Source organism: Streptomyces sp. NPDC091292 (assembly GCF_044757265.1).
GTDB lineage: Bacteria > Actinomycetota > Actinomycetes > Streptomycetales > Streptomycetaceae > Streptomyces.
Genome location: NZ_JBIVUQ010000003.1, coordinates 1 through 110,906 on the forward strand (window position 1 = coordinate 1; position 110,906 = coordinate 110,906).

A 110,906-nucleotide genomic window follows, 5' to 3' on the forward strand; every position below is an offset into this window, starting at 1 on the left:
ACCGCCGCGATCTGGCACAACCACAAGACCGGCCAGCCGGTCACACGATCCTTGATCGCCTACGACCACTGATCACATAGGAATGACTCGTCTAGTACGTGACCCCGACCGAGTACCCGTCATGCATGACGGGCCCCCCGATAACGGCCCCGAACACCGCCCGCACGCCGAGAAGTCGATCCCCTCCGGCAGCGGCATGCACCAGATCCCCAGGTAATCGGGCAGCCGCAAAACACCGCCCGACGGGAACTAGCGCAACACCGCACCGCTCCCACTCGGCGTACACGGTCACCGGTGACGGATGCGCCCCGGCAAGCCATTCCGTGATCCGCGCCTGCCACCACGTACCGTCGCTCACGTCGACTCCTCGAATCGAACGCGCCTTGAGTCGTCGACGTTAGGAGCCTCGTAACACCCCGACAGGTACAGTCACTCCTCGTATGTGAAGAGGTACAACCTGTACCCGCTCCTCCGTACCCGCCTATCGCACCTGTCAGGCCGGAACGCCCATCCGCCGCGCCAAAGCTCGGGCGTCCTCGCGGATCATCGCGTTGCGGCCCGTGGCGAGTTCGGCCACCGCCGGGCGGGCGAAGGTGTTGAAGCGGACGGTTTCCGGAGACGCCTCGTGCGCCTTCCTCAGCAGGTGCACCACCGCCACGTCCTCCCCCTGGAGCCGGTAGGCCCGCGCCGACTCGACCAGGTGGAAGCTGCGTCGGGTCGCCGACGGCATCGGGGCGAGGTCGATGTGGGTGGCCGCGTCGATGGCTCGGCCGGGGCTGACGAGGTCGGCGTTCATGGTGATGGCGTACGCGTCGACCATGCCGCGACCGAAGATCAGCCAGGGGTGGACGTACCCGCCCAGGCGCCGCGCGGCGTCGTCCGCCCGGTCCCAGTGGCGTTCGGCGTCGCCGCGCCGGCCGACCTTGGCGAAGGACAGCGCGGCGGCCAGGTGCAGCAGGCCCCAGCGCGCGAGATCCCCGGGTCCCCGGTCGGGGTCGAGGAGTTCGGCCGCCTGCATCGCCAGCTCGACCCGCGCCTCGTGCCGCTCGCCCGCGTCCCGGAAGACGTGGTTCATGTACCAGGCCGCGACGGCGATCGACCGAGGGCTGTCCGCGTCCTGGGCAGCCGTCATCGCACGGTCCCCGGTCAGCATCACCAGCTCGGGCGCGGGCTGAAAGGAGAGGAAGAGCTGCGCGAGATGGTACGTCTCGGCCAGCGCCACCAGTACCCGGCGCCGATCCGCCCCTTCCAACCCCCGCGCCGAACGCTGACAGTCCGCGACGAGATCCGGCAGGACCAGCGCGACGTTGGCCCGGTGGTCACCGATGCCGTGCCAGAGCTGCCACGCCTGCCGTACCCGCGCCACCAGCGCGTCCGCGCTCTCCGGCTCGTCACCGCCGTCGAAGTGGTAGCGGGTCAGCGCGGCCCTGACCGAGGGGAGTCCGGGGTGTACCGCCTTGGTGTACGTCGCGGCCGACAACCGCTCGTCACCGGTCAGTTCGGCCAGATCATCGACACCGAGCGCATCGGCGAGGCGCAGCAGAAGCGGCAAACGGGGCACATGCAACCGCCCGCCCTCCAGCGCCTTGACCCACTCGGCGGACCGCCCGACCAGCCCGCCGAGCACGGGCCGGGACATGCCGACCCGTTCGCGCACGGCCCGAAGACGCTGACCGAAGGTCTGGGGAAGGGGAAGGGGGCTGCTGTCAGGTGTCGCGGGCATCACGGACTCCGTCCTACTCGACACTCGAACGCTACCCCCGACACTCCAGGACGAACGGCCCCTTTCCCACTCGCAGTTGAGCCCTCCGTACCCGTATCTTCGCCCGTGGCCCCGGATGCCGACATGAAGGGACGCCCCCAGAAGATGGACGACCGTACGGTGCGCTTCGAGTCGTACGAGGGCGCTGACGCCGCACGTCACCTGGACACCTTCCTCCCCACCTACACAGAGGTCTACGCCGAACCCCCGTACCGCGAAGGCCCCCGCGACATCGCTGATTTCACCGACCGGTTCCATGTCCAGGCGCGCCGCCCCGGATTCCGGCTGGTCCTCGCACGCGGGGACGTCGACATCATCGGCTTCACCTTCGGCTTCCTCCTCCCCGCCGACACTTCCTGGTGGAAGAACCTCCAGACCCCGGCGCCCGAGGACTTCACCCGCGAAGACGGGCGCCGGACCTTCGCGGTCATCGAACTCGCCGTACGCGAACCCTGGCGCCGCCAAGGCGTGGCCACCGGCCTCCACACCACCCTGCTCAAGGACATCCCCGCCGAACGCGTCACCCTCACCACCCGCCCCGAACCGGAAGCGGCCCCAGCCCAAGCCGCCTACGCCCACTGGGGGTACCGCAAGATCGGCGTCTCCCACCCCTGGGAAACCGCGCCGTACTACGACGCGATGCTCCTCGACCTACACCCCGGGAGGTAGCGGATGCGGGTCGGTATCACCGGGCACCGAGGATTGCCCGAGCCGGTGGAAGCCCAGGTACGAACGCTCCTCGCCCGACAGTTGGCCGCGTACGCACCCCACGACGATCTGGTCGCCGTGAGCTGCCTCGCCGACGGCCCCGACTCCTGGTGGGCCCACGCCGTCCTGGACGCGGGCGGACGACTGGAGGTCGTCGTACCGGCGGCCGAGTACCGAGCGGGCCTCCCCACCTGGCACCACCCGGACTACGACACCCTCCTCGCCCGATCCTCCGACGCGCACGAAACCGGGCTGAGGGAATCCACGTCCTCGGCGCACCAGACAGGCAGCGAAATCCTCGTCGGCCTCTCGGACGAGGTGGTGGCCGTCTGGGACGGACTCCCCGCACGCGGCTACGGAGGTACGGCGGACGTCGTCTCCTACGCGTGCGGCACGGGAGTACCGGTAACAATTCTGTGGCCGGCCGGCGCCACCAGATAGGCGAAAGGGATGCGTCAGCCATGCCTCATCTCGTCCTCTGGGACATCGACCACACCCTCATCGCGACCCGTGGGCTCGGGCGGGAGCTGTCGGCGGTGGCGTTCGAGCGGGTGACCGGGGTTCCCGTGCGGGAGCAGGCGACGGTTGACGGGATCACGGAGGCGGTGATCTTCCGGGAGACGGCCAAGTTGCACGGGTTGGAGACAGGGCGGGCGGACTTCGAGCGGTTCGCACGGGCCCTGGCCGAACAACACGTACTACATGCGGCGGAGTTGAGGGAGCGGGGCCGCGCTCTGCCCGGTGCCGCCGCCGCGCTGGACGCGTTCGCCGCCGCGAACGTGCGTCAGACCGTGGTCACGGGAAACGTCCGCGCGGTCGCGGAGGTCAAGCTGTCAGTGTTTGGCCTGGAGACCCATATCGACTGGGACGGTGGTGCGTACGGCGAGGACGCGGACCTACGACCGGCGCTCGTCGACATCGCCCTGACACGCTCGGCCACCCCGGCTCATGACGCGGTGCTCATCGGTGACACGGCGGCCGACGTCCGTGGAGGTCGCGAGAACGGGGTGTACGTCATCGCCGTCGCCACCGGCCGCACCTCCGCGACCGAACTACGGGCGGCCGGAGCCGACGCGGTGCTGAACGACCTCACCGATGTGGACACCCTGCTGAAGCTCAGCCCACGTCGGGCGCAAGCCCAGTCGTACCGACAACAGTTGAGAAGGGGGATTCGGTGACGACCCCGAGCACCGACACCGGAGCCAGTACTGACGTGGTGCTCCGCATCCACGGTCCTGGCAGCGTCCCCTCGATGTTGGACCTGATCGCGGACATCTGGGCGGACGCCCACCCCGAGCTGGTCGACCACCCCGGCGCGGCGGCCGGCGACCTGTCCCTACCCGCCTTGCACCGGCAGATCACAGGACACCTCCAACACCCGGGATTCACCCTCGTCGTCGCGTACGTGGACGGCACGGCCGTGGGTTTCGGGTACGCGTTCCCGTGCAGCGCCGACTACTGGTTCGGCCCCGACCTGGTGGAGAAGATTCCACCGGGCGCCCGCGTCGAACGCCTGATGGGCCTGTGCGAACTGGCCGTCCGCCCGCCGTGGCAGTCACAGGGCATCGGCTCCCGTCTGCACACCGAACTGCTCCGGGCCGTCGCCCCGCAGTGGTCGTCCCTCCTCGCGCTGCCGTCGAACCACCGCGGTCAGGACCTGTACGCGAAACTCGGCTACAAGTACGCGGGCCCGTACCGGAATTCCCCCGACGGCCCGGAGTTCGACCTGCTTCTATGTCAGGTCGACGCCGAGAACTGAGCCTGCGGGAAGGGATGGGCCTGAGGATGAACCATACGGTGAGCTGTGAGCTGTGAGCTGCGAGTTGCACAAGGGAACCGAGGGTGCGCGTCGGCTGGATACCTCCTCCCTGCCTCCAAAAAAGGGTACGCCGAGCCGCCGTCCCGCAGAGGCCCCTGGCGACGTGGCCGAACAAGCACGACTATCTGGGCGTGGGCATAACGGTTCAATTCATGGCCCCAGCACAGGCAGCGGCGGCACCGGGAGTACACCGAGCACCGGCGGTGGTGGGGCGGCGTCTGACGACAAGGCGGGATACATCGGCCGTCTCCGCATCCCGTCGGAGAAGGAACTCAGGGCACTTCCGTGGAGCAGTAAGTCATGACGGCTGATGGCAAGGTGGGATTCCGGATCGAATTCGATGATCGAAGTGGGGCTGCCAGCGAGGCGACCGTGACGAAGCTTCAAGGTCTGCACGGATGCCCTTGATAGGGGAATGGTTTGTCTGATGATTATTGGGAAGACGAGGTATTTTCCGTGCCGCCTCTAGCTTCCCTGAGGAAAACAAGCGCGTCAGATGTATTCGATTGGTTGGAGCTGCATTTCCCTTTCGTAGGGGGGAAGATCGATTGGCGTCGCGTGGGTGGGAGGCATAAGCATTGGAGAATCGACGACGAGCAGCTGCTCGCAGCGAGTGCATCCAGGGAAGTCTGCGCACGAATCAGGCCAGGTTCTGTAGTCGAGCATGTAGGAGACGGGCTTTCGCCCTACGGCGTGCGTTTTACTGGGAGTGAGGCCGCTTCGGTTACGGTTGCACTTCTTGAGGTGTCGGAGCATCACTACTTTCTTGCAGAGGATCGAGCGTGGATTGTTGTGGTCTCCTTCGAAGGTGACTTGGATGTTTTGGATCGAGCCGACGCTTAGCTGGGCTAGGGATGGGTTTCTTGGCTGTAGGGCCGCTTGGGAGGGGCTATATGTTAGAGAGATACAGGAGGGGCGATCTTCTTACAATTCCGGTAGTCGGTGAGATGGTTGCCCCGGCTCAGATCATTGAAAAACTGCGTGGCAATGTCCTGCTATCTGTGTTCTCCGAACTGTTCGACGATGGTGCCTCCTGTGATGTGTCGCAACTGGAGCTGAAGGATCCGATCTTTCTCGCAGAAACTATGGATATGCGAATCAAGGACGGTACGTGGTGTGTTATTGGGAATAGCGAAGTCTCCGAGTCGATACCGGAGCTGATGTATAAAGTTTGGGTTGAGCCGCCCGGAGAATACCGAATTCAGGACGTCCGTGGAAATTTGGGGCCACCAATTTCTCCGGAGCAGGCCGGCAAGATGATGCTTCAGAAGTCTTTCTCTCCTGCCGCCATTGAAGCGGCCCTGCGTGGCTACCATAATCTTGGCCCTTGGCACCAGGCATTCGATGAGTTGACGGTTTGATCGCAAAGTGATTCGATCACGGCCCGATGGCTGGTCAGGCGCACACCGCCCGACGGGAAGCAGACGTGGAGGAGCTGGAATGCCCCCTAAAACCGCTGAACTGGAGACTCCTTGGGTCCGCGCTCAGCTCATCGACTGGCTGGTCAGATTGAGTGACAGGGGCTGGCAGGAGGAGAACTGGATGCCGAGGGATCCAGGCAATGCCGGCCTCGATGAGGCGCTGGATTTCTTCGATGACACTGGCGTTCTCGCGGAACCACGCGGGAGGCTGGGTTACGTCCTCATCGATGACGAGGAAGTCGCAGCTATGCAGATGTTGAATTCGGTGTTGGACCTGGCAATTTCTCCACCGTCATCGTCTGATTCAGAAATCATCCAAACGCGAGCGTGGGGTGATGTCGTTGATGCTGCCCGTGGGGCTCTCGCTGCGATGGGCGAAGAAGTTTAGTAGCGGTGAAAGCGGAACCCCCTATTTCGGGTGCGAGTCATTCGTCTGATGTGGGAGTTCTGCGGCCCGCGCAGGGCGGGAACACGAGGTGTGGTGCACTTTCGCACGTAGACGCTCCTCGGCGGCGTGAATCCCTGTCCCTGGAGTGTTTACAGCGGTAGCTGACGGCGATGTCAGAGGACGAGGGTTGGAGAATCGTGGTGAGCGATGCAAAACTGATGGAGATGCTACGTGGGCTAGATGATCCCGAATGGCTGGAATTTCCGGCTGGCTATGACGGGGTTGAGGCCGCAGCATCACTAAGTCGCTTGGTTGCAAAGATCGATTCTCGATTCTCGACGCGTTGTAAAATCGATCGAGATGTCCAGGACTCTGCTCAGTACGGGCGGATTAATGTGCCAGCGGAAGCCACAGTTTGCGGGACGCGGATTGTTGTTCTAGTGAGCAGGTTCAAACCGTTGGCCATGGTGGCTGCGGATAACCCTGGTGCATTCTTGGGTACGGATGAAGCGCGCGCAGAAGGCGAACTCGGCGCGAGTGACCTTGAGAAGGTTGAGCAAGCTCTTGCCGGGTTGGGGTACGTCGTGATTCCGGAAGAACTTCTTACGAACCGCTATGATGGAGCCGCCCATCTGCGTTTTCACGGTTCGGGTGAGCCTAGTTGGTGGGACCGGTTCTTCGGTTCTTTCTGAGCGGTCTCAAGTATCGGACCATGGGTCCCTCCCGTACTTAGGGCTCTTTCGAGTGGGACGTGATGGCTCAAGTCATGGCCCCAGCAAAGACAGTGCTAGCGGGAGTGCACCGAGCACCGGTAGCTGGAAGCTGGGCGGCCTTTGGTGATCGTCTATGGGATCTCCTTACGGCGGAAGACGAGTCGCCGGTCGCCATCTTCTTGGAAGGGCTTGATCGGCTGATTCCCACTGACCTCCATGGCTTCGTGAGGATCGTGCACAACCTGCTGTCCATGACGGAGGGAGTCGGGCTGGCTGATTCATCGGCGGACTTGCAAGTCGAGTACTTTTTTGTTGGCGCCTGGGGTTCCATCGGGTAGCCGCGAGCGAGGCCCACGGTCCTCGACGTCATCAGGACCGGCGTCCCGAGGTGCAGGCGGAACACGCACGCGGCTACGGAGGCACCGCGGACGTCGTCTCTTACGCGTGCGGCACGGGAGTACCGGTAACAATTCTGTGGCCGGCCGGCGCCACCAGATAAGCAGGGGGGAGAACCTCGCATGACGCAGAAGATAGCTATTACGGTCGAGCGCCTGGACGGACCGGCCGCCCGGCAGGCCGAGGACGCCTTCCGGCTCGTATACGCCGACGTGTTCGCCGAGCCGCCCTACAACGAGAGCGAGGCGGACATCGCGGTCACCTTCCGGCGGCGCTTCCGCTCCCAGACCCGCAGAACCGCCTTCCGCGCCGTCATCGCCCGCGGCGAGGACGGCGAACCCATCGGCATCGCCTACGGGCACCCGCTCAGCGCGAACGCGGAATGGTGGGACCAGCTCACCGAACCGGTGCCGGACGAAATGCGCCGCGAGGACGGACACCGCACGTTCGGCTTCATGGAACTCGCCGTGCGCACACGGTGGCGGGGGAGAGGCGTGGCGAGGCGACTGCACGAGACACTACTCGACGGCCTCGATGCCGAACGGGTGCTGCTCAACGTCCATCCGGAGGGCAGGGCCGCCTCGGCCGCGTACCGTGCGTGGGGATACCGCAAGGTGGGCGAGGCACGGCCGTGGACGGGCGCCGACCTGTACGACGTGATGCTGCGCTCCCTGCGCTGATGCCGTTCAACGGGTCGCCGCTAGGACGCGCTCGCCCCCGTCCCGGACCAGGTGGCGAGGTCGCCTCCGGGTAGTGACACGAAGCGCCGGCCCGCTGGGCCCGTGACCTGCCAGGCTTCGAAGGTCGGATCGGGCGGGCAGGTCAAATGGTGGCCCGTGTCGAACACGAGACGCAGGGTGCCGGACTTGAACGCGATCGCCGACACGACATGCGCTCCGAACAGCGCAAGGGCCGCAGCGACGTCCTGCGACTCCGGTTTCAGGAGTACGGGCGGGCCGTCGGCATGGTCCGTCCCGTGCGAGAGGCTGACGGGCGCTTCCCACGCGACTTCCCAGTCCGAGTCGAGGAGCAGTGCGAGGCGGAAGTCCACACTGATCTTCGTGACGCTCATGCCACGAAGGTTCAGGACCCACCGGTCCTCGTGTTCTACGGGACCCTCTTCAGCGTTCACCACCGCATCTTGACCGATTCGGTGCCCAGGGGAGGGGAGTCGCCCCCGATCCACCGGCGCCCGACCCGGCTCCAGCTCCGACCTCGCCCCCGCCCCCTGCTCAGGCGAGAAACCCGCCGTCCACCGCCAAATGCGCCCCCGTGATATACGACGCCTCGTCCGACAGCAGGAATGCGATCGCCGTCGCTACTTCCTCGGCGCGGCCTATCCGGCCCAAAGGGACTCCGTGCGCCGCGACTTCCTCCGTTCCCGTCGGGTTCGCCCGGGTCATTTCCGAGTCGATGACTCCCGGTTGGAGTTCATTGATACGTACGCCCTGTGCGCCGTATTCCTTGGCCGCCGTGCGCGTCAGGCCGCGGATGGCGTGTTTGGCGGCCGAGTACTCCACGGTCGGGCCGCCCCGGTCGGCGAATACGCTGGAGACGTTGACGATCGCACCGCCCCCGCTGCCGAGAATCGCCGGGATCTCGTACTTGAGACCGTAGAAGAGACCGTCGAGATTGATGCCGATGACCTTGCGCCACGCGTCCAGGGGCATGTCGGCCGTGGGGATGAAATTCCCCGTCACACCCGCGTTGTTGACCGCGTAGTGGAGGCTCCCGAAGGTTTCCACGGTTCGGGCCACCGCCCGTTCCACGTCCTCCGGGGCACTTACGTCTCCCGGGACCGCCAGCGCCTCGCCGCCGGCCTCCTTGATCTGAGCGACGACCTCATCGAGCTTGTCGGCGCGGCGGCCGACGAGGGTGACAGCCGCGCCCCGCTCCGCGAGCAGCCGCGCCGTCGCCGCCCCCATCCCGCTGCCCGCCCCCGTCACCAGCGCAACCCTGTCAGCCAGTTGCTTCATCGCTCCGCCCCCGATCCCTCCGGAAGACCCACCGGATAGTCCTCGTCGAAGTCCGCCGACCGGCTCACCGGCTCCCAGGTGCCCGCCTCCTCCAACTGGCCCCGTGAGTACGCCTGCGCCATCTCGACCGCCCCCGCGCCGAGGATCAGGTGCGACGGCGGGTTCGGGTGTTTGACGACGCGGACCAGGATTTCGCCGGCCCGCTTCGGGTCGCCCGCCGCCGACACGGGCCCGCTCAGCACCCGCACCATCTCGCCGACCGACGCCTCGTACTCCGGTGCGACCTCCGGGACCTGCATCGAGGCGCCGGCCCAGTCCGTCGCGAATCCGCCCGGCTCCACGACCAGGTACCTGATGCCGAACGGCGCGGTCTCGGCCGCCAGGACCCGGGTGAAGCCGTCGACCGCGAACTTGGCGGCCTGGTACGACCCGAGGCCGGGAGTGCTGCCGACGCGACCGCCGATGGACGAGAACTGCACGATCGTGCCGCCCCCCTGCTCCCGCAAGACCGGGACGGCCGCCGTCGAGACGTTGTAGACGCCCCAGAAGTTGGTGTCGAACTGGCGGCGGAAGTCGTCCTCGGGCGTGCTCTCGACCGCCGCGAGATTCGCGTATCCGGCGTTGTTGACCACGACGTCCACCCTGCCGAACCGTTCGACCGCCGCCGCCAGACCGGCCACAGCGGCCGACCGGTCGGTGACGTCCAGCGCGACCGGCAGGACGCGGTCTTCTCCGTACTTCTGTACGAGGTCGTCCAACTGCTCCGGCTTGCGCGCCGTCGCGACGACGTTGTCGCCCGCCTCCAGCGCCGCGACCGCGAGATTGCGGCCGAAGCCCCGGGACGAACCCGTGATGAACCATGTCTGTGTGCCAGGGGGCTGTGTGCTGCGGGGTTGTGTGCTCGGCTGTGTAGTCATACTCGTAGCGAAACACGGTTTTATTATTAGTGCAACTTGGTTGTGTTAGATTCCCGTCATGAAGCCGGACAGTCCCCAGCGCGCCCGCAGCGCGGCGGCGAAACAGCAGCGTGAGCGGGCGATCCTCGACACCGCCCGCTCCCTCGCCACCGCACGCAGCGTGCGCGAGGTGACACTCACGGACATCGCCGCAGGTGTGGGCATGCACAAGTCCGCGATGCTGCGGTACTTCGAGACGCGGGAGCAGATATTCCTCGCGCTCACCACCGAGGGGTGGCAGGAGTGGTCGGCCGTCCTCCGGTCGCGACTGCGCGATCTACCCGGCCCCAAAAGCAATACCGGCACCGGAAACGACACCGGCCCCGACCCCCAAGCGATCGCCGCCCTCTTCGCCCAGACCCTCGTCGCCCGGCCGCTCTTCTGCGACCTCCTCGCCCAGGCGCCCCTCAACCTGGAGCGCAACGTCTCCCTCGACGCCGCCTACGCCTTCAAGAAGGTCGCCCTCGCCGAAGTCGCCTCAACGGCGGACGTGTTGCGCGGCCTTCTCGGGTTCACCGAAGTCCAGGCCACCGACGTGATCGCCACGGCGACCGGCATGGCCGGGGCCCTTTGGCAGATGGCCGCCCCCGGCACCCAACTCCGCACCCTCTACGAGACCCACCCGGACATGGCACACGCGGTGGTCGACGTCGAACCCCGGCTGACGAGCATCCTCAGCGCGCTCCTCAGGGGAAACCTCACATCCCGCTGAGCGACCTCGCATAGTTCAACTGCCCCATCACCTGCTGAAACGCCCCCGGCCCATGCGCCGGAATCATCGTCGAGTGATGGCGGCCCGCACTCGTCACCGTGACCTGGACATAGCCCGTCGTCTTCTTCTCCTTCATCAGGAGGAAGAGCAGGCCCAGCAGGCAGAAGATGAAGAAGATGATCGCCAGGACGATCGCGTGCGGCGGGATGCGTTCCTCGGTGTGGGACATGTCCGTCGCGTTCCAGACCGCGCCCCGCAGCGGCAGCGAGCCCGCCGGCGTCATGATCTGGTCGCCCACCACCGTGATGTCGCCGAGCGACAGCAAAGGGGCCCCGCCACCGCCGGCCGCCGGGACCAGCGGTGCGCCCACCGGGGGCGGAAAACCGTACCCCGGCGCCGAGTTGGGGTAGCCATAGCCCGGCGGCGGTGGCGTCTGGTTCGGGTAGCCGTAGCCCTGTGTCCCGCCCGGCCCCCACTGGTAACCGCCGCCCTCGGCGCCACCACCCGCACCCTTGTTCCCGTACGGATTCGGCTCCGTCATCCCGTCCCCCGTATTCCGCGTTCAGCCGGTCAGTCAGTCAGGAAACCATGTAACCCTACGACCGAGGGCCGCTCCAACCCATTCGGGAGGAACGGCCCTCAGATACCTGGGCGACCGGTCAGATATCAACCGGTCAAAGATCAGAAGCGGCGCGTGATCAGCGCCCGCTTCACCTCCTGGATCGCCTTCGTGACCTCAATCCCCCGAGGACAGGCGTCCGTGCAGTTGAACGTCGTGCGGCAACGCCACACCCCGTCCTTGTCGTTGAGGATTTCGAGCCGCTGCTCGCCCGCCTCGTCACGCGAGTCGAAGATGAAGCGGTGCGCGTTGACGATCGCGGCCGGACCGAAGTACTGGCCGTCGTTCCAGAAGACCGGGCACGACGACGTGCACGCCGCGCAGAGGATGCACTTCGTGGTGTCGTCGAAGCGCTCGCGGTCCGCCGCCGACTGGAGGCGTTCGCGCGTGGGCTCGTTGCCCGTCGTGACCAGGAACGGCATCACGTCCCGGTACGCCTGGAAGAACGGGTCCATGTCCACGATCAGGTCCTTCAGGACCGTCAGGCCCTTGATGGGCTCGACCGTGATCGGCTTCTCCGGGTTGATGTCCTTGATCAGCGTCTTGCACGCCAGCCGGTTACGGCCGTTGATGCGCATCGCGTCGGAACCGCAGATGCCGTGCGCGCACGAGCGGCGGAACGTCAGCGTCCCGTCCAGCTCCCACTTGATCTTGTGGAGACCGTCGAGGACACGCTCCTTCGGGTCGATCTCCAGCTGGAAGTCTTCCCAGGTCGACTCCGCCGAGACCTCCGGGTTGAACCGCCGGACGCGGAACGTGACCGTGATGTACGGAGAGGCCGCGGCCTCCGCCTCCACCTTGTCCAGTACGGGAGTTGCCATCAGTACTTACGCTCCATCGGCTGGTAGCGGGTCTGGACGACCGGCTTGTAGTCGAGACGGATGGACTCGGTGCCGTCGTCGCCGACCTCGCGGTACGCCATGGTGTGGCGCATGAAGTTGATGTCGTCGCGGTTCGGGAAGTCCTCGCGGTAGTGGCCGCCGCGGGACTCCTTGCGGGCCAGCGCGGAGACCGCCATGACCTCGGCCAGGTCGAGCAGGTTGCCCAGCTCGACGGCCTCCAGGAGGTCCGTGTTGAAGCGCCGGCCCTTGTCCTGCACGGACACGTTCTTGTAGCGGGCGCGCAGCTCGGCGATCTTCTCGACGGCCGTCTTGATGGTCTGCTCCGTACGGAACACCATCACGTTCGCGTCCATCGTCTCCTGGAGTTCGTTGCGGAGAACCGCCACGCGCTCCGTACCCGTCGAGGACCGCAGGTGCTCCACCTGGTCGATGACGAGCCGCGCCGGGTCGTCCGGCAGCTCGACCCACTCGGCCTTCGCGGAGTACTCGGCCGCCGCGATGCCCGCGCGCCGCCCGAACACGTTGATGTCGAGGAGCGAGTTGGTGCCGAGGCGGTTCGCGCCGTGCACCGAGACGCAGGCGACCTCGCCGGCCGCGTACAGACCCGGTACGACCGTCGCGTTGTCGGCCAGGACCTCGCCCTCGACGTTCGTCGGGATGCCGCCCATGGCGTAGTGCGCGGTCGGCTGGATCGGGATCGGGTCCGTGTACGGCTCGATGCCCAGGTAGGTGCGCGCGAACTCGGTGATGTCCGGGAGCTTCGCGTCCAACTGCTCCGGCGGGAGGTGCGTCAGGTCCAGGTAGACGTGGTCGCCCTCGGGGCCGCAGCCGCGGCCCTCGCGGATCTCCGTGTAGATGGAGCGCGAGACGACGTCACGGGACGCGAGGTCCTTCATGACTGGCGCGTACTTCTCCATGAAGCGCTCGCCGTCCTTGTTGCGGAGGATGCCGCCCTCACCGCGGGCGCCCTCCGTCAGCAGGATGCCCATGCGCCAGATGCCGGTCGGGTGGAACTGGAAGAACTCCATGTCCTCCAGCGGCAGTCCGCGCCGGTACACGGCCGCCTGGCCGTCGCCGGTGAGCGTGTGCGCGTTCGACGTCACCTTGAAGAACTTGCCGGTGCCGCCGGACGCGTAGATCACGGACTTCGCCTGGAAGACGTGGATCTCACCGGTCGCCAGCTCGTACGCGACCACGCCCGCCGACTTCTTGACGCCGTCGACCTCGGTGAGGAGCTGGTCCAGGACGTAGAACTCGTTGAAGAACTCCACGCCCTCCTTCACGCAGTTCTGATACAGCGTCTGGAGGATCATGTGGCCGGTGCGGTCGGCCGCGTAGCAGGAGCGGCGGACCGGGGCCTCGCCGTGGTTGCGGGAGTGGCCGCCGAACCGGCGCTGGTCGATGGTGCCGTCCGGGGTGCGGTTGAACGGCAGGCCCATCTTCTCCAGGTCGAGGACCGAGTCGATGGCCTCCTTCGCCAGGATCTCGGCGGCGTCCTGGTCGACCAGGTAGTCACCGCCCTTGATCGTGTCGAAGGTGTGCCACTCCCAGTTGTCCTCCTCCACATTGGCGAGCGCGGCGGCCATGCCGCCCTGCGCCGCGCCCGTGTGGGAGCGGGTGGGGTAGAGCTTGGTCAGCACGGCGGTGCGGCTGCGCTTCGTCGACTCGATGGCGGCGCGCATACCGGCGCCGCCCGCGCCGACGATGACGGTGTCGTACTTGTGGATCTTCATGAGTGGTTGCCTCAGCCCCGTGCCTAGCGGATGTTCGGGTCGAAGGTGAAGATCACCAGCGTGCCCAGCAGGATGGTGAACACCGTGGCGGTGTACAGCAGGCCCTTCAGCCACAGGCGCGTGTTCGGGCGCTCCGCGTAGTCGTTGATGACCGTACGCAGGCCGTTGGCGCCGTGCAGCATGGCGAGCCACAGCATCGCGAGGTCCCAGGCCTGCCACCACGGCGAGGCCCAGCGGCCCGCCACGAAGGCGAAGCCGATCTTGGAGACACCGCCGTCCAGGACGAGCTGGATCAGCAGATGGCCGAGGACCAGGACGACGAGGACGATGCCGGACAGGCGCATGAACAGCCAGCCGTACATCTCGAAGTTGCCGCGGGTCGACTTGGGGGTGCGCGAGGTGCGCTGGCGCGGGGCCTCGATGAGCGGCGCCGGGTTGTCGACGTCGTACACCGGGGCGCTCTCGACGGGGCCGACGCCGGAGGTGCCCGGCTGCGAAAGATCAGTGGACATGCGCGTCAGCTCCCGAACAGTTCACGAGCGGCGTGGCCGAGTACGGGGTAGAGCGCCCCGGCCATCAGCACGATCCACACACCCATCACGGTCCAGAGCATCTGCTTCTGGTAGCGGGCGCCCTTCGACCAGAAGTCGACGGCGATGACCCGCAGACCGTTGAGCGCGTGGAACAGCACGGCGGCGACGAGGCCGTACTCCAGCAGGGCGACGATCGGCGTCTTGTAGACGGCTACGACGTTGTCGTAGTCCTCGGGGGAGACGCGGACGAGAGCGGTGTCCAGCACATGGACGAACAGGAAGAAGAAGATGAGGACGCCGGTGACTCGATGAGCCACCCAGGACCACATTCCTTCCCGGCCGCGGTACAGCGTTCCAGCCGGCACGGAAGAACCCTCCGGGAGCGGGGATTGGGGCCATGCCGGCTCGGGAAGGTCGGTCTGGCCCGGCCGGGTACGGTCCACCGGCCCCGGCCATCGTAGCGACGTGTTGTCGGAACGTTCACGCCGGGCCCGGCGGTGTGATCAAACAGGCAATCAATCAGGCACGTACGGGCTATCGGAGGGACCGGAATCCGCCGAACGAGGGGTCTCCCGCGAGGGTTCCGGTGCCGATTCCGGTTGCGGCTGCCGTGCCGGACGCCTGGTCGCCGGGGGTGCCGGGCGCGTCGGCGAGGACCAGTCGGGTGAGCCGGCCCCGGGCGAGTCGGCGGAGTTCGTCGGCGGTGACCACGCGCTCCTCCTCGGGATCGTTGCCCAGCCGTGACCGGATTCCGGCCAGGACATGGTCCAGGGCCTCCTCGGGCGCGAAGGCGTCGAGGCAGAGCACGAACGCGTGTCCGAACCGGCTCTCGTACGCGGCGTGTGCGGCGCTGAGTGCGGTGTGCGCGGCCGAGTAGGCGAGGTCGGGCGGGAGGACGCGGGACTCCTGCGCCAGGGCCTCGGTCAGATCGGCGGGCGTCATGTCGTACGCGGCCTCGTCGGCGGCGGCGAGCAGGGTGTCCAGGTCCTGGTAGGGCCGGTGGGCGGCGAGTCGATGGGCCCAGCGGCGGCTGGCGCAGCACGCGAGGAGCGCGGTGTTCGCGTTCTCGGGTGAGGCGGCGTTGAGCCGGGCGAGTCCCGGGTGGCGCGCGGGGGACCGGCTCTGGGACGGCAGGGCGACGCGGCCGGGAAGTCGAGGGGACCGGTGCGAAGGCAGCGTGTGCTCCTCGGCGAGTGACGTGGGGTGCGGGTGGTGTGGTGCGGTGGTGATGTGGAGCGGGCGGTGCCGACTTGGAGTGGCGAGGGTGCCGGGCGGCGATGGTGACGTGTGGCGGGTGGGGTGCGCTGGGCTGGATGGGTCCGGATGTGCGTCCGGGTGTGCGGGGGACGCGCGGCGCGCTCGCTCACGCTAGCGACGTCGGGTAGGGGCTGTCCGACGGATGCGCGAATTTCACCCGAACGGGAGAGTTTCACCACGTCTGATGGACGGTGCCCCGGAGTGCGGGCCCGCAGGTTCGATCATAGGTTCGCCAGACAGGAGGTGGTGACGTGATACCCAGGTTCTCCCGCAGGCAGGGCAGGCGACGCGGTGGCCCGGCGCGGTGGGGTGCGCGGGGCCGGACGGTGCTCGTCACGGTCAGCGCGCTGCTGGTCGCGGCGGTGGCCGGGATCGCGTTCGCCGTATGGCCCGACGGCTCCGACCGCGCGTCACGCGAGCAGCCGTCGACCGGGACGGGCGCCGCGTCGAGCGGTACGAAGGCTGTCTCGCCGTCGCCGTCCCGCTCGTACGACCTGTCGCAGGCGCCCCGTACGATCCCCGCCGTCCGGGACTTCACGGCCGCGCGCGGGCCCGGTTGGCGCCCCGGCGGCGGGGGCCGGGTCGTCGTCGGGGACGCGGCGCTCGCCGACGAGGGGAAGCTGATCGCCGGGGAACTCAAACTGGCGTACGCGGGGCAGACCGGGGCGCGTGCCGGGGATGTCGAACTCGCGCTGACGCCGGGCGCGGGCGACGGGCCCGAGTCGTACACGATGACCGTCAAGGACGACCGGGTGCGGATCGCCGGGCCCACCGACAAGGGTGTGTTCTACGGGACGCGGACCCTGAAGCAGGCGGTGCGCGAGGCGGGGCAGGCGCCCGAGGGCGAGGTGAAGGACCGGCCCGCGAAGCCGCAGCGCGGATTCATGCTCGACATCGCGCGCAAGCCGTACCCGGTGGGCTGGATCGAGGACCGCGTCCGCGAGCTGGGGGACCTGAAGTTCAACCAGCTCGGGCTGCACTTCTCCGACGACCAGGGCTTCCGTATCGAATCGACGTCGCACCCCGAGGTGGTCTCCAAGGACCATCTGACGAAGGCGCAGGTGCGGAGCATCCTCGCGGTCGCCGCGAGCCGGCACATCGACGTCGTCCCCGAGATCGACTCGCCCGGCCATCTGGGCGCGGTGCTCGCCCCGCACCCGGATCTCCAGCTCCGCAATACGAGCGGGGCGGTGGCGAGCGGCGCCATCGACATCTCCAAGCCGGGCGCCGCGCCCCTCGTCGACGACCTCCTCAACGAGTTCGCCGACCTGTTCCCCGGCCCGTTCTGGAACCTCGGCGGCGACGAGTACCGCGCGCTGATGGCCAAGGACCCGGCCGCCTCGTACCCCCAACTGGCCACCGCCGCACGGCAGAAGTACGGCGCGAACGCGGGCGTCGCCGACCTCACCACCGGATGGCTCAACGACCGCGCGGACACCGTGCGCGCCCACGGCCGGGAGATGCGCGCCTGGAACGACGGCTTCTTCCGGGGCGGTACCGTGCAGGCCGCCAAGGATCTGTACGTCGCGTACTGGACGGGCAAGGAGATCGGCGCCCGGCCGCCCACCGAGTTCCTGAGCGCGGGCCGCAAGGTGATCAACTACAACGACGAGTACCTCTATTACGTACTCGGCCAGCCCAACGCCTTCGTCTATCCGACCGGGCAGCGCATCTACGAGCAGTGGAATCCGCTGGTCCTGCGCGGTACGCAGCCCGTGGCCGCGCAGTACGACGGGCAGATACCCGGCGGCACCTTCGCGGTCTGGGGCGACTTCCCGAACGCGCAGACGCCGGATCAGGTGGCGGCCGGTATCCGGCTGCCGCTGCGGGCCACCGTCCAGAAGCTCTGGGATCCGGCCCGTCCGGCGCTCGCCTGGGGCGACTTCGTCAAGTTGGCGGACAAGCTGGGCTAGAACGTAAGGTTCGCCGGCGCCCGTTCCGTGACGGGTGCCTGACATTGTGAGGCCGCCCGGGGAGGGCGGCGATCCTGGGGGGATCACTGAACATGCTGTGCACCCATTGCCGTAGACGTGACGCGGTGGAAGGGACCGGGCTCTGCCCGGAGTGCACCCGCGCCGCCGCCGTACCGGGACCGCCGTCCCCGTCCCACCCGACCTACCCGTCCCCTCCGCCCGGCGCGTACGGCCCGGTGCCGGTGAGTGTGGACGGGCTGACGTCCGCCGTCGTCGTCCTGCTCGGCGTCTGCATCGCGGGGGACCTGTTCTCGCTCGTCGCCGAGGGTCTGGTGTACGCGGCGGCCGACGCGGCTGCGGCCCATCGCGCCGTCGATTTCGTGACGATGGCGGCCGGGTTGCAGGCGCTCGGGGTCGTCTCCTGCGGCGTCCTGTTCATCATCTGGATGGGCCGAGTCCGGTTCAACGCCGAGATCTACTCGCCCGACGGGCAGCGGCTGTCCTCCCGCTGGGTGTTCTGGGGCTGGGTGCTGCCGGTCGTGAACTTCTGGTACCCGCGCCGGATGGTCGCCGACATCTGGCGGTCGAGCGTCCCGTGGCGGGCCGGCGAGGGGGTGCCACGCCTCGCGGCCGGCCCCATCAACCTCTGGTGGGCGTGCTGGCTGGCCGTGCTGGTGGGTGAATGGTTCGTCGCCGACCCCGCGTCCGACGCCTCGCTCGGCACGCTCCGGGGCGCGGCCGTGCAGTGGGCCCTGCTCGACCTCGTCGACATCGCCGCCGCGGCCCTCGCGATCGTCGTGGTCCTGACGATCGCGAGGGCGCAGCGCGCGAAGAACGCCCTGGGCGCGCCCTACCTGCTTGTTTAGGCTTGTTTAGGAATTGTGCGGATTCGTCTTCACAGTGGCGGATTCCCGTACGGCTGTGGTGTATTCGGCACCGCCAAGAGCCGTCGAGCGCACGGGGGATACGGGCATGGGCTACTGGGGCTACTACGTCGTGGGCCGGGGCGAGCGATCGCTCGGTGAGCGGGACGCGCTCGCGGCCGTACGCGACGAGCTGACCCTTCTGGAACGGCGTGCCGACGGCTGGCAGGTGTGGGAGTGCACCGGCGGTGACGACGGCACCCGCGACATCGGCGGCATGATGACGCTGGCCCGCGAGACCGGGGCGCCCGCGCTGTTCGGGTACGTGATGGACAGTGACTGTGTCGTCGTGGAGGGGGCGGCGCCGGAGAGCGGGGCGTGGACGACGTGTCTGGCGCGGCCCGCGATGGCCGTTCACCTGGGGCGCGACGAACGCGCCCTGGAGGACTACTTCCTGGACCCGGCTGACGCCGCCGAGCGGGCGGTGGCGTGGGCGGCCGAGGCGGGCGGTACGGTGCCGGCCGGGCCGCTGGTCGACGTACTGAACGCCCCGGCCGATCCGTCCGCCGAGCATCTGTTCTTCCGCTTCCTGGAGCGGCTCGGCGTCGTCAAGTTCTGACGCCACCCCTGGCCGGGGCGCCCGCTGTGATGCTCGCTGTGACGCCGACGGTGCGTCGCACGCAGAGAGGGACAGTGCGGGCACCGTGCGGCGGCGCCCCGGTGGGGAGGCGTGATGAGCCTGGTGGAACTGATCGCTCAAGCCGATGGGAGAGCCCTGGCCGCGAGCGGTCTGGCCTGCCTCGACCGCTGTGTCCCGGTGCTGGGTGGTGACACGTGTGAGGGCAGCGGCGGCGACGACGTGCTGCGGCCCCTGTGGGGGAGCCTCGCCGACGGTGACGAGTGGGGCGGGCGGCTGGAGAAGGCGCGGGCGGCGTTCGGTGCCGGAATCCCCGTGTCCGGGGCGGCGCTTGGTGCCGGGACCCCGGTGCGCGGCGACGACGGCGAGGGGCCCGCGCTGGTACGGCGGATGCTCGATGCCGCGCCTGACCGGCTGCCCGGCGACGAGGACACCGGGCCCCTGGCAGGGAGCCTGCGGGAGTGGGCCGACGCCTGCTCGGTCGCCGCCCTCCAGATCCACCGGCTGCTCGACATCCCGGGCGGCGGAGAGGCGTCCGTGACGGCCCGGCGCGAGGGCCGGACGGAGGGCATGTCCCCGCTGGTCGCCGCCGAACTGCGCCGCCAGATCACCATCCTGGAACTCCTCGCCGAACGGGGCACGGGCGGTCTGCGCCAGGTCCTGGAGGTGTCGACGGAGGGGCGCCGGGTGCTGCGGGCGGTGGTGTCGCGGCGGGCGCGGGGGAGGGGTTGAGGGGGCGGCCGATTTGAGCGGCGGGGAGTGTTCGTACCCCGGAGTCCGCCCGTCCGTGGGGGTGGCGCCGGCGCTGATTGATGACGCCGGGCCACTCCCCGCCCGCGGGAAGCCCGCAGGGCCCCGCATCCTCCAGCGCACCGGCGCCCCGAAACATCACCCGCACCGGCCGCGCCCCATCTCGGGGCGGCGACCCGCCGGGCGATTCCTCTCCCTGTGCACCGACTGTCCGGCAATGTCCGTCCACTTGACCTGAGTGACCCGCGCCCCATAGAACGCCGAGCCCTGTCTACCGCGCGAGGCGATCATGAGCGGCGAATCGACCGGACCCGACGACGTCGTCCGGTTCTTCGGCATTACTCCCCGGCTCCACTTCGAGTTCGACTGGCACGCCGTCGAGAGATCGATCGGCCTGCGCCTTCCGCCCGCGTACAAATACCTGGCGGAGCACACGCCACGAGGCAGTTTCCAAGGGGTACTTCACCTCATCAGGCCCGGTGACCTCGACCACGACGAGACCGCGTACCTGGGGCACTACGCCTACCGGATCCAGGACATCCGCGCCGCCGGGACCTGCCCGTACCCACTGCACCCGGACGTCGGCGGACTGCTGCCCTGGGGCGAGGGCTACTTCGGGGAACTCTTCTTCTGGCGCACCGACGAAAGCGACCCGGAATCCTGGGACATCGTGTTCTGCGACGAGGAGTTCGACGACTGGCAGATCTGCGCGGGCCCGCTGCCGGCGTTCCTGGCGGCGCTCGGCCGAGGGGACATCCGATTCGACGGTCCGCCGGCCGCCGTCGGGTCGGCCCCCTTCTTCAGGGAGTTCGGAAACGACCCGTTCCGGCCCGACGTGTGATGATCCGGGACCCCGATCCGCTGGGCACGTAGGGGGGCCGGACGGGTTCCCGCCACGGCCGGGCGAACCAAGGGGTGGGGCGCGATGGAGCGCGAACGGGGTGTGCGGAGGGCACGGGCGCGGGTACGGGCGGGGGACATGAGACGGCTGGCCGCCGTCTTCGTGGAGCGGGCGGACGCGGCCAGGGGGGTGGGCGCGGGCGCGGGGCCGCCGCTGCCGCTGGACTACTCGGTGGCCAGCCTGCGCGTGGTCGACTTCCTGGTCGACGGGTTACGCAAGGGCGGCACCGAACGGCAGCGCGCCGACGACCAACACCCGGTGGACGGAGCGCTGTTCGGGCTCGGGGCCTACGTCGGTGAGGTGATGGTGCGGCGGGCCGGGGCGCGATGGACGGACTTCGACGCTTCCCAGCGCGCCTACTTCGGGCAGTCGGTGGGCGTACGGATGCCTGACGGGCGGGTGTGGAATCCGCTCGGGCGGGTCGTGAACCGGTTCACCGTCGGTCCCGAGGCGTCCCTTCAGAACTTCTATCTGACGCTGCACGGCCGCCGTTCGGACCAGGCGCAGGGGCGGGAGCCGGGTCGGGCGCCGGGTCGGGCGCCGGGGGATGGGCGCGGGCGCCACACCCGCACCCTGTGACACTTCTGTGGGCCGGGGCGCTGAGGAGCAAGGGGGCTGCAAGGCGCGGACCAGCGGTTCGTGTGTCGGGTGAAGTCGGCCGAAGAGGAAAAGGGTTGGGGCACGGAGGGGAAGGCCGGCGCCCGCATGCCCACGACGGGGAGTTGGGCGAGGCTGTCGCGCGGGCACAGCAGGGCGACGAGACCGCGTTCACGGTCGCGTACCGCATCGTGCACCCGGGGCTCCTCGGCTATGTGCGCGGCATCGTCGGCGAGGACGCCGAGGACGTGGCGTCGGACGCCTGGCTGGAGATAGCCCGCGACCTCGGCCGGTTCCACGGCGACGGCGCCGGGTTCCGCGGCTGGACCGCGACCATCGCCCGGCACCGCGCGCTCGACCATCTGCGCCGCCAGCGATCCCGGCCGCGCACCTCGGCGTTCGAGGCGGACCTGCACGATCTGCCGGGCCCGCTCAGCACACCCGAGCAGGCCATGGAGTCGCTGTCGACCGAGCGGGCCATACGGCTGGTACGGAGCTTGCCGCGCGACCAGGCCGAAGCCGTACTCCTGAGGGTCGTCGTCGGCCTCGACGGCCCCTCGGCGGCCCGCGTCCTCGGCAAGCGCCCCGGCGCCGTCCGCACCGCCGCGCACCGGGGCCTCAAACGACTGGCGCGACAGTTCACCGAGCGAGGCGAACAACCGGGTGTGACGGACGACGGCTCCGGGACGCAGGAGCAATCGGGATGAACCGGCGGAGGTGGACGGGACGTGAGTGACACGTCGGACGTGGACGGCGGCGAGGACGAACTCGCGTCGGCGCGAATCGCCGCACTGCTGACCGGCGCGCTGCGCCCGGACACGGTGGATCCGGCGGCCGAGGCCCGCGCCGTCGCCGCCTTCACGGCGGCCCGCGGGACCCACCCCGCGCGGACCCGCCGCCGCGACGACTGGCGCCCGCACAGACCGAGGCGCCCGGCGCGGCGCTCGGTGCGCGTGGGCGTCGGCGCGCTCCTGGCGGGCGTCGCGCTCGGCGGAGTGGCCGTCGCGTCGATCGGCGGGGGCGGTACGGGAGGCGGCGGCGGTACGAGCCAGGACGAACGGCACCTGCCCGACCAGCGCCCCGCACACAGCGCCCCGGAACAACTCGTACCGGAACAGCCCCCGCCGCCCAGCACGGCACCCCCCACCCCGGAGAGCCCCACCACGGGGGACACTCACGGCCCCGCCGGGCGTCCCGACACGGCGAAAAGCACCGAGGCACACTGCCGCTCGTACCTGAAGCACCTGGCGAAGGGCAAGGACAAGGGCCCCGCCCTGCAGTCCACGGCCTGGCAGCGCCTGATCCGTGCGGCGGGCGGCGAGGACCACCTCACCGCGTACTGCGAGGAAATCCTCGCCGAGACGCCCCCTCCGCCGAAGCCGACCGAAGACACACCGCCGACCGAGACGCCGTCAAAGGGCGAGGGCGAGGCGAACGGCCAGGGGAACGGCAAGAGCAACGGAAAGGGCAAGGGCATGGGCAAGGGCATGGGCAAGGGGCCCAAGAAGGACGGCTGAACCGGGAGCCGGGTGAATCGCGAGGGCGGCCGGGGTAGCCGGACCATTTCCAGTACGACTCTTTCTGTCGAAGTACGCTTAGACACATCTCGTCTCAGTCGATGTGTGGGAGGGCGAGTGAAGAAGAGTCTGCCGACCAAGCCGGACGATGTGGTCGATCGGGACCGTGAGTGGAATCTGCTCGCCGAGTTCCTCATTGATCCGGACCCGGCGATGCGGCTCGGCATCGTGTCCGGGCGGCGTCGACACGGGAAGTCGTACCTTCTGCAGGCTCTGTCCGAGCAGGTCGGTGGCCTGTACGTGACAGCCGTCCGGGAGGAGGGGCGGCTGCCGGCGATCCAGCGATTCAGTGACGCGGTCGCCACCCACGCCGGTCTCCGGCCGGGGAGCCTGCGTCTGACCGACTGGCGTGACGTCCTGTCCAATGCCCTCGATGTGACCGCCCGTTCGGCATATCCGTTGCTGGTGATCGATGAGTTGCCGTATCTGCTCCAGCACTCGCCGGAGATCCCCGGGCTGCTGCAACAGCTCTACGACGAACGCCAGCGCGGCACCCCACCCGGTGCCGGGCCGGGCCCGCGCCTGATCCTGTGCGGCTCCGCGATGAGCGTCATGCACGAACTGCTCTCGGGGACCAAGCCGCTTCGGGGACGCGCGGTGGTCGATCTGCGGCTGGGCGCCTTCGGCTACCGGGACAGCCGCACCTTCTGGCAGATCGCCGACCCGCTGATCGCCCTGAAGGTGCACGCGGTCCTCGGCGGGGCCCCCGGTTACCGGCCGGTGGCCGGCCGTCCGCATCCGGACGACGGCTTCGACGCCTGGCTTACCCGGACGCTGCTGGACCCGGGGCGTGCGGTGTACTCGCGCACCGAGACCGAGTACCTGCTGCGCGAGGACCCGAGGATCACGCAGCACACCTTGTACTACGACATCCTCACCGCGATCGCGCGGGGAGCCTCCACCCCCAGCAAGATCGGTGCCGCGCTGGAGCGCCCGCGCAATGCCGTCGCCCACCCCCTCGGAGTGCTGGAATCCACCGGCTACATCCGGCGCGAACAGGACATCCTCCGCTCCAGACATCCCGTCATCACCCTCGCCGACCCTGTGATCCGCTTCAATCAGCTCATCACCCTTCCGCAGGCCGCGGCCGTCGAGCAGGGTTTCGCCGAGCAGGTGTGGCAGCAGGCCGCTCCCACCTTCAACTCCAAGATCCTCGGGCCGCACTTCGAGGACCTGGCCCGCGACTTCACCCGTCGTTACGCCCACACCCTGCTGCCCGGTGGTCTGCCGGGCCCGGTCGGCACCACCGAGGTCGCCGACCAGGCAGCCCGTACGAAGCACGAGGTCGACGTCATCGCGCTGGCCGCCGGCGAGCGTCCGCAGGCTCCCCGCGCGAGGGTCGCACTGCTGGGCGAGGCCAAGGCGACCGCGGCTCGCCGGGGTACCGGGGACCTGGCGCGCCTGGAACATATCCGTGGCCTGCTCACGGATCAGGGGTACGAGACCTCTGCGACCACTCTGGCCCTGTACTCACTGCACGGCTTCTACCCGGACCTGATCGACCTGGCGGCCCACCGCGACGACCTCCTTCTGGTCGACCTGCCCACCCTTTACGGCAGGCTCTAGTCGGGCGGGTGCTGAGGCTTGCGGTGTCTGCCGGTGCCGGTGCGGAGGGGGGGCGGGCGTCGTGGTCACGTCGATCAGGAAGGAGCCGTCGGCGGTGCCGGGCTGGGTCAGTGACATCCCGCATATCGGCCGGCGCCACCTCGAAGCCGCGTCCAACGAGAAGGTCACCGCGGATCAGGTGTCAGCGGCGCACCCGGCGGTGAAGGCCAGGCGGCCCCCGGCGTCACCGTCCCCATCGCAGTCGACGCCCAGGCCCGGACCGAGCATGCAAGCAGAGGAACCCTGTCGGCAGTCCTCAGCCACTCTTCACAGACTGATGGACGACGAACTCGGCGTGACCGAATACTGATCGCATGCCCGAATTGATGTCGGAGGACGCGGTTCGTGACCTCGCACGGGCCCCTGCCGAAGCGCGGTCTCTCCACCGCGACGAAGTCTTCCCCGTGCACGTGCTCCTCTGCATCGCTCACCATGACAGCGATGCGAGCCGCCTGCTGAAGGCCGCGGGAGTCGAGTACCCGGCCCTGCGCGCGGCACTGGCAGCCGGTCAACCGGCGGGCAGGCCGACCAACAAGCGGGAGCTGCCGTGGTCCAGCTCGATGGAGCGCATCCTCCATCTCTCCCAGAGCTGCACCAGGAAGCGCTTCACCTCGACCCACTTGCTGGCCCTGATCCTGGACAACGACAAGGACAGCGCCCGGCTGCTGCGCGAGTGCGGTCTGAACGTCCCGGAGTTCCGAGCCACGCTGAAGGATGGCTGAATTACGAGGGTGGCCGAGGTGGCGCGGGGGCCGCCGGAGGCGTGTGGCGGGGTTCGTGGCAACGACCGGGGCCGCCACCCCCCACAGGAGAGGCCCCGGCCGCCGCACGACACGGGCCGCGCGGCGGCCCGTACCTAGTACTGCGTCAGGCGCGCGTTTTGTGTCACACCCCACTCCGCCGGGTGCTGGTTGCCGGTTGTACAAACATGGACGCGGACCTAATTCAGGCCGTAGCGTGCCATTCGCGCCGGACTGTGAAGCCGCGGCGCCGGTAGAGGCGCGAAGAGGGGCGTAGTGCTGGGGGACGACGCGGAGCTGACCGCCGCGGTGCTTGCGGCACAGAACGGGGACGACACCGGGTTCCGTACTGTGTACCGCGCTGTGCACCCGCGGCTGCTCGGGTACGTGCGGACGCTGGTCGGCGACCCGGACGCCGAGGACGTGACCTCCGAGGCATGGCTCCAGATAGCGCGGGACCTGGACCGGTTCAGCGGCGACGCCGACCGTTTCCGCGGGTGGGCCGCCCGGATAGCCCGTAACCGCGCGCTCGACCACATACGGATGCGGGGCCGGCGCCCCGCGATAGGCGCCGACGAGACCGAACTCACCGGCAAACCCGCCACCTCGGACACGGCGGGCGAGGCGATCGAGGCGCTCGCGACCAGCGACACCCTCTCGCTCATCGCCCAGCTTCCGCAGGACCAGGCCGAGGCGGTCGTGCTGCGCGTCGTCGTCGGGCTCGACGCCAAGAGCGCCGCCCAGACCCTCGGCAAACGCCCCGGAGCGGTCCGTACCGCCGCGCACCGCGGGCTGAAACGGCTCGCCGAACTCCTCGGCGACGAACCGGACGAAGACGATCCGGACGGTACGGGGATTCTCGGGGGCGTCCCTCCGCAGCGAGAACCGCGCGGACGCGCGGGAGCGTCAGCCGGTGTGACGCATTCGCGAACGCGGACGCAGAAGGACATGTGATGCCCGACGAGCGATACGAGTGGCTGGACCGCGACGCGGCGGAACGGCTGCTGCGCGGTGAGCCCCTGAAAGCCGTCGATGATCACGCTCGCGACCGTGCGGAACGCCTTGCGCAAACGCTCGACGCGCTCGCCGCGGTGGCCTCCGGCGCCCAACGCCCCGTACCCGCCATGCCCTCCGTACCTGCCGTCCCCGGTGAACTTCCCGGTGAGGCGACCGCCCTCGCCGCCTTCCGCGCCGCCCGGCACGGTCGCCCCGGCATGATCGTGGACAACGGTGTCATAAGGGACGCGGCCGGGGCCGCGTCCGGTGCCGCGTCCGGTACGGCGGGCCCCGGTGACGGGGACGACCCCGTGCTGCTCGGGCGACCCGCGCCCGTGCGGTGGGCCCGTCCCGTACGGTTCGGGCTCGTCGCCGCGCTGGCCGGGTGCATGCTCGGCGGGGTCGCCGTCGCGGCCGGTACCGGGGTGCTGCCCTCGCCGTTCGGCGGCCGGCACGACCCCGCGCCCGCCGCCTCCGTCTCCGGGCCGCCCGCCACGCCCGAGCAGCCGCTGAGTTCCCTGGTGCCGAGCCCGTCCACCTCCGCCGATGCCGACGCCGACTCCGAGGTGACACCGGAGCGTCCGCCGACGCCCTCCGGGCCGCCCAGCGCGCCCGCCGGTGAGCCCGTGAATCCGGGCGGTGTGTCCGACGGTGACGCATCGCGGTCCGGAGCGTCGTGGTGGGCGCGGACCGTCGACGCCTGCCGGGACTACCAGGCCGGCACCCTGGACGCGGCGGGGCAGCGGAAGTTGGAGCGGGTGGCCAAGGGCGCGGACCGGGTGGACCGGTTCTGCGGCAAAGTCCTTGATCACAAGAGTGGCAACGGGACCGGCAACGGGACCAAGGGCGCGGGCGGCGGCCGGGACGGGGAGTACCGGGGCGGCGACGGCGACGGCGGGGGTGACGAGGACGGGGACGGCGGAGTCGATGACCAGGGGTCGGGCAACGGGGACGGCGAGACGTCCTGGGGGGAGCCGGGCGAGGGGATGGTGCCGTCGTTCGCGCCCACGACCGAGCCCGCACCCGAGAGTTCTCCCGAGGCGTCCCCCTCAACCGACACCTGAACTCAACGACCGACGCCTGAAGAGGGCGGCCGGACGGCGCTTACCAGCCACCCGACCAGGGAACCCGACCGCGTCGCCTACCCCAGCTACCGCCCCCACCAGCCATTTCCTCACCCGGATGGGGTTCTTTTCGGTCAGGTGTGACGTTTTTTGAAGGCGCGGCGCAGTAAGAAGTGAGCCGACTGGTCATCGGCCGTGCGCGAGCCGGGGTTCCCCCCGTACCTTCGGCTCAGCGCCACAGGCGCGGGCGGGACACGTTCCCCCGGTCCCGCCCGCGCCACATAAATCAACCCGTCAGCGTCACCAGTAGATGACGACCTTGTCGCCCGTCCTCACCTGGCCGAACAGGGACGCGATCTTCTCCTTGTCCTTCACGTTCACGCAGCCGTGCGACGCGCCGGTGTAGCCACGGGCCGCGAAGTCCGACGAGAAGTGGACGGCCTGGCCGCCGCTGAAGAACATCGCGTACGGCATGGGCGTGTGGTACAGCGTCGACACGTGGTCGCGGGACTTCCAGTACACGGTGAACGTGCCCTCGCGGGTCGGCGTGTACTGCGAGCCGAAGCGGACGTCCATCGTGGAGATCGCCGCGCCGTCGACCATCCACGTCAGGGTGCGGCTGTTCTTGCTGATGCACAGGACCCGGCCCTTGAGGCAGCTCGGGTCCGGCTCGGCGGCGGGCTGGCCCCCGTTCGCGTACAGCTCGTCGCGGGTCGGCTTCTCCGTCATCTCCGCGAGGCGTTCCAGGGTGACCGTGTCCACGGAGCCGGTCTCGGGGAGGCCGCGCTTGCCCTGGAAGCCCTTGACGGCCTTCACCGTCGAGGTGTCGTACCGCCCGGTCGGGCCGTCGAAGAGCCAGGCCACCGCGCGCAGCCGCGCCTGGAGGTCCCGTACGCGCGCGCCGCTGTCGCCCATGCGGAGCAGCACCTTGGCGGGCGCCGATGCCGACGGGTTCGCCGTCGTACCGGCCGGCTTCGCCCCCGGCTTCTTGCCGCCGGGGCTCTTGTCCGGCTTGGGGTCCGTCGTCCCCTTGCCGGATCCCGTACCGCTGTCGGAAGGGGTCGCCTGTGCCTGGCGCCCCTTGCCGTCCGTGCCGACGGCCTGAGCCGTGCAGCCACTCACCACGGCCGTGACCGCCGCCACCGCGACACCCACGCGCCACCCGCGCACTCCACGCGCGCCGTACCCCGCGCGCGCCGTCGTCCCGGATCTGTCTATGACACCCGTCCTCATCGCTGCCCCCGTCCGTCCGTCCGCCGTGTGCCAGTGGAGATGTTTCCCGGGCGCACGCGGTTGCGAACTACGGCGGAATGTTCCTGCGCGACGCATGCTGTCAGCAAGAGGGAGCTTCTTCGCGGGAGCGACACGAGCGGAGGTGGACGCCATGGCGCGCGAGTCGGAGTCCGGACAGCCCGTCGAGCCGGTGTACGGGCCGGACGCGCTGGCCGGCTGGGACCCGGCCGAGCGCCTGGGCGAGCCGGGCGCGTACCCCTTCACGCGCGGGGTGTACCCCACGATGTACACCGGACGGCCCTGGACGATGCGGCAGTACGCCGGGTTCGGTACGGCCGCCGAGTCCAACGCCCGCTACCGGCAGCTCATCGCGCACGGCACCACCGGCCTGTCCGTCGCCTTCGACCTGCCCACCCAGATGGGCCACGACAGCGATGCGCCGATCGCGTCGGGCGAGGTCGGCAAGGTGGGCGTGGCGATCGACTCGGTGGACGACATGCGGGTGCTGTTCGACTCCATCCCGCTCGACCAGGTGTCGACGTCGATGACGATCAACGCGCCCGCCGCGCTTCTGCTCCTCCTCTACCAACTGGTCGCCGAGGAGCAGGGCGTCCCCGCCGACCGGCTCACGGGCACCATCCAGAACGACGTCCTGAAGGAGTACATCGCGCGCGGGACGTACATTTTCCCGCCCAAGCCGTCGCTGCGGCTGACCGCCGACATCTTCCGGTACTGCCAGGCCGAGATCCCGCGCTGGAACACCATTTCGATCTCCGGGTACCACATGGCGGAGGCGGGGGCGACGCCCGTCCAGGAGATCGCGTTCACGCTCGCGGACGGCATCGCCTACGTGCGGACTGCGGTCGCGGCCGGGATGGACGTGGACGAGTTCGCGCCCCGTCTGTCGTTCTTCTTCGTGGCGCGGACGACGCTGCTCGAAGAGGTCGCCAAGTTCCGGGCGGCGCGGCGGATCTGGGCGCGGGTGATGCGGGACGAGTTCGGCGCGAAGAATCCCAAGTCACAGATGCTGCGCTTCCACACCCAGACGGCGGGCGTCCAGCTCACTGCGCAGCAGCCCGAGGTGAACCTCGTCCGGGTGGCCGTCCAGGGCCTCGGCGCCGTCCTCGGCGGCACCCAGTCTCTCCACACCAACTCCTTCGACGAGGCCATCGCGCTCCCCACGGACAAGGCGGCCCGGCTCGCCCTGCGCACGCAACAAGTCCTCGCGTACGAGACGGATGTCACGGCGACCGTGGACCCGTTCGCCGGGTCGTACGTCATCGAGAGCATGACGGACGGTGTGGAGGAGGCGGCGCTCGCGCTGATGGCACGGGTCGAGGACCTGGGCGGCGCGGTCGCCGCGATCGAACAGGGCTTCCAGAAGGCTGAGATCGAGCGCAGCGCGTACCGGATCGCCCAGGAGACCGACGCCGGCGAACGGGTCGTCATCGGCGTCAACCGCTACACGCTGGACGAGGAGGAGCCGTACGAGCCTCTCCGGGTCGACCCGGCGATCGAGTCCCAGCAGGTGGAACGCCTGGCGAAACTCCGCGCGGAACGGGACCGGTCGGCCGTGGACTCGGCCCTGAAGGACCTGCGCCGAGCGGCGGCGGGCACGGAGAACGTCCTGTACCCGATGCGGACCGCTCTGCGGGCGCGGGCGACGGTGGGGGAGGTGTGCGACGCGCTCCGCGAGGTGTGGGGGGCGTACGTACCGAGCGATGTGTTCTGAGGGGCTGCCTCGGGTGTGAGGGGGTTCAGTGGTGCCAGGCCGAGCCGTTCACGTTGTGGATCATGCGTTGCAGGGTTTTGAGGGTGCGGACGTACTCCTCGTCGGGGATGTCCGCGTGGATGGTCGCGCGTACGGCTGTCTGGCGTTCGGCGGCGCGGGCCTGGAGTTCGGCGCCTTCCGGGGTGAGGGTGAGCAGACCGTTCTCCTCGGTGACCAGGTCGCGGTCGAGCAGGGTGTCGATCTCGTCGAGCATCGTGAGGGTGCCGACCTTCAGATAGCCCTGGAGGAAGTCGGCCAGTTCGGCGCGGTCCCGGCCGCCCGGTGAGCCGGCCAACTGACTCAGCACCCACCACTGCGGCTGCGAAAGCCCGACCTCGGCGAGGCGCGCGCGGATGTAGGTGACCACCGCGTCCTGTGCGGCCCAGGCCCAGTAGCCGATGGGCTGTCGTACGAGTCCGGCGTCGTCGTGTGAGTAGTCCATACGGCGAACGTAGAACCTGGACCGAACTTGAGGTCAAGCGCTGCCGTCAGCGTCCCGAGCGACGGTTCTTGGATTTGGTGGCGGAGTCTGTACGCGACGAGTTCGCGGCGTTGTGCCGAGAACCGCTCGATTGGCCCGACCGGCGGTCGGACCGTCGCTCCGAGTGACGTTCCGAGTGACGCTCCGAGTGACGCTCCGAGCGGCGGTCCGAGCGATCGGCGGGCGGCGTCTGCGCGTAAGGGGCGACAGGCGCCTGACCCGCTTGCCGCTGCGATGGGGTGGGGTCGTGTACCAGGTAGGCGAACGGATCGGCTGGGGGCTGGAGGTACGTGAACGGATCGGTTTCGCGTGCCTGGAACGCGAACGGATTGGGTGTCCCCGTGTAGGCGGGCGCCTGGGCGTTGCTGCGCGTGATCTCCGCGTGCAGCAAGCGCGACTCGGGGTTCAGGAACGTGAACGCATGGGGTGCCCCTGTGTACGCGGGCGGCTGGGCGGCGCCGGACGTCATGGCCGGGCCGGTACGACCGCGCGTGGCCTGCGCGTCCAGCTCCCGCGAATCAGGGTGCAGGAACACGCTGACGTGCCTGGGCTGGGTCGCTGTTGATTCCTCGTAACTCGGAGGGGGTTCGTCCCCCGACTGGCTCGCGTTCGGCGAATATCGACCGGTCATGATCTCGCTGCCCCCTTGCCTGGTGGAACACTGCTGTCCTGGGGACAACGGGGGTGACTGGTCGACGGTTCATCGCCTGTCGGGGTTGTGGCGGCGGGCCCAGGCAACGGCGTGGGGGGTGGCGACGAGGGGCAGTTCGCGGAGGGGCGGTGGGACCTGGTTCATGCGGGTGGTTCCGCGGGCTTGGTGGGCCCACAGTGATGTCCTGTGCCCCGCTTCATCCCCGTCGATACGATCTTCCCGCCCATCCTGACCGTCCCGGAGGAGCAGACGTGACGCAGCGGAACGCGGACGAGCGCCCGGACGTCGCCGCCGCCGTCGTCGTGAACGAGGGGCGTGTGCTGATGGTGCGCCGCCGGGTCAGCGAGGGCCGGCTCTCCTGGCAGTTCCCGGCCGGAGAGGTCGAGCCGGGCGAAGAGCGTGAGGACGCCGCGGTGCGCGAGACCCGGGAGGAGACCGGGCTGACCGTGGCGGCTGTGAAGCCGCTCGGCGAGCGCGTCCACCCGAAGACGGGTCGGCTGATGTCGTACACGGCCTGCGAGGTAGTGGACGGTACCGCCCACGTCGCGGACACCGAGGAACTGGCCGAACTCGCCTGGGTTGCCCATGCTGAGATCCCGCAGTACGTGCCGTACGGACTGTTCGAGGCGGTGCGGGAATACCTCGACGCGACGTTGCCTTCTTGAGCGGCCTCGGGCCACAGCCGTGTGTGCGAGCAGCTCGGCGGCCCGTGGGGATCAGATTTCGTACGGGTCTTCCTCTATGACGGATTCGATGTGGTCCAGCGCGTCCTTCAGGTTGCTCGGGGCGGCCGACAGGCGCTTTCCCCGACTGGCCACCTTTTTGAGGATGTCGAGGGTTACGACAGATGACATCTCGCCGACCACGAGCATCAGCTTCCCCGCCTCACGCTCAGCCGCTTGCCATGACTTCACTTGAACGAGGCTGTCGAGCAAGCGAACGGCTGCCACGTTCTTGTATCCGACGTGAGAGCCATCCTGGTGCTGCATCGCCTTTTCGAGTACGGGGATTGCCTGGCGCCATTCCGCGGCTTCGTGAAGGGTCCGTCCCTGTTGCCTGTCCATCTCCCGGTCGGACACCCACCACGCCCAAGAGGGCTCGTCGCCGGGCGCGCTTTCCTGGAGCAGCGATCGGGCACGTTCGAAGGAACGAGCAGCTTCCGAGGTATCGCCGGACGCCGAAAGCCCCTGCGCCTCTCTTGCCCTGAACATGGCTTCGACTCGTGGGCTGAGTTTTCCCTGGTCGAGCACGGACCGTGCGATTGCCAGGGCTTCGCGCGAACGCCCGACCCAATCGGCGAGCATCCCCATGTTCTGGAGGGTGATCAGTTCAGTCGATCGATCCCCGGCAAGCCGAGCGAGAAAGAGGGCTTCCTGATTGAACCTCCGGGACGCACTGAACTCCCCTTCATTGAACAGCGCCCATCCCGTGATCTCAGCCAACTCGGCTGCCGCTGACTGGATGTCATGCTCGTAGCGAGGCTCGTAGTCGCCCGCGCCCAATCGGCTATGAACAGTCTTGAATGAACGCGCGGCTAACTCCGCAATAGGAAGGCCGTGCATCTCGTTGTCGAGTGCGACCAGCCGTTGGGACATCTGCCGAATGGCGAGCGCGTAGTCGTCTCTTCGGCGGCCGTTCAGCGCGGGCAGTGGCAAGGGCAAGCCGGCGAGAGCATGCGGCGTTTCGGTGTTGGCCCCGATGACGCTGGTCATACCGTCATTGTGGCCGACAAGGGGCCAACAGTCGGCCACCACCGTTCAGCCACCGGGTGCGCCGAAGAAGCACTGCGGTACGCCCACTCGGCCGCGGTCGCCATGGGGCGGGGAGTTCGCCCCGCGTGACGACGTCTTGCAGGCGTACGGTCCGGTGACCGTGGCCTTGAAGCGGTCCGAGAACGCGATGATCGCCGACAAGCCGGACGTGGTCCTCAAGCTGTCGGCGCGTATCCCGACGGGCGGCATGCGACCGACCTCCAACAACCGGCACACGCCCGCGCGCGGGACTATCACGAGCACGGTCGAGGTCTTGCAGCGCCGTCAGAGGGCTTCGCTGTTCTCCTGGCCGGTGGTCGCCGTACTCTCGGACCATGGCTGAGCACCTGGGAGACCGGTGGCTTGAGCAGAAACGCAAACACAGCGCGCGCTTACCGACTTTGCATGCCTTGGCCCAGGGACTCGGTGTCGAGTTGACTTCCCTGCTCGGTGATCCGCCAGGGGTTCCGGCGGGAGATCGCCGACGCGTGGACGCTCTACCACGGCGCGGAGTTCGGTCGGCTGATGGAAGTGCTGCCCGGCATCATCCATGACGCCCGCTTCACGGCATCGGTCGGCAGCGGGGACGAACGGTCGGCCGGGCAGGCGGCCTTGGGCAAGGCCCTCCAGTTGGCCGGCCACCTCGCCATCCGGCTCGGCAAGACGGACTTCGCGCTGAGTGCGCTGGAGCGTGCGATGAACGCCGCCGAGGGCGTCCGTGTATGGGGCGGCCTGCTGATGTCGGCGGCGACGAGCGCGGCCCGCTCGGGCGACTACGACACCGCGAGCGACATGATGACGACGGCCGAGAAGGCGACGACGCGGCTGGCCGCGCTTCCGCCTGCGGTCAACGGCCGTATGAGGTGTCGGTGTTCAGCCGCTCGTCCGTACGCATCGAGCGCGTACGCCTGGCCGTACAGCACGCCCGCCCCCAAGAGGCACTGAACCTCGCCCAGGGCATGCGCCTCAGCGCCGACACCCCGCCGTCATGGCGTACATGGCTTCTGCTGGATGTCGCCCGCGCCCACACGGACCTCGGCAACGCCGAAGGCGCGGTGAAGGCGCTGACGCGACTCCGCGAGATCGCCCCGGCCTGGATGCGGCACCACACCCTGGCGGTCTCGATAGTGAACGACCTGTGGGCCCTACCGAATCACCCGCCAGGGCTCCGCAAACTCGCGGAGTTCCTTGGAGTCACCAGCTAGGGCAGCGCGCGTGCGGGATCAGACCGACAGACCCTTCACATGGGTCACGAAGGCTGACCACGCTGTCCCTGCGATGACCAGAGCGGGACCGGTCGGCGCCTTGCTGTCCCGGACCGGGACGCCGCCGTCGTGGCCGTCGATGGGAAGTGACTCGTGCTCTGGCCGGGGATTGCTCAGCGCCAGATGGCGGGTGGTGCTGCGAGGCTCCATCGCGGCGGACGATGGGGCCTGGGTGAGAGTTTGAGGTGAGGCTTCAGTTTCCGAGGTGCGGGTCCTGGACGGCCGACACGAACGACGACCATGCGGACGGTTCGATGACGAGCGCCGGACCGTGCGGGTTCTTGGAGTCGCGGACCGGAACTCCGGACGGGTACCCATCCAGCACCTCGACGCAGCTTCCGGCCTCACTGTTGCTGTACGACGACTTGCGCCAGCCGCTCAGTATGGAGGCGTCCGTGATCGTGTGCTCAGTCATGGTGTCCGTATTCCTTTGCTGTCGTCCTCAGTAGGGCGAGTGACTCTCGCAGAGGCAGCGCGTCGCTCAGTGCGAGAGCGTATCGCCCTTGAAGTTGCTCAAGCGCTGCCGGAGAGTCGTGCACCTTCCCGATGCGCGAGCCTTCGCTGTAGGCGACGGGGGGTTGGTCCTCGAACCACATCAGCGTCAACATGCTCTGCATGAGCGGGTGCACCCCCAACCCGAAGGGCATCACATGCACACGCACCCGTCCGACCTCGGCCAGGCGCACGATGTGCGTGAGCTGCTCGGCCATGACCTTCGGTCCACCCACCGGGCGCCGTAACACGGACTCGTCCAACAGAGCCCAGACTACGGGTGTCAGGGGATCGTCGAGAATCCTGCCGCGTGCAAGGCGTGCGACGAGCGTCTTGTCACGCTCCGCCTCACTGAACGGGGGATATGCGGCGTTCAGGACCGTACGGGCGTACGGCTCCGTCTGAAGGATGCCGGGCACGAACGAGATCGCGAACTCGTGGATCACCTTGGCTTGTTGTTCGAGGACGCGTGCCGGTTCGAAATAGTCGGCCACCTCCTGGTCACTTTCGGGACGGAAGTTGCTGAGCACATTTCCTGTGTTCAGCGCCCGATCCAGCCTCAGTGCGTCCTCCACGGACGGGATGCGGCGTCCCGCCTCGATGTGCGAGATGTGCGAGCGGGTCATCAGGGCGGCATCGGCCAACTCCTGTTGCGTGAGACCCGCAGCCTCCCGCTGTTCCCTCAGCCAGTTGCCGTAAGCAGTACCCATAGCCTGACTCCCCTTTGCGACAAGTCGCTTGTCACCCGGTTCCTACTGGTCAGAGTGAGCGTCGCCACTCGACTCTAGTTCTACACAACGTGATTGCTCGATTGCGGGCAGACAGAAAAAGAGACCTAGGGAGCGGCGATGGCGAGGCAGGTGGAGGCAAATCCGGTGGTTCCGGAGCGCGGGGCGGTCGTGTACGACCCCGGAACACACAAGGTGGGGGAGTACCGGGACCGCGCCGGGCCCTACGTCATGCTGCGCCCCGTGGGTGGCGGTCGCGAATGGGAAGCCGATCCCGCTCGCATCCGCCCCGCCACCCCCACCGAACGCCTCAGCGCCGCCGTCAAAGCCGCCAACCAGCGGGCGGAGCGCGCCGTATGAGTACCCGCTCCGTCATCCGCCACGAGCGGTGGACCCTCGAACCCGACCTAGAACCGGACGCCGAAGCCACCACGTACGCCATGCAATGCGCCGTATGCGAAGCCGCCTCGGACACCGACGAAGACTTCGCCGACCCCCAGAACTGGGCCCTCAACCACAGCGGGCGCAACCCCTCTCACCACTCCTACCGCGAAATCACCACCCAGCCCTGGCGCACCTGGATGCACACGGCCCCCGTGCGCTGGGGATTCGACGTGGGCGACGTCGTCTGGGACGACCACGCGCGCCGCCGAGGGGTGGTCACCGTCCGCAACGGCGGCTCCGTACGTCTCTCCGGCGACTCCGGCCAGGAATGGATCACCGACATCGACTCGGTCGCCACCTACCCGACCGACCTCGACCCCGACTGCCCGGCAGGCGCCGTGGCGATGAAGGTCGGGCCGGACAGTGTGCGGATCGGCGACCGCGTACGCGTACAGGGACAGATCCACGCGGTCCACGACCTCCGGCCCCCCGTCAACAACACCTCCCGCACCCTCGTACTCCCCGGCCACGGCGACTGGACCATGAACCAGCCCCGCATCATCTACCGACCCCTCACCCCACCCCCGGCCACCCCATGAAACGCTGCACCAGCCAATTCGCACCCCCACCCGACATGCAGACCGAAGCCTGCCGCCTCGCAGGCGTCTACGCCGACGACGACGCCGCCCTCGTCCTCGAATGCGAACTCCACGAGCACGACGAGTACGACGAGCACCACGCCGCCGGCATCATCGAGGCCCAGGACGAGACCGGCCGTATGACCTGGGTCTGGTGGCGCGCCGGGGTCGAAATGCGCGACACCTGCCCGATCAGCTCCCACCCTGACCACCCTGACCACCCCGACCACCACGACCGCGTCGACCACGAAGCATGCGGGCTCTTCGCCGGTCATCCGGGCCCCCACACCTGGGAATGAATCCGACGGGTCGGGTCCCGCTACGCTGCTCCTCCCACGTCCGACAAGGGGGAACAGTGGCTGACGACGCCGACTACCTCGCCGAAGAGGCGGTCAACGCGGAACTGACCCGCCGTATCGACGAGTTGACCAACCTCGTCCTGGAGGCCGAGGCGGCCCTCGGGGAGGTACTGGAGGTCGTCCAACGCCAGTCGCCGCCCCGGACCGAGGACTCCGCCGCCTCGACCCCGGACACCCCGGCCTTCCAGGCCGACGAGGCCGACGACAGGACCTAGGTCGTCTGTGAAAGTGCTGGTCACAGCCGTTCGTTGATGGCGCGACCAGCACGGTCGCTTCGCAGCGGACGGCGACTTCGTCGCACCTTGTGGCGACGGTCCCGTGGCGCTTGAGGCGCCTGATCCCGCGCCGGCCCTCGCCCACTCCCTCGCGCGCGCCGCATCATCGCCTGATCGGTCCCCGCAACGAACATGCCCGCACCGGACGGTCTCAGGATCGGAAATCGCGCGCCCACGCGCAGGATCCACGACTGGTCCCGAAGGCCGCCCCGCCGAACCAACCGGCCACTGGGCGATCGTCCTGCTCGATCCGAGCCGGCGGAATTCCCCATGCGGCGCAGTCCTGGTTCTCACGCCGGTAGACGAGGACGCCGCCCCAGGGCGTCATTGATCCCGCCGACGACATGAGATGTCTCCAGCCGGGCCCACTGTCCGTTCGTCGTCGGATCCCAGCGCTTCGTCGGTCTCGACCCCCCTTGACATAAGCGGGGTTGAGGAAAATACTAACGCCGTTAGGTCATCTAACGGCGTTAGGGTTTCAGATGGGTAAGCGGGAAGAGGTTCGTCGGCGGACGTTCGCCGAGATCCTGGACACTGCCGGCCGCATGGCGGAGGCCGAGGGCTGGCAGGCCGTGACGATCCGGCGGATCGCCGCCGAGATCGGCTACAGCGCGCCGGTGATCTACCAGCACTTCCCGAGCAAAAGCGCCGTGCTGCGAGAGCTGCTGGAACGGGCCAATGCCGACCTGCTGGAGCGGATGCAGTCCGCGGTGACGGACGGGCCGTCGTCGCGGGCCCCGTATCTGGCGGCAGCCGCGTACCTGGAGTTCGCTCGTTCGCAGCCCGGTCCGTATCAGCTCGTGTCGGGCGGGGCCGGCACAGACATCGACGCTTCCACCCGCCGCGCAGCCGCCGCCGAAGTGCTCGCCTTCACCAGGCGCGTCGTCCGTGCCTGGGCGGCCGAGACCGGAGCCGAGCCGGTCGACCTCGACGACGCCTGCGACCTGCTGTGGGGCACGCTGCACGGTCTCGCCGGCATCGGGTCGATCGAGGACGTCGGATTCGACCGCGCCCTGCACCTGGCCGAACAGGCGGTGTCGGCGCTGCTCGGCTACTGGTCCGCCCCGCCCCCGAACGCCCGCGCGCACCGCACGTCTGCCGATCGTCCGAAAGTCAGGGGAGAGAAATGATCTACCACCACAACCGTTTCACCTTCAAGAAGACCGCCACCGCCGAGCAGCGCGAGGAGGCCCTTGCGAGCCTGCGTCATCAGGGCGAGTCGATCGACGCGGTCACGCGATACGTCGTCGGCAGGGATATCGGCGGCGCGTTCGAGTACGGCGCCGTGTTCGTCCTCGGAGACCTCGACGGGTACTGGGAGTACCTCATGGCGCCCTCGCACGCCCACACCGACCGGATCGGCCTGCCGCTGGTCGAAACCTTCGTCTCCTACGACACCACCGACAGCGACGACCCCGACATAGCCCGGAAGATCGCCGAGCTTCACGAGCGCCGCTACGCGGGCGACCCGGCCCTCACGAAACTGGTGACCGACCTGCCCTCCTACAGCGGCAGCGGCGCACCGTCCCCCACCCGGCAGCAGATGGGTGAACGCTGAGGGATCGGCGGCCGAACCCGGAAGACGCCGAGCACTGTGCCGCCACGACGCCCGGGGGAGTCACGCCCGGGGGAGTCACACCCCCCGGGCGATCTGACCGGCTACCGGGCAGGACCCTGGCGGGTGTTGCCTTGAGGCGCCTGCCCCCAGGGCTGCTGGGTGGCGGACGTGGCCGGATAGGCGGTCGGCTGCCCCTGGTGCCGGTAGGAACCGGTGGCCCGGCCTGCGGCGGACTGCTCGGGCAGATAGGCCCCCGCCCCCACCCCGGCCCCGTACGGCGCGACCGTCAGCCCCTGCATCCCCGCCGACAGCGAGTCCGTGCCGGACAGGTACGGCGCGGCACTGTTCACCGGAGCAGCCGCGAGGCCGGCCGTGTCGAATGCCGTGTAATTGCCGGACGCCGCGTAGTTGTCGGGCGCCGCGTAGCCGCCGAAGTCGACGTACTCGCGGGAAGACTCCGCGAGCAACGCGTCCATGTCCACCCCGTCGAACATCGGCGCCTGCTGCTGGGCTCCGTACGCCGACCCGATCTGCCCGCCCTGCGACAGCGAAGCGTCGTCCGCGCCGAACTCCTCCGCGCGAAACGCCGCCCGCAGGTTGTAGTGCATCCCCATCGCCGTGCCGTAGTCGTTGACCACGACCCCTGCGGCAAGCGCCTTCATCTGTACGGCGCGATCCATCATGTCGAGCGAAGGGTCGGCCAGGAACGGCGGCACCGCGCTTCCTGAAGGGCCGTGCGCCGACTGCGGTGTGTTCAGCCGCACCACCACCGCGTCCTGGCCCTGCCCGGCCGATTCCGGATGCAGCGCCACCCGCAACCCCACCGGCGGCATGTCCGGCCACCCCGCCATGCGCTCCCGGTAGGTCTCGTACACCTCCAGCGCCGCGATCTCCGGTATCAGGGACGGCACGTCAGCGGGCGCGGCTCCCCTGTCCTGCCGCTGCGCACTGTCCTGCCGTTGTTCCCGTTGTCCCCGTTGTCCCCGTTGCTGCGGCGGCTCCGCCGTGCCGTCCTTGCGGTTCTTCCGCAGCTCCCGCATCTTGTCCCGCTGACGCTCCCTCCTCTTCGCGGCGGCGTCCGGGTTCTGCTCCAGCTTCTCCCGCTCCCGCTCCCACCCCGGCTTCGCCTGCTCCTTCCGCCGGGGAATCGGCCCGTCCGCCCGCCGTTCCCCGTACCGTTCCCTCGGCTCCGGCGCCTTCCGCTTCTCTTTCCCACCCGTGCGATCCGGTGACATGGCGCTCTCCGTCCTCTCGCTTTCCCGGAAGCCCCCCACCACCACGACGGGCCGCATCGCTGCCCGGTTCAGCGCCCGGCGCCCCCGCCGACCGGAACCTTCGCCTCACCAGCCGCCCCCGCCCCCGACACCCCCGAAGACAACAACCTCCGTATCAACGGCGTCATCCACCCCTCCACATACCGGTACAACACCCACGCCAGCACCAGCATCGCCAGAATCGTCAGCGGCAGCGTCGCGTACGCCGGGATGCCCAGGGTCCGGTGCAGCGCACCGATCACCACCCAGCCCAGGTGTTCGTGCACCAGATAGAAGGGGTAGGTGAGGGCGCCCGCCAGCGTCAGCCACCGCCAGTTCGCCCACTGGAACTTGCCCAGCGCGATCGCGCCGACCAGGACGAAACCCGCCGTCACGATCAGGATGATCACGGCCGACGACCGGTACGAGAAGGCGCGCGGGTCCGGCTCGTGCCACAGACCCGCCACCGCGTAGTGCTGCCCGATCAGCCAGCTCACGCCGACGATGCCCCAGGCGGTCGCGTCCCGGCGGTTGCGGTGCAGCAGGTAGAGGCCGATGCCGCCGATGAAGAAGGGCGCGTACTCGGGCATCAGGACCAGCTTCAGGAACGGTTCGCCCGACGCCTGCGCCAGCGCCGCCGCCAGTGTCCAGACCGCGCAGAACAGGACCACGCGGCGCCGGGTCGCCCCGGGCAGCACCACGCACAGGGCGAAGAGCGCGTAGAAACGGATCTCCGCCCAGAGGGTCCAGCAGACGCCGAGGACCCGGCTCACCCCCAACGGCTGCTGGAGCATCGTCAGATTCACCAGCGCGTCGCTCGGCGACACCGCCTTGTACGCGACGACCGGCAGCGCGAACACCGCCGTCACGATCAGGATCGCCGCCCAGTACGACGGCAGCAGACGGGAGGCGCGCGAGGCGAAGAACGAGCGCAGCGGGCGGCCCCAGCCGCTCATGCAGATCACGAAACCGCTGATCACGAAGAAGATCTGCACGCCGAGACAGCCGTACGCGAACCACGGGTGCAGCGTCGGGAACTGGTCCCTGGGCGAGGTACCCCACGCCCGGGACACATCGCCGCCCCGGCCCCCGTAGTGGTACAGCGCCACCATCAGCGCGGCGATCAGCCGCAATCCGTCCAGGGCCCGCAGCCGACCGCCGCCGGACTTCTTGCTCGCCGCCTCGGAAGCGGCGGCTCCTCCGGAAATGCCGGCGCCCTCGGAAACGGCGGGCCGCGTGACCCGTGTCCGCAGCGTCTCGGTCCGCAGCGTGTCGGTCACGGTGTTAACCCCTGTGCGTAGCTGTTCCGTGCTTGATCGGATTCTTCCGGGCCGTGCCGACACCTTTTCGAAGTTCGTCCGAATGCGGGGCGCGCGGCCATTTTCAGCACACCTTAGGGCGGCCCACAGGAAACTCCTGTTCGAGGAGGCCACCATTTACCCGACGGAAGTCATGTGTTCATCTGTGTGTCGCTTTGTGAAATGCGACCGGGGGGTGAGAGCCGTGGTCGGCTCTCACCCCCCGGAGGGTCACTGCACGGGTCGGCCCGTCAGCTCAGCGCCCGCTTCAGGCTGCGCGCCTTGCGCGCGACCCGCCGCACGGTCGCGTTGCGCGGCAGGAACGACAACTGCGCGGGCAGCGCGCCCGGCAGGGCGAGCGTGGTGAGCCTGCGTCGCTTGAAGTACCGCCAGGTGCGCTCGTTCAGATGGGCCGTCAGATACTTCTCGGCGTCCGCCCGGCGGTCCGGATAGACCTTCGGCTGCATCGCGAAACCGACCGCCACCACCAGACCGTTCAGCTCGTCGCCGGCCTTCCCGATCCGCTGCTCCTCGACGGCCTTGCGGTTCGTCAGGTCCGGCAGCAGCACGTCCACCAGGGTCAGCGGGACCCGGTTGCTGTTCTGGTACGGCGTGAGCCGGTCAAGGAGCGTGTCCGTGCCGACCCGCGCCACCGGCAGCCCGTACAGCGCGGACGCGGTGAGCAGCGCCGTGGAGAAGCAGCCGACGACCAGCGCGGGCCGCATCCGCTGGTACAGCACCTCGGCGAGTACCGGCGAGTCCAGGACGGTCAGTTCGACGCCCAGCTTCTCGGCCTCCGCCTCAAGCCCCCGTGACCAGCGGGCCGGCGCCGTCGGATGCGGCTTGAACACGATCCGCCGGTGGCCGAGGTCGACCGCGCCGCGCAGCATCCGCAGATGCAGGTCCTCCTCCTGCTCGTCGGTGAGGATCTCCAGCGCCGAGAGGTACTGGCCGAGCAGCAGCGCCGGGGTCTCCAGGTCCGGCAGCGCGGCGGCCGACACGTCGTCGCCGAGTTCGCCGAGGACCTTCAGGAAGGCGTCCGTGGGGACGATCTCGGGCCGTACGCCGAACTCGGTGAGGAGGAGCGGGGTCAGGCCCGGGACGAGGTCCAGGTGCAGCAGGCGCCGTACCCGGGTGCCGACCAGCGGGTCGAGCTTGTTGCGGGTCGGCCCGTAGCTCATCAGGCCGTCGGCGTAGACCTCGATCGGGGCGCCGGTGAAGATCTGCGCCACGGCCATCGCCGGGTTGACCTGGATGGACTCCACGACCAGCGAGACGTCGTCGTCGCCGAGCCGCCAGGCGAGCCGCAGATGCCGCTCCCACAGCGGGACGTCGTCCGCGCGCACCGCCCAGGCGCCCGGGTGGAACGGGGCGATCGTCTCGTTCCACGACAGGATCTCGTCGAAGCGGCCCCGCAGCCGCTCGAAGCCCGGCATCTCGTCCAGCGACGGCGAGGTCTCCGGGGTCGCCGCATTGTTCGCGACGAGCAGCACGTTCCGGTCGGCCGGGCCGAAACAGTCGGCGTCCAGGGCGGCGGCGAGGGTCGCCGCGCCGTAGAGCGTGGACGAGAGGAAGATACGGGTGGTCACGCGGCCACCCCCGCCGGGGCGGGACGGCGGCGCAGCCGGCGCAGGCGCGTGGCGCGCTGGAGATCCATGGAGTCCAGCGCCTCGTCCAGGTAGGGCTGAGGCATCCGCTTCAGCGCCCCCGCGCTCAGGGCCTTCAGTTTGCGCGCCACGGGGGGTTCGAACCTTTCGATGGATCCCAGATGATGGGAAATGATCGCGCAATAGGTGCGCACGGCCTTGGGCAGCAGTTTCTCGGCGTCGGCGTCCTCTGACGTCTCCTGGATGACCTCGTCGAACGCACGAATGAAATCGAGCTGGCGTACGTCACCGATCTGGGTGAGCGACGACGCGACCCCGCGCCGGTAGAAGACGCCGAGCAGATTGACGGCCGCGAAGGATTCCGCCTCGCGGTGCAGCCGCCAGATCCACGGCCGGTCCTCGGCGGTACGCAGCCCGTCCGTGAAATGGATGAGGCCCTTGTCGACCAGACGGCGGTGGTAGACCCCGGCCCAGGCGTAGGCGTAGTCGACGGACGTCGTCCGGTCGGCGGGCAGAATGGCGTCGCGGGGCCGCATGACCTCGCCGCGCCTGCCGTGCGGCACGCGGTGGATCGAACGGGCCCGGCCGGTGCACTGGACATGGTCGGTACGGACGAAGTCGCACCCCAGGTCCTCGACGGCGGACAGGAGTTGGGGGTAGTACCCGGGGGCGAGCCAGTCGTCGCCGTCCAGGAAGGTGAGGTACTCGCCGCGGGCCGCGTCGATTCCCGTGTTGCGGGCGGTCGCGAGGCCGCCGTTCTGCTCGTGTCTCAGGAGGACGGCGCCGGGGAGGTCCCGCGACGCCCGCTCCAGGATGTCCGGGGTCTCATCCTTCGAACAGTCGTCGACGAGGATGAATTCGAAGTCGTCGCGAGCGTTCGCACGCAGACTTCTCAGAGTGTCTGGCGCGTATTGCTGCACGTTGTAGAACGGCACGATGACGGAGAGCTTGACCACCCCGCCGACGTTAGAGGGGGGTCCGGCATTCGTCTTGACTCGCGGTGAGATACCAGGTGAACGAAGCGTGTCGGATTCGTGAACCGCCCGGATTTCTGTGTGATTCCGAGCCGGAATCCCCATTCGTCGACCCGCTGTTAACCCTTTGTTGTATTTGGGTTCGGCGGGACAACGGAAACGCTTCCTACCGTCTTCCGGGTGCCAGCAAGTACAGGGAAGTCCCCGCGCGTCGCCGTCCTCGCCGACTCCGACACCCGATGGAAGTGGGGTGCGCTCACCGCGAACCGCCTCGTCGAGGGCAGCCGTATAGACGGGTTCCTGCTGCGCGGCCGGGCCACGCCCACCGCCCGCCAGCTCCAGGAGGTCGCCGTCCACGCGGACTCCCTCCGGGAGGTCACCGCGGTCGAGTTCCTGCGCGCGATGGGCAGAACGGACGTATCCGATGGAGAGGCCGGGGCTGAGGCTCCGCAGGACGCCCCGTACGACGTGGTCGTGCTCGCCCTCGTCGGCGGCGCCGTCCAGGCCATGCTGCACGGTCTCGGGTACGCCTGGCGGGACCGCGAGCGCCGGCCCGTGGTCGTCACCGGCTATGTCGGCGTCGTCTACGAGAAGCTCGCCGACGGCCTGCTCCTGCGGCACGGCGCCGACCTCGTCCTCGCCAACTCACGCCAGGACGCCGAGCGCTTCCGCGACGTGTACGAGGGTGTCGGCGCCGACGCCTCGTCGGTCGTGGAGACCGCGCTGCCGTTCCTCGGCGGCGAGCCGCACCGCCCCACCGAGCCGCAGCGGATCGTGTTCGCCGCGCAACCCTCCGTACCGGAGAGCCGCGCCGACCGGATGTACCTCCTGGAGCGGATGGCGGCGCACGCACGGCTGCACCCCGACCGCGAGGTCCTGATCAAGCTGCGCTCCAAGCCCGGTGAGCACACCACACACATCGAGGAACTGCCGTACCAGAAGCTCGCCCAGAACCTTGAGCTGCCCGACAACTGCAAGCTGGCGTACGGGCACATGGGCGAGGTACTCGACACCGCGGACCTGCTGGTCACCATCAGCTCCACCGCGGCCCTCGAATCCCTGCACCGGCGGGTGCCCACCGCGATCCTCACCGACCTGGGGATCCGCGAGGCGCTCGGCAACCACCACTTCATCGGCTCCGGCTGCCTCGCCTCCTGGGACCAGCTCGACAAGGGCCACCGGCCCGAGCCCGACCCCGGCTGGCTGGCCCGGCAGGGCGTCGCCGCCGACGGGGCCTACGCCGGCGCCTTCGACGCGGCCCGCCGCTGGATCGGCGTCCTCACCGAGGGCCGGCCGCTCGCGCCGCTCGCCCCCTACTACAGCCTCACCACCGCCCCCGGCTATCTGCCGCGGATCCTGGCCCGCCACCACCTCGGCCCCGACGGAGCGCCGCTGCCCGGCGCGCCCGCGGCCGACAAGGAGCCCGGCGTCGTACGGCAGGCCGTGCGCCGCGCCGCCCGGGGCGCCTACCGGCACGGGGTGCAGCGCGTCGCCCCCGTCATCCGGCGGATGGGCGAGCTGTGACCCCCACCCCCGTACCTCCCTCGCGACACCGCCTGCCGCGACCCCGTCTGCAAGGAGATCAGTCCATGACCACACCGGAACCGGAAGTGGACGGAGCCGCGCCGGTGCGCCGCGTCCTCGCCGTGATCCCCGCACGCGGGGGATCCAAGGGCGTCCCCGCGAAGAACCTCATGCCGGTCGGCGGGGTGCCGCTGGTGGCGCGCGCGGTCCGCGAGTGCCGGGCGACGCGGCTCGTCACGGACGTCGTCGTCTCCACGGACGACTCCGCGATCGCCGTCGCCGCGCGGCAGGCGGGCGCCGAGGTCGTGATGCGCCCGGCCGCGATCGCCGGGGACACCGCGACCAGCGAGGCCGCCGTCCTGCACGCCATGGACGCCCACGAGACGCTGCACGGCGCCACGGTCGACGTGGTCCTCCTGGTGCAGTGCACCAGCCCCTTCCTGATCCGCGAGGACATCGACGCGGTGGCGGGCGCCGTCGTCGAAGGCGGCGCCGACACCGCCGTGACGGTCGCCCCCTTCCACGGCTTCATCTGGCGCGACGCCGCCGACGAACTCGCCGGCGGACCCTCCGTACCGGGCAGCCGCGCCGCCGCCGACGCGACCCGGGTCGCGAAGGCGCACGCGGCGAAGTCGCTCGGCACGTCCGGCGGACCGTCCGGCGGACCGGCCGTCTCCACCGCGGTCGGCGAGGACACCGCCGCCACCACGCACACCCCGCGCGGCGGCTACGGCGTCAACCACGACAAGTCCTTCCGCCCCCGCCGCCAGGACCGCCCCCAGGACCTCCTGGAGACCGGCGCCGCCTACGCGATGGACGCGGCCGGGTTCCGTACGCACCAGCACCGGTTCTTCGGCCACACCGAACTCGTCCGTACCGACCCCGCGCGGGTCCTGGAGATCGACGACCCGCACGACCTCGCCCGCGCCCGCGCGCTGGCCCCCCTCTTCGACGCGAACAGGGCGGGCTCCCTCCCGTCCCGCGCCGACATCGACGCGGTCGTCCTCGACTTCGACGGCACCCAGACCGACGACCGGGTGCTCATCGACGCCGACGGACGCGAGTTCGTCACCGTGCACCGCGGGGACGGGCTCGGCATCGCGGCCCTGCGCAACGCGGGCCTGACGATGCTGATCCTGTCCACCGAACAGAACCCCGTCGTCGCCGCGCGGGCCCGGAAGCTCAAGATCCCGGTCCTGCACGGCATCGACCGGAAAGACCTCGCACTCAAGCAGTGGTGCGAGGAGCAGGGCATCGCGCCGGAGCGCGTGCTCTACGTCGGCAACGACGTCAATGACCTCCCGTGCTTCGGCCTCGTCGGCTGGCCCGTGGCGGTCGCGAGCGCCCACGACGTCGTGCGCGGCGCCGCACGCGCGGTCACCACCACCCCTGGTGGCGACGGCGCGATCCGAGAGATCGCCGCATGGATCCTCGGCCCCTCCCTCGACAAGTAAGGAACGTCTTCCCCATGAGCACCAACTCCCGCCTGCGTACCCTCGGTTCGAAGACCGCGGGCCCCGGCCACCCCGTCTACGTCACCGGCGAGATCGGCATCAACCACAACGGCGACCTGAACAACGCGTTCGCCCTCATCGACGCCGCCGCCGACGCGGGCTGCGACGCCGTGAAGTTCCAGAAGCGCACCCCGGAGATCTGCACCCCGCGCGACCAGTGGGACATCGAGCGGGACACCCCCTGGGGCCGCATGACCTACATCGACTACCGCCACCGTGTGGAGTTCGGCGAGGACGAGTACCGCCAGATCGACGCGCACTGCAAGAAGCGCGGCATCGACTGGTTCGCATCGCCGTGGGACACCGAGGCCGTCGCGTTCCTGGAGAAGTTCGACATCCCGGCCCACAAGGTCGCGTCCGCTTCCCTCACCGACGACGAGCTGCTGCGCGCCCTGCGCGCCACCGGCCGGACGATCATCCTGTCCACCGGCATGTCGACGCCGAAGCAGATCCGGCACGCGGTCGAGGTCCTCGGCTCCGACAACATCCTGCTCTGCCACGCCACGTCCACCTACCCGGCGAAGGCCGAGGAGCTGAACCTGCGCGTCATCAACACCCTCCAGGCCGAGTTCCCGAACGTCCCGATCGGCTACTCCGGCCACGAGACGGGCCTGCAGACCACCCTCGCCGCCGTCGCGCTCGGCGCCACCTTCGTCGAGCGGCACATCACCCTCGACCGCGCCATGTGGGGCTCCGACCAGGCCGCGTCGGTCGAGCCGCAGGGCCTGACCCGCCTGGTCCGCGACATCCGCACCATCGAGTCCTCGCTCGGTGACGGCGTCAAGAAGGTCTACGAGTCGGAGCTGGGCCCGATGAAGAAGCTGCGCCGCGTCACCGGCGTCGTCGCGGAGGCCGAGATCGCCACCGCCGCCGGCGAGCCGGTCACGGTCTGACGGCCCGGAACACGACGGTCGTACGACCATGAGTCCCCGCGTCGGGCCGGCAGGGCCCACCACCACGCTCGCCTTCGTGGAGAGCCCCGTCCAGCTCCTCAACGTGCTGGAGTGGGCGCACACCCAAGCGCCCACCGCGCCATCGGCGCCGGTCGGCCTCGCCACGTCCGTGCCTCCCCAGACACGGCGAGACAGCCCCACCGTCCCGACCGGGGACTCGCACCACCCGTCGGACCAGGTGTCCGACCCGCACGATTCACGTGGCCCGCACGATGCACGTGACCTTCCTGACGCGCGGGTCCTTCCCGATCCACGGGGTCCGCTCGACGCGTCCGACCCGGCCGACCCACCCCCGGCCTCCCCGGCGGCAGCCGCACTCACCCTGGTGGTCCTCTCGCCCACCGACCCGATGACCCGAGGCCAGCTGCGCCGGATGGCGGAGCTGGCGCGGCGCGAGGGCCACCAGGTCCGCTGGGAGGAGGCGCGCGGCGGGGCCGCCGCCCCCTTCCAGACCATCGGCGGCCTCACCCCGCTGCTGCGCCGCGCCCGGCGGATCGTCATCGGCGACCCGTTCTCGCGCTACGTACAGCTCCTGCTCACCATCACCCGGGCCCGTGACCTCGTCGTCGTGGACGACGGCACCGCCACCATGGAGTTCGTCGCGCAGCTCGCCGGCGGCGAGCGCCTGGTGCGCTGGCACCGGCGCGGCGGCCGTCCTGGCCCCCGCGACCTGGTCTTCGCCCCGGTCTCCGCGTCCGCCCGGCGCCGCCTGACGCCCAGCGCCCGGCGCCGCGTCGAGGTGTTCTCCTCGATGCCGATCGCATCGGCGCCCGACGGCGTCCACGTCACCACCAACGACTTCGCCTGGACCCGCGCCCGCTTCGGGCCGCCCCGCGTCACCCGGGGCGCCGACCTCGTCGGCACCTCGCTCGTCGAGACCGGTGTCGTCGACCCCGACAGCTACCTGGAGGCGGTCCGCGCCCTGGCCCGTACGCACGGCGCCACCCGCTACTTCGCGCACCGCAGGGAATCCACCGAGAAGCTGCACCGCCTGGCCACCGAGGTGGGCCTCGAAGTGGTCCGCCCGGACCTCCCGCTGGAGCTGATCGCCCGCCGGGGCCCCATCGGCCGTACGATCCTGAGCTTCCCGTCGACCGTCGTGCACACGCTGCCCCTGGCGCTCGCGGGCACCGAGGTGACCGTCGCGGTCTGCGACATCGACCCCACCTGGCTCACCGACCACGCCTCACCCCGCGCCCAAGGCTTCCTTTCGGGGGTCACCGGCACCGCGCGCGACGTGCACAGACTCCAGTCCGTGTGCGCGGGGTAACCGAACTTGATACCCACCTCGGGTGACGGTCATGCGCCGTGTGCCAAGAATCGTTACACCAATCTGGCTTAACTTTCCTTGATCACGGCTCAGTTGACCCCCCTGTCGCTTTACCCTTCAAAGGGTGAACCAACTGATGTCCGCCGCGTCCGAGTCCGACACCGGCCACTCCGGGGAATCTCCCCGGGCCGGTGAGCTGCCCGCCCCGCTGACCGGCGCGCTCCCCGGCACTCTGCCGGACGCGCTGCGTGGAGAGCTGATCGCGTTCCGCCGCGACATGCACATGCACCCGGAGCTGGGCAATCAGGAGTTCCGCACCACCGCCGCGCTCAAGGCCCGCCTGGAGGCGGCCGGACTGCGCCCCCGGGTGCTGGGGCTGGGCACCGGACTCATCTGCGACATCGGCGAGCGGGACGGCGTACGCCCCATGCTCGCGCTGCGCGCCGACATCGACGCGCTCCCCATCCCGGACACCAAGACCGGCTGCGCCTACCGCTCGACCGTGCCCGACCGCGCGCACGCCTGCGGCCACGACGTGCACACCACCGTCGTCCTCGGCGCGGGCCTCGTCCTCGCCGAGCTGGACCGCGAGGGCGCGCTGCCGCACCCGGTGCGGCTGATCTTCCAGCCCGCCGAGGAGGTCCTGCCCGGTGGGGCGCCCGACGCGATCGAGTGCGGGGTGCTCGAAGGGGTGGGCCGGATCATCGGAGTGCACTGCGACCCGCGCGTGGACGCCGGGCGCATCGGCCTGCGGCACGGGCCCATCACCTCCGCCTGCGACCGCCTCGAACTCTCCCTCGACGGCCCCGGCGGCCACACCGCACGGCCGCATCTGACGACCGACCTGGTCACGGCCGCCGCCAAGGTCGCCACCGAGGTCCCCGCGCTCGTCGCCCGCCGGGTCGACGCCCGCTCCGGGCTCGCGGTGACCTGGGGCCGTATCGAGGCCGGGCACGCGTGCAATGTGATCCCGCAGCACGCCGAGATGTCCGGCACCGTCCGCTGCCTCGACCTGGACGCCTGGCGGCAGGCGCCCGACCTGGTGCACGCGGCGATCGACGAGATCGCGGGCCTCTACCGCGCCAAGACCGAGATCAACTACATCCGGGGCGTCCCGCCCGTCGTCAATGACGCGGCCGTCACCGAACTCCTCCGCGACGCCATGACGGCCCGCCTCGGCGCCCACTCCATCGAGGACACCGAGCAGAGCCTCGGCGGCGAGGACTTCTCCTGGTATCTGGAGCAGGTGCCGGGCGCGATGGCCCGGCTCGGCGTCCGCACCCCCGGCGAGCGCACCGTCCGCGACCTCCACCAGGGCGATTTCGACGCCGACGAGCACGCCATCACGGTCGGCGTGGAACTGTTCACGGCGGCGGCCCTGCTCGACGCCGACCGGGCCTGAGAACGGGGACGAAAACGGGGACGAAAGGTATGCCGAGAAGCGCCGCCGGCCACCCTGACCGGCGGCGTCATCCGGTCGTAACCAGCCACCGGCATCCTGCCTGTCACCGGACCCGCGCCAGCTGTTCAAGGACCGTTCGCGTCGATACGGTAACGGCTTCGCAAGGGGTCTTTATCTGACATCTACGCGCGTTACGATGCGGCGAAACCAGCGCCGCCGTGGCGCTCAGGTCAGGTTGAAGGAGCCTCCCTTGCGCCGGGTAGCCAAGATCTCAGCTGCGTGTATCGCCACCGCAGCGCTCGCACTTTCCGCCACCGCCTGCGGTAGCACGTCCGATGACAAGAACTCCGGCTCGGACTCCGGGGACAAGGGCACCAAGATCGGTCTCGCCTTCGACGTCGGCGGCCGTGGTGACCACTCCTTCAACGACTCCGCCGCGCGCGGCGCCGACAAGGCCAAGAAGGAGTTCGGCGGTGAGCTGAAGGAGCTGACCGCGAAGAACGGCGACACCGAGGCCGACCGCGAGCAGCGCCTCACGGACCTCGCCGCCGCCGGCTACAACCCCGTCGTGGGTGTCGGCTTCTCCTACGCGAAGGCCATGACGGCCGTCGCCGCCAAGTACCCCAAGACCTCCTTCGGCATCGTCGACTCGGTCGTGGACGCCAAGAACGTCGACAGCATCACCTTCACCGAGGAGCAGGGTTCCTACCTCGCCGGTGTCGCCACGGCGCTGAAGACCAAGAAGGACCACGTCGGCTTCATAGGCGGTGTCGACATCCCGCTGATCAAGAAGTTCGAGGCGGGCTTCGTCCAGGGCGTCGAGGAGACCAACCCGAAGGTCAAGGTCGACGTCCAGTACCTGAGCCACGGCACCGACCTCTCCGGCTTCGCCAGCCCCGACAAGGGCAAGGAAGCCGCACAGGGCATGCTCGACAAGGGCGCTGACGTGGTCTACACGGCGGCCGGCTCCTCCGGCGGCGGCGCCATCGAGGCCGTCAGCGGCGTCAAGGGCGCGTGGGCGATCGGCGTGGACTCGGACCAGTACGCCATCCCGGGTCTCGCGAAGTACAAGGACTCGATCCTCACCTCGGTCGTCAAGAACGTCGACATCGGCGTCTACGAGCTGATCAAGTCCGTCAAGGACGGCAAGCCGATCACCGGCACCAACACCTACTCCCTCGCCGAGGACGGTGTCTCGCTCTCCCCGAGCGGTGACTTCCTCAAGGACATCCAGGCCAAGCTGGACGAGGCGAAGCAGAAGATCATCGACGGCCAGATCAAGGTCAAGACGACTCCGTGATCTGAGGGTCGGGGCCGGTCGCTCAGCGGGGCCGGCCCGTTCGACCACGGCTCGGCGAGGGGGAGCGCGAGCGCTCCTTCTCGCCGAGCCATAACAATGTGTCAACTCTACGCGTGTAGCGCGGAGTTGCCGCGCTAGCGTCGCCGACACCCCGTCCACCTGCACGGACGCCGGTCCCCGTACGCCCGCCCTCCCCACGCCTGCCCCTTTCCCCCGAGGAGAGTGCGCCATCAACGCGTCCAGTCCCTCACCGCCGCCGCCCGCAGTCGAACTGCGCGGCATCACCAAGCGGTTCCCCGGTGTCGTCGCCAACCGCGACATCGACATCACCGTCCGCAAGGGCACCGTGCACGCCCTCTGCGGGGAGAACGGTGCCGGCAAGTCCACCCTCATGAAGATCCTCTACGGCATGCAGAAGCCGGACGAGGGCACGATCACGGTCGACGGCGCACAGGTCACTTTCAACACCCCCGCCGACGCCATCGCGCGCGGCATCGGCATGGTGCACCAGCACTTCATGCTCGCCGACAACCTCACCGTCCTGGAGAACGTGGTCCTGGGCGCCGAGAAGCTGTACGGCATCGGCGCGGGCGCCCGTAAGAAGATCAAGGAACTCTCCGACGCGTACGGCCTGAACGCGCGCCCCGACGTCCTCCTGGAGGAACTCGGTGTCGCCGACCGGCAGCGCGTGGAGATCCTCAAGGTCCTCTACCGGGGCGCCCACACCCTCATCCTCGACGAGCCCACGGCCGTCCTCGTACCGCAGGAGGTCGACGCGCTCTTCGACAACCTGCGGGAGCTGAAGTCCGAGGGTCTGACCGTCATCTTCATCTCGCACAAGCTGGGCGAGGTGCTGTCCGTCGCCGACGAGATCACCGTCATCCGGCGCGGCACCACCGTCGGCACCGCCGACCCGAAGCACACCACGACCAAGCAGCTCGCCGAGCTGATGGTCGGCAGCGAACTGCCCTCGCCGGAGACCGAGGAGTCCACCGTCACGGACACCCCGATGCTCGACGTGGCCGCGCTGCGCCTCACGCAGACCGACCTCGACGGCGTCGAGCGCGTCATCCTGGACGACGTCACCTTCACCATCCACCGAGGTGAAGTACTCGGCATCGCCGGTGTCGAGGGCAACGGCCAGTCCGAACTGGTCGAGGCCGTCATGGGCATCCGCGACCCCGACAGCGGTGTCATCACCCTCGGCGACGCGGACATATCCCACGCGCCGACCCGGCGCCGCCGCGAACAGGGCATCGGCTACATACCCGAGGACCGCCACCGCCACGGCCTGCTCCTCGAAGCCCCGCTCTGGGAGAACCGCGTCCTCGGCCATGTCACCGAGCGCCCCAACTCCCGCGGCCCGCTCCTCGACATCAAGGGCGCCCGCGCCGACACCGAGCGGATCATCGCCGCCTACGACGTCCGCACCCCCGGTATCGACGTCACCGCCGCATCGCTGTCCGGCGGCAACCAGCAGAAGCTGATCGTCGGCCGCGAGATGAGCCACACGCCGAAGCTGCTCATCGCCGCCCACCCCACCCGGGGTGTCGACGTCGGCGCGCAGGCCCAGATCTGGGACCAGATCCGCGAGGCCCGCCGCGACGGCCTGGCCGTCCTGCTGATCTCGGCCGACCTGGACGAACTGATCGGCCTCTCCGACACCCTGCGTGTCATGTACCGCGGCCGGCTCGTCGCCGACGCCGACCCCGCCACCATCACGCCCGAGGAGTTGGGCTCCGCGATGACCGGCGCGGTCACCGGCCACCTGGAACACACCGAGGCACCCGCGGACGGTTCCCCGTCGGACGGCCCCGAGTCGGAGGACGACGCCCGATGAAGAAGCTGACCGCCCGGTTCGACAAGGAGCGGCTGCTCCTCGGGATCGCGGCCCCCCTCCTGGCGATCCTCGCCGCCCTGGTCATCACCACCCTGGTCATCCTCGCCACCGGCAAGGACCCGTTCGCCGCGTTCAGCGACATGATCAGCTACGGCTCCGCCAGCGACAGCCAGATCTACATCCTGAACAAGGCGACCACGTACTACCTCGCGGGTGTCGCCGTCGCCATCGGCTTCCGGATGAACCTCTTCAACATCGGTGTGGACGGGCAGTACCGGCTCGCCGCGTTCGTCGCCGCCGTGCTCGGCGGCGCGCTGACCGCGCCCGGCTGGCTCGCCATCCCGCTGATGATCCTCTGCGCGATGCTCGTCGGCGCCCTCTGGGCGGCCATCGCGGGCATCCTCAAGGTGACCCGAGGGGTCAGCGAGGTCATCGCGACGATCATGCTCAACTCGATCGCGACCGCCGTGATCGGCTACCTCCTCCAGCCCGAACAGCTCGGCCAACTGGACGAGGCGGGCACCCTCGTCTCCACCACACCGCTGCCGCAGTCCTCGCACTTCTTCAGCATCGACACCGGGGCCGCCGGGCAGGTCTGGGGCTTCATCGTGATCGCCGTCCTGGTCGGCGTCGCGTACTGGTTCATCCTCGGCCGCACCCGCTTCGGCTTCGACCTGCGGACCGTCGGCCAGTCCGAGTCCGTCGCGTCGGCCAGCGGTGTCAGCGTCAAGAAGATGGTCGCCACCAGCATGATCATCTCCGGTGCGGTGGCCGGTCTGGTCGGTATGCCGACCCTGCTCAACGACAGCCACCAGTACGACAACAGCTTCCCGGTCGGCCTCGGCTTCACCGGAATCGCCATCGCGCTGCTCGGCCGCAACAACCCGATCGGCATCGCCCTGGGCGCCCTCCTCTGGGGCTTCCTGGAGCGCACCACCAACCACCTGGAGTTCCAGGGGTACGACAAGGAGATCCTCGGCGTGATCCAGGGCGTCATCGTCCTGTGCGTCGTCATCGCCTACGAGGTCGTGCGCCGCTACGGCATCAAGCGTCAGCAGCAGCGGGTCGGCGCGGAACTCGCCGCCCAGGCCGCCGCCCGTACCGAGAAGCAGGAGGTGGCGTGATGACTGCCACGATGACCGACACGCCGCCGCCCGCGGCGCCCAAGGCGGACCGCTCCGCCAAGGGCTCCCGCTGGACCCTCTCGCGGATCCTGCTCCTCGTCGCGGGCGCCCTCGTCCTCATCTCCGCCGTCCGCGTCATCACCGGCGCCGACCAGCTCACCTCGGCCGGGCAGATCGGCGCCGCGCTCGGCCTCGCCGTCCCCATCGGCCTCGCCGGGCTCGCGGGCCTGTGGTCCGAGCGGGCCGGCGTCGTCAACATCGGCCTCGAAGGCATGATGATCCTCGGCACCTTCGGCGCCGGCTGGATCGGCTGGCAGACCAGCCCCTGGCTCGGCCTGCTGTGCGGGATCGCCTTCGGCGTGCTCGGCGGCCTGGTGCACGCCGTCGTCACCGTCACCTTCGGCGTCGACCACATCGTCTCCGGTGTCGCGATCAACCTCCTCGCGCTCGGCGCCACGCAGTACCTCGCCAAGCTGTTCTTCGCCGGCGGCGACGCCGCCACCAAGGGCGGCAACCCCAAGCAGTCCCCGCCCGCCGAATCCCTCGGCGACATCACCGTGCCCGGCCTGTCCGACGCGCTGCACTCCGTCGAACAGCACCACTGGTTCCTGGTCTCGGACCTCGCGGGCATCCTCGGCGGCCTGGTCACGAACGTCTCCCTCGTCACGATCCTCGCCGTGCTCCTCTTCATAGCCAGCGGCTGGATCCTGTGGCGTACGCCCTTCGGCCTGCGGCTGCGCTCCTGCGGCGAGAACCCGATCGCCGCCGAATCCCTCGGCGTCAACGTCTACTCGCACAAGTACGCGGCCGTCGCCATCTCCGGCGGCCTCGCCGGCCTCGGCGGCGCCTTCCTCGCCCTGGTCACCTCGCACATCTACCTGGAGGGTCAGACCGGCGGGCGCGGCTACATCGGCCTCGCCGCGATGATCTTCGGCAACTGGCGGCCCGGCGGACTCGCCATGGGCGCGGGCCTCTTCGGCTTCTCCGACGCGCTCCAACTGCGCAACGGCGGCGAGACCGTGCACGCCCTGCTCCTCCTGCTCGTCGTCCTCCTCGCGGTACTCGCCGCCTGGAAGCTCTACCGCAAGGCCAAGTGGCAGGCCGCCATCAGCGCGGTCGTCGCCGCGGTCGTCCTGGTCTGGTACCTCTTGACGGACACGGTGCCCGGCGACTTCGTCGGCGCGACCCCGTACGTCGTCACGCTGCTCGTCCTCTCACTCTCCGCCCAGCGACTGCGGATGCCGAAGGCGGACGGCATGCGGTACAGGAAGGGACAGGGCAAATGACCTCCAAGGGGCAGGCCACATGACGTCCGGCGAGGGCTCCGCGGCCGTCGACTGGGACTCCCTGCGGGCGGCGGCCCGGGACGCGATGTCCCGGGCCTACGCCCCCTACTCGGGGTATCCGGTCGGCGCCGCGGCCCTCGTCGACGACGGCCGCACGGTCACCGGCTGCAACGTAGAGAACGCCTCGTACGGCCTCGGGCTGTGCGCCGAGTGCGGCCTCGTCTCCCAGCTCCTGAACACCGGCGGCGGCCGGCTGACCCACTTCACCTGCGTGGACGGCCGGGGCGAGATCCTGGTCCCGTGCGGACGCTGCCGCCAATTGCTGTACGAGTTCGGGGGGCCGGAGTTGGTTCTTGAGACCCCGGAGGGGCTGGTGCCGCTGGCGGAGATGCTGCCGCAGGCGTTCGGGCCCGACCATCTGAGGTGACGGTATGTCACCCATATCACCTGTATCACCCGTACCAATTTCCTGAAGGACATGCCATGGACGTCATCTCCGTCATCCGCACCAAGCGGGACCGCGGTGAGCTGAGCGACGAGCAGATCGACTGGGTCATCGACGCCTACACGCGCGGCACGGTCGCCGACGAGCAGATGTCCGCGCTGGCCATGGCGATCCTCCTGAACGGCATGAACCGGCGCGAGATCGCCCGCTGGACGGCGGCGATGATCGCGTCCGGCGAGCGCATGGACTTCTCGTCACTGCGTCGGCCGACCGCCGACAAGCACTCCACGGGCGGTGTCGGCGACAAGATCACGCTGCCGCTCGCCCCGCTGGTCGCCGCGTGCGGCGCCGCCGTACCGCAGCTCTCCGGCCGGGGCCTCGGTCACACCGGAGGCACCCTCGACAAGCTGGAGTCCATCCCCGGCTGGCGCGCCCTGCTCTCCAACGAGGAGATGCTGTCGGTACTGGACGGCGTCGGCTCGGTGATCTGCGCGGCGGGCGACGGCCTGGCACCGGCCGACAAGAAGCTGTACGCGCTGCGCGATGTCACCGGCACGGTCGAGGCGATCCCGCTGATCGCGTCGTCCATCATGTCGAAGAAGATCGCCGAGGGTACGGGGTCCCTGGTCCTGGACGTCAAGGTCGGCACCGGTGCCTTCATGAAGACGATCGAGGACGCCCGCGAACTCGCCTCCACGATGGTCGGGTTGGGCACCGACAGCGGCGTCCGTACGGTCGCCCTGCTCACCGACATGTCGACGCCCCTGGGTCTGACGGCGGGCAACGCGCTCGAAGTACGGGAATCGGTGGAGGTGTTGGCGGGTGGCGGCCCGGCGGACGTCGTGGAACTCACGCTCGCCCTGGCACGCGAGATGCTGGACGCGGCGGGTCTGCCGGACGCGGACCCGGCGAAGGCCCTCGCGGACGGTTCCGCGATGGATGTCTGGCGGCGCATGATCGCGGCGCAGGGGGGCGACCCGGACGCGGAGTTGCCGGTGGCGCGGGAGCGGCACGTGGTGACGGCCCCGGCGTCGGGTGTGCTGACGCGGCTTGACGCGTACGGGGTGGGTGTGGCGGCGTGGCGACTCGGCGCGGGCCGGGCCCGCAAGGAGGACCCGGTGCAGGCGGGAGCGGGAATCGAACTCCACGCGAAGCCGGGGGAGACGGTGGTGGAGGGCGAGCCCCTGCTCACCCTCCACACGGACACCCCGGAGAAGTTCGCGTACGCGTTGGAGTCTCTGACGACGGCGTACGACATCGAACCGGCGGGCACACCGGAGGTCCGCCCCCGGGACATCGTCCTGGAGCGGATCGCTTGAGCCGGGGTTGACGTCAGCCGGTTGCGGGGCGGGGGCGATGGGCGCGGACGTCCACAGGGCGTCCATCGGGATCGCGAGCCGTCATCGTCCACTGCGTGGGCAGTGTCTCGATCTCCCCGACGGGCCGCCCGGCACGAAGGATGAGTTCCCGGACCTCAGACAGTTGCGCGTAGGACCGGACGCGCAGCCCCCATCCCGCTCGTCCCAGCGGGTCGAGATCGGTGGTGGGGGCGGCAGCGGTTTCGACGACCATCAGGTGGTCGTCCCCGCCGACATCGAGGACCGCGATCCGAGGATCGGAGGCGGTAGCGGCCCGCTCGAACGCGAGGGCCGCGCCGAGCAACTCGGTGTAGTACGTGACGAGTTGGTCGAGGTCGGTGGTGGCGAGGGTCAGATGGTTGATGCCGAGAAGTTCGGGAAGTTCAGGGACTTTGGGCATGGTCGGCCAACTGTAGTGCAGATGGCTGGGCCGCCCACCTGAGCAAGGGTGCAGGGGCGGACGGCCGTCAGGCTGGGGGTGGGGATCGGCGGGTGAAGCCCTAGCCGGCCTGCCCCATCGCGCGGCGCAGGCTCAACGGCCGCATATCCGTCCACACTTCATTGATGTGCGCCAGGCATTCGGCCTTGGACCCGGTCTTGCCCTCGGCGCGCCAGCCGAGCGGGACTTCCTTGTCCGCCGGCCAGAGGCTGTACTGCTCCTCGTGATTGACGACCACGATGTAAGTGAGGTTGTCCTCTTCTTCGTTCCAGCTCATCTCGGTTCCTTTCGTTCAGCGGTCGATCGGCGACCGTTGAACGAGAGAGACGGCGCCCCCGTCACGCGGCTTCGCTTCGGGGGTCGTCGGTGAGGGTCCAGGAGTGGGGGTGGGGGTGGTCGCGGTAGAGGGTGCAGGCGTCGGCGTCGGGGCCGCCGGGGGTTTCGCACCAGGGGAGGGATTCGAACCGGGTTGTTCCGCCGGTGGTCCAGCGGGCCCAGAGGGCGTGGGTGGGTTGGTGGTTCCAGTCCCACACGTGGTCGGCGTGTTGGCCGGGGTGGTGGAGGGGGAGTTCGCAGCGGGCGCGGGCTGTGGCGTATTCCAGTTCGCTGCTGAGGACACGCCCTTGCCCGGCGAGGATGGCGAAGAGGAGACGCTCTGGCGGGACAACGGCTGTGGCTTGGCATTGACGCATGGCTGGTCCTTGGGGGAGAGAGGAGGGTGGCTCGTCCGCGCCCGGTTTCGCAGGCTGTTCAAGCGGGTCCGTCGCGCCACATCACCCAGGGCCGCTCGATGACTTCGGCGTAGCTGGTGTGCTCGGGGTGGTCACGGAGGTGGGCGAACGTCCAGGTCAGGGGTTCGGTGGGGTCGGTACTCGCCGGGGACTTGGCGTCGCACTCGCTGTCGTCGTCGGTGAGGGTGAGGCAGCGGAAGGCGTACGTGTGCGGCGGGGCGTCGTCGTCGCGGTCGGGTCGTAACGTCCACCGGACGTATCGGAAGACGCGGCGGGTCGCGATGGTCACAGGGACTCGCCCCGGCTTCGGGCGTTCGCGTGCGGGCTCCTGGTCATACTCGTGTCCCGACGGCGATCGTGTCGGACCCGGCCAGTTCGGCCATGGCGCGCAGCACAATCCCGAGGCGCCGGTCGTCCAGCAACTGGACGTGGCACAAAGGGACAGTGCGGGGGAATCGAATGGCGACGATCAGAGCGAGGAACGCCTTGTCCGCCTCCGTCAACCCCGGCGCCCGCGCGTACCGGGCCTCGAACGCCAACCAGTCGCACGAGACCGCACCATCGTCGCGCTCGGCGACCAGGAGCCGCCGCACCCACTCGCGCGCCAGTAACGTGTCCTCCTTGATCAGCGCGGCCATGGCCACCCGCTCACTCGGGGGTTGATCCCGCACCCACGCGGCGAGCCGGTCGGTCAGCAGGGGCGGGGCATCCACGTCGGTCGGGTCCTGGGCGGGTGTGCGGTGCAGCACGTCAGCTCCTTCGCAGTCGGCCACGCCCCGGGACGGGGCGTCATTGTGGCGCCATGGAGGGCGTCATTTAGGTGTCATTACTGGGGGAGAGTGTCTACCGTTGATGACATGCCCACACCGAACGGAACCCTGCGAGCGGTCCGCATGGGCCTGCTCATGTCCCAAGACGAGTTCGCCCGTGCCATCCGTGAGGCCGGACACCGGGCCGGTGCCCCCAATGACGCGTCCAAGCGGCTGGTCCAGCGGTGGGAGTCGGGTACGACAGCGGGACCGCGTCCCGTGTACGCCCGCGCCCTGGAAGTCGTCACCGGCCTGCCCATCGAGTCCCTGGGCTTCCCCGCGCCGACGCTCGCCCGGATCTCCGAGGACGGGCGCGGCGGGCACGACCTCCAGGACTCCCCCACAGGAGCCCCGGCCGCAGCCGGAGCCCCGGCGACCCCCAGCCCGCAGCCGCTGCCCCGGGGAAACTACTCGGGCATCTGGCTGAGCACCTATGAATACGTCTCCAGCGGCCGGGGCAACCAGGTCTTCACCGGCAAGCACTACGTCGTACTGCTCCAGCACGGCAACCGCATCACCGGCCGCAGCCTCCCCAACGCCTCGCTGAACGCCGACAGCCCACTGACCCTTGACCTCCAGACGGAGGGCACCACGGTCACCGGCACCTGGACGGAGCAGACGGCGGCCGTCGGCTACTACCGGGGCGCCCGCTACTTCGGCGCCATACAACTCCTCGCGGAACCGACCGGGCGCCGGATGGCCGGCAAATGGGTCGGCTTCGGCAAGGAATTCGACGTGAACACCGGACCGTGGGAGCTGCGGCTGATGGACACGTCGACGTCCAAGGCGACCCTCGACACTTACAACCGTCCCCCTGAGTAGCTGAGTTGCCGAGTAGGGGTGAGTTCGTAGTCGTTCTCATCCGGATGCCTCCGCGCGAAGTCGCAGCCCGCCGGGAGGTGGGGCTGCGGGACTGTGTGCAGGTAGACCGTTCCACGGGAACCACGGAACGCGTGGTGACCGGGTGGTGACTGCGTGGTGACTACTACCCTGGAGGCCATGGACGAGGGGCAGTTCGGGGCACGGCTGAGAACCTCACTGCACGAGCGCGGGATGTCTGTCCGGCAGGCCGCACGCGTGCTGAAGTACGACCACTCCTATCTGTCCCGCGTGATGTCCGGCCGACAGCGGCCGTCGGAAGCGCTCGTGGCAGCCGTGGCCGAGCATTTCCCGGCGTCCGTCATCCGCCCCGCCCCCTCGCACCCGACCCCGCTGGAAGGCCCGGAGTACATCAGGTCGACCGTCGCCTACTTCCTGGATCACGACAATCGGTACGGGGGTTCCCGCGTCGCCGATGCGGCTCTTCAGGTCTGGCGTGCCGAGCAGGCGAAGGTGGACCGGGCCATGGATCCGGGTCCCGGATATCTCTCGGCCGTGGCGGAGTTGGCGGAGGTGGCCGGGTGGATCTCGTTCGACGCCGACCGCCAGGCGGACGCACGGCAGGCGTTCACCGCGTCCCACGTCCTGGCCAGGCAGGCGGGTGACCGTCCGCGTGACTGGTTCGCATTGGACATGCTCGCCATGCAGGACGTCCACCGGGAACGCCCCGGTTCGGCGATGCGTACCGCCGACGAGATGCTGGACGTACCGAACCTCCCGCCCCGTGTCGCTCTCCTCGCCCGGGTGCGGCTCGCTCGCGCGCTGGCTCAGGCGGGTGACCGGGCCCGGAGCGTGGAGGCCGTGAAGCGGGCGCGCGGCGCGTTGCAGGACTCTGTGACGGCGCGCGACCCCGCGTGGGCGTGGTGGGTGACGGAGGCCGAAGTCATCGGTCACCAGGGGGAGGTGCTGATGTCGCTGGGGGACCACGCGGCGGCCGTCCCCTTCATCAGGGATGCCCGAGCGGCTACGTCCGGAGGCCGCGGGGGCCTGTACTTCACGGTGTCGGAGCTGACGGCGCTCGCAGGCGCGGGGGCCTGGCGGGACGCGGAGGCGCTGCTCGTAGACCTTCCTTCCCGCCTCGATACCGTGTCGTCGGCACGAAGCAGGGCACGGCTGACGTCGACACTCACGACCATCCGCACGCACGGGCCCCCATGGGCGGCGAGCATGGCTCACGACGTAGCGGAGCTGGTCTAGAACGCGAGAAACCGTCGGCGCACTGCCCATGGTCTCCGGCAACCGCCGGTAACGGCGCTACGCGGACGTAGGGAGAACACGCGTGAGCGACAACCAGCGGGCCATCACCGAGGAACAGTGGCACCGGGCCGCGCTGATCTGGGACTACCACCAGATGCACCACCAGCTCCGGCCCGCCACCGCCCAGGTCTTCCCGCGCGGCGAAGCCGTCCACTTCCGCGAGCACGCCCTCACCCTCGGCGTCCCCGCCCACGCCATCCTGCTGGAACCGAACGCGGGCAACACCGGCCAGAACATCACCCTCTCCCGCCAGGCACTCACCGCCGCCGGCATCCACCCGACCACCGTCCTGCTCGTCTCCAAGCCCTACATGGAGAGACGGTCGTACGCGACCGCCCGCAAGCTGTGGCCCGACGTCGAGGTCCTGTGCACATCGGAACCCATGGAGCTGGACGATTACGTCAAGTCCATCGGCGACGACAAACTCGTACTGGACATGCTCGTCGCCGACCTCCAGCGGGTCATCGAGTATCCGAAGCTCGGATTCGCCATCGGGCAGAAGGTCCCGGAGGACATACGGGAAGCGACGCCTGCTTCACCAGCCGCCTCATCACCTTCTGACCCGCCCCGGCCGGGCCCTGGACTTCACCGGCGACACCCTCACCCCTCGTGACACACGTCAGAACGCACCCCCGCTGTCCACCCACCTCCCCTCGACCTCCCTCTCCGACCGCGGAGCCCTGGCGCTGCGCTCCAACCGTTCGGCGTCCGTGGGGGCGAGCGTGGGTTCGGCCGGGTGCGGCGGCAGTTGTCGGCAGTGGTCACGGAAATAGTCGTGCCGGCCGGGCCACCACCGAAGTGCCGCCCAGCCGAGCGGCACGGCGAGCATGAGCCACACCAGGAGGCACAGGAGGACGGCGGCGATGACATCCCCGGCACCGGACGCGGTGAAGTCCCTGAGGAACACGAGTTGGACGGCGAACCAGAGAGCGAGCAGGAGGGCGGCGCAGACCGCCGAGTCTCCCAGCGCGTCCTTCGTACGGGCGGACCAGCGCGGGACCTTCGCGTCCTCCGCGCGCAGGAACGCGTCGCGTGACTTCCCGTGCGCGCTGTCCCAGCGAAGGAGACGCAACGTGATCGGCTCCGCGCGGCGCCGGAGGGTGGTCAGCAGCGCGGCCGGGACAGGGTGCGGTGTACTGCCGAGCAGGCCCCGGCCTTCTCCTTCGGCGATCGACAACTCCCCTTCCGGGGCGACCTGTATCAGGCCCGCCAGCAGCAGTTCGGCCGCGGCGGCCCGGTCGGCATCGTCCGGGGAGCCCGCTGTCGCCACCGCGTGGTACGGATCTATCTCCACCGCGTCCAAGTGGGCAGCCGCAGCACGGTCGGCCCGGTCACGGATCCGCCACAGCACGGCAAGCACGGCGTACACACCCGCTGTACCCCCCAACACCACGCCGGAAAAAGCCACTTGATTCATGGGCAGGGTCCTCTCCTGGACGACCACCAACAGAACGGCATATCGGCGTACTGCTCCGACTCTCCCACCAAAGGCGGACCCGCCCCCGACTTTCGCGAGTTCAGCCCCGGCACCGGACATTCACCCCAACACGGCCGCCACAACAACCAGCACCGGCACCGAAAGCACCGTAGAAACCAAGATCGCCTCCCGGGCGAAGCGTTCCGCCACGCCATATCGGGACGCGTACGTGAAGAGGTTCTGCGCCGCCGGTAGCGCCGACGTCACCACCACGTCCAGCAGCGCCGAACCTCGCAGCCCGAACACCCACACCCCCAGCACCCACGCGACACTCGGCTGACCGATCCCCTTCAGTGCGACCGCCAGCAGTACGCCTCCCCGCTCAGCCCCCCGCAGGGGCACCGCGCTGCCGGACAGGGACATGCCGAACGCCAGCAGCACCGCCGGTACCGACATGTTCCCGATCAGCGTCAGCGGATCCAGTACCGCTCCCGGTACCGTCCAGCCGGCCGCCGCCACCCCCACCCCGCACAGCGAACCCACCGCTATCGGATTCCGCAGCGGCGCCGCCAGCCGCCGCCACAACGGTCCCTGTCCGCCGTCCCCGGACAGGTCGAGCACGGTCAGCGCGGTCGGCGTCACCACGATCAGTTGGAAGAGCAGTACGGGCGCGACGAGCGACGCGTCGCCGAGGACGTACACCGCGATGGGAATCCCCAGATTGCCCGCGTTGACGTAGCTGGAGCACAGCGCCCCGATCGTCGTACGGCCCACTCCCCACCGGCAGCTCACGCCGACCGCGATGAACACCGCCGCCGCCACCGCCGTACTGATCGCCGTCACCAGCAGCCGCCCGGACATGATCACGGACAGGTCGGCCTGCGCGAGGATCGTGAACAGCAGGGCCGGTGAGGCCACATGGAAGGCGAGCTTCGTCAGGACCTCACGGCCGCCTTCGCCCAGATAGCCCCGGCGCTCTATGACATACCCGACGGCGATGACGACCGCGATCACCGCGAACCCGGTGAGAACCCCGCCCATCACCGGGCCTCGGGCACGAGCACGGGCACGAGTACGGGTATTCGGGGCGGGACACGGGTGGCGCTACCGGGTTCGTGGGGCATACAACGAACCCTCGCGGGAACACGGCTCCCCGGTCAACGTGATCCCGCGTCAGCGTGACCCCCGCTCAGCGTGACCCCCGCTCAAGGTGATCCAGCCCACGCGGATTTGGCGCACGCCCATGCGGCGGCCCGATGAATTACGCGCCGCCGAGCCGTCTACCGGACGTGGACGCCATGACACCCCCCGCCCTGGTCCTCCCCGGTGCCGCCTGCCGCGAGGAGGTCGCCGGGCTGTGCGACGACGTACGGGCACAGCTTGAGTCCACCGGGGGCGGTGTCGTCGTTTGCGACGCCAGTGCCCTCACCGCCCCCGGCCTCGCCGCCGTCGACCTCCTCGCCCGGCTGGAACTGGCCGCCCGCCGCGCCGGGGGCCGGATCATGATCCGCGATCCGGACCCACGGCTGCGGGAGCTGCTCCAACTCGTCGGACTAGGGCTCCTAGGGCTCCAAGTGGAGCGGCTGCCCGAAGAGCGGGAAGAACTTGGCGGTGTCGAGGAAGCAGTGGAACCCGGTGATCCGCCCCTCGGATGACAGCTCGATGACCTGGATCGCCCACGGCACATAGCCGCCCGTCTCGGGGTCCGGCTTGAACTGGGCGAACGCCGGCGTACCGTTCGCCGCCACCGGCACCAGGCGGGAGCCCGCGCACGCGGCGCCCAGGGTCGCCATGAAACCGGTGATGTCCTCGGGGCCACGCAGCCACAGGTCGAACGGCGGCATGGTCATCACCGCGTCCTCGTGCAGCAGCGCGGTCAGCGCCGTCATGTCATAGCCCTCGAACGCCTTCACATAGCGCTCCAGAAGCTTCTGCTGCTCCTCGTCCAGCGGGTCCGCCGTCGCCGAGTCGACTGACGTCCCGCCCGTCTCGGCGAGGGTCGCGCGGGCCCGCTGCAAGGCGCTGTTCACCGAAGCGACCGTCGTGTCGAGGAGTTCGGCGGCCTCGCTCGCCTTCCACGCCAGGACCTCGCGCAGGATCAGCACCGCCCGCTGCTTGGGCGGCAGTTGTTGAAGGGCCGCGACGAACGCCAGCCGCACCGATTCCTTCGCCACCGCGGCCTCCGCCGGATCCGTGACCGTGGGCAGTACGCGCGCGTCCGGCGCCGGTTCCAACCAGGTGTTGTCCGGGCGCGGGTTGAGCGCCGCCTGCGCCAGTGGTGTGGACGCCGTGAGGTCCATGGGGCGGGCTCTTCGGTTCCCCGCGTTCAACATGTCCAGGCATACGTTCGTCGCGATGCGGTACAGCCACGACCGCAGGGACGAGCGCCCCTCGAACCGGTCATAGCTGCGCCAGGCCCGCACCATCGTGTCCTGCACCGCGTCCTCGGCCTCGAAGGAGGAACCGAGCATGCGGTAGCAGTACCCGGTCAGCTCCACCCGGTGCTTCTCCAGCCGGATGTCGAGGTCCGTCGTCGCGGTCGTGCTGTCACTCATAGCCAACCCACCCCTGTGGCGTGTCCGTCGCCCCTTTGCGGCGCCAGCACTTCGGAAGCTACAGCAGCCCACTGACAACGGCCCCCGGAGTCGACAAAGCCCCTGGTCAGAGGCGGGCAGCCACCGGGGCGCACGTACCTCCCCGTGCTACGCCGAAGCCGAAGCCGAAGCCGAAGCCGACCCCGAGCCCGCCCTCGTCCCCGCCCCCGTACGCCGCGCCGCCCGCGTCCCGAACACCGTGATCGTCACCACCCCCGCCACCGCCAGCAGCCCCAGCCCCACCGTCCCCGCCCAGCCGCCCGAGTGGAACGCCACCGCGCCCAGCGTGGAACCCGCGCTGGAGCCCACGTAGTACGCGGACTGGTACAGCGCCGACGCCTGCGCGCGCCCGCGCGTGGCCGTGTGGCTGACGGACGAGGACGCGACCGCGTGACCGGCGAAGAAGCCCGCCGTGATCAGCACCAGGCCGAGCAGGACCAGCGGCAGCGAGGGGGAGAGGGAGACCAGCAGACCGGCCGTCGTCGTGCCGCCCGCCAGATACAGCGCGCCGCGCCTGCCGAGCCGGGCCACCAACCGGCCCGCGGCGGCCGACGAGACCGTACCGACGAGGTAGACCAGGAAGATCGAGCCGACGATGCCCTGCGGCAGCGAGAAGGGGGCGTCGGTGAGGCGGTAGCCGATCACGGTGTAGACGGCACCGAACACCGTCATGAACAGCGCCCCGATCGCGTACAGGCGGCGCAGCAGCGGGTTGCCGAGGTGGCCGCGTACCGTGCGGGCCAGCGCCGCCGGGTTGAGGGTGCCCGGGGTGAAGTGCCGGGGCGCGGGGACCAGCGCGCGGAAGGCCACCGCGCACGCCACCGCGATCAGCCCCACCGCGCCGAGCGCGACCCGCCAGCCCCACTCCTGCGCGACCCAGCCGGTGACGACCCGGCCGCTCATCCCGCCGATGCTGTTGCCCGCCACGAACAGGCCGATCGCGGCCACCAGCGCCTTGGGCCGCACCTCCTCCGCGAGATACGCCATCGCCGACGCGGGCAGCCCGGCGAGCGCGGCGCCCTGCACGGCCCGCAGCGCCACCAGGGCGCCGATCGACGGCGCGAACGGCACCAGGAGCCCCACCAGGACCGCGACGGTCAGCGAGGCCGTCATCAGGGTCCGCCGCCCGTACCGCTCCGACAGGGCGCTCATCGGCAGTACGCACAGCGCCAGCGCGCCGGTCGCCGCGGACACCGTCCAGCTCGCCTCGCTCGCGCTCACCCCGAAGCCGGCGGAGATCAGCGGGAGGAGGGCCTGCGTCGAGTAGAGCAGCGCGAAGGTCGCGACTCCGGCGAGGAAGAGGGCGAAGCTCATCCGCCGGTAGCGGGAGTCGCCGGGCGCGAGCCGGTCGTCGGGGGACGAGGTGGGTGAGGTGGGCGAGGTGGCGGAAGGAGTTGCAAGGACGGCGTCCACGCGCGGGGACGCCTTGGTACTGGCAGCAGGCATGCCTCGAACGTACGACTGCCCTTTTCATGCGTCCAATGCATGGAACGGCCATAATCGTTCCCATGGTGCATGAGGAGAGGTCAGAGCGGCGGCTGTCACCGTCCAGTGACACAGAAGACATCGTCACGCTGCTTGCCCCTCGTCTCGCGTACTTCGCGGGAGTGGCCCGTACCGAACACGTCACGCGCGCGGCACACGAGCTGCGGGTGCCGCAGTCGACGCTCTCGCGCGCGATGGTGCGTCTCGAACGGGACCTGGGCGTCGACCTGTTCGCGCGCAGAGGGCGCACGCTGGCGCTCACCCCGGCGGGCCGGACCTTCCTCACCTCGGTGGAGCGGGCGCTTGCCGAGGTCGCGCGCGCCGCCGACGAGGTACGGGCCGACGCCGACCCGGCGGCCGGCAAGGTCGCCTTCGGCTTCCTGCACACCATGGGCTCCGAGACCGTCCCCGCCCTGATCCGCGGCTTCCGCGCCGACCACCCGCGCGTGCGCTTCAGCCTGGTCCAGAACCACGGCGAAGCCATGCTCGAACGCCTCCGCGCGGGCGAACTGGACCTCTGCCTCACCGCCCCCGTACCGGACGCCCCCGACCTCGTCGCGCGCCGCCTGGACGAGCAGCGGCTGCGCCTCGTGGTGCCCGACGACCACCGGCTCGCCGGGCGTCGCCGGGTGCGCCTCGCGGAGGCCGCCGACGAGGTCTTCGTGACCCTCGAACCCGGCTACGGGCTGCGGCGCATCACCGACGACCTGTGCGAGCAGGCCGGGTTCCGGCCGCGGATCGCCTTCGAGGGCGAGGAGATCGAGACGCTGCGCGGGCTGGTCGCGGCGGGCCTGGGCGTGGCCCTGCTGCCGCCGCCCGCCGTGTCGCGACCGGGCGTCGTGGAGCTGACGGTCACCGCCCCGCGCGCGGTACGCGAGATCGGCGTCGCCTGGCTCGACGGCCACCCCGACACCCCACCCGTGGCGGCCTTCAAGAAGTTCCTGCTGTCCCGCAGGGGCCGCCTCCTCCCGGACTGAGCGGCGACCCACACACGTGGACGGGGGCCTCAGTGGTGCCGCAGGGACTGCCCGAAGCCCGACGCCAGCGGCATCCGCAGACCCAGCGGCGGCGGGGCCGCCAGGGCGTCCGCGACCGGGCGCGCGAAGCCGCGGCCGAAGAGGGTGCCGAGGACGAAGTCGGCGGCCAGGGCGAGGACTTCGGTACGGTACTGATGCAGCCCGTGCCCGTCCGAGTGCACCTCGAACCGGCAGATGTCCCGGTTGCTCTTCTTCGCCCGCGCCGCGAGCCGGAACGACAACTCCGGGTCCGTACGCTCGTCGTTCGTGCCGTGCACGATCATCACCCGCCGCCCCGCGAGCTGCTTCACCGGTTCGGGCGACGCGGCCACGTCCTCCTCGGGCAGCCAGGGCGCCACCGCCAGCACCGAGTTGACCGCGGGATGGCCCCCCGCGCGCAGCGCCGCGCGACCGCCCATGTCGACCCCGGCGAGACAGACCGGAACGTCCCCGTAGCGCCGTACCACCTCGTCCGCCGCCCAGGTCGCGTCATGCGCGAGATGCGCTTCCGAGCCGTTCCAGCCCCGGCAGCGGTAGTGCACGACATGCGCGGCCAGTCCCTCGGCGCGCCCCTCGCGCGCGAGATGACGCCCCAGCACGCGTACGGGCCCCGCGGCGAGCGGCGACGGCCTGCGTCCCGACGCCTCCTCACCCCCCGGCAGCAGCAGCACGACCCCGCTCACCGCCAAGGGTTCCGCACCCAAAGCTCTCCCCAGCCGAACAGCCCGAACCGCCGCCGTAGCTCCCTGTCCCATAGCAGAACAGTGTCAGAAGCCGTGGTGTACGCCACCCGTCCGCGGGATCACTGTTACGTATCGGCACGTGCCGCGGACACGTGATCTACGCGCGTAGGAGGTAGGGTGTCGAGATGACGAGCCAGACAAGCCGACGGCAGGAGACTCCCAGCGCGGAGCAGATCCGCCGAGCCCCCAAGGTGCTGCTGCACGACCATCTCGACGGGGGCCTGCGCCCCGGTACGGTCGTCGACCTCGCGCGCGAGGTGGGCTATCAGAACCTTCCCGAGACGGATCCCGACAAGCTCGGGATCTGGTTCCGGGAGGCCGCCGACTCCGGGTCCCTTGAACGGTATCTGGAGACCTTCGCGCACACCTGCGCCGTCATGCAGACCAAGGAGGCCCTGTTCCGGGTCGCCGCCGAATGCGCCGAGGACCTCGCCGAGGACGGCGTCGTCTACGCCGAGGTGCGGTACGCCCCCGAACAGCACCTGGAGGCCGGGCTCACCCTCGACGAGGTCGTCGCGGCCGTGAACGACGGCTTCCGCGAGGGTGAGCGCCGGGCCCGCGAGAGCGGCCACCGCATCCGCGTCGGCGCCCTGCTCACCGCCATGCGGCACGCGGCACGCGCGCTGGAGATCGCCGAACTCGCCAACGGCCACCGTGACGTGGGCGTCGTCGGCTTCGACATCGCGGGCGCCGAGGCCGGCTTCCCGCCCACCCGGCACCTCGACGCCTTCGAGTACCTCAAGCGCGAGAACAACCACTTCACGATCCACGCGGGCGAGGCGTTCGGCCTGCCGTCGATCTGGCAGGCCCTCCAGTGGTGCGGCGCCGACCGGCTCGGCCACGGGGTCCGCATCATCGACGACATCCAGGTCGCCGACGACGGCTCGGTGGTGCTGGGCCGTCTCGCGTCGTACGTACGCGACAAGCGCGTACCGCTGGAGCTGTGCCCCACGTCCAACCTCCAGACGGGCGCCGCCGCCTCGTACGCGGAGCACCCCATCGGACTGCTCCGGCGGCTGCACTTCCGTGCCACCGTCAATACGGACAATCGACTTATGTCCGGCACCAGCATGAGCCGTGAATTCGAGCACCTGGTCGGGACATTCGGCTACACGCTCGACGACATGCAGTGGTTCACAGTCAATGCGATGAAATCAGCGTTCATTCCTTTCGATGAACGTCTGGCGATGATCAACGACGTGATCAAGCCCGGATACGCCGAATTGAAATCCGAATGGCTGTTCAAGCAGACCGCTTCCACCAGCGGTTCTGCCACCGCACAAGGCTGACAGCACAGTTCGGGAGCGGCCGGGAAACGCGACACCCCGGCCGCTTTTCGATGTTTGCGGGCCGATACGTGCGCTGGATACGTTGCTTGACCGCTCATGCCGGTGAAGCCGGTACAACAAGTCCCCGTATCAAGGACGCATTCATCATGAAGCAGTCTGCCGCCAAAACCCTCGGTGTCGCCGCTCTCGGCGCCGCCTTCGCCGCCGCAGGTGCGGGTGCCGCCACCGCGGCTGCCGCCGTGCCCGAGGCGACCGCCGCGCTCGACAGTGTCACCCGGACCCTCCCCGTCGAGAACGTCGCGAGCACGCTGCCCGCGACGCAGTCCCTGGGCGCCGCCCAGACCTCGCTCGGCACCACCCTCGCCGCCGCCCAGCCGACCGTCGCCAAGCTCGCCCCCGCGATCCTGCCCACCGACGGCAAGGCCGCCCCGGCCGGCGGACTCCTCGGTGGTCTGCCGCTCAACGGAGTCAGCGGTCTGTCCGCCAACGGGCTCCCGCTGGGTTGACCCCACCGCGACCCCGACGGAAGCGGGGTGCGCCGACCTGTTGTCGGCGCACCCCGCTTCCGTGTGCGTATCAGCGCGTCGTACGGGTCACCACGCGGCCTCGCGCGACACCTTCTCGCTCGGCAGCAGCATCCACAGCGCCAGATAGAGCAGGAACTGCGGGCCGGGCAGCAGGCACGAGACCACGAAGATCACGCGCATCGTGGACGCGGAGATACCGAAGCGCCGCGCCAGACCGGCGCACACTCCACCGATCATCCGGCCGTTCGTGGGGCGGGCAAGGGCGGTCATGGGGGGCTCCTTCACGGGATGTCGTCCACGGGATGTGTCCTCGATGCATACGACCGTACGGTGGCGAAGGGGCCCAAAGCATCGCTCTACGGGGCGATCCCGACCCTGGGAATCGTCGGGGTCGGAGTCAGGGTGCTCTCCTCCCGGCGGAGGGCCGCCGCCCGGCGCGCGGTCTCCGTGCGGCGCCGCATCCGGGCGCGGAACGCGGGCACGACGGCGATGTGGGCGAGGGCGACGCCGAGCGTGTTCAGGAACACCGAGTCGACGTCCACGACCTGGCCCGGTACGCCGGTCTGGAGCAGCTCTATGCCCAGCGACAGCAGGGCGCCTGCCGTGACCGTGCGGAGCAGTGAGGCGAGCGGGGAGACGGCGGTCTTGCCGCCGGCCAAGGGGAGCAGGACGCCCAGGGGGGCGAGCAGGGCCAGGCCCGCGCCGATGGTGCGGGCCGCGTCCCTGGGGGGCAGGGCGAGGTCCGCCTTGATTCCGGCGAAGGGGTGGAAGTTCGGTGTGGGCACCCAGGGGACGTCCAGGGGGCGCAGGGTGATCCATGCGACGAGCGCGAGGTGTGCGACGAGGAGGAGTGCTCCTGTCGTACGGATGCGGAGTGCGGCGGGGTTGCCGCGTGGGCCTTGGCGCACGGCCTTAATGACGACCGGGGTGGTTGGATCGGTTCCGGTGGGGTTCGTGGTGCCGGTCACCTTCGTGCCGTGCCCGGCGGGGCTTCTTGTTCCGGGTGCCGTTGGATGGGGTTGTGCCCACCCGTTCCGCCGTGCGGAACGCCTGCCCACAACGGGTACGGGTACGGGTCGGGGGGGGGTTAGTTGGGGACCGCTGTGCTCGGGGGTTCTGTTGTGCCTGGGCGGGTTTTCAGTTCTGTCGGGCAGGTGTAGCTGCGGAGGGGGGTTGTGTTGGGGCCGCCCAGGGTTACCGTGCCGTTCTGGGACGCTGCCGAGTTCGCCAGGGTGCAGATGATCTGGGCCAGGGCGAAGGACGACAGGTCCTCCGGGGGGATGCCGAGGCGCAGGGTGTCGTCCGGGTCGCCGGGGCGTGGGCCCGCGACGGTCATTCCGCTGCGGACGTCCGTCGTGTACCCGGCCTGCTTCTCCGGGGTCGACGGGGTCTGTTCCAGCTCGCCGAGCAGGGCCTGGGCGACCTGGACGGCGTCGCCCGCCATCGTGTTGCCCTTGGGCAGCTCCACCGTCCGGTCCACCGTGACCAGTTGCGAGGAGCACAGCAGGTACACCTGGACCGCGATGCCCTGCGCCGACTGCGCCGACAGGTCCGGCGTGGACAGTTCGCAGGGGGCCCGTGAGGGCGCGGGGCCGAAGTCCGTGGGTACCTCCGTCGACCGGATCCCGCACCCCGCGAGTGCCAGCGCCGCCAGCGGCACCGCAAGCCCCCGGCGCAGCCACCGTCCGCGTACCGGCGTCACCGCGCCCCCTCCTGACCGTCCCCGGAAGAATCCGTACCGGAGTCCTCCGTCTCGTCGTCCCCGTCCATGAGCGTCGACGCGTCGCGGGGCAGCCGCAGGGTGAACACCGCGCCGCCTTCCGGGGAGTTGGCGGCGGTGATCTCGCCGCCGTGGATGTGCGCGTTCTCCAGCGCGATGGACAGGCCCAGGCCGCTGCCCTCCGACCTCGGCCGGGACGCGCTCGCCTTGTAGAACCGGTCGAAGACGTGCGGCAGGACGTCCTCGGGGATACCGGGACCGTGGTCGCGTACCTCGATGACCACGTCGTCGTCATCGGTCCGTACGGCGACCCGTACCGGCGAACCGCCGTGCTTGAGGGCGTTGCCGATGAGGTTGGCCAGGATGACGTCGAGGCGGCGCGGGTCGACGCGGGCGACGATGCCGCGCTCCGCGTCGAGGTCGACCGCGTCCAGCCAGGCGCGGGCGTCGATGCACGCCGTGATGTTGTCGGCGAGGTCGACCTCGTCGAGGACCAGGCGGGCGGTGCCCGCGTCGAAACGGGTGACCTCCATCAGGTTCTCGACCAGGTCGTTCAGCCGCCGTGTCTCGCTCACCACCAGCCGTACCGCGGGCTCGATCATCGGGTCGACGCTGCCCGTCTCGGCGTCCAGCTCCTCCTCCAGGACCTCCGTGACGGCGGTGATCGCGGTCAGCGGGGTGCGCAGCTCGTGCGACATGTCGGCGACGAAGCGGCGCGACGCCTCGTCCCGCGCGCTCATGTCCGCGACCCGTTTCTCCAGCGACTCGGCGGTCCGGTTGAACGTCCGTGACAGCTCGGCCAGTTCGTCCGTGCCCGAGACCCGCAGCCGGGTGTCGAGCTTGCCCTCGCCGAGCCGTTTCGCGGCGGCGCCCAGCCGGTGCACCGGCTTCAGGACGGTCGTCGCGGCGGCCTGCGCGAGCAGCGCGGCACCGATCAGCGCGAGCCCGGTGGCGATCCCCAGCGACCAGGCGAGCGAGTTGAGATCCTTCGCCTCCGGCTCCAGGGACTTGAGCATGTACCCGGTCGGCCCGCCGCCGATCACCCGCGCCCCGCCCACCAGATACGGGGTGTCGTGGTCCACGATCCGCTGCCAGTACATGTGGTACGCGGACTTGTTGGACGAGGTGACCCGCTGCTCCTTGTTCACCGCCGCGCGCAGCGCCGCCGGTACGTCCTGGAGCGTGAAGGTGTCCAGGTCGGAGTTGCCGACGACCGTGCCGCCGTTCTCGTCCGTCGCGATGAGCAGCACACTGAAGTGCTGGCTGCTCGTCGCCATCTGGCCCGCGGTGTGCTGGAGTTCGGCCTGCGTCGGATGCATCGGCAGCGCGCCCGCGCGGTTCTGCATCTCCTGCTGGAAGTCGTTGAGCGCCGCGTCCTGCGCCCGCGTCAGCACGGCCTCGCGGTTCAGCCAGTACGCGATCCCGGAAGCGGCGACGGCCGCCGTCAGCGCGACCAGGCCGAACACCAGGACCAGCCGCAGCCGCAGGCTGGTGAACCGAAGGCCCGCGAGTATCGCCCTGCGCGCCGCGGCCGAGCCACGGAGCTTGTCCTGCGGTTTCGTCACTGAGGCGAGTCCAGCCGGTAGCCGACGCCGCGCACCGTACGGATCAGCGTCGGCGACGACGGCACGTCCTCGACCTTCGCGCGCAGCCGCTGCACACAGGCGTCGACGAGGCGCGAGTCACCGAGGTAGTCGTGCTCCCAGACCAGGCGCAGCAACTGTTGGCGCGACAGTGCCTGGCCGGGGCGGCGGCTCAGCTCCAGGAGCAGCCGCAGCTCGGTCGGCGTGAGCTGGAGGTCCTCGCCGTTCTTGGTGACCGTCATCGCGGCCCGGTCGATGACCAGGCTGCCGAAGGTCGCCGAGTCGGTGGACTCCCGCTCGCCGCGCCGCAGCACCGCACGGATCCGGGCGTCGAGCACCCGGCCCTGCACGGGCTTGACGACATAGTCGTCGGCGCCGGACTCCAGCCCGACGACCACGTCGATGTCGTCGCTCCGCGCGGTGAGCAGGATGATCGGCAACTGGTCGGTGCGCCGGATACGCCGGCACACCTCGAAGCCGTCGATGCCGGGCAGCATCACATCCAGCACGATCAGGTCCGGCCGCTGCTCACGCAGCAGCTTCAGACCGTCCTCGCCGGTGGCAGCGGTGGCCACCCGGTGCCCCTGGCGTGTCAGCGACAGTTCCAGGGCCGTCCGGATGGCGTCGTCGTCCTCGATCAGCAACAGGGAAGGCACGGACGTCATTCTGTCCCATGGTGCGGTGGGGTTTCGACTGTTGGAGCGCTCCCACACCGCACCCACATACGACAGGCCCCTGTGACAGTGCTGTGACAGTCGGGGGACAGCGTCATGAAGTGCCCCCGGCAAGCTTCTGGTCATCGCAAGGAACCGGGACTTCGCCGACGGGGGGCGCGAGATGAACACGCTGCACAGCACCACCACGAGCGCAGTGGTCACGCGTCTGCACGACGTCACGAAGAGCACCGGCCAGCAGGAGAAGTCCGGTGCCGTGAGCGGGCGGGGGTGCGCTCGCGGCACCGGGCGTCAGCACGCCGTGTACATGACGGTGGTTGACGCGCAGAACGGGGGAACGCACGGGGGAACGGCGTACGGGGAGGGCTCGGGGGAACGGCAGTCCAGGACGGAGTCGGACGCGGAAGCCGCGTTCACCGCCTACGTCCAGGAGCGCCGCGCCTCCCTGTACGCGACCGCCTATCACCTGACCGGTGACCGCTTCGAGGCGGAGGACCTGCTCCAGAGCGCCCTCTTCTCGACGTACAAGGCGTGGGACAGGATCAGCGACAAGGCCGCGGTCGGCGGCTATCTGCGCCGCACGATGACCAATCTGCACATCAGCGCCTGGCGGCGGCGCAAGCTCAACGAGTACCCGACCGAGGAGCTGCCGGAGACGGTCGGCGACACGGACGCGATGCGCGGCACCGAGCTGCGCGCGGTCCTGTGGCAGGCGCTGGCCCGGCTGCCCGAACTCCAGCGGACGATGCTGGTCCTGCGGTACTACGAGGGCCGCACCGACCCGGAGATCGCGGACATACTCGACATCAGTGTCGGCACGGTGAAGTCGAGCATCTGGCGCTCCCTGCGCCGGCTGCGCGAGGACGAGATCCTCAGCTTCGGCCGTGACGAGGAGGAGTCCTTCGGCGAGTTGGTCGCCTGAGGGACGCCGCCCGCTCCGGGGGGAGCAGGCGGCAGCACGGGGGAAATGAGGGGGAGCACCACAGGGGGAAGCACGGGGGAGCAGGGCCCGGGGGTCGGGGGATCCACGGGGCAAGGGGGATCACGGGGGATCCACCAGAGCGGGATCGGAGGCCGGGGGGCCTTTCGGTCCCGTTTTGGTGTGTGCGGGGCTTTGTGTACGAAGCCTTCAGTGGACCTCGACCGTCGCCTTTCCCTTGGCGCAGCGGCCCGCCGCTGCCGCTGTCAGGCGGCCGAGCGCTTCCGCTCTCGCGCAGGGGTGGGCGCCCAGGGCCGTCTGGCGGGCGACGATTCCGCGTTCCGCGCGCATCAGGCGCCAGCCGCGCCGCAGCAGGAACGGCACCGACTTGCGGCCCTCCCGCAGATCCCGCAGCAGCCGCCGCCGGAACGTCGTCGAGGGGCGTCCGCGCAGACAGAGCGCGTCGGCGAGTACGCCGAGCTGGGCGCAGCGCCGTACCAGGTCGGCGGCGAACACGCCCTCCGCGATGAACAACGGGGTCCGCTCGATGTCGAGGGGTTCCTCGCCGGTACGGGAGCTGGTGGCGATGTCGTACACCGGGACCCGGGTGCGGCCGGTGCGGCAGAGTTCCCCGATCGCGGCGAGCGCGGCGTCGGCGTCCCAGGATTCGGGGGCGTCCCAGTCGATGTCGGAGGTGCCGGGCACCAGCGGCAGCGTCGGGTCGTCGCCCTCCTTGTAGAAGTCGTCCAGGCAGAGCACGGGCAGCCCGGAGTGGGCGGCGAACGACGACTTTCCGGAGCCGGAAGGGCCGGCGAGGAGCACGACCCGGGTCGGTATCGGGGGATGGGAACTCACGAGAGACCAGTGTGGGGCATCAGGGAGCCCCTGCCGACCCCCGCGGGTCGCCTTTGGTGCACGCACCACACCTCGATTACTGTTCGTCAGCATCTGATTACTCTCGGCATTCATCGCCGACAACCACACAGGCGGCCCCCATGGCACGTAACGCAGACCGGAAGACCTTCACCGCCCCGCGCGCCCTGCTGCGTGCGGGGATCGCGCTCACCGTCGCCGGGATGGCGCTCGGCGTGGGCGGCGCGGCGGCCTCGGCGGCGCCGCAGGCGGGGGGTGCGCCGCTGCCGCTGGGCGATGTCGACGCGCTCGCCGCCGGGAAGGCGCTGACCGGGACGGTGGGATATGTCACCGGGCCGCTGACCGCGCTCCAGATCAATCCGCTCGCGAAGACGGGCGTGGACCCGCTGGACAACGCGGTCGGTACGCAGGTCGCCGACTTCAAGCCGTTGTCGACGGCGGGGGTGACGGCGCCGCTCACGCGGGGGGACGCGGCGCGGGATCTGCCGGTCGTCGGCCAGGTGGTCAAGCTGCTCGGGGCCTGACGCCCGTACCGCCGCGTCTCCTTGAGTGCACGGCAGGTAGTGCATGGCAGGGCCCCGCATCTCCCGGACGGTGGAGAGGCGGGGCCCGCCGGCTTTACCGGTCGCGGGTTACTCAGTACGCGGAGCCCGAGGCGCCCAGGGAACCCGTCGGGTGCCACACCGTCTTGGTCTCCAGGAACGCCGTGAGCCGGGTGGTGCCCGGGTCGGCCGACCAGTCGTCGGTGCCGGGGCGGCGGACCCGCTTGAGGTTGTCGGCCGCCGCGATCTCCAGCTCCTTCGCCAGCGTCTCGTCGGCGCCGGTCAGGTCGATCGCGTTGACGTCCTGGTGGGCGGCGAGCGGGGTCGCGATCTCGGCGGTGCGGCCGGAGAGGATGTTCACCACGCCGCCCGGCACGTCCGACGTCGCCAGGACCTCGCCCAGGGACAGCGCGGGCAGCGGTGCCTTCTCGCTCGCGATCACGACGACCGTGTTGCCGGTCGCGATGGCCGGGGCGATCACCGAGACCAGGCCGAGGAGTGACGAGTCCTGGGGCGCCAGTACCGTCACGACGCCCGTCGGCTCCGGGGTCGACAGGTTGAAGTACGGGCCCGCCACCGGGTTGCCGCCGCCGACGACCTGGGCGATCTTGTCGGTCCACCCCGCGTACCAGACCCAGCGGTCGATCGCCGCGTCGACCTGGGCCGCCGCCTTCGACTTCGACAGACCCTCGGCGTCCGCGACCTCCCGGACGAACTGCTCCCGGCGGCCCTCCAGCATCTCGGCGACGCGGTACAGGATCTGACCCCGGTTGTACGCGGTCGCGCCCGACCAGCCGCCGAACGCCTTGCGTGCCGCGACGACCGCGTCACGGGCGTCCTTGCGGGACGACTGCGGCGCGTTGGCCAGCCAGGTGCCCTTGCGGTCCGTCACCTCGTACACCCGTCCGCTCTCGCTGCGGGGGAACTTGCCCCCGACGAACAGCTTGTAGGTCTTGAAGACTCCGATACGGGCCGTGTCAGACATCGAGGTACGCCTCCAGACCGTGACGGCCGCCCTCGCGGCCGAAGCCCGACTCCTTGTATCCGCCGAACGGCGACGTCGGGTCGAACTTGTTGAACGTGTTGGACCAGACGACGCCCGCGCGCAGCTTGTTCGCCACGGCGAGGATGCGGGAGCCCTTCTCGGTCCAGATGCCGGCGGACAGGCCGTACTGCGTGTTGTTCGCCTTGGCGACGGCCTCTTCGGGCGTACGGAAGGTCAGGACCGACAGGACCGGGCCGAAGATCTCGTCGCGGGCGATGCTGTGCGCCTGCGTGACCTTCGTGAAGAGGGTCGGTGCGAACCAGTAGCCCGACGAGGGAAGCGCGCAGGGCGCGGACCAGCGCTCGGCGCCCTCGGCCTCGCCGCGCTCGGTGAGGGCGGTGATACGGGCGAGCTGTTCGGCGGAGTTGATCGCGCCGATGTCCGTGTTCTTGTCGAGCGGGTCGCCCAGGCGCAGCGTCGTCAGGCGCCGCTTCAGCGCGTCGAGCACCTCCTCCTCGACGGACTCCTGGACCAGCAGGCGGGAGCCCGCGCAGCAGACCTGGCCCTGGTTGAAGAAGATGCCGGTGACGATGCCCTCGACGGCCTGGTCGATCGGGGCGTCGTCGAAGACGATGTTGGCGCCCTTGCCGCCCAGTTCGAGGGTGACCTTCTTGTCGGTGCCCGCGATCGTGCGGGCGATCTGCTTGCCGACGGCGGTCGAGCCGGTGAAGGCGACCTTGTTCACATCCGGGTGCGCGACCAGCGCCGCGCCCGTGTCGCCGTACCCGGGAAGGATGTTGACGACACCCTTGGGAAGGCCCGCCTGGCGGCAGATGTCCGCGAAGAACAGGGCGGACAGCGGGGTCGTCTCGGCGGGCTTCAGGACGACCGTGTTGCCGGTCGCGAGGGCCGGGGCGATCTTCCACGCCAGCATCAGGAGGGGGAAGTTCCAGGGGATGACCTGGCCCGCGACGCCGAGAGGGCGCGGGTTCGGGCCGTATCCGGCGTGGTCCAGCTTGTCGGCCCAGCCCGCGTAGTAGAAGAAGTGCGCGGCGACCAGGGGGAGGTCCGCGTCACGGGTCTCCTTGATCGGCTTGCCGTTGTCCAGGGTCTCCAGGACGGCCAGTTCGCGGCTGCGCTCCTGGATGATCCGGGCGATCCGGAACAGGTACTTCCCGCGCTCGGCGCCGGGCAGGGCCGACCAGGCGGTGAACGCCTTGCGGGCCGCCTTCACGGCACGGTCGACGTCGGCCTCGCCGGCCTGGGCGATCTCCGAGAGCACTTCCTCGGTGCTCGGCGAGACGGTCTTGAAGACCTTGCCGTCGGCCGCTTCGGTGAACTCGCCGTCGATGAAGAGGCCGTAGGAGGGCGCGATGTCGACGACGGAGCGGGATTCGGGGGCGGGCGCGTAGTCGAACACGTTCGCGGTGCCCGTGGTGCCTGCGATGTCTGCCATGGGGATCAGTCCACCGTCACGTAGTCGGGGCCGGAGTAGCGGCCGGTCGCCAGCTTCTGGCGCTGCATCAGCAGATCGTTGAGCAGCGAGGAGGCGCCGAAGCGGAACCAGTGGTTGTCCAGCCAGTCGGCGCCCGCGGTCTCGTTGACCAGGACCAGGAACTTGACGGCGTCCTTGGAGGTGCGGATGCCGCCGGCGGGCTTCACACCGACCTGGACACCGGTCTGGGCGCGGAAGTCGCGGACGGCTTCGAGGAGGACGAGGGTGTTGGCGGGCGTGGCGTTCACCGCGACCTTGCCCGTCGAGGTCTTGATGAAGTCGGCGCCCGCGAGCATCCCGAGCCAGCTCGCCCGCCGGATGTTGTCGTACGTCGACAGCTCGCCGGTCTCGAAGATGACCTTGAGCCGGGCGGCGCCCGACGCCTCCTTCACGGCGCGGATCTCGTCGTACACCTTGAGGTACTTGCCCGCGAGGAAGGCGCCGCGGTCGATGACCATGTCGATTTCGTCGGCGCCCGCCGCGACGGCGTCCCGTACGTCCGCCAGCTTCACGTCCAGCGCGGCGCGGCCGGCCGGGAACGCGGTGGCGACGGACGCGACCTTGATGTCCGTACCGGCCACGGCCTCCTTCGCGGTCGCGACCATGTCCGGGTAGACGCAGACGGCCGCGGTGCGGGGCGTGGCCGGGTCGGTCGGATCGGGGTGCGCGGCCTTGGCGCCGAGCGCCCGGACCTTGCCCGGGGTGTCCGCGCCTTCGAGCGTGGTGAGGTCGATCATCGAGATGGCCAGGTCGATGGCGTAGGCCTTGGCCGTGGTCTTGATCGAACGCGTACCGAGCGCGGCGGCGCGCGCCTCCAGGCCGACGGTGTCGACTCCGGGGAGCCCGTGCAGGAAGCGGCGGAGGGCGGCGTCGGACGAGGTCACGTCCGCGAGGCCGCCGAGGGCGCCGAGGGCGCGGGTGTCGCGGGCTTCGTGGGTGCTGCCTCGGGCTGGGGCGGGGGCCGGTTTTGAGGGCGTGGTGGGCATGGTCACGAGGGGAGCATATCTACGCGCGTAGCGGCTGTACAGGGTCGGAAGTCGTGGAGCGGGTGGTGGGTGGCCGCGTGGTGGGCTGTCGGCGGGGGGTCGTCCGGGCCCGGAAGTTCGCGCCGCCGATCAGTACGCCTCCGGGGCCGGTGCCGGGGTCAGCGGGTCGGGCCGGGCCAGCGCCTCGGACAGCGGTACGCCTTCTCTCTCGGCGACGATACGGCGTACCCGCAGCTGGGCGCGCGTCCGCGGCCGGTACTTGGGCTCCTGGCCGCACCCGCACGCGGGCCGCCCCTCGTACCGCAGCCCTTCGCCGAGCACCGCCGCCACCACCTGCCAGGCGCGGACATCGCGCCTCGGCGGCGGGGCGAAGTCGTGACCGGCGCAGGCGAGGGGCCGCGAGCAGTTCGGGCACGCGTGCTCCCGCCCCGCTTCGGCATGCCGCTTGAAGCTGACACGGCATGCGACGCACGCGTAGTGCAGCTTGTAGGGGTGCAGGGCGTAGTAGCACACGGCACCACCGTACGGAGCGGTCCGGTGGACGGGCCACCCTCTTTCCGCCGGGTCGGGCCAGGTGTGGCGGGGGCGGGGCGATTCGGTGCACGGACACGGCGCCGGTCGCCTGTGTGGGGGCGGGCCGGCGCCGTGTCCGTGCAGGGGGTGTGCGTCAGCGGACGTCGACGTAGGTGCCGGCGGAGAGGGCCGGGGCCGTGGTGGGGGTGCCCGCGTAGGACCAGCGGTAGGTGCCGTCCAGGAAGGCGCGGACCGTGGTGGACAGGGAGCCGTCCGCCGCCGTCTTCACGGTCTTCACCGTCTCGAAGTTCTTGCAGCCCGCCGCCCGGAACTGCAACCGCACCGGCTCATCGGCACCGGCGGCCACCTGCCCGCCGGCCGCCCAGTCGGCGAACTGCACGCCGCCCTTGACGGTGACGTTCCGGCCCCAGCCGACCCGCCCGGGGGCGTCGACGGTCAGCGCCGACTCGCGCTGCACCGAGAAGGTGGCGGCGCTGTCCCGGAAGACGGCGTCGCTGTCGGGGGCGATCGCGTAGGCGCTGACCTGCCAGGTGCCGGCCTGCGCGGAGTTGGCCGGGGCGGTGCCCGGGGCGAGGGTGAAGGTCAGGGTGCAGGTGCTGGTCGTGTCGGCGGTCGGACCGCAGGCCGCGGCCGAGGGCACGGAGGCGTCGGGGGCCCCGACCGCACCGTGGTACAGCGTCGCGTTGATCCGATCGAGGCCGGACGGGTCGGTGGCGGTGACCTCGACGGTCACGGTTCTCGCGCTCGTACCGACGACGACGGGCTTCCCGTCGTTCACGACCACGCCGGTGATCTCGGTGTCGCCGTACTGCTCGTCCGCGTACGCGGTCGGAACGGCGAGGGCGGACAGGGTGACGGCGCCGCACGCGGCGGCGACGGCAAGGCTCTTGCGCATGCGAATTCCCCAATGTGAATGCAATGGCCTGCCCTTTAAACCCCCGGCGGGCCGAATTGACGTGTGCAGCGTACTCATTCCATGGAGATTTCGAAAGGTTTACGCCGACCGCTTCAATCGGGGTTCAAACTTTTCGCGCAATGGAATACGCGCGAATATCCGCCGGTGTGCTGCCATGGAAAACCGAAGGGGAAATTCGACTCGAATTTCAGCGGTCCTGGCGCCCACCTACGCGTACCGCGGGGCCCCAACCCCCGCTGCCCGGACGGCCGGAGAGCGCACCGCGCAGACCCACGCGCGCCATCGGTCGGGCACATGAACGAGGGGCAACTTTCACGTGAAGCATGGCGAATGCGCTTACTGAGGGCGATTGCATATCACTCTCGCCTCACTAATCTGCAGGTGCCGCAGGGTCGCGGACCACCGTTGACTCGTGCAGCTTCCTTATCGTCAGGTGCAGGGGAACACAGGGGCGGGGATGGATGGCGGGAAGAAAGGGCGGCGCTGCCTTACCCGGCACGCGCTGTCACATCGGCATAGACGCAGACGGAACGTACTCATGGCGGCTGATCGCGACGAACGGGCGAGTGATCGCCGTGTCCGCGCAGACCTACCGGGACTTCGCGGAGTGCCGGGCCGCACTGGAGCGGCTGTCTCGGGAGGTCGCCGATTTACCGGGGGCCGTGCACCACACATCGGAGGGCAACGGGTGGGTCTGGCGACTGCGTGACCCGGCCGGCGGCGCGCTCGCGGTCTCCTCGCGCGCCTATGAACGGCATTCGACGTGTCAGGCCGCCTACGAGCGGTTCCGGGCGCTGCTCACGGAACTCGGCGCGGGGGGCGCGATTCCGTGGGACGACGCGGGCTGAGCTGAACAGAGCAAGAGCATGTACCGGAAGGGGCCGGGGCCCGCCACAGCGGCGGGTCCCGGCCCCTTCCGCGTCCCCCCTTCCGCAGCCCCGCCGCCGCTCACACATCGCCGTACGCCGCTCACGGATTCTCCGCACGTCGCGTTCACGTCAACACCGGAAGTTGCCTCGCAGGGTGCTCCAGTTCACCTTCAGGTGCGCAGGCGTCCATCCCGGCTCAGGAGCGTCGACTCATGTGACGACGCGAATGGATGAGCGACCGGTGCCCGCAGCGGAGGACCCCCCGAGACGGCTGTATGTCGATCCCGGCGTGCCCGACCGCGTCTTCCGGGGCGTCTTACGCGGCGGGGGCACCTTCGTACTCGCGATCATGCTGCTGGTCGGCGGCTTCCTGACCTACCGGGCGTGGCAGGCCCTGGACGTCGCGCGCTGGGACTTCATCACCACCGAGGCGTGGGAGCCGGAGGGCCACCACTTCGGTATCGCGGCGGTCATGGTCGGCACGATGCTGATCGCCCTCGTCGCCATCGTCTTCGCGGTGCCGCTGGCCCTCGGTACGGCGCTGTACATCTCCGAGTACGCACCCGCGCGGATCAGGCAGACGCTCATCAGCGTCGTGGACCTGATGGCGGCCGTGCCGTCGGTGGTCTACGGACTGTGGGGGCTGTTCTTCTTCCAGGGCCATGTGGTCACGGTGTCGCGCTGGATCTCCACCTATCTCGGATGGATCCCGCTCTTCAAGGTCGACGGCACCGACCCGAGCGACCCGCTCGCCACCGCGACGGTCTTCACCTCGTCCGCGTTCATCGCGGGCATGGTCGTGTCCCTGATGGTCGCCCCGATCATCTGCTCGGTGGTGCGGGAGGTGTTCTCGCAGGCGCCGGTCGGCGAGCGCGAGGGCGCCTACGCGCTCGGCGCCAACCGCTGGGGCATGATCCGCAGCGTCGTCCTGCCCTTCGGCAAGGGCGGCATGATCGGCGGCACCATGCTGGGCCTCGGCCGGGCGCTCGGCGAGACCATCGCCGTGTACCTGATCATCTCGCCGGTCTTCGAGATCCAGCCGCACATCCTCCAGAACGGCACCAACTCGGTCTCCGCCCTGATCGCCCTGCGCTACGGCGAGGCCACCGAGTTCGGTATGTCGGCGCTGATGGCCGCAGGCCTCGCGCTCTTCCTGATGACCCTCGTCGTCAACTTCGCCGCGTCGTCGATCGTCGCCCGCAGCCGTTCCGGCGCGGCGAGCGACTGAATGAGGAGATCGAGCACGATGACCGTCACCACACCGCAGAGCCCGCCGCCGGGACCGCCGGGCGACCAAGCGGCGCACGCGGACGCGCAGGCGCAGCCGCAGGACCGGCCCGCGCCCGCCCGCCCCGCCACCGTCCTGCCCGCCCGCCGGGGCCGCCGCCCCGCCCGCTCGGAGGCCCGCCGGAACCTGTCCACGCTGCGCTCCACCGATGTGTACGCGCTCCTCGGCTCCGGGGCCGCCTCGCTCACCCTCACCTGGGTGATGTTCGACCGGCTGCTGCCCTTCAACGGCGCCCTGGGCTTCGTCGTCATCGCGTACGCCCTCTTCATCGGCCTGTACGCGCTGCTCGTCTCCTTCGACGAGGACGGCCCCGCCGTACGCGACCGGGTGGCCGCCGCCGTCGTGCAGAGCCTCGGCGTGCTGATGCTGACCGCGCTGGCCTTCGTGGTCGTCTACACGCTCTACGAGGGCCGCACCGCGCTGCCGCACCTGAACTTCTACACCGAGTCGATGGCGGCGGCCGGTCCGCTCGAACCGCTCGGCGTCGGCGGCATCCTGCACGCCGTCGTCGGCACGCTGTGGCAGATCGGCATCGCGCTCCTCATCTGCATCCCCGCCGGACTCGTCTGCGCGGTCTTCCTCAACGAGATCCCCGGCCGCTTCAGCCGGTTCGTGCGCACCATCGTCGAGGCGATGACGGCGCTGCCGTCCATCGTGGCCGGCCTGTTCATCTACGCGACCTTCATCCTGGCGCTCGGCTTCGACCGCTCCGGACTCGCCGCCGCGCTCGCCATCTCCGTGATGATGCTGCCGATCATCATCCGCGCGTCCGACGTGGTGATCAGGCTGGTGCCCGGCACCCTGCGCGAGGCGTCGTACGCGCTCGGCACCTCGCGCTGGCGCACCGTGTGGCACGTGGTGCTGCCCACCTCCCGCTCCGGGCTGACCACCGCGGTCATCCTCGGTACCGCGCGCGGTGTCGGCGAGACATCCCCGGTGCTGCTCACCGCCGGATACACGGCGGAGCTGAACACCAACCCGCTCAAGGACCCGATGGTGTCGCTGCCGCTCGCCGCCTTCGAGCTGGTGAAGTCCCCCGAGGCCAGCTACATCGCCCGCGGCTTCGGCACGGCGGCGGTCCTGCTGGTCCTGGTCCTCATCCTCTTCGTCTGCGCCCGGATCATCGGCGGGCGCGGACCAGGACAGCTGACCCGCCGTCAGGAACACCGCAGGGTCCGGGCGTCCCGCCGCGACGCCGCGCGCTTCGCCAAGCTCGCCACCCCCGGACACGCCACCCCCGGGCACGCCACCCCCGGGCACGCCACCCCCGCCCCGACCGCCTCAGGCCCCGCACCGACGAGGAGCACCCCGTGACACCCGCAACCGTCCGACGTCCACGCGCCCGGCGCGGGTACCAGGCGCTGGCGCTGTTCGTCGCCCTGGTCTGCGCCCTGCTGGCCCTGAACCCGCCGCACGCGGAAGCCGCCACCTACACCAAGATCAGCGGCTCCGGCTCGACCTGGAGCGCCAACGCCATCGAGCAGTGGCGCCGCAATGTGCGCCAGCAGGGCATGACGGTGAACTACTCGTCGGTCGGCTCGACGATCGGCCGCAACCAGTTCCGCGACGCCACCTCCGACTTCGGCGTCTCCGAGATCCCCTACGGCCTGAGCGACCTGGGGAACGTCGATCCCGCGCCGGCGCGCAAGTACGCGTACATGCCGATCGTGGCCGGTGGTACGTCGTTCATGTACAACCTGAAGATCGGCGGGCAGCGCGTCACCAACCTGCGGCTCTCGGGCGAGGTACTCACCAAGATCTTCACCGGCAAGATCACGATGTGGAACGCGGCGGAGATCAAGGCGGACAACCCCAAGCTGAACCTGCCCGCCCGCCGGGTCGTCCCGGTCGTCCGCTCCGACGGCTCCGGCACCACCGCCCAGTTCACGCTGTGGATGTCCAAGCAGTACGGGTCGGCGTGGAACGACTACTGCCGCCGCGCGGGCAAGCCCACGCCCTGCGGTATGACGTCGTACTTCCCCAACATCCCCGGCTCCGGCTTCGTCTCGCAGTCGACCTCGCTGGGCGTCGCGGGCTACACCCGCCAGCCGCAGGCCGAGGGCGCCATCACCTATGTCGAGTACTCCTACGCGCGTAACGCCGGCTTCCCGGTCGTCAAGGTCCTCAACAAGGCGGGCTACTACGTCGAGCCGACCGCGTCCAGCGTCGCGGTGGCCCTCACCAAGGCGGAGATCAACAACGACCCGCGCTCGGCGACCTACCTGACCCAGAAGCTGGACAGCGTCTACACCTTCGGCGACAACCGCACCTACCCCCTCTCCAGCTACAGCTACATGATCATCCCGATCAAGGAGGAGATGGGCTTCACCAAGGCCAAGGGCCGGACGCTGAGCGCCTTCAACAACTACTTCCTCTGCGAGGGCCAGCAACAGGCGGACCGGCTCGGCTACTCGCCGCTGCCGAAGAACCTGGTGCAGGCCGGTATGGAGCAGACCAAGAAGATCCCCGGGGCCGAGACGGACCGGATCGACATCAACAAGTGCAACAACCCGACGTTCTCCGGCGGCAGGAACCTCCTGATCGAGAACGCGCCCCGGCCGCCCGCGTGCGACAAGCAGGGCCCCGACCAGTGCGCCACCGGGACCGGCGGCGCCAAGCAGCCGACCAGTCCCAGCGGCGGCGGCACGACCGGCGGTTCGACGGGCGGTTCCGGTTCGACGGGCGGTTCCGGTGCGACCGGTGGCTCCGGTTCGACCGGCGGATCGGGGGGCTCGACGGGCTCGGGCGGCGCCACGGGCGGCTCCGGGGGTGACACCGGGGGCAGCACCGGCGGTACGGCCGGGACGACCGGCGGCGGCGCCGTCGACCCCGACACCGGCGAGGTCCTGGGCACCGGCGACGCCACGGGGGACGCGTCCGTCGTGGCGAGCCCGGTGTCCCTCGGCGCGGGCGGCCCCCTGGGGCTGCGTACGGCACTGATGGCCCTGTCGGCGGCGCTGCTGGTCGGCGTGGTCGTCGGGCCGCCGACGGTGGCGCGCCTGATGGCGGGGCGGTCGCGGCGGAGGGGGAGTGCGGGATGACGGCGCGTAGTTGTACGGCGACACGTACCGATACGGCGGTACGTACCGAAACGGCGACACGTACCGAAACGACGAGACGCGCCCCGGCGCGACGGAAGGGGCGTCCGGCATGACGGACGTACTGACAAGGCGCCGGCCGAGGCTGCTGATCGGCGTGGGCTCGCTGCTCGCCGCGCTGGTCGTGGTGCTGCTGCCGCTGCCTCCGGCCACCCAGTCGGCGGTGGCGGCGGACGGCGACTCGTCCGCGGTGACGAAGTCGGGGGCGAAGGGGAAGTACGACGACTTCTCCGACCTGAAGGTGACGGTCCATCAGACGAAGGGGTTGCGCTCGCAGGGGGTGCGGGTGACGTGGTCGGGTGGGAAGGCCACCCGTGAGGGAGGCGGCAAATTCAACATCAACTACCTCCAGATCATGCAGTGCTGGGGGGACGCTCCCACGGGCCCGGACCGGGAGCAGTGCGTCTACGGTGGCTCGGCCGCCGTGGTGGCGGACGGACAGGGCCGGAGAGTGAACACCACTCAGGACCCGGCTGAGAGCGGCGCGCCCTTCGTCCCCTTCCGGCCTGCCAATGGTGAGCCTGCCACCAAGGACGCTTACGACTACACCTACTTCGGTCCGCTCGACACCAACGAGCAGCCGGCCAACACGACGTTCGCGAATGGCACCGGCGAATCGGAGTTCGAGCTTCAGGACGGAGTCCAGGCCGACTACCTCGGCTGTGGTGCGAACACCGCGCCCGAGGGCAGTACGCCGAAACTGCGCCGCTGCTGGCTGGTGGTCGTGCCGCGCGGCGAGCACGAGGCCGACGGCCGGCACATCACCAATCCGCAGTCCGAGGGGCTCAACACCTCTCCGCTGTCGGTCACGAACTGGGCCCAGCGCATCGTCTTCCCGATGGACTTCCTCCAGGTCGACCAGTACTGCCCCGAGGGCCAGCCGGAGCGGCCCACGATCGGCTCCGAGTTGGTGACGGACGCCGTCACGTCGTGGCAGCCGAAGCTGTGCACGTCCACGGGCAGCACCTTCGCCTTCACTTCCGGCAGTGAGGAGCAGGCCAGGAGTCAGGTACTCGGCACGTCCAGCGAGACCCCCACGCTGGGCTACACCATCGATCCGGTGCCCCAGCCGGAGGGCGGGCCGGCCGTCGTGCACGCGCCGATCGCGGTGTCCGGGCTCGCGTTCGCGTTCTTCGTGGAGGGGCCGGACGGGGTGGTACGGGACATGAAACTGACGCCACGACTAGTGGCGAAAATGCTCACCCATTCCTATGTGAACGACGTGCCCTGGGCCGCGCCCTCACCGGAGCATGTGCGGGGAAATCCCGCTTCCTATGTCGTCGACCCGGAATTCCTGAGACTGAATCCTGATTTCCCCACCCTGTCCGCGACCCAGCCGATGAGTCTGATGGTGCCCATCGGGAACGCCGACGCCACTCGCGTGGTGTGGAACTGGCTCCAGTCGGACCCGGAAGCGCGTGACTTCCTCGCCGGTAAGCCGGACCCCGACGGAATGCGGGTCAACTCGTACTTCAAGAATCTTGGCATTGACAAGAACCCGGAATTGAATGAGTTCCCCAAGGTCGATCCGACGGTCGCGCTGGCCGGTGCCAACCCTCCGCTCGAATACACGATCCTGGATCTCGCCCCTTACACCGGCGATCTGCACGACGGAGCGATCCGGGCTCGCCGGGGCAACAACAACCGCACCATCATGTGGCAGGCGTCGTCCGACGGGGTCGCGCCCCCCAAGCTCGTGAACGATCCTCCCCGACCCGGCTTCCGTGCGGTCATGGCGATCACCGACATTGCATCCGCCGAGCGCTACGGACTGCCGATGGCGGCCCTGCGCAACGCGGACGGCACCTTCGTCCGCCCCTCGACGGACACGCTCCTGGCGACAGTCGCCGGCATGCAGCCGTCGTCCGCCGACTCCGGTGTGCTCAAGCCGGACCCGGCACGCGTCAAGGGCCAGGCGTACCCGCTCGCCGCCGTGACCTACGCCGCCGCGTCAGTCAACCAGGACGCGGCGGCCCGCAAGGCGTACGCGCAGTTCATCCGGTACGCCGCCGGGCCGGGCCAGACGCCCGGCCTGTCGGCGGGTGAACTGCCACCCGGCTACGCGCCGCTGCCGGCGAAGCTGCGCACGCTGGCCGACGCGGCGGCGGACCAACTGGAGCGCGGAGCAACCTCCAGTGATCCCCCGGGAAGCGGAGCGGCGGGCGGCGCGGGCGGTACGGACCCCGGTCTCTCCGGCGGTGCCGGGGGCGATACCTCCGGCGGCGGTGCCGGTGGCGCGGCGGCGGGCGGCGCGGCCGGCGGTGCGACGGACGAGGCGTCGCAACCACCGGGCGCGAGCGGTTCGCCGTCCCCGACCACGGTGCCGCAGCAGAACGCGGCCGACGCCAAGAGCGGGCTCACTCCCCGAGAGATTCTGGGAGTTATCCGCTGGGTTCTCCTTGCCGTGCTCATTCTAGGCGGCGCGGCGGCGATTTCGGGCCCGGTAATGCTGCGGCTCGCTCAGCGCCGGACGCCGGGGACTCCCTAGGAGACACCTAGGAAGCCTTCCCGTAACCTTTCCCTCGCTGGGAATTGGTGGCCCCCGCAGGGAAATCTTGGAAACGTATGCGGTGGCCGATCGACGGGTCGGCAGCACAACAATCCGGATTCAGCTTGAACGTCCAGCCTTCGAAATCCGAAACAAGGAGATCAGAAGTGAACGTCAAGTCTCGCGCCAAGGTCGGCGCCGCGGTTCTCGGTGCGGCGGCTGTCGGTGTCGGTCTCATGGCCGCCCCCGCGTCCGCGGACTACACCACCCCCCCGTGGCGTCCGCTGGCGGGTGTCGGCTCCGACACGACGCAGGACGTCACCAACGGCCTGGGCGAGGTGGCGCTGACCGCCGGCGGCGGCAAGCTCATCGGTTCCTGGAACGCCACCGGCTCCGCCACGATCACCCCGAAGGACCCGGCGGCGGCCCCGCACTGCGCGAACATCCCCCGCCCGAACGGCTCCTCGGCCGGTATCGACAGACTGATCGCCGACATCAACAACACCGCGCAGTCCGACTGTGTCGACTTCGCCCGCTCCTCGCGTGGCCCGTCCACCGCGGGCAACCTGCTCACCTTCATCCCGTTCGGCAAGGACGCGGTGACCTACGCGACCAACCTGGGCAGCACGCTTCCGCTGGACCTGAGCGCCTCCCAGCTTCAGTCCATCTACCGGAACTGCACCTTCGTGGACGCGGGCACCACCAAGACCGTGTCGAAGGCGCTGCTGCCGCAGGCCGGCTCCGGTACCCGGACGTACTGGCTGTCGTCGATCGGTGTCACCGAGGCGGAGATCGCCACCGCCAAGGCGGCCGGCTGCGTCAACGACACGATCCAGGAGCACGACGGCACCGCTCTCACCAGCGGTACGCAGATCATGCCGTACTCGGTCGCCCAGTGGATCGCCCAGGGCAAGGGCTTCGCGGATGTCCCGAACCGTCGCGGTGACTCGCGTCTGCGCAGCATCGCGGGCGTGGCCCCGACCACCGGTTCGGGTTCCGCGCTGGCCCTGAACCCCAACTTCACCTTCACCCGCGACGTCTACAACGTCGTGCCCACCGCCAAGCTCGGTGACGCCAACATCGCGCGTGCGTTCGTCGGCGCCAACTCCGAGGTCTGCAAGAACATCGCCACCACCAAGAACTACGGGTTCGGCGACCTGAGCGCCGACTCCCAGCCGTCGAGCTGCGGTGACACCAACACCACCGGCAACCGGTAGTCGCTGAGCGTCATCCGTTCCTCCGCGTGACGGCCGGGCACCCACCAGGTGCCCGGCCCCACGCGCTGTCCCGTTTTTGTCCGTCCAACGTCCCCCGGGGGCCCCGTAATGACCGTGCTCCAACCCTTCCGAAGAGTGGCCGGGATCCTGGCCGCCTGCGCCGTGCTCGCCGCGGGCATCGTGGCCCTCGTCGCGTCCCAGTCCCAGCCCGCCAGGGCGGCGTCCATCGGTGAGTTCACCATGGCGTCCAGCGGGAAGCTGACCGATCCCGAACCGCTCGGCGCCACCCTCGGCATCCCGGGCGCGTGCCCGGACACGACGATCGAGGACATGAACTGGTACAGCTACCTCAACCTCTACCTCGTGAAGGCGGACAACACCGAGGTCAGGGCGTTGTGGGGGGTCAGCAACGGCGGTCCCTACCAGCAGGCGACCCCGACGATCTCGCTGACCGCGGCGGACAACCCGGACATGGTGACGACCGATCTCGCCGCCGCCGTCACCAGCGACGGCACCTATGAGCTGCGCGCCTACTGCGTGGACAACTTCACGTTCAATAAGCCCACCGAGACAACGGTGCCCGGCAACCCCTACTGGTCCCAGAAGATCACCGTCACCGGCGACGACTGGGTGCAGGGCGAGGGCGCGCAGGCGACCAGTACCACGCTGACCTACGGTCCGGGCTCCCCGGAGCCGGACCAGGAGGTGACGTTCACGGCGACCGTCACTCCCTCGGCGGCGGCCGGCTCCATCAAGTTCATGGAAGGCGCGACCGAGCTGGGACAGGCCGACGTCGCCGACGGGAAGGCCGTGTTCAAGACCAAGACGCTGGCCGAGGGCCGGCACGACGTCGTCGCCCGCTTCACGCCGACGGACACCGCGAAGTGGGGGACCTCCGTGTCCGCCCCCACCCAGGTGACCGTCCAGCCGCCCCGGATCGAGATCCAGGACTCCACCGGCAAGCGGCTCGCCGGTGTCCCCGAACTGGAGCGCGGCCAGCAGGTGAAGCTCCTCGTCCGTGGCTGCGAGCCGAACAAGAGCTACGCCCTCCGCCTCAACAATCACGAGGGCGTGCTGCCGTCCGCCACGGCCGACGCGAGCGGCACGGTGACGTGGGCCTCGCTCACGGTGCCGGAGGACGCGGTGGCCGGTAACAACGCGTGGTTGTGGGACCCGAGCTGCAATGGACTGTCGACGGCGTCGTTCACCGTCCCCGAGCCGTCCGAGTCCCCCAGCGGCGACCCCTCCGACGACCCGTCGGGTGACCCCACCGACGACCCGTCCGGCGACCCCTCGGGCGACCCGTCCGGTGACCCGACCGGCGACCCGTCGGGCGACACCTCCGGTACGACATCCGGCAGCACGGGCGGCTCCAGCGGCACCGGTGGCTCCGGTGGTGGCTCCGGCGGCGGCCTCGCCTCCACCGGCAGCCAGGTCGCGCTCTTCTCGGGCATCGGCGCGGTCGTCCTCGTCGCGGCGGGCTTCGCCGCCGTGAGGACCGGCCGCCGCAACGGCCTGCTGAGGTTCGACGGACCGCACGAGCCGCGCCCGTAACACCGCACCGGTACCGCACCGGCACCGCGCTGGTACCGCACTGGCACCGAGCACGGGCGGCGGGCCCCCACCCCGCCGCCCGCGCCGCCGTATCGCCCGCCGACCTCTCTCCACAGGAGCGCACCCCGTGACCGTGCTGACCCCGCCCCCGCCGGCCGTGGCGCCGCCGGCTTCGGCGCCCGACCCCGAGCCTGATCCCGAGACGGGGTCCGGCGCCGAGCCCGCGCCGGCCGACCGCGCCGGCTTCGCGTTCGCCGGGGCCGCGCTGTGCGTGCTCGCCGCGCTGCTGCTCGGCTTCGCCGCCAATCTGACGATCGTCGGCCACCTCCAGCACGCCCGCGACCAGCAGACGTCGTACGACGAACTCCGCCGCCAACTCGCCCTGGGGATAGCCCCGGTGGGCCAGCAGACGTTCGACGGCAAGCTGCTGGAGCCCGGCGCCCCGACGGCGCTGCTGCGCATCCCGGCGCTCGGGCTGAAGGAGGTCGTCGCGGAGGGCACGACGTCCGGTGTGCTGATGTCGGGCCCCGGCCACCGCCGGGACACCCCGCTGCCGGGGCAGGCCGGCACCAGCGTGATCATGGGCCGCCAGTGGGGGTACGGCAGTCCGTTCAACCATCTGAGCCAAGTGCCCCTGGACTCCGAGATCCGGGTGACGACGGGGCAGGGCACAGCGGTCTACCGGGTGACGGCCGTCCGCCTGGAGGGCGACCCCCTGCCGCCCGTCCTCAAGCAGGGCGAGGGCAGGCTCACGCTCATCACCGCCGCCGGCGGACCGTACACACCGTCCGGCACGATCCGGGTCGACGCGAAGCTGACGAGCGCCGCACAGCCCGCCCCGCCGCGCCCGCTGCCGCCCGGCTGGATCGACGCGTCCGAGCAGGCCATGGGCGGCGAGAGCGCCGCCTGGCTGCCCGTCTTCCTGTGGTCGCAGGCGCTGCTGCTCGCCGCCCTGCTCATCATGGCCGCGCACCGCGCCTGGGGTCGCTGGCAGACCTGGATCGTCGGCGTGCCCGTCCTGGCCGCCTTCGGCCTCGCCGTCTCCGGCGCCGCCACGCGCCTGCTGCCCAACCTGCTCTGATCTACGAGGAGTTCAGCCCATCATGCCCGAGACGACCGACACGACAGGTACGAGCGAGTCGACCGGTACGAGCGAGACGGCCGGTACGACGGATACGGCCCGCACGACCGGGACGATCCGCAGCCTCAGCGACGAGATCCTCGACCCGACCGAGAAGCTGCCCGCGGTCCGGACCCACCGGCCGGGCGCGGCCACGGCGGAGAGCGACCCGGCCACGCTGGAGGCCGACGCCATCTCGGCCTGGTTCGGGGACCACAAGGTGCTCGAACAGGTCTCGCTGACGATGCCGGCCCGGCAGGTGACCGCGCTGATCGGACCGTCCGGCTGCGGCAAGTCGACGTTCCTGCGGATCCTCAACCGTATGCACGAACTGGTCGGCTCCGCGTCGCTCGCGGGCCGGGTGCTCCTGGACGGCGACGACATCTACGACCGGGGCCGCCGTATCACCCACGCCCGCCGCCAGATCGGCATGGTCTTCCAGAAGCCCAACCCCTTCCCCGCGATGTCGATCTACGACAACGTCACCGCCGGTCTCAAGCTCGGCGGCATCAAGGCGGGCCGCGAGAACAAGGACTGGCTGGTCGAGGAGTGCCTGACCAAGGCGGGCCTGTGGAAGGAGGTCCGCGACCGGCTCCGCCAGCCGGGCGGCGCCCTGTCCGGCGGCCAGCAGCAGCGGCTCTGCATCGCACGGTCCCTCGCGGTACGCCCCAGGGTGCTGCTGATGGACGAGCCGTGCTCGGCCCTCGACCCGACGTCGACGCGCCGTATCGAGGAGACGATCCACGAGCTGAAGGAGGAGGTGACGATCGTGATCGTCACCCACAACATGCAGCAGGCGGCGCGCGTCTCCGACCAGTGCGCCTTCTTCCTCGCGGAACAGGGCACCCCGGGCCTCATCGTCGAACACGGCACGACGGACGCGATGTTCCACAGCCCGCAGGACCCGCGCACGACGGACTACGTGAACGGCCGCTTCGGATAGGCCCGGAGCGGATTCCACAGAGGGGGGTACGGAAGTGAGATTCAAGGCTCTTGGCAAGCTGGCCGCCGCCGTTCTGGGCGCCACGGTGCTCGGCCTGGGCACCCTGACCGCTCCGGCGGTGGCGGACCCGGCTCCGAGCACCGACTACCGCATACTGTCGGCGATCGGTTCGGACACCACGCAGTACGTCATGAACGCGATCGCCAACGGCCCCGAGGTCGTGAACGCCGGCGGGGCGAAGATCATCGCGTCGTGGGACGCCGTCACACCGGCGGGCGGCGCCGATCCGTTCGCCACCAAGAACCCCGCGACGAACCCGAGTTGCCTGTACTCCCGTACCCCCGCGACCGGCGGCGGCAACGGCACCGTCCTCGGCTCCGCGAACGGCTCCAGGAACGGTGTCGAGCGGCTGGTCGAGGACATCAACTCGTTCGGCTACTCCTGCGTCGACATCGCCCGTTCCTCGCGCGGCCCGAGGCAGCCGGGCACGGCCCTCACCTACATCCCGTTCGCCAGGGACGCCTTCACCTACGCCACCGACTTCGGCAGCCAGTTGCCGGCCAATTTCACGCGGACCCAGCTCAGGCAGATCTATCTGACCTGCACTTTCGTGGACGGGACCGGCGCCCTACGCGCGGTGCAGCCGCTGTTGCCCCACGACGGATCGGGGCTCCGGTCGAGCTGGCTGGAGTTCCTCCAGATCACCACGCCGCCCGACTGTGTCAACCAGTCCGTCCAGCCCAATGACGGCACGGCGATCGCCAACGGCAACCAGGTGATGCCGTACTCGGTCGCTCAGTGGATCTCCCAGGGCAAGGGCCTGACGGACGTCCCGAACCGCCGTGGTGAGTCGCGGCTGCGTGCCATCGACTCCGTGTTCCCCACCACCGGCGCGGGCGCGGCGCTCGCGATCAACCCGGCCTTCACCCCGGCCGGCGATGTCTACAACGTCGTCCAGACGAGCCGCCTGTCCGAACCCGCGATGTACGAGGCCCTGGTGGGCGGCAACTCGGACGTCTGCCGGGCGGCGGCGGTCACTGTGCAGACGTACGGCTTCCTCCCCAGCGGCCAATGCGGCTGGACCACGTTGGGCGGACCTCTGGGGTGGTGAGCCCGTACAGCCGTCCGTCCAGGAGGAGTTCAGAGGTGAGGATCGGCACCCGGGCGCGGTGGGCCGCCGTCGTGGCGGTGGTCGCGTCGGCCGCGCTGGCGGGGTGCGCCGCGCCCGGGACGGACGGCCCGTCAAGGGCGGAGCCACCCGCGAGCCCTCCGCCGTACGCCACCTCGCACGACCGAAAACCCACGGCCCCGACCCCCTACGGAACACCCACCCGACCCGTCACCCCGCAACCCACAGCGACGCCGACGACCCCTGACCCCACCCCGCCACCCTCGCAGTCCCCGTCCCCGCCGCCTTCCCCGACCATGTCCTCCGCCGCCCCGAAGCCGAAGCTCCCGGACCTGTCCACCAAGGCGCCACCGTCCGCCCGTCCGACACCGAAACCCTCGTCAGAGGCCGACGCGGAGCCGTTCACCGCCCGCAGCAAGGACGGTTCGACAACCCTGCGGATCGGCTCCTGGTCATCCGCGGTCGTACGCGGCGGCCAGAAAGCCGTGGACGCCTGCGCCGACGCGGTCCAGTGGACGGGCCCCGACCTCGGCACCGAGGACGGCTACGCACTGCGGACCGCCGTGATCGTCGGCCACGACTACTGCGGCTTCGCGAGGTTCGCCACCTTGCCCCTGGACACGACGGTCACGGCCACCACACCACGCGGCACTTTCGCGTACCGCGTCTACGCCAACCACATCTCCCCGGGCCGAGGCACCCCTTCCCACGGCCTGTACTGGGGCGACCTCACCCTCCAGTCCTGCGTGGGCGACAACACGGGCTTCAGCTATCTCGTACGGGTGGGGCCGTGACCCGTAGCCATCCGGATCCACCATGCACGTCCACCCTTTGAAATCCGAAACAAGGAGATCAGAAGTGAACGTCAAGTCTCGCGCCAAGGTCGGCGCCGCGGTTCTCGGTGCAGCGGCCCTCGGCGTCGGCAGCCTGGCGTCTCCGGCGTCCGCCGACTATACGACTCCTCCGTTCCGCCCGCTGGCGGGCGTCGGCTCCGATACCACGCAGTACGTCATGAACGCGCTGGGCGAGGTCGCGGTGAATGCCGGTGGCAACAAGCTCATCGGTTCGTGGAACGCCACCGGCTCCGCCACGATCACACCGAAGGACCCGGCGATGGCCCCGCACTGCTCGAACATCGCCCGCCCGAACGGTTCCTCGTACGGAATTGGCAGACTGATCGGCGACATCAACAACACGGCGCAGTCCGACTGTGTCGACTTCGCACGCTCCTCGGTGGGCCCCGTGGTTGCGGGCAACCGGCTCACTTTCATCCCGTTCGCCAAGGACGCGGTGACCTATGCGACCAACCTGGGCAGCACCCTGCCGACCAACCTCAGCATCGCGCAGCTCCAGTCCATCTACCGGAACTGCACCTTCGTGGACGGGGGCGTCACGAAGACCGTGTCCAAGGCGCTGCTGCCGCAGCTCGGCTCCGGCACCCGGACGTACTGGCTGTCGGCCATCAACGTCACCGAGGCGGAGATCGCCACCGCCAAGGCGGCCGGCTGCGCGAACGACACGATCCAGGCGAACGACGGCACCGCGCTCGCCAACGGCACGCAGATCATGCCGTACTCGGTCGCCCAGTGGATCAGTCAGGGCAAGAGCCTCCCAAATGTCCCGAACCGTCGCGATGAGGCGCGGCTGCGAAGCATTGAGGGTCGGCTCCCGACCACTGGTCCGCCTGCCGCGCTGGTGGTGAACCTCGACTTCACCTTCACCCTTGACGTCTACAACGTCGTCCCCACCGCCAAGCTCGGTGACGCCAACATCGCGCGTGCGTTCGTCGGCCCCAACTCCGAGGTCTGCAAGAACATCGCCACCACCAAGAACTACGGGTTCGGCGACCTGAGCGCCGACTCCCAGCCGTCGAACTGCGGTGACACCAATACCACCGGCAACCGGTAGTCGCTGAGCGTCATCCGTTCTTCCGCGTGACGGCCGGGCACCCACCAAGTGCCCGGCCGACCTCGACGGTTTCGTCGGCCAGGGCCGGTAACCCGAGGGTGGCGGTGGGAGCAGCCTGACCGCCTCGCGCAGAGGCCATCCCCGTCACACCCCCACCTGTTCACCGTCCCTTGGTCTCCCGGACCCGCTCACGCGTCCCGCGCCGGAGTGATCGGTGCCTAGCGTCGGGCGCGGCAACCGGGACTGAGACCTCATGCCTCGTACGCCTTCGACCGCCTACGACCGCCTTCGAACCTCCTCCGACGTCAGCAAGGCGTTCGTGGGTCTCGAACTTCCTACCGTCAGGAGTGACTTCATGTCCCGTCCGCTCACCAGAGCCCTTCGCAGAGTGGGTACGCGGCTGCGTACCGGGCGGGGGCTGCGTGGTGCGGCCGTCGCCACGGTTGCCACCGCTCTGCTCACCGCGGGCTCCCAGGCGTCGGGGACCGTCGTGCAGACGCGGGCGCCGGAGAGCGGTGACGGGGTGACCGTGCCCGGTGGATTCGTGGACCCGGACGTGCCGCTGCCGGACGTGCCCTCGCAGGGCGACGACTCGTACCACGTCGAACTCCCGCCGCTGAAGGGCGTGTCGGGCGCCGAGAAGGTGTGGGGCGAGGCGGCGGCGAAGCCCTCGACTCAGCGCGTCGCGGCCGAGGCCGGGCTGCCGACGACCGTGTTCGACGCCTATCGGAAGGCCGCGGACTCGGTCGGACGTACCGACCCGGCGTGCGGCCTGCCGTGGGAACTGCTCGCCGGGATCGGCAAGGTCGAGTCGGGCCACGCGGGCGGCGGCGCCGTCGCGGCGAACGGCGACACCCTCACCCGGATCACCGGCCCCGCGCTCGACGGCAAGGGCTTCGCGCTGATCCTCGACAGCGACGGCGGCGCCTGGGACGGCGACACGGTCTACGACCGGGCCGTCGGCCCCATGCAGTTCCTGCCGTCCACGTGGAAGACCTGGGGCGCCGACGGCAACGGCGACGGTGTCGAGAACCCCAACAACATCTACGACGCCGCCCTGGCCGCAGGCCACTACCTGTGCGCGGGCGACCGCGACCTGGGCACCGCCGCCGGTCTGGAGCGGGCGATCCTCAGCTACAACTACTCGCGCGACTACCTCAATCTCGTACTCGGCTGGATGGAGTTCTACCTCCGCGGCGTGCACGCCGTCCCCGACGGCACCGGAACCGTCCCGACGAGCCCCGGCGCGGGCAGCGACAAGCAGGCGACGAAGCCGGTGCGCGACGGGGACGTGGGCGGCGGGAAGCCCTCCGGCGAACCCGGCACCAAGCCCGGTGACACCGCCGAGCCGTCCGCCAGGCCGTCCACCAAACCGTCCACCAAACCGTCCGGGAAGCCGTCCATCAAACCCCCCGTGCCATCCACCACGCCGGGCTCCCCGTCGCCCTCGCCCTCGGACAGCGCGAGCCCATCGCCCACGCCGACTCCGACCGAGACGCCGACCCCCACCGAGTCCACTCCGACCCCCGAACCCCCGGCGTCCCCGACCCCCACCGAGACGACCCCGGAGCCCACCCCGACCGACACCACCAGCCCTTCCGTCGACCCTTCGGCCACCGAGGGCACCACGAGCACGCCGACGGCCGGCTGAGCCTGGTCCCGGGGCTCCGGCGGGCGGGGATCGGAGGGTGGGGCAGAATCGGGCCTATGAGTAGCCCGAACCCCAGTTCCGATCCCCGGTCGCCCGTGCCGGACGGTGAGTCCGCGTACAAGGACCGTGTGTACCGGTCGTCCGGCGGTATCGCCGGCGGGGTGCTGCTGCTCGCGCTCGGCGGGTGGCTCGGGATCGACGCGCTGGTCAGGGGAGAGGGCCGGACGCCCTGGCTGGCCCTGGCGGCCCTGCTGTTCGTGGTGCCGCTCGTGGTCGCCTTCACCGTGCGCCCGGCCGTGTTCGCGAACGAGGACCGCCTCCGTATCCGCAACCCGCTCCGCACGATCACCCTGCCCTGGGCCGCCGTCGGCAGTCTGCGGGCCGGGTACTCGAACGAAGTGTTCGACCAGGCCGGTGTGAAGTACCAGCTCTGGGCCGTGCCCGTCTCCCTCCGGGGGCGCAAGAGGGCGGCGCGGCAGCAGAGCCGGGCGGCCATGGACGACCCCACGGGCCGTACCTCGATGACGGCGAAGCCGCCGCGCGCGCCGGGCGATCAGACGGTCGAGGACCTGCGGGAACTCGCCGAGCGGCGCGGCGGCGCCGAGAGCGCCCAGGGCGCGCCGGTCGTGAAGTGGGCGTACGAGATTCTCGGCCCCGCGCTGGCGGGCGCCGTACTACTGCTGGTACTGGGCCTCATCGGCTGATCCCCGCCCGCACCCCTCCCCCCTGCTACTCTGCGTGCCGTCATCGTCACCCGACGTCACGGGAGTGCATTGTGAAGGTCGCCTGCGTCGGCGGTGGGCCGGCCGGCCTGTACCTCTCGATCCTGCTGAAGCGGCAGGACCCGTCCCACGACATCACCGTCCACGAGCGGAACCCGGCCGGTTCCACGTACGGCTGGGGTGTGACGTACTGGGGCGGTCTCCTGGAGCGGCTGCGGCAGCACGACCCCGAGTCGGCGCGGGCCGTCGAGGGCAACTCCGTCCGCTGGACCGAGGGCGTCGCCCACATCGGCGACCGCACGGCCCGCCACCGCGGCGACGAGGGCTTCGGCATCGGGCGCCGCGCGCTCCTGGAGATCCTGGCGGAGCGCGCCGAATCGCTCGGTGTCCGCGTGACGTTCGACCACGAGATCGACGCCGGCGACCCGCCCGACGCGGACCTGGTGGTGGCCGGTGACGGCGTACGCAGCGCGCTGCGCGACGCGCACGCGGACCACTTCGGCACCGAGGTGACGGAGGGCCGCAACCGGTATCTGTGGCTGGGCACGACGAAGGTGTTCGACGCGTTCACGTTCGCGTTCGTCGAGACCGCGCACGGATGGATCTGGTGCTACGCGTACCGGTACGGGGACGACCGGAGCACCTGTGTCGTGGAGTGCTCACCGCGTACCTGGGAAGGGCTCGGCCTCGACTGGGCGAGCGAGGGCGACGGGCTCGCCCTGCTGGAGGAGCTGTTCGCGGACGTACTCGACGGACACCGGCTGATCGGCCGGGGCCAGAGCGGCGACAGCGCGCGGTGGCTGACCTTCCGCACCCTCACCAACCGCACGTGGTACCGGGGCAACCTGGTCCTCGTCGGGGACGCCGCCCACACCACCCACTACTCGATCGGAGCGGGCACCACGCTTGCCCTTGAGGACGCGATGACGCTCGCCGCCGTCCTGCGCGGCGCCCCGCACCTCGCCCCCGCGCTCGCCCGCTACGAACGACAGCGCAAGGAGGCGCTGCTCCCGGTGCAGAGCGCTGCGCGGTACAGCGCCCAGTGGTACGAGAACCTGCCGAGGTACGTGGGCCTGCCGCCCCACCAGATGTTCGCCCTCCTGGGCCAGCGCCACTCGCCGCTCCTTCCCCACATCCCGCCGCAGGTGTACTACCGCCTGGACCGCACCGCCGAACACCTCAAGCCGCTACGGGACTTGAAGCGCTGGCTGGGCCCCCGGCTGGCCCGAACGGGCGGCTGACCCACCGGAATCCATCGACCCGCCGGCGCCTCAGTGGTGAGTCACAGGCCCGCCGCCGAGGCGAAGTCCCGCTTCAGGGCCGACAGCGTGGCCGCCGCCTCCTCGCGCGCCGAGGGCAGATCCGACCGCGACCCGACCGGAACCACCACCTCCAGATAGCACTTGAGCTTCGGCTCCGTCCCGCTGGGCCGCACGATGATCCGGGCGTTCGGCAGGGTGTAGCGGAGGCCGTCCGTGGGCGGGAGGGTCGCGGACCCGCGCGACAGGTCCTCCGCCGAGGTCACCGGCAGCCCGGCAAGGGCGGCCGGGGGCCGCTCCCGCAGCGCCCGCATCGCGGTGGCGATCACGCCCAGGTCCTCCACCCGCACCGACAACTGGTCCGTCGCGTGCAGCCCGTGCTCCACCGCGAGGTCGTCCAGGAGGTCGAGGAGCGTACGCCCCGACTCCTTCAGCTCCGACGCCAGCTCGGTGATCAGCAGCGCCGCCGTGATGCCGTCCTTGTCGCGGACGCCCTCGGGGTCCACGCAGTAGCCCAGCGCCTCCTCGTACCCGTACCGCAGCCCCTCGACCCGGGCGATCCACTTGAAACCGGTCAGCGTCTCCTCGTACGGCAGCCCGGCAGCCCCGGCGATCCGGCCGAGCAGCGACGACGAGACGATCGACTCGGCGAACGTGCCGCGCGCGCCCCGCCGTACGAGGTGTGCGGCGAGCAGCGCGCCCACCTCGTCGCCGCGCAGCATCCGCCAGTCGCCGCCGTCCGGTACGGCCACCGCGCAGCGGTCCGCGTCGGGGTCGTTGGCGATGACCAGGTCGGGCCGGGCGGCGCGGGCGGTCGCGAAGGCGAGGTCCATCGCGCCCGGCTCCTCCGGGTTCGGGAAGGCGACCGTCGGGAAGTCCGGGTCGGGCTCGGCCTGTTCGGGCACGAGAACCGGCTCGGGGAAGCCCGCGCGCGCGAAGGCGGCGAGCAGCGTGCCCGTGCCGACGCCGTGCATCGCCGTGTAGACCGTGCGGGCGGTGCGCGGGGAGCCGGCGGCCAACACCTCGTCCGTACGCGCCAGATAGGCGTCCAGGACCTCGTCGCCCAGGGTCTCCCAGCCGGCCTCGGGGCGCGGTACGTCCGCCAGTGCGCGGACCGCGTCGATCTCGGCGGCGATCTCCGCGTCGGCGGGCGGCACGATCTGCGAGCCGTCGCCGAGGTACACCTTGTAGCCGTTGTCGCGCGGCGGGTTGTGGCTCGCCGTGACCTCCACACCGGCCACCGCGCCGAGATGCCGGATGGCGAAGGCGAGGACCGGCGTCGGCAGCGGCCGGGGCAGTACGGCGGCCCGCAGCCCCGCGCCGACCATCACGGCGGCCGTGTCCCGCGCGAAGTCGGCGGACTTGTGCCGGGCGTCGTACCCGACGACGACGAGACCGTCACCCTGCCCCTTGGCCCGCAGATACGCGGCGAGGCCCGCGGCGGCGCGGATCACCACGGCACGGTTCATCCGCTGCGGCCCGGCGCCCAGCTCGCCGCGGAGCCCGGCGGTGCCGAACTGGAGCATGCCGCTGAACCGCGCGGCCAGCTCCGCGGTGTCCTCGGCCTCGATCAGCTTGGCCAGCTCGTCACGGGTCTCGGCGTCCGGGTCCTCGGCGAGCCAGGCGCGGGCCCGCGCGAAGAGCGCCGCACGCTCGGCGGGTCCGGAGCCGTCGTCGGAGGTGTCGTCGGAGCGGTCGGCGGTCTGCACGTGTTGTCAGCCTCTCGGGTACGTGATGGCGGTACGTACTGCTACCCCGTGGCGGTCGCTCAGACGCGGCCGAGCACCTGGGTGAGCAGGGCCCCCATGTGCGCGGCGGAGTCGCGGCCCGCCTGGAGGACCTCTTCGTGGTTGAGGGGCTCGCCCGTCATACCGGCGGCGAGGTTGGTGACCAGGGAGATGCCCAGCACCTCGGCGCCCGCCTCGCGCGCGGCGATCGCTTCGAGGACCGTCGACATGCCCACCAGGTCGGCGCCGATGGTCCGGGCCATGCGGATCTCGGCGGGCGTCTCGTAGTGCGGGCCGGGGAACTGCGCGTACACGCCCTCCTCAAGGGAGGGGTCGATCTCCTTGCACAGGGCGCGCAGGCGCGGCGAGTACAGATCGGTGAGGTCGACGAAGTTCGCGCCCACGATCGGCGAGGTCGCCGTCAGGTTGATGTGGTCGCTGATCAGCACCGGCTGACCGGGGCGCATGCCCTCGCGCAGCCCGCCGCAGCCGTTCGTCAGCACGATCGTCTTGCAGCCGGCGGCCACCGCGCTCCGCACCCCGTGCGCGACGGCGGCGACCCCGCGGCCCTCGTAGTAGTGGGTGCGGCCCAGGAAGACGAGGGCGCGCTTCGCGCCGACGCGGTACGAGCGGACCGTGCCGCCGTGGCCCTCGACGGCGGGCGCCGGGAAGCCCGGCAGCTCCGTGACGGGGAACTCGTGGTCGGGTTCGCCCAGCGCCTCGGCGGCGGGGGCCCAGCCGGAGCCCATCACCAGAGCGACGTCGTGGGTGTCGGCGCCCGTCAGCTCGCGCAGGCGCGCGGCGGCGGCGTCGGCGGCGGCGTTCGGGTCGCCCTGGATGTCGTCCGGAAGAAGAGATGCGTTCACGCGCAAGAGCGTAGCCGGTTTGGGCCTACGCGCGTAGATGTCAAGGTTGACGGTAGTGCGATCGTTGTCTTGTCGTTTCCGACGAGAAAGAGGCCCGTCCGGGCCCGGAGCTTTGCCTCAGTGATCGGATCGGGTCGGAAACCGGTCAGAATTCCGGCGGGATTCGCTCGCAATTCGGCCACCGGACCTACTTTTCGGCCAGGGGGCGTCCGGAAAGGCGCTCAGCACGCTCAGCAGGGGCGCTTGCGCAGCTCCATCACATAGTCGTGCGGTGCGCCCGCCGACTCGGCCGCGTCCGCGATCTCCCCCAGATAGCGGGCGGACGGCAGCCCGCCCTCGTACCCGTTGAGCACGTACATCCAGGCCGGCTCCTCCGCGTCCAGCGTGTGCACCCGCACCCGCATCCGGCGGTAGATGTCCAGGCCCACGCCCTCCCAGCGGTCCATGGACTCCTCGTCCATCGGCGCGATGTCGTACAGCGCCACGAAGACCTGCGAGCGCGGCGCCTCGACGGCCGTCGCGAGCGCGCCCTCCCAGCCCATGTGCTCGCCGCCGAACGTCAGCCGCCAGCCGTTCAGCCAGCCCGTGGCACGCAGCGGCGAGTGCGGGGCGCGGCGGGACATGAGCCGCGCGTCGAGATTGCCGGCGTACGCGGCGTAGAGCGACATGGGGTCGAGGGTACGGCAGCCACGGCCCGTGCCCCGCCCGTCACGGAAGTGCCCCCCGGGCGGGGGAGCCGGCGCCCGGACACCCGTACGGAGGGGCCGGGGCGAAGCACCTTGATGCGTGCGGGACAATGGGGTACGTGACTCGGATCGTGATCATCGGTGGCGGACCCGGCGGATACGAGGCTGCCCTGGTGGCGGCCCAGCTCGGCGCGGAGGTGACCGTCGTCGACTGCGACGGTCTGGGCGGGGCGTCGGTGCTCACCGACTGCGTCCCGTCGAAGACTCTGATCGCGACCGCGGAGGTGATGACGACCTTCGACTCCTCGTACGAGGAACTGGGCATCATCGTCGCCGATGACACTCCTGATGCCGACAGCCCCGCGCGCGTGGTGGGCGTCGACCTCGGCAAGGTCAACCGCCGGGTGAAGCGGCTCGCGCTCGCGCAGTCCCACGACATCACCGCGTCCGTCACCCGCGCGGGCGCACGCGTACTGCGCGGCCGGGGGCGCCTGGAGGGCCTTCAGGCGATGGACGGCAGCCGCAAGGTCGTCGTCCGGGCCGCCGACGGCACCGAGGAGACCCTGCACGCCGACGCCGTGCTCATCGCGACCGGCGGCCACCCCAGGGAGCTGCCCGACGCGCAGCCCGACGGGGAGCGCATCCTCAACTGGACGCAGGTCTACGACCTGGACGAACTCCCCGAGGAACTGATCGTCGTCGGGTCCGGTGTGACCGGCGCCGAGTTCGCCGGCGCGTATCAGGCGCTCGGCTCCCGCGTCACCCTCGTCTCCAGCCGCGACCGCGTGCTGCCCGGCGAGGACCCCGACGCCGCCGCCGTCCTGGAGGACGTGTTCCGGCGCCGCGGCATGAACGTCATGGCGCGCTCCCGCGCCGAGTCCGTCAAGCGCGTGGACGACCGCGTCGAGGTCACCCTCTCCGACGGCCGCACCATCAACGGCACGCACTGCCTGATGGCCGTCGGCGCCATCCCCAACTCCAGCGGGATGGGCCTGGAGGAGGCCGGGGTCCGGGTCAAGGAGTCCGGGCACATCTGGACCGACAAGGTCTCCCGCACCACCGCGCCGGGTGTGTACGCGGCCGGCGACGTCACCGGTGTCTTCGCGCTCGCGTCGGTCGCCGCCATGCAGGGCCGCATCGCGATGTACCACTTCCTCGGCGACGCCGTCACCCCGCTCAACCTGAAGACGGTCTCCTCGAACGTCTTCACCGACCCCGAGATCGCCACCGTCGGCTACACCCAGGCCGACGTGGACGGCGGCAAGATCGACGCGCGCGTGGTGAAGCTGCCGCTGCTGCGCAACCCGCGCGCGAAGATGCAGGGCATCCGCGACGGCTTCGTCAAGATCTTCTGCCGCCCCGGTACGGGCATCGTCGTCGGCGGTGTGGTCGTGGCGCCCCGCGCATCGGAACTGATCCATCCGATCTCGCTCGCGGTCGACAACAATCTGACCGTGGAACAGATCGCGAAGGCGTTCACCGTCTACCCGTCCCTGTCGGGCTCGATCGCCGAGGTCGCACGGCAGTTGCACACCCGGAAGACCGCCGAAGAGGTCTGACCCGGGCCAGGCCCCCACCGAACCGGGCACGTATACCACTCCGTGCGCCGCGCTGCGAACAACTTCTGTTATTCGGCGCAAACTGCTGAAAGCAGACGGTCGTTGGGGTTACTGTCAGTTTCGTGTTCGCTGCAGAACGTCGCCAATTGATCCTCGAAATGGTGCGGGCCAACGGAGCGGTGTCGCTCCGGGAGCTCGCCCGCGTCGTCCAGACCTCCGAAGTGACCGTACGGCGGGACGTGCGCGCGCTGGAGGCAGAAGGACTCCTCGACCGCCGGCACGGCGGTGCGGTATTGCCGGGCGGATTCACGCGGGAGTCCGGCTTTCCGCAGAAATCACATCTCGCGACCGCCGAGAAGACGGCCATCGCCGATCTCGCGGCGGGACTCGTCGACGAGGGCGAGGCCATCGTCGTCGGGGCGGGTACCACCACGCAGGAGCTGGCCCGACGGCTCGCGCGGGTACCCGGACTGACCGTCGTCACCAACTCGCTGCTCGTGGCGCAGGCCCTGGCCCACGCCAACCGCGTCGAGGTCGTCATGACCGGCGGCACCCTTCGGGGCTCCAACTACGCCCTGGTGGGCAGCGGCGCCGAGCAGTCCCTGCAAGGGCTGCGGGTGTCACGGGCCTTCCTGTCCGGAAGCGGACTCACCGCCGAGCGCGGCCTGTCCACGTCCAACATGCTGTCCGCCAGCGTCGACCGGGCGCTGGTACAGGCCGCCGCCGAGGTGGTGGTCCTCGCCGACCACTCCAAGCTCGGTACGGACACGATGTTCCAGACCGTGCCCACGGACGTCATCACCCGGCTGGTCACCGACGAGCCGCCCGCCCACGACGACCGCGCGGCCACCGAGTTGCAGGCCCTCGCGGACCAGGGCGTCCAGATCGCGGTCGCGGGCGCCCAGGGCGCCCCCGCCGACCACGCGCCCGTACAGCGCCGCCCCCGTCCGGACCGCCCGGACATGCCCCTGCCGGCCCCCCGCCGGGCGGCCGGGGCACAGCAGCTCCGCGGCGCCGTCCTGACGGAACCGGCGGGGGAGCGGGGTGTGACGGCCAGGGTCGCCGACATGCGCCGACGGTGACCTCTTCCGTACGGGAACCTTTTTCCGTACGGAAGCATTCAGTGAGGGTCGTCCGCTCCGGTGTCGTCCGGCCAGCCTGTCGGTTCCGGGCGGAGGCCTCGGAGGGTGAGGCTCAGCAGGCGGTCCGCCAGATCCGGGTCCGCCGGGGTCTCCTCGGTGGCCAGGGCGATCGCGTTGGTCAGCTGCAACAGGTCCGCGATCGACACGTCACGCCGTACCGCGCCCGCGCGCTGGGCGCGGTCCAGGAGCGCGCCGCCCGCCGCCCGCATCGGCGTGCTGCACCGCGCGAGGTCCGAACTGTCGTCCTGCGAAGCCGACATGAGGGCCCCCGACAGACCCCGGTACTCGCCCGCGTGCGCGATGACCTCGCGCAGCCAGACCACCAGCGCCGCACACGGCTGCGGATCGTCCAGGAGGGCGCGGGAGCGGGCCAGCAGATCGCTCACCGCGTCCTCGAACACCGCGCTCATCAACGCGTGCCGGTTGGGGAAGTGCCGGTACAGCGTCCCGATGCCGACCCCCGCACGCCGGGCGACATCCTCCAGCGAAGCCCCCGTACCGTGCTCGGCGAACGCCGCCCGCGCCTCCACGAGCAGCCGCTCGTAGTTGCGCCGGGCATCGGCCCGCATCGCCCGCGGGTGCGCCGCCTCGGCCGTCGGTTCCGTCTGCTGCTCCATCGGCGGCTCCCTCCCGGGTCATGGGGCCGGTGTGCACCCCCAGGATGCCACCGTGAAACGCCCCGGGCCCGACCGGAGTTCGGTCGGGCCCGGGGGCGACGTTCTGATCCCGGTACGGGATGCTCCTACGGACGTCAGTCCTTGATCTCGCAGATGACGGCGCCCGACGTGATCGACGCGCCGACCTCGGCGGAGAGGCCCTTCACGGTGCCGGAGCGGTGGGCGTTGAGGGGCTGCTCCATCTTCATGGCCTCCAGGACGACGATCAGCTCGCCCTCCTTGACCTCCTGGCCCTCCTCGACGGCGACCTTGACGATGGTGCCCTGCATCGGCGACGCGAGTGTGTCACCGGAGGCCGCGGGACCCGACTTCTTCACCGCGCGCCGCTTCGGCCGCGCGCCCGCCGCGAGGCCCGTACGGGCCAGGGACATGCCCAGCGACGACGGCAGCGAGACTTCGAGGCGCTTGCCGCCCACCTCGACCACGACGGTCTCGCGGCCCGGCTCCTCGTCGGATTCGGTGTCCGCCGGGGCGGTGAACGGGGGGATGTCGTTGACGAACTCGGTCTCGATCCACCGGGTGTGGATGCGGAACGGCTCCGCCGTGAACGCCTCGTCCTTGACCACCTTGCGGTGGAAGGTGAGCGCCGTGGCCATGCCCTCGACCTGGAACTCGTTCAGCGCGCGCGCCGCCCGCTGGAGCGCCTGCTCGCGGGTCGCACCGGTCACGATCAGCTTGGCAAGGAGCGAGTCCCACGCCGGGCCGATGACCGCGCCGGACTCCACGCCCGCGTCCAGCCGCACACCGGGTCCTGAGGGCGGGCTGAAGAGGGTGACGGTGCCGGGCGCGGGCAGGAAGTTGCGGCCCGGGTCCTCGCCGTTGATCCGGAACTCGAAGGAGTGTCCGCGCACCGCCGGGTCCCCGTACCCCAGCTCCTCGCCGTCCGCGATCCGGAACATCTCGCGGACCAGGTCGATCCCGGTGACCTCCTCGGTGACCGGGTGCTCCACCTGGAGCCGGGTGTTGACCTCCAGGAAGGAGATCGTGCCGTCCGCGCCGACCAGGAACTCGACCGTGCCCGCACCGACGTAACCGGCCTCCTTGAGGATGGCCTTGGACGCCGCGTACAGCTGGGCGTTCTGCTCGTCCGAGAGGAAGGGGGCCGGGGCCTCCTCGACCAGCTTCTGGTGGCGGCGCTGGAGCGAGCAGTCACGCGTGGACACCACGACGACATTGCCGTGCCGGTCCGCCAGGCACTGCGTCTCCACATGCCGGGGCTTGTCGAGGTACCGCTCCACGAAGCACTCGCCGCGCCCGAAGGCGGCGACCGCCTCGCGCACCGCCGACTCGTACAGCTCGGGCACCTCTTCGAGGGTGCGGGCGACCTTCAGGCCGCGTCCGCCACCGCCGAAGGCGGCCTTGATCGCGATCGGCAGCCCGTGCTCCTCGGCGAACGCCACGACCTCGTCGGCGCCCGACACCGGGTCCGGGGTGCCCGCGACCAGCGGGGCACCCGCGCGCTGCGCGATGTGCCGCGCGGCGACCTTGTCGCCCAGGTCGCGGATGGCCTGCGGCGGCGGTCCGATCCAGGTCAGCCCGGCGTCGAGGACCGCCTGCGCGAACTCCGCGTTCTCCGACAGGAAGCCGTAACCCGGGTGCACGGCGTCGGCGCCCGAGTCCGCGGCGGCCTGGAGCACCTTGCCGATGTCGAGATAGCTCGTGGCCGGGGTGTCACCACCCAGCGCGAACGCCTCATCAGCCGCGCGGACATGCAGAGCGTCCCGGTCCGGCTCCGCATACACCGCCACACTCGCGATCCCCGCGTCCCGGCACCCCCGGGCCACACGGACAGCGATTTCGCCACGATTGGCGATGAGCACCTTGCGCACGATGGCTCCCTCCTTGAAACAAGCCGAGTTTAGGGACTGCCGACACGGCCTTTCGACCCGTCCCCATGGGTGAGCTTGCCCACACGGAGCGTGACGCGACTCCCGCTCGACCCGTGAATCCCCTTGTCGGACCGCGTAACGAAGGATTCCTCCTCGGAACCCTATGCCCGCCATGTGGTCAAGGTCTCTATGAGAGGGTGCCGCCCCTGATCGGGTTTCTTTGTGGAGTCCCTACGAATGGCCCAACGATTCTTTGCGGGTGCCCGAACCCTTGTCCCCGGGTTTACCGGTTAGTAGCGTTCGCGCTGTCGTGGACGTACTCGGAGTAACAGCAGCCGGAAGTGGGTGGGGCGCCGTGGGACGCAGCAGACCCGTGCCGTTGGGGCGTTGGGTGGCGCTGGTCGCCGCCGTCGTCCTGTTCCTGGAGGCGGTCGGCATCGCGCTCCTGAACTGGTTCCTCGGGATGGTCGTCGACCGTCAGGACATGTCGCTCGCCGGGCTCGACCCGCGCGCGATGACCGTGTCGACGTGGATCGCCGGGGTCCTCT

General features: G+C 70.1%; 115 protein-coding genes and 2 pseudogenes (1 of these 117 running past the window's edge). 70 read left to right on the forward strand and 47 right to left on the reverse strand.

What is annotated here, in order from left to right; translation table 11 throughout:
• Positions 1 to 493: 493 nt before the first annotated feature.
• Entirely contained in the window at positions 494 to 1,723 is a 1,230-nt protein-coding gene (locus ACIQNU_RS11275) for a helix-turn-helix domain-containing protein (RefSeq protein ID WP_401364283.1), read from the reverse strand.
• Positions 1,724 to 1,846: 123 nt separating this feature from the next.
• On the opposite strand from ACIQNU_RS11275, the gene ACIQNU_RS11280 reads away from it, so the two are divergent.
• The 8 genes from ACIQNU_RS11280 to ACIQNU_RS11315 all read left to right on the forward strand — a co-directional run bounded on the left by ACIQNU_RS11280 (position 1,847) and on the right by ACIQNU_RS11315 (position 7,887).
• Entirely contained in the window at positions 1,847 to 2,431 is a 585-nt protein-coding gene (locus ACIQNU_RS11280) for a GNAT family N-acetyltransferase (RefSeq protein ID WP_401364286.1), read from the forward strand.
• Between the two features lie 3 nt (positions 2,432 to 2,434).
• Positions 2,435 to 2,911 (forward strand): hypothetical protein, encoded by a 477-nt coding sequence (locus ACIQNU_RS11285; protein WP_401364288.1) that lies wholly within the window; start codon positions 2,435 to 2,437, stop codon positions 2,909 to 2,911.
• Between the two features lie 20 nt (positions 2,912 to 2,931).
• Positions 2,932 to 3,648: an HAD family hydrolase gene (locus ACIQNU_RS11290; protein ID WP_401364291.1), complete on the forward strand. Its 717-nt coding sequence runs from the start codon at positions 2,932 to 2,934 to the stop codon at positions 3,646 to 3,648.
• The gene (locus tag ACIQNU_RS11295; protein WP_401364294.1) at positions 3,645 to 4,229 is read left to right on the forward strand and encodes a GNAT family N-acetyltransferase; all 585 of its coding nucleotides are present in this window, start codon (positions 3,645 to 3,647) and stop codon (positions 4,227 to 4,229) included. Before ACIQNU_RS11290 ends, ACIQNU_RS11295 begins: the two co-directional genes overlap by 4 nt.
• Before the next feature lie 1,007 nt (positions 4,230 to 5,236).
• Positions 5,237 to 5,650 carry a hypothetical protein gene (locus tag ACIQNU_RS11300; protein WP_401364297.1) on the forward strand — a complete coding sequence of 138 codons (414 nt, stop codon included), beginning with the start codon at positions 5,237 to 5,239 and terminating at the stop codon, positions 5,648 to 5,650.
• A 79-nt stretch (positions 5,651 to 5,729) separates the two neighbouring features.
• Complete coding sequence (locus tag ACIQNU_RS11305) at positions 5,730 to 6,098, forward strand: hypothetical protein (protein WP_401364300.1); 369 nt, start codon at positions 5,730 to 5,732, stop codon at positions 6,096 to 6,098.
• A gap of 170 nt (positions 6,099 to 6,268) precedes the next feature.
• Entirely contained in the window at positions 6,269 to 6,790 is a 522-nt protein-coding gene (locus tag ACIQNU_RS11310; RefSeq protein ID WP_401364302.1) for a hypothetical protein, read from the forward strand.
• Between the two features lie 539 nt (positions 6,791 to 7,329).
• On the forward strand, positions 7,330 to 7,887 hold the full coding sequence (locus ACIQNU_RS11315) for a GNAT family N-acetyltransferase (RefSeq protein WP_401364305.1): 558 nt from the start codon (positions 7,330 to 7,332) through the stop codon (positions 7,885 to 7,887).
• A gap of 20 nt (positions 7,888 to 7,907) precedes the next feature.
• On the opposite strand, the gene ACIQNU_RS11320 is transcribed toward ACIQNU_RS11315, so the two are convergent.
• The 3 genes from ACIQNU_RS11320 to ACIQNU_RS11330 are packed head-to-tail and all read right to left on the reverse strand — an operon-like array spanning position 7,908 to position 10,100.
• Complete coding sequence (locus ACIQNU_RS11320) at positions 7,908 to 8,393, reverse strand: DUF6188 family protein (protein WP_401364308.1); 486 nt, start codon at positions 8,391 to 8,393, stop codon at positions 7,908 to 7,910.
• Between the two features lie 46 nt (positions 8,394 to 8,439).
• The gene (locus tag ACIQNU_RS11325; protein ID WP_401364311.1) at positions 8,440 to 9,183 is read right to left on the reverse strand and encodes an SDR family NAD(P)-dependent oxidoreductase; all 744 of its coding nucleotides are present in this window, start codon (positions 9,181 to 9,183) and stop codon (positions 8,440 to 8,442) included.
• Positions 9,180 to 10,100 (reverse strand): SDR family NAD(P)-dependent oxidoreductase, encoded by a 921-nt coding sequence (locus ACIQNU_RS11330; RefSeq protein WP_401364314.1) that lies wholly within the window; start codon positions 10,098 to 10,100, stop codon positions 9,180 to 9,182. The genes ACIQNU_RS11325 and ACIQNU_RS11330 overlap by 4 nt, the downstream gene beginning before the upstream one ends.
• Before the next feature lie 58 nt (positions 10,101 to 10,158).
• Here ACIQNU_RS11330 and ACIQNU_RS11335 point away from each other — a divergent pair, with 58 nt between their 5' ends.
• Positions 10,159 to 10,851, forward strand: coding sequence for a TetR/AcrR family transcriptional regulator (locus ACIQNU_RS11335; RefSeq protein ID WP_401364317.1), 693 nt, complete (start codon positions 10,159 to 10,161; stop codon positions 10,849 to 10,851).
• On the opposite strand, the gene ACIQNU_RS11340 is transcribed toward ACIQNU_RS11335, so the two are convergent.
• The 6 genes from ACIQNU_RS11340 to ACIQNU_RS11365 form a co-directional block, all read right to left on the reverse strand.
• Positions 10,838 to 11,392 carry a hypothetical protein gene (locus ACIQNU_RS11340; protein WP_401364320.1) on the reverse strand — a complete coding sequence of 185 codons (555 nt, stop codon included), beginning with the start codon at positions 11,390 to 11,392 and terminating at the stop codon, positions 10,838 to 10,840. The genes ACIQNU_RS11335 and ACIQNU_RS11340 overlap by 14 nt on opposite strands.
• A gap of 140 nt (positions 11,393 to 11,532) precedes the next feature.
• Entirely contained in the window at positions 11,533 to 12,291 is a 759-nt protein-coding gene (locus ACIQNU_RS11345) for a succinate dehydrogenase iron-sulfur subunit (RefSeq protein WP_401364323.1), read from the reverse strand.
• Complete coding sequence (gene sdhA / locus ACIQNU_RS11350; protein WP_401364326.1) at positions 12,291 to 14,045, reverse strand: succinate dehydrogenase flavoprotein subunit; 1,755 nt, start codon at positions 14,043 to 14,045, stop codon at positions 12,291 to 12,293. Before sdhA ends, ACIQNU_RS11345 begins: the two co-directional genes overlap by 1 nt.
• Before the next feature lie 23 nt (positions 14,046 to 14,068).
• Positions 14,069 to 14,557 carry a succinate dehydrogenase hydrophobic membrane anchor subunit gene (locus ACIQNU_RS11355; protein WP_401364329.1) on the reverse strand — a complete coding sequence of 163 codons (489 nt, stop codon included), beginning with the start codon at positions 14,555 to 14,557 and terminating at the stop codon, positions 14,069 to 14,071.
• A gap of 5 nt (positions 14,558 to 14,562) precedes the next feature.
• Positions 14,563 to 14,943 (reverse strand): succinate dehydrogenase, cytochrome b556 subunit, encoded by a 381-nt coding sequence (sdhC, locus tag ACIQNU_RS11360; RefSeq protein WP_401364331.1) that lies wholly within the window; start codon positions 14,941 to 14,943, stop codon positions 14,563 to 14,565.
• A gap of 169 nt (positions 14,944 to 15,112) precedes the next feature.
• Positions 15,113 to 15,808 (reverse strand): 2-oxo-4-hydroxy-4-carboxy-5-ureidoimidazoline decarboxylase, encoded by a 696-nt coding sequence (locus ACIQNU_RS11365; protein WP_401365593.1) that lies wholly within the window; start codon positions 15,806 to 15,808, stop codon positions 15,113 to 15,115.
• Positions 15,809 to 16,086: 278 nt separating this feature from the next.
• Between ACIQNU_RS11365 and ACIQNU_RS11370 the strand changes: the two genes are divergently transcribed.
• The 13 genes and pseudogenes from ACIQNU_RS11370 to ACIQNU_RS11430 all read left to right on the forward strand — a co-directional run bounded on the left by ACIQNU_RS11370 (position 16,087) and on the right by ACIQNU_RS11430 (position 27,478).
• A complete protein-coding gene (locus ACIQNU_RS11370; RefSeq protein ID WP_401364334.1) occupies positions 16,087 to 17,748 on the forward strand; it encodes a glycoside hydrolase family 20 protein in 1,662 nt (553 codons plus the stop codon).
• A gap of 125 nt (positions 17,749 to 17,873) precedes the next feature.
• On the forward strand, positions 17,874 to 18,614 hold the full coding sequence (locus ACIQNU_RS11375; protein ID WP_401364336.1) for a DUF4328 domain-containing protein: 741 nt from the start codon (positions 17,874 to 17,876) through the stop codon (positions 18,612 to 18,614).
• A 106-nt stretch (positions 18,615 to 18,720) separates the two neighbouring features.
• A complete protein-coding gene (locus ACIQNU_RS11380; RefSeq protein WP_401364339.1) occupies positions 18,721 to 19,230 on the forward strand; it encodes a hypothetical protein in 510 nt (169 codons plus the stop codon).
• A 114-nt stretch (positions 19,231 to 19,344) separates the two neighbouring features.
• Positions 19,345 to 19,980, forward strand: a complete 636-nt coding sequence (locus tag ACIQNU_RS11385) for a hypothetical protein (protein ID WP_401364342.1) — start codon at positions 19,345 to 19,347, stop codon at positions 19,978 to 19,980.
• A 307-nt stretch (positions 19,981 to 20,287) separates the two neighbouring features.
• Positions 20,288 to 20,839, forward strand: coding sequence for a hypothetical protein (locus tag ACIQNU_RS11390; RefSeq protein ID WP_401364345.1), 552 nt, complete (start codon positions 20,288 to 20,290; stop codon positions 20,837 to 20,839).
• Between the two features lie 84 nt (positions 20,840 to 20,923).
• Positions 20,924 to 21,478: a hypothetical protein gene (locus ACIQNU_RS11395; protein ID WP_401364347.1), complete on the forward strand. Its 555-nt coding sequence runs from the start codon at positions 20,924 to 20,926 to the stop codon at positions 21,476 to 21,478.
• A 95-nt stretch (positions 21,479 to 21,573) separates the two neighbouring features.
• A complete protein-coding gene (locus tag ACIQNU_RS11400) occupies positions 21,574 to 22,203 on the forward strand; it encodes an RNA polymerase sigma factor (RefSeq protein WP_401364349.1) in 630 nt (209 codons plus the stop codon).
• Positions 22,204 to 22,224: 21 nt separating this feature from the next.
• Positions 22,225 to 23,013 carry a hypothetical protein gene (locus ACIQNU_RS11405; protein WP_401364352.1) on the forward strand — a complete coding sequence of 263 codons (789 nt, stop codon included), beginning with the start codon at positions 22,225 to 22,227 and terminating at the stop codon, positions 23,011 to 23,013.
• A 117-nt stretch (positions 23,014 to 23,130) separates the two neighbouring features.
• Entirely contained in the window at positions 23,131 to 24,639 is a 1,509-nt protein-coding gene (locus ACIQNU_RS11410) for an ATP-binding protein (protein ID WP_401364354.1), read from the forward strand.
• Positions 24,640 to 24,745: 106 nt separating this feature from the next.
• Positions 24,746 to 24,847, forward strand: a pseudogene (locus ACIQNU_RS11415) (HAD family hydrolase); the annotation flags it as partial.
• A 145-nt stretch (positions 24,848 to 24,992) separates the two neighbouring features.
• Complete coding sequence (locus ACIQNU_RS11420; RefSeq protein ID WP_401364357.1) at positions 24,993 to 25,400, forward strand: Clp protease N-terminal domain-containing protein; 408 nt, start codon at positions 24,993 to 24,995, stop codon at positions 25,398 to 25,400.
• Positions 25,401 to 25,694: 294 nt separating this feature from the next.
• Positions 25,695 to 26,372, forward strand: a complete 678-nt coding sequence (locus ACIQNU_RS11425) for an RNA polymerase sigma factor (RefSeq protein WP_401364360.1) — start codon at positions 25,695 to 25,697, stop codon at positions 26,370 to 26,372.
• Positions 26,372 to 27,478 carry a hypothetical protein gene (locus ACIQNU_RS11430; protein ID WP_401364363.1) on the forward strand — a complete coding sequence of 369 codons (1,107 nt, stop codon included), beginning with the start codon at positions 26,372 to 26,374 and terminating at the stop codon, positions 27,476 to 27,478. The genes ACIQNU_RS11425 and ACIQNU_RS11430 overlap by 1 nt, the downstream gene beginning before the upstream one ends.
• A 300-nt stretch (positions 27,479 to 27,778) precedes the next feature.
• Here the strand turns inward: ACIQNU_RS11430 and ACIQNU_RS11435 are convergent, their stop codons facing one another.
• A complete protein-coding gene (locus ACIQNU_RS11435; RefSeq protein ID WP_401364365.1) occupies positions 27,779 to 28,711 on the reverse strand; it encodes a L,D-transpeptidase family protein in 933 nt (310 codons plus the stop codon).
• Between the two features lie 151 nt (positions 28,712 to 28,862).
• Here ACIQNU_RS11435 and ACIQNU_RS11440 point away from each other — a divergent pair, with 151 nt between their 5' ends.
• Positions 28,863 to 30,443, forward strand: a complete 1,581-nt coding sequence (locus tag ACIQNU_RS11440) for a methylmalonyl-CoA mutase (RefSeq protein WP_401364368.1) — start codon at positions 28,863 to 28,865, stop codon at positions 30,441 to 30,443.
• Between the two features lie 25 nt (positions 30,444 to 30,468).
• Here ACIQNU_RS11440 and ACIQNU_RS11445 read toward each other — a convergent pair whose 3' ends face one another.
• Entirely contained in the window at positions 30,469 to 30,924 is a 456-nt protein-coding gene (locus ACIQNU_RS11445; protein ID WP_401364371.1) for a MarR family winged helix-turn-helix transcriptional regulator, read from the reverse strand.
• A 46-nt stretch (positions 30,925 to 30,970) separates the two neighbouring features.
• Positions 30,971 to 31,498, reverse strand: coding sequence for a hypothetical protein (locus tag ACIQNU_RS11450; RefSeq protein WP_401364374.1), 528 nt, complete (start codon positions 31,496 to 31,498; stop codon positions 30,971 to 30,973).
• Between the two features lie 368 nt (positions 31,499 to 31,866).
• On the opposite strand from ACIQNU_RS11450, the gene ACIQNU_RS11455 reads away from it, so the two are divergent.
• On the forward strand, positions 31,867 to 32,280 hold the full coding sequence (locus ACIQNU_RS11455; protein WP_401364377.1) for an NUDIX hydrolase: 414 nt from the start codon (positions 31,867 to 31,869) through the stop codon (positions 32,278 to 32,280).
• 51 nt (positions 32,281 to 32,331) lie between these two features.
• Here ACIQNU_RS11455 and ACIQNU_RS11460 read toward each other — a convergent pair whose 3' ends face one another.
• Positions 32,332 to 33,327, reverse strand: a complete 996-nt coding sequence (locus tag ACIQNU_RS11460; RefSeq protein ID WP_401364379.1) for a hypothetical protein — start codon at positions 33,325 to 33,327, stop codon at positions 32,332 to 32,334.
• A gap of 154 nt (positions 33,328 to 33,481) precedes the next feature.
• Between ACIQNU_RS11460 and ACIQNU_RS11465 the strand changes: the two genes are divergently transcribed.
• Positions 33,482 to 33,709, forward strand: coding sequence for a hypothetical protein (locus tag ACIQNU_RS11465; RefSeq protein WP_401364382.1), 228 nt, complete (start codon positions 33,482 to 33,484; stop codon positions 33,707 to 33,709).
• Positions 33,702 to 34,571, forward strand: a pseudogene (locus tag ACIQNU_RS11470) (transcriptional regulator). Before ACIQNU_RS11465 ends, ACIQNU_RS11470 begins: the two are co-directional and overlap by 8 nt.
• 18 nt (positions 34,572 to 34,589) lie before the next feature.
• On the opposite strand, the gene ACIQNU_RS11475 reads toward ACIQNU_RS11470, so the two are convergent.
• From ACIQNU_RS11475 to ACIQNU_RS11485, 3 genes are read right to left on the reverse strand one after another with little or no spacing between them, the layout of a single operon-like run.
• A complete protein-coding gene (locus ACIQNU_RS11475; protein WP_401364383.1) occupies positions 34,590 to 34,781 on the reverse strand; it encodes a DUF397 domain-containing protein in 192 nt (63 codons plus the stop codon).
• A 43-nt stretch (positions 34,782 to 34,824) separates the two neighbouring features.
• Entirely contained in the window at positions 34,825 to 35,046 is a 222-nt protein-coding gene (locus ACIQNU_RS11480; RefSeq protein ID WP_401364386.1) for a DUF397 domain-containing protein, read from the reverse strand.
• Entirely contained in the window at positions 35,039 to 35,833 is a 795-nt protein-coding gene (locus ACIQNU_RS11485; RefSeq protein ID WP_401364389.1) for a Scr1 family TA system antitoxin-like transcriptional regulator, read from the reverse strand. The genes ACIQNU_RS11480 and ACIQNU_RS11485 overlap by 8 nt, the downstream gene beginning before the upstream one ends.
• A 138-nt stretch (positions 35,834 to 35,971) precedes the next feature.
• On the opposite strand from ACIQNU_RS11485, the gene ACIQNU_RS11490 reads away from it, so the two are divergent.
• The 6 genes from ACIQNU_RS11490 to ACIQNU_RS11515 all read left to right on the forward strand — a co-directional run bounded on the left by ACIQNU_RS11490 (position 35,972) and on the right by ACIQNU_RS11515 (position 39,065).
• On the forward strand, positions 35,972 to 36,211 hold the full coding sequence (locus ACIQNU_RS11490; protein WP_401364392.1) for a hypothetical protein: 240 nt from the start codon (positions 35,972 to 35,974) through the stop codon (positions 36,209 to 36,211).
• On the forward strand, positions 36,208 to 36,834 hold the full coding sequence (locus tag ACIQNU_RS11495) for a hypothetical protein (RefSeq protein WP_401364394.1): 627 nt from the start codon (positions 36,208 to 36,210) through the stop codon (positions 36,832 to 36,834). The genes ACIQNU_RS11490 and ACIQNU_RS11495 overlap by 4 nt, the downstream gene beginning before the upstream one ends.
• A 35-nt stretch (positions 36,835 to 36,869) precedes the next feature.
• Positions 36,870 to 37,172, forward strand: a complete 303-nt coding sequence (locus ACIQNU_RS11500; protein ID WP_401364395.1) for a hypothetical protein — start codon at positions 36,870 to 36,872, stop codon at positions 37,170 to 37,172.
• Positions 37,173 to 37,228: 56 nt separating this feature from the next.
• On the forward strand, positions 37,229 to 37,447 hold the full coding sequence (locus tag ACIQNU_RS11505; protein ID WP_401364398.1) for a hypothetical protein: 219 nt from the start codon (positions 37,229 to 37,231) through the stop codon (positions 37,445 to 37,447).
• A gap of 542 nt (positions 37,448 to 37,989) precedes the next feature.
• On the forward strand, positions 37,990 to 38,637 hold the full coding sequence (locus tag ACIQNU_RS11510) for a TetR/AcrR family transcriptional regulator (RefSeq protein ID WP_401364400.1): 648 nt from the start codon (positions 37,990 to 37,992) through the stop codon (positions 38,635 to 38,637).
• The gene (locus ACIQNU_RS11515) at positions 38,634 to 39,065 is read left to right on the forward strand and encodes a Dabb family protein (protein ID WP_401364402.1); all 432 of its coding nucleotides are present in this window, start codon (positions 38,634 to 38,636) and stop codon (positions 39,063 to 39,065) included. The genes ACIQNU_RS11510 and ACIQNU_RS11515 overlap by 4 nt, the downstream gene beginning before the upstream one ends.
• A 101-nt stretch (positions 39,066 to 39,166) precedes the next feature.
• On the opposite strand, the gene ACIQNU_RS11520 is transcribed toward ACIQNU_RS11515, so the two are convergent.
• The 4 genes from ACIQNU_RS11520 to ACIQNU_RS11535 all read right to left on the reverse strand — a co-directional run bounded on the left by ACIQNU_RS11520 (position 39,167) and on the right by ACIQNU_RS11535 (position 44,179).
• Complete coding sequence (locus tag ACIQNU_RS11520) at positions 39,167 to 40,300, reverse strand: hypothetical protein (protein ID WP_401364405.1); 1,134 nt, start codon at positions 40,298 to 40,300, stop codon at positions 39,167 to 39,169.
• Positions 40,301 to 40,368: 68 nt separating this feature from the next.
• Positions 40,369 to 41,526, reverse strand: a complete 1,158-nt coding sequence (locus tag ACIQNU_RS11525) for an acyltransferase family protein (RefSeq protein WP_401365594.1) — start codon at positions 41,524 to 41,526, stop codon at positions 40,369 to 40,371.
• 341 nt (positions 41,527 to 41,867) lie between these two features.
• Complete coding sequence (locus ACIQNU_RS11530; RefSeq protein WP_401364408.1) at positions 41,868 to 43,205, reverse strand: polysialyltransferase family glycosyltransferase; 1,338 nt, start codon at positions 43,203 to 43,205, stop codon at positions 41,868 to 41,870.
• Entirely contained in the window at positions 43,202 to 44,179 is a 978-nt protein-coding gene (locus ACIQNU_RS11535) for a glycosyltransferase family 2 protein (protein ID WP_401364411.1), read from the reverse strand. The genes ACIQNU_RS11530 and ACIQNU_RS11535 overlap by 4 nt, the downstream gene beginning before the upstream one ends.
• A 198-nt stretch (positions 44,180 to 44,377) precedes the next feature.
• On the opposite strand from ACIQNU_RS11535, the gene ACIQNU_RS11540 reads away from it, so the two are divergent.
• The 11 genes from ACIQNU_RS11540 (at position 44,378) to ACIQNU_RS11590 (ending at position 58,174) form a co-directional block, all read left to right on the forward strand.
• Complete coding sequence (locus tag ACIQNU_RS11540; RefSeq protein ID WP_401364413.1) at positions 44,378 to 45,721, forward strand: DUF6716 putative glycosyltransferase; 1,344 nt, start codon at positions 44,378 to 44,380, stop codon at positions 45,719 to 45,721.
• A 65-nt stretch (positions 45,722 to 45,786) separates the two neighbouring features.
• The gene (locus tag ACIQNU_RS11545; protein WP_401364416.1) at positions 45,787 to 47,175 is read left to right on the forward strand and encodes a cytidylyltransferase domain-containing protein; all 1,389 of its coding nucleotides are present in this window, start codon (positions 45,787 to 45,789) and stop codon (positions 47,173 to 47,175) included.
• 14 nt (positions 47,176 to 47,189) lie between these two features.
• Positions 47,190 to 48,128 (forward strand): N-acetylneuraminate synthase family protein, encoded by a 939-nt coding sequence (locus tag ACIQNU_RS11550; RefSeq protein ID WP_401364419.1) that lies wholly within the window; start codon positions 47,190 to 47,192, stop codon positions 48,126 to 48,128.
• Positions 48,129 to 48,156: 28 nt separating this feature from the next.
• Positions 48,157 to 49,458 (forward strand): hypothetical protein, encoded by a 1,302-nt coding sequence (locus ACIQNU_RS11555; protein ID WP_401364421.1) that lies wholly within the window; start codon positions 48,157 to 48,159, stop codon positions 49,456 to 49,458.
• 124 nt (positions 49,459 to 49,582) lie between these two features.
• Complete coding sequence (locus tag ACIQNU_RS11560; RefSeq protein WP_401364424.1) at positions 49,583 to 50,860, forward strand: amidohydrolase; 1,278 nt, start codon at positions 49,583 to 49,585, stop codon at positions 50,858 to 50,860.
• A 250-nt stretch (positions 50,861 to 51,110) separates the two neighbouring features.
• On the forward strand, positions 51,111 to 52,160 hold the full coding sequence (locus ACIQNU_RS11565; protein ID WP_401364427.1) for a BMP family protein: 1,050 nt from the start codon (positions 51,111 to 51,113) through the stop codon (positions 52,158 to 52,160).
• Positions 52,161 to 52,389: 229 nt separating this feature from the next.
• Positions 52,390 to 54,000 (forward strand): ABC transporter ATP-binding protein, encoded by a 1,611-nt coding sequence (locus ACIQNU_RS11570; RefSeq protein WP_401365596.1) that lies wholly within the window; start codon positions 52,390 to 52,392, stop codon positions 53,998 to 54,000.
• A complete protein-coding gene (locus ACIQNU_RS11575; protein ID WP_401364430.1) occupies positions 53,997 to 55,124 on the forward strand; it encodes an ABC transporter permease in 1,128 nt (375 codons plus the stop codon). Before ACIQNU_RS11570 ends, ACIQNU_RS11575 begins: the two co-directional genes overlap by 4 nt.
• Positions 55,124 to 56,410 (forward strand): ABC transporter permease, encoded by a 1,287-nt coding sequence (locus ACIQNU_RS11580; protein ID WP_401364433.1) that lies wholly within the window; start codon positions 55,124 to 55,126, stop codon positions 56,408 to 56,410. Before ACIQNU_RS11575 ends, ACIQNU_RS11580 begins: the two co-directional genes overlap by 1 nt.
• A 19-nt stretch (positions 56,411 to 56,429) precedes the next feature.
• The gene (locus ACIQNU_RS11585) at positions 56,430 to 56,837 is read left to right on the forward strand and encodes a cytidine deaminase (RefSeq protein WP_401364436.1); all 408 of its coding nucleotides are present in this window, start codon (positions 56,430 to 56,432) and stop codon (positions 56,835 to 56,837) included.
• A gap of 56 nt (positions 56,838 to 56,893) precedes the next feature.
• Positions 56,894 to 58,174, forward strand: a complete 1,281-nt coding sequence (locus ACIQNU_RS11590; RefSeq protein WP_401364439.1) for a thymidine phosphorylase — start codon at positions 56,894 to 56,896, stop codon at positions 58,172 to 58,174.
• Positions 58,175 to 58,187: 13 nt separating this feature from the next.
• Here ACIQNU_RS11590 and ACIQNU_RS11595 read toward each other — a convergent pair whose 3' ends face one another.
• The 5 genes from ACIQNU_RS11595 to ACIQNU_RS11615 form a co-directional block, all read right to left on the reverse strand.
• Positions 58,188 to 58,613: a VOC family protein gene (locus ACIQNU_RS11595; protein ID WP_401364441.1), complete on the reverse strand. Its 426-nt coding sequence runs from the start codon at positions 58,611 to 58,613 to the stop codon at positions 58,188 to 58,190.
• A 100-nt stretch (positions 58,614 to 58,713) separates the two neighbouring features.
• Positions 58,714 to 58,929: an MbtH family protein gene (locus tag ACIQNU_RS11600; RefSeq protein WP_401364444.1), complete on the reverse strand. Its 216-nt coding sequence runs from the start codon at positions 58,927 to 58,929 to the stop codon at positions 58,714 to 58,716.
• 61 nt (positions 58,930 to 58,990) lie between these two features.
• Complete coding sequence (locus ACIQNU_RS11605; protein WP_401364447.1) at positions 58,991 to 59,344, reverse strand: hypothetical protein; 354 nt, start codon at positions 59,342 to 59,344, stop codon at positions 58,991 to 58,993.
• Between the two features lie 58 nt (positions 59,345 to 59,402).
• Complete coding sequence (locus ACIQNU_RS11610) at positions 59,403 to 59,672, reverse strand: hypothetical protein (RefSeq protein WP_401364449.1); 270 nt, start codon at positions 59,670 to 59,672, stop codon at positions 59,403 to 59,405.
• Between the two features lie 43 nt (positions 59,673 to 59,715).
• Complete coding sequence (locus ACIQNU_RS11615) at positions 59,716 to 60,132, reverse strand: hypothetical protein (protein ID WP_401364452.1); 417 nt, start codon at positions 60,130 to 60,132, stop codon at positions 59,716 to 59,718.
• A 108-nt stretch (positions 60,133 to 60,240) separates the two neighbouring features.
• Between ACIQNU_RS11615 and ACIQNU_RS11620 the strand changes: the two genes are divergently transcribed.
• The 3 genes from ACIQNU_RS11620 (at position 60,241) to ACIQNU_RS11630 (ending at position 62,941) form a co-directional block, all read left to right on the forward strand.
• The gene (locus tag ACIQNU_RS11620) at positions 60,241 to 61,014 is read left to right on the forward strand and encodes a helix-turn-helix domain-containing protein (protein ID WP_401364455.1); all 774 of its coding nucleotides are present in this window, start codon (positions 60,241 to 60,243) and stop codon (positions 61,012 to 61,014) included.
• Positions 61,015 to 61,167: 153 nt separating this feature from the next.
• Positions 61,168 to 62,268, forward strand: coding sequence for a helix-turn-helix domain-containing protein (locus tag ACIQNU_RS11625; protein WP_401364458.1), 1,101 nt, complete (start codon positions 61,168 to 61,170; stop codon positions 62,266 to 62,268).
• 82 nt (positions 62,269 to 62,350) lie between these two features.
• The gene (locus ACIQNU_RS11630; protein WP_401364460.1) at positions 62,351 to 62,941 is read left to right on the forward strand and encodes a YdcF family protein; all 591 of its coding nucleotides are present in this window, start codon (positions 62,351 to 62,353) and stop codon (positions 62,939 to 62,941) included.
• A 6-nt stretch (positions 62,942 to 62,947) separates the two neighbouring features.
• Here ACIQNU_RS11630 and ACIQNU_RS11635 read toward each other — a convergent pair whose 3' ends face one another.
• Together ACIQNU_RS11635 and ACIQNU_RS11640 are read right to left on the reverse strand one after the other, a co-directional pair.
• Positions 62,948 to 63,697: a hypothetical protein gene (locus ACIQNU_RS11635; RefSeq protein WP_401364463.1), complete on the reverse strand. Its 750-nt coding sequence runs from the start codon at positions 63,695 to 63,697 to the stop codon at positions 62,948 to 62,950.
• 168 nt (positions 63,698 to 63,865) lie between these two features.
• A complete protein-coding gene (locus tag ACIQNU_RS11640; protein WP_401364466.1) occupies positions 63,866 to 64,786 on the reverse strand; it encodes an AEC family transporter in 921 nt (306 codons plus the stop codon).
• 257 nt (positions 64,787 to 65,043) lie between these two features.
• Between ACIQNU_RS11640 and ACIQNU_RS11645 the strand changes: the two genes are divergently transcribed.
• Entirely contained in the window at positions 65,044 to 65,400 is a 357-nt protein-coding gene (locus ACIQNU_RS11645) for an STAS domain-containing protein (protein WP_401364469.1), read from the forward strand.
• Here ACIQNU_RS11645 and ACIQNU_RS11650 read toward each other — a convergent pair.
• Positions 65,308 to 66,300, reverse strand: coding sequence for a sigma-70 family RNA polymerase sigma factor (locus ACIQNU_RS11650; RefSeq protein ID WP_401364472.1), 993 nt, complete (start codon positions 66,298 to 66,300; stop codon positions 65,308 to 65,310). The two genes, ACIQNU_RS11645 and ACIQNU_RS11650, sit on opposite strands and share 93 nt — an antisense overlap.
• Before the next feature lie 147 nt (positions 66,301 to 66,447).
• The gene (locus ACIQNU_RS11655; RefSeq protein ID WP_401364475.1) at positions 66,448 to 67,785 is read right to left on the reverse strand and encodes an MFS transporter; all 1,338 of its coding nucleotides are present in this window, start codon (positions 67,783 to 67,785) and stop codon (positions 66,448 to 66,450) included.
• Positions 67,786 to 67,847: 62 nt separating this feature from the next.
• Here ACIQNU_RS11655 and ACIQNU_RS11660 point away from each other — a divergent pair, with 62 nt between their 5' ends.
• Complete coding sequence (locus ACIQNU_RS11660; protein ID WP_401364478.1) at positions 67,848 to 68,801, forward strand: LysR family transcriptional regulator; 954 nt, start codon at positions 67,848 to 67,850, stop codon at positions 68,799 to 68,801.
• Positions 68,802 to 68,830: 29 nt separating this feature from the next.
• Here the strand turns inward: ACIQNU_RS11660 and ACIQNU_RS11665 are convergent, their stop codons facing one another.
• Positions 68,831 to 69,595, reverse strand: a complete 765-nt coding sequence (locus ACIQNU_RS11665) for an alpha/beta hydrolase (protein ID WP_401364480.1) — start codon at positions 69,593 to 69,595, stop codon at positions 68,831 to 68,833.
• A gap of 113 nt (positions 69,596 to 69,708) precedes the next feature.
• On the opposite strand from ACIQNU_RS11665, the gene ACIQNU_RS11670 reads away from it, so the two are divergent.
• Positions 69,709 to 70,872, forward strand: a complete 1,164-nt coding sequence (locus ACIQNU_RS11670; protein WP_401364483.1) for an adenosine deaminase — start codon at positions 69,709 to 69,711, stop codon at positions 70,870 to 70,872.
• 146 nt (positions 70,873 to 71,018) lie between these two features.
• Positions 71,019 to 71,378: an ATP-binding protein gene (locus tag ACIQNU_RS11675; RefSeq protein ID WP_401364485.1), complete on the forward strand. Its 360-nt coding sequence runs from the start codon at positions 71,019 to 71,021 to the stop codon at positions 71,376 to 71,378.
• An 87-nt stretch (positions 71,379 to 71,465) separates the two neighbouring features.
• Here ACIQNU_RS11675 and ACIQNU_RS11680 read toward each other — a convergent pair whose 3' ends face one another.
• From ACIQNU_RS11680 to afsQ1, 5 genes are all read right to left on the reverse strand, one after another.
• A complete protein-coding gene (locus ACIQNU_RS11680; RefSeq protein WP_401364488.1) occupies positions 71,466 to 71,669 on the reverse strand; it encodes a PspC domain-containing protein in 204 nt (67 codons plus the stop codon).
• Positions 71,670 to 71,755: 86 nt separating this feature from the next.
• Positions 71,756 to 72,307, reverse strand: coding sequence for a VanZ family protein (locus tag ACIQNU_RS11685; protein WP_401364490.1), 552 nt, complete (start codon positions 72,305 to 72,307; stop codon positions 71,756 to 71,758).
• Between the two features lie 179 nt (positions 72,308 to 72,486).
• Positions 72,487 to 73,101 carry a hypothetical protein gene (locus ACIQNU_RS11690; RefSeq protein ID WP_401364493.1) on the reverse strand — a complete coding sequence of 205 codons (615 nt, stop codon included), beginning with the start codon at positions 73,099 to 73,101 and terminating at the stop codon, positions 72,487 to 72,489.
• Positions 73,098 to 74,684 carry an ATP-binding protein gene (locus tag ACIQNU_RS11695; RefSeq protein ID WP_401364496.1) on the reverse strand — a complete coding sequence of 529 codons (1,587 nt, stop codon included), beginning with the start codon at positions 74,682 to 74,684 and terminating at the stop codon, positions 73,098 to 73,100. The genes ACIQNU_RS11690 and ACIQNU_RS11695 overlap by 4 nt, the downstream gene beginning before the upstream one ends.
• The gene (gene afsQ1 / locus ACIQNU_RS11700) at positions 74,681 to 75,358 is read right to left on the reverse strand and encodes a two-component system response regulator AfsQ1 (RefSeq protein WP_389880987.1); all 678 of its coding nucleotides are present in this window, start codon (positions 75,356 to 75,358) and stop codon (positions 74,681 to 74,683) included. Before afsQ1 ends, ACIQNU_RS11695 begins: the two co-directional genes overlap by 4 nt.
• Positions 75,359 to 75,539: 181 nt before the next feature.
• Between afsQ1 and ACIQNU_RS11705 the strand changes: the two genes are divergently transcribed.
• The gene (locus tag ACIQNU_RS11705) at positions 75,540 to 76,298 is read left to right on the forward strand and encodes a SigE family RNA polymerase sigma factor (protein WP_401364500.1); all 759 of its coding nucleotides are present in this window, start codon (positions 75,540 to 75,542) and stop codon (positions 76,296 to 76,298) included.
• A gap of 207 nt (positions 76,299 to 76,505) precedes the next feature.
• Here the strand turns inward: ACIQNU_RS11705 and ACIQNU_RS11710 are convergent, their stop codons facing one another.
• Positions 76,506 to 77,150: a uridine kinase gene (locus ACIQNU_RS11710; RefSeq protein WP_401364503.1), complete on the reverse strand. Its 645-nt coding sequence runs from the start codon at positions 77,148 to 77,150 to the stop codon at positions 76,506 to 76,508.
• Positions 77,151 to 77,290: 140 nt separating this feature from the next.
• Between ACIQNU_RS11710 and ACIQNU_RS11715 the strand changes: the two genes are divergently transcribed.
• Entirely contained in the window at positions 77,291 to 77,692 is a 402-nt protein-coding gene (locus ACIQNU_RS11715; protein ID WP_401364506.1) for a hypothetical protein, read from the forward strand.
• Positions 77,693 to 77,804: 112 nt separating this feature from the next.
• Here the strand turns inward: ACIQNU_RS11715 and ACIQNU_RS11720 are convergent, their stop codons facing one another.
• The 5 genes from ACIQNU_RS11720 to ACIQNU_RS11740 form a co-directional block, all read right to left on the reverse strand.
• Positions 77,805 to 78,695, reverse strand: a complete 891-nt coding sequence (locus ACIQNU_RS11720; RefSeq protein WP_401364509.1) for an aldehyde dehydrogenase family protein — start codon at positions 78,693 to 78,695, stop codon at positions 77,805 to 77,807.
• Positions 78,688 to 80,151, reverse strand: a complete 1,464-nt coding sequence (locus ACIQNU_RS11725) for an aldehyde dehydrogenase family protein (RefSeq protein WP_401364512.1) — start codon at positions 80,149 to 80,151, stop codon at positions 78,688 to 78,690. The genes ACIQNU_RS11720 and ACIQNU_RS11725 overlap by 8 nt, the downstream gene beginning before the upstream one ends.
• 5 nt (positions 80,152 to 80,156) lie before the next feature.
• Positions 80,157 to 81,176, reverse strand: coding sequence for a deoxyribose-phosphate aldolase (gene deoC, locus ACIQNU_RS11730; protein WP_401365598.1), 1,020 nt, complete (start codon positions 81,174 to 81,176; stop codon positions 80,157 to 80,159).
• 129 nt (positions 81,177 to 81,305) lie between these two features.
• Positions 81,306 to 81,689, reverse strand: coding sequence for a hypothetical protein (locus tag ACIQNU_RS11735; RefSeq protein ID WP_401364515.1), 384 nt, complete (start codon positions 81,687 to 81,689; stop codon positions 81,306 to 81,308).
• Positions 81,690 to 81,843: 154 nt separating this feature from the next.
• Positions 81,844 to 82,605: a calcium-binding protein gene (locus ACIQNU_RS11740; RefSeq protein WP_401364518.1), complete on the reverse strand. Its 762-nt coding sequence runs from the start codon at positions 82,603 to 82,605 to the stop codon at positions 81,844 to 81,846.
• Between the two features lie 482 nt (positions 82,606 to 83,087).
• Here ACIQNU_RS11740 and ACIQNU_RS11745 point away from each other — a divergent pair, with 482 nt between their 5' ends.
• From ACIQNU_RS11745 to ACIQNU_RS11815, 15 genes are all read left to right on the forward strand, one after another.
• The gene (locus tag ACIQNU_RS11745; RefSeq protein WP_401364521.1) at positions 83,088 to 83,474 is read left to right on the forward strand and encodes a DUF1508 domain-containing protein; all 387 of its coding nucleotides are present in this window, start codon (positions 83,088 to 83,090) and stop codon (positions 83,472 to 83,474) included.
• Positions 83,475 to 83,784: 310 nt separating this feature from the next.
• Positions 83,785 to 84,723 carry a phosphate ABC transporter permease subunit PstC gene (pstC, locus tag ACIQNU_RS11750; RefSeq protein WP_401364524.1) on the forward strand — a complete coding sequence of 313 codons (939 nt, stop codon included), beginning with the start codon at positions 83,785 to 83,787 and terminating at the stop codon, positions 84,721 to 84,723.
• An 18-nt stretch (positions 84,724 to 84,741) separates the two neighbouring features.
• Entirely contained in the window at positions 84,742 to 86,097 is a 1,356-nt protein-coding gene (pstA, locus tag ACIQNU_RS11755) for a phosphate ABC transporter permease PstA (protein ID WP_401364527.1), read from the forward strand.
• Positions 86,094 to 87,824, forward strand: coding sequence for a phosphate ABC transporter substrate-binding protein PstS (locus ACIQNU_RS11760; RefSeq protein ID WP_401364530.1), 1,731 nt, complete (start codon positions 86,094 to 86,096; stop codon positions 87,822 to 87,824). Before pstA ends, ACIQNU_RS11760 begins: the two co-directional genes overlap by 4 nt.
• A gap of 109 nt (positions 87,825 to 87,933) precedes the next feature.
• Complete coding sequence (locus ACIQNU_RS11765) at positions 87,934 to 90,369, forward strand: hypothetical protein (RefSeq protein ID WP_401364533.1); 2,436 nt, start codon at positions 87,934 to 87,936, stop codon at positions 90,367 to 90,369.
• Between the two features lie 167 nt (positions 90,370 to 90,536).
• Positions 90,537 to 91,586 carry a hypothetical protein gene (locus tag ACIQNU_RS11770; RefSeq protein WP_401364536.1) on the forward strand — a complete coding sequence of 350 codons (1,050 nt, stop codon included), beginning with the start codon at positions 90,537 to 90,539 and terminating at the stop codon, positions 91,584 to 91,586.
• 135 nt (positions 91,587 to 91,721) lie between these two features.
• On the forward strand, positions 91,722 to 93,140 hold the full coding sequence (locus tag ACIQNU_RS11775; protein ID WP_401364539.1) for an Ig-like domain repeat protein: 1,419 nt from the start codon (positions 91,722 to 91,724) through the stop codon (positions 93,138 to 93,140).
• Positions 93,141 to 93,267: 127 nt separating this feature from the next.
• Complete coding sequence (locus ACIQNU_RS11780) at positions 93,268 to 94,221, forward strand: sortase (protein ID WP_401364542.1); 954 nt, start codon at positions 93,268 to 93,270, stop codon at positions 94,219 to 94,221.
• Positions 94,222 to 94,243: 22 nt separating this feature from the next.
• Positions 94,244 to 95,203: a phosphate ABC transporter ATP-binding protein gene (locus ACIQNU_RS11785; RefSeq protein ID WP_401364545.1), complete on the forward strand. Its 960-nt coding sequence runs from the start codon at positions 94,244 to 94,246 to the stop codon at positions 95,201 to 95,203.
• A 34-nt stretch (positions 95,204 to 95,237) separates the two neighbouring features.
• Positions 95,238 to 96,314, forward strand: coding sequence for a substrate-binding domain-containing protein (locus ACIQNU_RS11790; RefSeq protein WP_401364548.1), 1,077 nt, complete (start codon positions 95,238 to 95,240; stop codon positions 96,312 to 96,314).
• A 314-nt stretch (positions 96,315 to 96,628) separates the two neighbouring features.
• A complete protein-coding gene (locus tag ACIQNU_RS11795; RefSeq protein WP_401364551.1) occupies positions 96,629 to 97,126 on the forward strand; it encodes a hypothetical protein in 498 nt (165 codons plus the stop codon).
• A 64-nt stretch (positions 97,127 to 97,190) separates the two neighbouring features.
• Positions 97,191 to 98,240 (forward strand): hypothetical protein, encoded by a 1,050-nt coding sequence (locus ACIQNU_RS11800; RefSeq protein ID WP_401364554.1) that lies wholly within the window; start codon positions 97,191 to 97,193, stop codon positions 98,238 to 98,240.
• A 355-nt stretch (positions 98,241 to 98,595) separates the two neighbouring features.
• On the forward strand, positions 98,596 to 99,891 hold the full coding sequence (locus tag ACIQNU_RS11805; protein ID WP_401364557.1) for a lytic transglycosylase domain-containing protein: 1,296 nt from the start codon (positions 98,596 to 98,598) through the stop codon (positions 99,889 to 99,891).
• A gap of 56 nt (positions 99,892 to 99,947) precedes the next feature.
• On the forward strand, positions 99,948 to 100,595 hold the full coding sequence (locus tag ACIQNU_RS11810; protein WP_401364560.1) for a PH domain-containing protein: 648 nt from the start codon (positions 99,948 to 99,950) through the stop codon (positions 100,593 to 100,595).
• 71 nt (positions 100,596 to 100,666) lie between these two features.
• A complete protein-coding gene (locus tag ACIQNU_RS11815; RefSeq protein ID WP_401364562.1) occupies positions 100,667 to 101,854 on the forward strand; it encodes an FAD-dependent monooxygenase in 1,188 nt (395 codons plus the stop codon).
• Positions 101,855 to 101,895: 41 nt separating this feature from the next.
• On the opposite strand, the gene ACIQNU_RS11820 is transcribed toward ACIQNU_RS11815, so the two are convergent.
• From ACIQNU_RS11820 to ACIQNU_RS11830, 3 genes are all read right to left on the reverse strand, one after another.
• Positions 101,896 to 103,581 carry a phospho-sugar mutase gene (locus tag ACIQNU_RS11820; RefSeq protein ID WP_401364565.1) on the reverse strand — a complete coding sequence of 562 codons (1,686 nt, stop codon included), beginning with the start codon at positions 103,579 to 103,581 and terminating at the stop codon, positions 101,896 to 101,898.
• A 59-nt stretch (positions 103,582 to 103,640) separates the two neighbouring features.
• Positions 103,641 to 104,465 (reverse strand): purine-nucleoside phosphorylase, encoded by an 825-nt coding sequence (locus tag ACIQNU_RS11825; RefSeq protein ID WP_401364568.1) that lies wholly within the window; start codon positions 104,463 to 104,465, stop codon positions 103,641 to 103,643.
• Positions 104,466 to 104,695: 230 nt separating this feature from the next.
• A complete protein-coding gene (locus tag ACIQNU_RS11830; protein ID WP_401364571.1) occupies positions 104,696 to 105,133 on the reverse strand; it encodes a gamma-glutamylcyclotransferase in 438 nt (145 codons plus the stop codon).
• Between the two features lie 128 nt (positions 105,134 to 105,261).
• Here ACIQNU_RS11830 and ACIQNU_RS11835 point away from each other — a divergent pair, with 128 nt between their 5' ends.
• Together ACIQNU_RS11835 and ACIQNU_RS11840 are read left to right on the forward strand one after the other, a co-directional pair.
• Positions 105,262 to 106,710 carry an NAD(P)H-quinone dehydrogenase gene (locus tag ACIQNU_RS11835; protein WP_401364574.1) on the forward strand — a complete coding sequence of 483 codons (1,449 nt, stop codon included), beginning with the start codon at positions 105,262 to 105,264 and terminating at the stop codon, positions 106,708 to 106,710.
• Positions 106,711 to 106,868: 158 nt separating this feature from the next.
• Positions 106,869 to 107,792: a DeoR/GlpR family DNA-binding transcription regulator gene (locus tag ACIQNU_RS11840; RefSeq protein ID WP_401365600.1), complete on the forward strand. Its 924-nt coding sequence runs from the start codon at positions 106,869 to 106,871 to the stop codon at positions 107,790 to 107,792.
• A 38-nt stretch (positions 107,793 to 107,830) separates the two neighbouring features.
• Here the strand turns inward: ACIQNU_RS11840 and ACIQNU_RS11845 are convergent, their stop codons facing one another.
• Positions 107,831 to 108,421 (reverse strand): TetR/AcrR family transcriptional regulator, encoded by a 591-nt coding sequence (locus tag ACIQNU_RS11845; RefSeq protein ID WP_401365601.1) that lies wholly within the window; start codon positions 108,419 to 108,421, stop codon positions 107,831 to 107,833.
• A 182-nt stretch (positions 108,422 to 108,603) separates the two neighbouring features.
• Positions 108,604 to 110,358: an acetyl/propionyl/methylcrotonyl-CoA carboxylase subunit alpha gene (locus ACIQNU_RS11850; protein ID WP_401364577.1), complete on the reverse strand. Its 1,755-nt coding sequence runs from the start codon at positions 110,356 to 110,358 to the stop codon at positions 108,604 to 108,606.
• Between the two features lie 355 nt (positions 110,359 to 110,713).
• On the opposite strand from ACIQNU_RS11850, the gene ACIQNU_RS11855 reads away from it, so the two are divergent.
• On the forward strand, positions 110,714 to 110,906 hold the 5' portion of the coding sequence (locus ACIQNU_RS11855; RefSeq protein ID WP_401364580.1) for a hypothetical protein. Its footprint extends 287 nt past the window's final position; the window shows 193 of its 480 coding nt (coding positions 1-193); it begins with the start codon at positions 110,714 to 110,716; its stop codon lies off the right edge, out of view.

Bases quoted from the DNA above. Each gene is read 5' to 3' on its own strand.
- ACIQNU_RS11495 (WP_401364394.1), top strand. From the start codon at position 36,208: ATGAGTACCCGCTCCGTCATCCGCCACGAGCGGTGGACCCTCGAACCC.
- ACIQNU_RS11305 (WP_401364300.1), top strand. From the start codon at position 5,730: ATGCCCCCTAAAACCGCTGAACTGGAGACTCCTTGGGTCCGCGCTCAG.
- ACIQNU_RS11440 (WP_401364368.1), top strand. From the start codon at position 28,863: ATGGCGCGCGAGTCGGAGTCCGGACAGCCCGTCGAGCCGGTGTACGGG.
- ACIQNU_RS11395 (WP_401364347.1), top strand. From the start codon at position 20,924: ATGGAGCGCGAACGGGGTGTGCGGAGGGCACGGGCGCGGGTACGGGCG.
- ACIQNU_RS11445 (WP_401364371.1), bottom strand. From the start codon at position 30,924: ATGGACTACTCACACGACGACGCCGGACTCGTACGACAGCCCATCGGC.
- ACIQNU_RS11500 (WP_401364395.1), top strand. From the start codon at position 36,870: ATGCAGACCGAAGCCTGCCGCCTCGCAGGCGTCTACGCCGACGACGAC.
- ACIQNU_RS11675 (WP_401364485.1), top strand. From the start codon at position 71,019: ATGAAGCAGTCTGCCGCCAAAACCCTCGGTGTCGCCGCTCTCGGCGCC.
- ACIQNU_RS11280 (WP_401364286.1), top strand. From the start codon at position 1,847: ATGAAGGGACGCCCCCAGAAGATGGACGACCGTACGGTGCGCTTCGAG.
- ACIQNU_RS11805 (WP_401364557.1), top strand. From the start codon at position 98,596: ATGTCCCGTCCGCTCACCAGAGCCCTTCGCAGAGTGGGTACGCGGCTG.
- ACIQNU_RS11725 (WP_401364512.1), bottom strand. From the start codon at position 80,151: ATGGCAGACATCGCAGGCACCACGGGCACCGCGAACGTGTTCGACTAC.
- ACIQNU_RS11715 (WP_401364506.1), top strand. From the start codon at position 77,291: ATGGCACGTAACGCAGACCGGAAGACCTTCACCGCCCCGCGCGCCCTG.
- ACIQNU_RS11620 (WP_401364455.1), top strand. From the start codon at position 60,241: ATGCCCACACCGAACGGAACCCTGCGAGCGGTCCGCATGGGCCTGCTC.
- ACIQNU_RS11585 (WP_401364436.1), top strand. From the start codon at position 56,430: ATGACGTCCGGCGAGGGCTCCGCGGCCGTCGACTGGGACTCCCTGCGG.
- ACIQNU_RS11580 (WP_401364433.1), top strand. From the start codon at position 55,124: ATGACTGCCACGATGACCGACACGCCGCCGCCCGCGGCGCCCAAGGCG.
- ACIQNU_RS11830 (WP_401364571.1), bottom strand. From the start codon at position 105,133: ATGTCGCTCTACGCCGCGTACGCCGGCAATCTCGACGCGCGGCTCATG.
- ACIQNU_RS11660 (WP_401364478.1), top strand. From the start codon at position 67,848: ATGGTGCATGAGGAGAGGTCAGAGCGGCGGCTGTCACCGTCCAGTGAC.
- ACIQNU_RS11275 (WP_401364283.1), bottom strand. From the start codon at position 1,723: ATGCCCGCGACACCTGACAGCAGCCCCCTTCCCCTTCCCCAGACCTTC.
- deoC (WP_401365598.1), bottom strand. From the start codon at position 81,176: ATGCCCACCACGCCCTCAAAACCGGCCCCCGCCCCAGCCCGAGGCAGC.
- ACIQNU_RS11380 (WP_401364339.1), top strand. From the start codon at position 18,721: ATGGGCTACTGGGGCTACTACGTCGTGGGCCGGGGCGAGCGATCGCTC.
- ACIQNU_RS11835 (WP_401364574.1), top strand. From the start codon at position 105,262: ATGGGGTACGTGACTCGGATCGTGATCATCGGTGGCGGACCCGGCGGA.
- ACIQNU_RS11290 (WP_401364291.1), top strand. From the start codon at position 2,932: ATGCCTCATCTCGTCCTCTGGGACATCGACCACACCCTCATCGCGACC.
- ACIQNU_RS11670 (WP_401364483.1), top strand. From the start codon at position 69,709: ATGACGAGCCAGACAAGCCGACGGCAGGAGACTCCCAGCGCGGAGCAG.
- ACIQNU_RS11545 (WP_401364416.1), top strand. From the start codon at position 45,787: ATGACCACACCGGAACCGGAAGTGGACGGAGCCGCGCCGGTGCGCCGC.
- ACIQNU_RS11315 (WP_401364305.1), top strand. From the start codon at position 7,330: ATGACGCAGAAGATAGCTATTACGGTCGAGCGCCTGGACGGACCGGCC.
- ACIQNU_RS11340 (WP_401364320.1), bottom strand. From the start codon at position 11,392: ATGACGGAGCCGAATCCGTACGGGAACAAGGGTGCGGGTGGTGGCGCC.
- ACIQNU_RS11355 (WP_401364329.1), bottom strand. From the start codon at position 14,557: ATGTCCACTGATCTTTCGCAGCCGGGCACCTCCGGCGTCGGCCCCGTC.
- ACIQNU_RS11795 (WP_401364551.1), top strand. From the start codon at position 96,629: ATGTCCTCCGCCGCCCCGAAGCCGAAGCTCCCGGACCTGTCCACCAAG.
- ACIQNU_RS11390 (WP_401364345.1), top strand. From the start codon at position 20,288: ATGAGCGGCGAATCGACCGGACCCGACGACGTCGTCCGGTTCTTCGGC.
- ACIQNU_RS11650 (WP_401364472.1), bottom strand. From the start codon at position 66,300: ATGAGTGACAGCACGACCGCGACGACGGACCTCGACATCCGGCTGGAG.
- ACIQNU_RS11705 (WP_401364500.1), top strand. From the start codon at position 75,540: ATGAACACGCTGCACAGCACCACCACGAGCGCAGTGGTCACGCGTCTG.
- ACIQNU_RS11325 (WP_401364311.1), bottom strand. From the start codon at position 9,183: ATGAAGCAACTGGCTGACAGGGTTGCGCTGGTGACGGGGGCGGGCAGC.
- sdhA (WP_401364326.1), bottom strand. From the start codon at position 14,045: ATGAAGATCCACAAGTACGACACCGTCATCGTCGGCGCGGGCGGCGCC.
- ACIQNU_RS11435 (WP_401364365.1), bottom strand. From the start codon at position 28,711: ATGAGGACGGGTGTCATAGACAGATCCGGGACGACGGCGCGCGCGGGG.
- ACIQNU_RS11765 (WP_401364533.1), top strand. From the start codon at position 87,934: ATGACGGACGTACTGACAAGGCGCCGGCCGAGGCTGCTGATCGGCGTG.
- ACIQNU_RS11550 (WP_401364419.1), top strand. From the start codon at position 47,190: ATGAGCACCAACTCCCGCCTGCGTACCCTCGGTTCGAAGACCGCGGGC.
- ACIQNU_RS11510 (WP_401364400.1), top strand. From the start codon at position 37,990: ATGGGTAAGCGGGAAGAGGTTCGTCGGCGGACGTTCGCCGAGATCCTG.
- ACIQNU_RS11480 (WP_401364386.1), bottom strand. From the start codon at position 35,046: ATGACTGAGCACACGATCACGGACGCCTCCATACTGAGCGGCTGGCGC.
- ACIQNU_RS11475 (WP_401364383.1), bottom strand. From the start codon at position 34,781: ATGGAGCCTCGCAGCACCACCCGCCATCTGGCGCTGAGCAATCCCCGG.
- ACIQNU_RS11645 (WP_401364469.1), top strand. From the start codon at position 65,044: ATGACACCCCCCGCCCTGGTCCTCCCCGGTGCCGCCTGCCGCGAGGAG.
- ACIQNU_RS11590 (WP_401364439.1), top strand. From the start codon at position 56,894: ATGGACGTCATCTCCGTCATCCGCACCAAGCGGGACCGCGGTGAGCTG.
- ACIQNU_RS11785 (WP_401364545.1), top strand. From the start codon at position 94,244: ATGCCCGAGACGACCGACACGACAGGTACGAGCGAGTCGACCGGTACG.
- ACIQNU_RS11845 (WP_401365601.1), bottom strand. From the start codon at position 108,421: ATGCGGGCCGATGCCCGGCGCAACTACGAGCGGCTGCTCGTGGAGGCG.
- ACIQNU_RS11310 (WP_401364302.1), top strand. From the start codon at position 6,269: ATGTCAGAGGACGAGGGTTGGAGAATCGTGGTGAGCGATGCAAAACTG.
- ACIQNU_RS11640 (WP_401364466.1), bottom strand. From the start codon at position 64,786: ATGGGCGGGGTTCTCACCGGGTTCGCGGTGATCGCGGTCGTCATCGCC.
- ACIQNU_RS11420 (WP_401364357.1), top strand. From the start codon at position 24,993: ATGCCCGAATTGATGTCGGAGGACGCGGTTCGTGACCTCGCACGGGCC.
- ACIQNU_RS11555 (WP_401364421.1), top strand. From the start codon at position 48,157: ATGAGTCCCCGCGTCGGGCCGGCAGGGCCCACCACCACGCTCGCCTTC.
- ACIQNU_RS11680 (WP_401364488.1), bottom strand. From the start codon at position 71,669: ATGACCGCCCTTGCCCGCCCCACGAACGGCCGGATGATCGGTGGAGTG.
- ACIQNU_RS11335 (WP_401364317.1), top strand. From the start codon at position 10,159: ATGAAGCCGGACAGTCCCCAGCGCGCCCGCAGCGCGGCGGCGAAACAG.
- ACIQNU_RS11810 (WP_401364560.1), top strand. From the start codon at position 99,948: ATGAGTAGCCCGAACCCCAGTTCCGATCCCCGGTCGCCCGTGCCGGAC.
- ACIQNU_RS11485 (WP_401364389.1), bottom strand. From the start codon at position 35,833: ATGGGTACTGCTTACGGCAACTGGCTGAGGGAACAGCGGGAGGCTGCG.
- ACIQNU_RS11520 (WP_401364405.1), bottom strand. From the start codon at position 40,300: ATGTCACCGGATCGCACGGGTGGGAAAGAGAAGCGGAAGGCGCCGGAG.
- ACIQNU_RS11595 (WP_401364441.1), bottom strand. From the start codon at position 58,613: ATGCCCAAAGTCCCTGAACTTCCCGAACTTCTCGGCATCAACCATCTG.
- ACIQNU_RS11490 (WP_401364392.1), top strand. From the start codon at position 35,972: ATGGCGAGGCAGGTGGAGGCAAATCCGGTGGTTCCGGAGCGCGGGGCG.
- ACIQNU_RS11460 (WP_401364379.1), bottom strand. From the start codon at position 33,327: ATGACCAGCGTCATCGGGGCCAACACCGAAACGCCGCATGCTCTCGCC.
- ACIQNU_RS11575 (WP_401364430.1), top strand. From the start codon at position 53,997: ATGAAGAAGCTGACCGCCCGGTTCGACAAGGAGCGGCTGCTCCTCGGG.
- ACIQNU_RS11720 (WP_401364509.1), bottom strand. From the start codon at position 78,695: ATGTCTGACACGGCCCGTATCGGAGTCTTCAAGACCTACAAGCTGTTC.
- ACIQNU_RS11300 (WP_401364297.1), top strand. From the start codon at position 5,237: ATGGTTGCCCCGGCTCAGATCATTGAAAAACTGCGTGGCAATGTCCTG.
- ACIQNU_RS11285 (WP_401364288.1), top strand. From the start codon at position 2,435: ATGCGGGTCGGTATCACCGGGCACCGAGGATTGCCCGAGCCGGTGGAA.
- ACIQNU_RS11740 (WP_401364518.1), bottom strand. From the start codon at position 82,605: ATGCGCAAGAGCCTTGCCGTCGCCGCCGCGTGCGGCGCCGTCACCCTG.
- ACIQNU_RS11840 (WP_401365600.1), top strand. From the start codon at position 106,869: ATGGTGCGGGCCAACGGAGCGGTGTCGCTCCGGGAGCTCGCCCGCGTC.
- ACIQNU_RS11600 (WP_401364444.1), bottom strand. From the start codon at position 58,929: ATGAGCTGGAACGAAGAAGAGGACAACCTCACTTACATCGTGGTCGTC.
- ACIQNU_RS11330 (WP_401364314.1), bottom strand. From the start codon at position 10,100: ATGACTACACAGCCGAGCACACAACCCCGCAGCACACAGCCCCCTGGC.
- ACIQNU_RS11515 (WP_401364402.1), top strand. From the start codon at position 38,634: ATGATCTACCACCACAACCGTTTCACCTTCAAGAAGACCGCCACCGCC.
- ACIQNU_RS11345 (WP_401364323.1), bottom strand. From the start codon at position 12,291: ATGGCAACTCCCGTACTGGACAAGGTGGAGGCGGAGGCCGCGGCCTCT.
- pstA (WP_401364527.1), top strand. From the start codon at position 84,742: ATGACCGTCACCACACCGCAGAGCCCGCCGCCGGGACCGCCGGGCGAC.
- ACIQNU_RS11665 (WP_401364480.1), bottom strand. From the start codon at position 69,595: ATGGGACAGGGAGCTACGGCGGCGGTTCGGGCTGTTCGGCTGGGGAGA.
- ACIQNU_RS11385 (WP_401364342.1), top strand. From the start codon at position 19,345: ATGAGCCTGGTGGAACTGATCGCTCAAGCCGATGGGAGAGCCCTGGCC.
- ACIQNU_RS11430 (WP_401364363.1), top strand. From the start codon at position 26,372: ATGCCCGACGAGCGATACGAGTGGCTGGACCGCGACGCGGCGGAACGG.
- ACIQNU_RS11605 (WP_401364447.1), bottom strand. From the start codon at position 59,344: ATGCGTCAATGCCAAGCCACAGCCGTTGTCCCGCCAGAGCGTCTCCTC.
- ACIQNU_RS11655 (WP_401364475.1), bottom strand. From the start codon at position 67,785: ATGCCTGCTGCCAGTACCAAGGCGTCCCCGCGCGTGGACGCCGTCCTT.
- ACIQNU_RS11745 (WP_401364521.1), top strand. From the start codon at position 83,088: ATGGCGGGAAGAAAGGGCGGCGCTGCCTTACCCGGCACGCGCTGTCAC.